The organism is Pseudonocardia alaniniphila, assembly GCF_022524485.1.
GTDB classification, from domain to species: domain Bacteria; phylum Actinomycetota; class Actinomycetes; order Mycobacteriales; family Pseudonocardiaceae; genus Pseudonocardia; species Pseudonocardia alaniniphila.
The window spans coordinates 1-115,343 of the sequence record NZ_JAKXMK010000031.1 but is presented as its reverse complement, the minus strand read 5'-3'; the positions used below and the strand labels follow the sequence as shown (position 1 = coordinate 115,343).

The 115,343-nt window shown below is 68.4% G+C and carries 101 protein-coding genes and 6 pseudogenes (1 of these 107 running past the window's edge); 57 read left to right on the top strand and 50 right to left on the bottom strand.

Annotated features, from left to right (window positions below):
- On the top strand, positions 1-647 hold the 3' portion of the coding sequence (locus tag MMF94_RS31795) for an MFS transporter (RefSeq protein ID WP_241041113.1). Its footprint begins 553 nt before the window's first position; only the last 647 of its 1,200 coding nucleotides appear in the window; its start codon lies beyond the left edge, outside the window; it ends in the stop codon at positions 645-647.
- A gap of 48 nt (positions 648-695) precedes the next feature.
- Here the strand turns inward: MMF94_RS31795 and MMF94_RS43850 are convergent.
- Positions 696-818, bottom strand: a pseudogene (locus tag MMF94_RS43850) (hypothetical protein); the annotation flags it as partial.
- A gap of 360 nt (positions 819-1,178) precedes the next feature.
- Here MMF94_RS43850 and MMF94_RS31790 point away from each other — a divergent pair.
- Complete coding sequence (locus MMF94_RS31790) at positions 1,179-1,688, top strand: helix-turn-helix transcriptional regulator (protein WP_241041112.1); 510 nt, start codon at positions 1,179-1,181, stop codon at positions 1,686-1,688.
- A 40-nt stretch (positions 1,689-1,728) separates the two neighbouring features.
- Here the strand turns inward: MMF94_RS31790 and MMF94_RS31785 are convergent, their stop codons facing one another.
- Positions 1,729-2,964: a cytochrome P450 gene (locus MMF94_RS31785; protein WP_241041111.1), complete on the bottom strand. Its 1,236-nt coding sequence runs from the start codon at positions 2,962-2,964 to the stop codon at positions 1,729-1,731.
- Positions 2,965-3,062: 98 nt separating this feature from the next.
- Positions 3,063-4,295: an acyl-CoA dehydrogenase family protein gene (locus MMF94_RS31780; RefSeq protein WP_241041110.1), complete on the bottom strand. Its 1,233-nt coding sequence runs from the start codon at positions 4,293-4,295 to the stop codon at positions 3,063-3,065.
- Positions 4,296-4,807: 512 nt separating this feature from the next.
- Here MMF94_RS31780 and MMF94_RS31775 point away from each other — a divergent pair.
- From MMF94_RS31775 to MMF94_RS31765, 3 genes are all read left to right on the top strand, one after another.
- Positions 4,808-6,958, top strand: a complete 2,151-nt coding sequence (locus MMF94_RS31775; RefSeq protein ID WP_241041109.1) for an AfsR/SARP family transcriptional regulator — start codon at positions 4,808-4,810, stop codon at positions 6,956-6,958.
- Positions 6,846-7,589 carry a tetratricopeptide repeat protein gene (locus MMF94_RS31770; RefSeq protein ID WP_338104385.1) on the top strand — a complete coding sequence of 248 codons (744 nt, stop codon included), beginning with the start codon at positions 6,846-6,848 and terminating at the stop codon, positions 7,587-7,589. Before MMF94_RS31775 ends, MMF94_RS31770 begins: the two co-directional genes overlap by 113 nt.
- A 294-nt stretch (positions 7,590-7,883) precedes the next feature.
- Complete coding sequence (locus MMF94_RS31765) at positions 7,884-8,096, top strand: DUF4332 domain-containing protein (protein WP_241041107.1); 213 nt, start codon at positions 7,884-7,886, stop codon at positions 8,094-8,096.
- A gap of 75 nt (positions 8,097-8,171) precedes the next feature.
- Here MMF94_RS31765 and MMF94_RS31760 read toward each other — a convergent pair whose 3' ends face one another.
- From MMF94_RS31760 to MMF94_RS31750, 3 genes are read right to left on the bottom strand one after another with little or no spacing between them, the layout of a single operon-like run.
- Positions 8,172-9,659, bottom strand: a complete 1,488-nt coding sequence (locus MMF94_RS31760; RefSeq protein ID WP_241041106.1) for an MFS transporter — start codon at positions 9,657-9,659, stop codon at positions 8,172-8,174.
- A gap of 41 nt (positions 9,660-9,700) precedes the next feature.
- Positions 9,701-11,101 carry an amidohydrolase family protein gene (locus tag MMF94_RS31755; protein ID WP_241041105.1) on the bottom strand — a complete coding sequence of 467 codons (1,401 nt, stop codon included), beginning with the start codon at positions 11,099-11,101 and terminating at the stop codon, positions 9,701-9,703.
- An 18-nt stretch (positions 11,102-11,119) separates the two neighbouring features.
- Entirely contained in the window at positions 11,120-11,860 is a 741-nt protein-coding gene (locus tag MMF94_RS31750) for a FadR/GntR family transcriptional regulator (RefSeq protein WP_241041155.1), read from the bottom strand.
- 152 nt (positions 11,861-12,012) lie between these two features.
- Here MMF94_RS31750 and MMF94_RS31745 point away from each other — a divergent pair, with 152 nt between their 5' ends.
- Positions 12,013-12,381 (top strand): DUF488 domain-containing protein, encoded by a 369-nt coding sequence (locus tag MMF94_RS31745; RefSeq protein ID WP_241041104.1) that lies wholly within the window; start codon positions 12,013-12,015, stop codon positions 12,379-12,381.
- A gap of 19 nt (positions 12,382-12,400) precedes the next feature.
- Here the strand turns inward: MMF94_RS31745 and MMF94_RS31740 are convergent, their stop codons facing one another.
- The gene (locus tag MMF94_RS31740) at positions 12,401-12,751 is read right to left on the bottom strand and encodes a DUF3040 domain-containing protein (protein WP_277398864.1); all 351 of its coding nucleotides are present in this window, start codon (positions 12,749-12,751) and stop codon (positions 12,401-12,403) included.
- A 37-nt stretch (positions 12,752-12,788) separates the two neighbouring features.
- Positions 12,789-12,941: a hypothetical protein gene (locus MMF94_RS31735; RefSeq protein ID WP_241041102.1), complete on the bottom strand. Its 153-nt coding sequence runs from the start codon at positions 12,939-12,941 to the stop codon at positions 12,789-12,791.
- A 491-nt stretch (positions 12,942-13,432) separates the two neighbouring features.
- On the opposite strand from MMF94_RS31735, the gene MMF94_RS31730 reads away from it, so the two are divergent.
- Positions 13,433-15,379 (top strand): sensor histidine kinase, encoded by a 1,947-nt coding sequence (locus tag MMF94_RS31730; protein ID WP_241041101.1) that lies wholly within the window; start codon positions 13,433-13,435, stop codon positions 15,377-15,379.
- A gap of 17 nt (positions 15,380-15,396) precedes the next feature.
- Here MMF94_RS31730 and MMF94_RS31725 read toward each other — a convergent pair whose 3' ends face one another.
- The 4 genes from MMF94_RS31725 to MMF94_RS31710 form a co-directional block, all read right to left on the bottom strand.
- The gene (locus MMF94_RS31725) at positions 15,397-16,317 is read right to left on the bottom strand and encodes a sugar ABC transporter substrate-binding protein (RefSeq protein ID WP_241041100.1); all 921 of its coding nucleotides are present in this window, start codon (positions 16,315-16,317) and stop codon (positions 15,397-15,399) included.
- A gap of 298 nt (positions 16,318-16,615) precedes the next feature.
- Entirely contained in the window at positions 16,616-17,782 is a 1,167-nt protein-coding gene (locus MMF94_RS31720; RefSeq protein ID WP_241041099.1) for an LLM class flavin-dependent oxidoreductase, read from the bottom strand.
- Between the two features lie 193 nt (positions 17,783-17,975).
- Positions 17,976-19,337, bottom strand: coding sequence for an MFS transporter (locus tag MMF94_RS31715; protein WP_241041098.1), 1,362 nt, complete (start codon positions 19,335-19,337; stop codon positions 17,976-17,978).
- 141 nt (positions 19,338-19,478) lie between these two features.
- On the bottom strand, positions 19,479-20,108 hold the full coding sequence (locus MMF94_RS31710; RefSeq protein ID WP_241041097.1) for a TetR-type transcription factor C-terminal domain-containing protein: 630 nt from the start codon (positions 20,106-20,108) through the stop codon (positions 19,479-19,481).
- Between the two features lie 124 nt (positions 20,109-20,232).
- Here MMF94_RS31710 and MMF94_RS31705 point away from each other — a divergent pair, with 124 nt between their 5' ends.
- Genes MMF94_RS31705 through MMF94_RS31695 form a run of 3 tightly spaced genes read left to right on the top strand, consistent with a single transcriptional unit; the run spans position 20,233 to position 23,646 of the window.
- Positions 20,233-21,111 (top strand): MaoC/PaaZ C-terminal domain-containing protein, encoded by an 879-nt coding sequence (locus MMF94_RS31705; RefSeq protein ID WP_241041096.1) that lies wholly within the window; start codon positions 20,233-20,235, stop codon positions 21,109-21,111.
- Complete coding sequence (locus tag MMF94_RS31700; RefSeq protein WP_241041095.1) at positions 21,098-21,937, top strand: alpha/beta fold hydrolase; 840 nt, start codon at positions 21,098-21,100, stop codon at positions 21,935-21,937. Before MMF94_RS31705 ends, MMF94_RS31700 begins: the two co-directional genes overlap by 14 nt.
- On the top strand, positions 21,934-23,646 hold the full coding sequence (locus tag MMF94_RS31695; RefSeq protein WP_241041094.1) for an AMP-binding protein: 1,713 nt from the start codon (positions 21,934-21,936) through the stop codon (positions 23,644-23,646). The genes MMF94_RS31700 and MMF94_RS31695 overlap by 4 nt, the downstream gene beginning before the upstream one ends.
- On the opposite strand, the gene MMF94_RS31690 is transcribed toward MMF94_RS31695, so the two are convergent.
- From MMF94_RS31690 to MMF94_RS31675, 4 genes are all read right to left on the bottom strand, one after another.
- Positions 23,616-24,584 carry an NAD-dependent epimerase/dehydratase family protein gene (locus MMF94_RS31690; RefSeq protein ID WP_241041093.1) on the bottom strand — a complete coding sequence of 323 codons (969 nt, stop codon included), beginning with the start codon at positions 24,582-24,584 and terminating at the stop codon, positions 23,616-23,618. The genes MMF94_RS31695 and MMF94_RS31690 overlap by 31 nt on opposite strands.
- Positions 24,585-24,723: 139 nt before the next feature.
- Entirely contained in the window at positions 24,724-24,963 is a 240-nt protein-coding gene (locus MMF94_RS31685) for a hypothetical protein (RefSeq protein ID WP_241041092.1), read from the bottom strand.
- 218 nt (positions 24,964-25,181) lie between these two features.
- The gene (locus MMF94_RS31680; RefSeq protein WP_241041091.1) at positions 25,182-25,613 is read right to left on the bottom strand and encodes a cupin domain-containing protein; all 432 of its coding nucleotides are present in this window, start codon (positions 25,611-25,613) and stop codon (positions 25,182-25,184) included.
- 174 nt (positions 25,614-25,787) lie between these two features.
- Positions 25,788-26,531 (bottom strand): SDR family oxidoreductase, encoded by a 744-nt coding sequence (locus tag MMF94_RS31675; protein WP_241041090.1) that lies wholly within the window; start codon positions 26,529-26,531, stop codon positions 25,788-25,790.
- 184 nt (positions 26,532-26,715) lie between these two features.
- Here MMF94_RS31675 and MMF94_RS31670 point away from each other — a divergent pair, with 184 nt between their 5' ends.
- A complete protein-coding gene (locus tag MMF94_RS31670; RefSeq protein WP_241041089.1) occupies positions 26,716-27,117 on the top strand; it encodes a cupin domain-containing protein in 402 nt (133 codons plus the stop codon).
- Positions 27,118-27,119: 2 nt separating this feature from the next.
- Positions 27,120-28,358 (top strand): low temperature requirement protein A, encoded by a 1,239-nt coding sequence (locus MMF94_RS31665; RefSeq protein ID WP_241041088.1) that lies wholly within the window; start codon positions 27,120-27,122, stop codon positions 28,356-28,358.
- A 460-nt stretch (positions 28,359-28,818) separates the two neighbouring features.
- On the opposite strand, the gene MMF94_RS31660 is transcribed toward MMF94_RS31665, so the two are convergent.
- The 3 genes and pseudogenes from MMF94_RS31660 to MMF94_RS43845 form a co-directional block, all read right to left on the bottom strand.
- The gene (locus tag MMF94_RS31660) at positions 28,819-30,483 is read right to left on the bottom strand and encodes a GAF domain-containing sensor histidine kinase (protein ID WP_241041087.1); all 1,665 of its coding nucleotides are present in this window, start codon (positions 30,481-30,483) and stop codon (positions 28,819-28,821) included.
- A 5-nt stretch (positions 30,484-30,488) separates the two neighbouring features.
- Positions 30,489-30,857 carry a hypothetical protein gene (locus tag MMF94_RS31655; protein ID WP_241041086.1) on the bottom strand — a complete coding sequence of 123 codons (369 nt, stop codon included), beginning with the start codon at positions 30,855-30,857 and terminating at the stop codon, positions 30,489-30,491.
- A 169-nt stretch (positions 30,858-31,026) separates the two neighbouring features.
- Positions 31,027-31,179: pseudogene (locus MMF94_RS43845) on the bottom strand (ferritin-like domain-containing protein); the annotation flags it as partial.
- Between the two features lie 270 nt (positions 31,180-31,449).
- Between MMF94_RS43845 and MMF94_RS31650 the strand changes: the two are divergent.
- Positions 31,450-33,180, top strand: a complete 1,731-nt coding sequence (locus MMF94_RS31650; protein WP_241041085.1) for an L-aspartate oxidase — start codon at positions 31,450-31,452, stop codon at positions 33,178-33,180.
- Between the two features lie 15 nt (positions 33,181-33,195).
- Here the strand turns inward: MMF94_RS31650 and MMF94_RS31645 are convergent, their stop codons facing one another.
- Both MMF94_RS31645 and MMF94_RS31640 read right to left on the bottom strand, forming a co-directional pair.
- Complete coding sequence (locus MMF94_RS31645) at positions 33,196-34,122, bottom strand: RNA polymerase sigma-70 factor (RefSeq protein WP_241041084.1); 927 nt, start codon at positions 34,120-34,122, stop codon at positions 33,196-33,198.
- Positions 34,123-34,265: 143 nt separating this feature from the next.
- Positions 34,266-35,156 carry an endonuclease/exonuclease/phosphatase family protein gene (locus MMF94_RS31640; protein WP_241041083.1) on the bottom strand — a complete coding sequence of 297 codons (891 nt, stop codon included), beginning with the start codon at positions 35,154-35,156 and terminating at the stop codon, positions 34,266-34,268.
- A 330-nt stretch (positions 35,157-35,486) separates the two neighbouring features.
- On the opposite strand from MMF94_RS31640, the gene MMF94_RS31635 reads away from it, so the two are divergent.
- Positions 35,487-36,107 carry an NAD-dependent epimerase/dehydratase family protein gene (locus MMF94_RS31635; protein ID WP_241041082.1) on the top strand — a complete coding sequence of 207 codons (621 nt, stop codon included), beginning with the start codon at positions 35,487-35,489 and terminating at the stop codon, positions 36,105-36,107.
- Between the two features lie 725 nt (positions 36,108-36,832).
- On the opposite strand, the gene MMF94_RS31630 is transcribed toward MMF94_RS31635, so the two are convergent.
- Positions 36,833-37,417: a TetR/AcrR family transcriptional regulator gene (locus MMF94_RS31630; RefSeq protein ID WP_241041081.1), complete on the bottom strand. Its 585-nt coding sequence runs from the start codon at positions 37,415-37,417 to the stop codon at positions 36,833-36,835.
- 120 nt (positions 37,418-37,537) lie between these two features.
- On the opposite strand from MMF94_RS31630, the gene MMF94_RS31625 reads away from it, so the two are divergent.
- The 15 genes and pseudogenes from MMF94_RS31625 (at position 37,538) to MMF94_RS31560 (ending at position 48,865) form a co-directional block, all read left to right on the top strand.
- A complete protein-coding gene (locus MMF94_RS31625) occupies positions 37,538-38,371 on the top strand; it encodes an SDR family NAD(P)-dependent oxidoreductase (protein WP_241041080.1) in 834 nt (277 codons plus the stop codon).
- Between the two features lie 6 nt (positions 38,372-38,377).
- Positions 38,378-39,148: pseudogene (locus MMF94_RS31620) on the top strand (enolase C-terminal domain-like protein); the annotation flags it as partial.
- A gap of 31 nt (positions 39,149-39,179) precedes the next feature.
- Complete coding sequence (locus MMF94_RS43840; RefSeq protein WP_379660366.1) at positions 39,180-39,455, top strand: enolase C-terminal domain-like protein; 276 nt, start codon at positions 39,180-39,182, stop codon at positions 39,453-39,455.
- A 24-nt stretch (positions 39,456-39,479) separates the two neighbouring features.
- Positions 39,480-40,364 carry an alpha/beta fold hydrolase gene (locus MMF94_RS31615; RefSeq protein WP_241041078.1) on the top strand — a complete coding sequence of 295 codons (885 nt, stop codon included), beginning with the start codon at positions 39,480-39,482 and terminating at the stop codon, positions 40,362-40,364.
- An 18-nt stretch (positions 40,365-40,382) separates the two neighbouring features.
- A complete protein-coding gene (locus MMF94_RS31610) occupies positions 40,383-41,126 on the top strand; it encodes an SDR family oxidoreductase (RefSeq protein ID WP_241041077.1) in 744 nt (247 codons plus the stop codon).
- A gap of 187 nt (positions 41,127-41,313) precedes the next feature.
- Positions 41,314-41,754 (top strand): SRPBCC family protein, encoded by a 441-nt coding sequence (locus tag MMF94_RS31605; RefSeq protein ID WP_241041076.1) that lies wholly within the window; start codon positions 41,314-41,316, stop codon positions 41,752-41,754.
- A 132-nt stretch (positions 41,755-41,886) separates the two neighbouring features.
- Positions 41,887-42,660: an N-acyl homoserine lactonase family protein gene (locus MMF94_RS31600; RefSeq protein WP_241041075.1), complete on the top strand. Its 774-nt coding sequence runs from the start codon at positions 41,887-41,889 to the stop codon at positions 42,658-42,660.
- A 259-nt stretch (positions 42,661-42,919) separates the two neighbouring features.
- Positions 42,920-43,105 carry a sigma factor gene (locus tag MMF94_RS31595; protein WP_241041158.1) on the top strand — a complete coding sequence of 62 codons (186 nt, stop codon included), beginning with the start codon at positions 42,920-42,922 and terminating at the stop codon, positions 43,103-43,105.
- Positions 43,026-43,208, top strand: a pseudogene (locus tag MMF94_RS31590) (hypothetical protein); the annotation flags it as partial. The gene MMF94_RS31595 and the pseudogene MMF94_RS31590, both read left to right, overlap by 80 nt.
- Before the next feature lie 72 nt (positions 43,209-43,280).
- Positions 43,281-43,430, top strand: a complete 150-nt coding sequence (locus MMF94_RS31585) for a carboxymuconolactone decarboxylase family protein (RefSeq protein WP_241041157.1) — start codon at positions 43,281-43,283, stop codon at positions 43,428-43,430.
- Between the two features lie 240 nt (positions 43,431-43,670).
- Positions 43,671-44,804 carry a LacI family DNA-binding transcriptional regulator gene (locus MMF94_RS31580; RefSeq protein WP_241041074.1) on the top strand — a complete coding sequence of 378 codons (1,134 nt, stop codon included), beginning with the start codon at positions 43,671-43,673 and terminating at the stop codon, positions 44,802-44,804.
- A 116-nt stretch (positions 44,805-44,920) separates the two neighbouring features.
- Positions 44,921-46,291 carry an MFS transporter gene (locus MMF94_RS31575; RefSeq protein ID WP_241041073.1) on the top strand — a complete coding sequence of 457 codons (1,371 nt, stop codon included), beginning with the start codon at positions 44,921-44,923 and terminating at the stop codon, positions 46,289-46,291.
- Positions 46,288-47,067 carry an SDR family NAD(P)-dependent oxidoreductase gene (locus MMF94_RS31570; RefSeq protein ID WP_241041072.1) on the top strand — a complete coding sequence of 260 codons (780 nt, stop codon included), beginning with the start codon at positions 46,288-46,290 and terminating at the stop codon, positions 47,065-47,067. Before MMF94_RS31575 ends, MMF94_RS31570 begins: the two co-directional genes overlap by 4 nt.
- A gap of 13 nt (positions 47,068-47,080) precedes the next feature.
- Positions 47,081-47,812 carry an SDR family NAD(P)-dependent oxidoreductase gene (locus MMF94_RS31565; protein ID WP_241041071.1) on the top strand — a complete coding sequence of 244 codons (732 nt, stop codon included), beginning with the start codon at positions 47,081-47,083 and terminating at the stop codon, positions 47,810-47,812.
- Between the two features lie 174 nt (positions 47,813-47,986).
- Positions 47,987-48,865, top strand: coding sequence for a polysaccharide deacetylase family protein (locus tag MMF94_RS31560; protein WP_241041070.1), 879 nt, complete (start codon positions 47,987-47,989; stop codon positions 48,863-48,865).
- Between the two features lie 4 nt (positions 48,866-48,869).
- On the opposite strand, the gene MMF94_RS31555 is transcribed toward MMF94_RS31560, so the two are convergent.
- Positions 48,870-50,102 (bottom strand): glycosyltransferase, encoded by a 1,233-nt coding sequence (locus tag MMF94_RS31555; protein WP_241041069.1) that lies wholly within the window; start codon positions 50,100-50,102, stop codon positions 48,870-48,872.
- 131 nt (positions 50,103-50,233) lie between these two features.
- On the opposite strand from MMF94_RS31555, the gene MMF94_RS31550 reads away from it, so the two are divergent.
- The 6 genes and pseudogenes from MMF94_RS31550 (at position 50,234) to MMF94_RS31525 (ending at position 55,289) form a co-directional block, all read left to right on the top strand.
- A complete protein-coding gene (locus MMF94_RS31550) occupies positions 50,234-50,734 on the top strand; it encodes an SRPBCC family protein (protein WP_241041068.1) in 501 nt (166 codons plus the stop codon).
- Between the two features lie 30 nt (positions 50,735-50,764).
- Positions 50,765-50,923 carry a helix-turn-helix domain-containing protein gene (locus MMF94_RS43835; protein ID WP_379660367.1) on the top strand — a complete coding sequence of 53 codons (159 nt, stop codon included), beginning with the start codon at positions 50,765-50,767 and terminating at the stop codon, positions 50,921-50,923.
- A 278-nt stretch (positions 50,924-51,201) separates the two neighbouring features.
- The gene (locus MMF94_RS31545) at positions 51,202-52,224 is read left to right on the top strand and encodes an LLM class flavin-dependent oxidoreductase (protein WP_241041067.1); all 1,023 of its coding nucleotides are present in this window, start codon (positions 51,202-51,204) and stop codon (positions 52,222-52,224) included.
- A gap of 283 nt (positions 52,225-52,507) precedes the next feature.
- Positions 52,508-53,659, top strand: a complete 1,152-nt coding sequence (pcaG, locus tag MMF94_RS31540) for a protocatechuate 3,4-dioxygenase subunit alpha (protein WP_241041066.1) — start codon at positions 52,508-52,510, stop codon at positions 53,657-53,659.
- 36 nt (positions 53,660-53,695) lie between these two features.
- Complete coding sequence (locus tag MMF94_RS31535; RefSeq protein ID WP_241041065.1) at positions 53,696-53,878, top strand: hypothetical protein; 183 nt, start codon at positions 53,696-53,698, stop codon at positions 53,876-53,878.
- Positions 53,875-55,289, top strand: a pseudogene (locus MMF94_RS31525) (amidase). The gene MMF94_RS31535 and the pseudogene MMF94_RS31525 overlap by 4 nt, the downstream one beginning before the upstream one ends.
- A gap of 5 nt (positions 55,290-55,294) precedes the next feature.
- On the opposite strand, the gene MMF94_RS31520 reads toward MMF94_RS31525, so the two are convergent.
- Positions 55,295-56,185 carry a LysR family transcriptional regulator gene (locus tag MMF94_RS31520; RefSeq protein WP_241041064.1) on the bottom strand — a complete coding sequence of 297 codons (891 nt, stop codon included), beginning with the start codon at positions 56,183-56,185 and terminating at the stop codon, positions 55,295-55,297.
- A 168-nt stretch (positions 56,186-56,353) separates the two neighbouring features.
- On the opposite strand from MMF94_RS31520, the gene MMF94_RS31515 reads away from it, so the two are divergent.
- A complete protein-coding gene (locus MMF94_RS31515; RefSeq protein WP_241041063.1) occupies positions 56,354-57,847 on the top strand; it encodes a glutamine synthetase family protein in 1,494 nt (497 codons plus the stop codon).
- A gap of 13 nt (positions 57,848-57,860) precedes the next feature.
- On the opposite strand, the gene bioB is transcribed toward MMF94_RS31515, so the two are convergent.
- On the bottom strand, positions 57,861-58,922 hold the full coding sequence (gene bioB / locus MMF94_RS31510) for a biotin synthase BioB (protein ID WP_241041062.1): 1,062 nt from the start codon (positions 58,920-58,922) through the stop codon (positions 57,861-57,863).
- A gap of 320 nt (positions 58,923-59,242) precedes the next feature.
- Between bioB and MMF94_RS43830 the strand changes: the two are divergent.
- Positions 59,243-59,548 (top strand): annotated as a pseudogene (locus MMF94_RS43830) (TetR/AcrR family transcriptional regulator); the annotation flags it as partial.
- A 143-nt stretch (positions 59,549-59,691) separates the two neighbouring features.
- Here MMF94_RS43830 and MMF94_RS31505 read toward each other — a convergent pair.
- Together MMF94_RS31505 and MMF94_RS31500 are read right to left on the bottom strand one after the other, a co-directional pair.
- Entirely contained in the window at positions 59,692-60,660 is a 969-nt protein-coding gene (locus MMF94_RS31505; protein ID WP_241041061.1) for an AraC family transcriptional regulator, read from the bottom strand.
- Between the two features lie 63 nt (positions 60,661-60,723).
- A complete protein-coding gene (locus MMF94_RS31500) occupies positions 60,724-61,410 on the bottom strand; it encodes a TetR/AcrR family transcriptional regulator (protein WP_379660369.1) in 687 nt (228 codons plus the stop codon).
- A gap of 196 nt (positions 61,411-61,606) precedes the next feature.
- Here MMF94_RS31500 and MMF94_RS31495 point away from each other — a divergent pair, with 196 nt between their 5' ends.
- From MMF94_RS31495 to MMF94_RS31480, 4 genes are all read left to right on the top strand, one after another.
- Positions 61,607-63,430, top strand: a complete 1,824-nt coding sequence (locus MMF94_RS31495; RefSeq protein WP_241041059.1) for an MFS transporter — start codon at positions 61,607-61,609, stop codon at positions 63,428-63,430.
- Positions 63,431-63,442: 12 nt separating this feature from the next.
- Positions 63,443-64,273 (top strand): MSCRAMM family protein, encoded by an 831-nt coding sequence (locus MMF94_RS31490; protein ID WP_241041058.1) that lies wholly within the window; start codon positions 63,443-63,445, stop codon positions 64,271-64,273.
- Between the two features lie 1,063 nt (positions 64,274-65,336).
- The gene (locus tag MMF94_RS31485; RefSeq protein ID WP_241041057.1) at positions 65,337-65,963 is read left to right on the top strand and encodes a DUF6875 domain-containing protein; all 627 of its coding nucleotides are present in this window, start codon (positions 65,337-65,339) and stop codon (positions 65,961-65,963) included.
- A gap of 54 nt (positions 65,964-66,017) precedes the next feature.
- Positions 66,018-67,418, top strand: a complete 1,401-nt coding sequence (locus tag MMF94_RS31480) for a glutathionylspermidine synthase family protein (RefSeq protein WP_241041056.1) — start codon at positions 66,018-66,020, stop codon at positions 67,416-67,418.
- A 1-nt stretch (position 67,419) separates the two neighbouring features.
- Here the strand turns inward: MMF94_RS31480 and MMF94_RS31475 are convergent, their stop codons facing one another.
- The 3 genes from MMF94_RS31475 to MMF94_RS31465 form a co-directional block, all read right to left on the bottom strand.
- The gene (locus tag MMF94_RS31475) at positions 67,420-69,267 is read right to left on the bottom strand and encodes an AMP-dependent synthetase/ligase (protein ID WP_241041055.1); all 1,848 of its coding nucleotides are present in this window, start codon (positions 69,265-69,267) and stop codon (positions 67,420-67,422) included.
- A 221-nt stretch (positions 69,268-69,488) separates the two neighbouring features.
- Positions 69,489-70,409 carry a peptidase inhibitor family I36 protein gene (locus tag MMF94_RS31470; RefSeq protein WP_241041054.1) on the bottom strand — a complete coding sequence of 307 codons (921 nt, stop codon included), beginning with the start codon at positions 70,407-70,409 and terminating at the stop codon, positions 69,489-69,491.
- A gap of 220 nt (positions 70,410-70,629) precedes the next feature.
- Positions 70,630-71,247: a maleylpyruvate isomerase family mycothiol-dependent enzyme gene (locus tag MMF94_RS31465; RefSeq protein ID WP_241041053.1), complete on the bottom strand. Its 618-nt coding sequence runs from the start codon at positions 71,245-71,247 to the stop codon at positions 70,630-70,632.
- Positions 71,248-71,385: 138 nt separating this feature from the next.
- Between MMF94_RS31465 and MMF94_RS31460 the strand changes: the two genes are divergently transcribed.
- From MMF94_RS31460 to MMF94_RS31445, 4 genes are all read left to right on the top strand, one after another.
- The gene (locus MMF94_RS31460) at positions 71,386-72,000 is read left to right on the top strand and encodes a TetR/AcrR family transcriptional regulator (protein ID WP_241041052.1); all 615 of its coding nucleotides are present in this window, start codon (positions 71,386-71,388) and stop codon (positions 71,998-72,000) included.
- Positions 72,001-72,102: 102 nt separating this feature from the next.
- Positions 72,103-73,002: an LLM class flavin-dependent oxidoreductase gene (locus MMF94_RS31455; RefSeq protein ID WP_241041051.1), complete on the top strand. Its 900-nt coding sequence runs from the start codon at positions 72,103-72,105 to the stop codon at positions 73,000-73,002.
- The gene (locus MMF94_RS31450; RefSeq protein ID WP_241041050.1) at positions 72,989-73,270 is read left to right on the top strand and encodes a helix-hairpin-helix domain-containing protein; all 282 of its coding nucleotides are present in this window, start codon (positions 72,989-72,991) and stop codon (positions 73,268-73,270) included. Before MMF94_RS31455 ends, MMF94_RS31450 begins: the two co-directional genes overlap by 14 nt.
- Positions 73,271-73,730: 460 nt before the next feature.
- Positions 73,731-75,152 (top strand): hypothetical protein, encoded by a 1,422-nt coding sequence (locus MMF94_RS31445; RefSeq protein WP_241041049.1) that lies wholly within the window; start codon positions 73,731-73,733, stop codon positions 75,150-75,152.
- A gap of 72 nt (positions 75,153-75,224) precedes the next feature.
- On the opposite strand, the gene MMF94_RS31440 is transcribed toward MMF94_RS31445, so the two are convergent.
- The 12 genes from MMF94_RS31440 to MMF94_RS31385 form a co-directional block, all read right to left on the bottom strand.
- Positions 75,225-76,271 (bottom strand): asparaginase, encoded by a 1,047-nt coding sequence (locus tag MMF94_RS31440; RefSeq protein ID WP_241041048.1) that lies wholly within the window; start codon positions 76,269-76,271, stop codon positions 75,225-75,227.
- Positions 76,272-76,286: 15 nt separating this feature from the next.
- A complete protein-coding gene (locus tag MMF94_RS31435) occupies positions 76,287-77,288 on the bottom strand; it encodes a CobW family GTP-binding protein (protein ID WP_241041047.1) in 1,002 nt (333 codons plus the stop codon).
- A complete protein-coding gene (locus MMF94_RS31430) occupies positions 77,285-77,602 on the bottom strand; it encodes a hypothetical protein (protein ID WP_241041046.1) in 318 nt (105 codons plus the stop codon). The genes MMF94_RS31435 and MMF94_RS31430 overlap by 4 nt, the downstream gene beginning before the upstream one ends.
- A 95-nt stretch (positions 77,603-77,697) precedes the next feature.
- The gene (locus MMF94_RS31425; protein WP_241041045.1) at positions 77,698-78,609 is read right to left on the bottom strand and encodes a polysaccharide deacetylase family protein; all 912 of its coding nucleotides are present in this window, start codon (positions 78,607-78,609) and stop codon (positions 77,698-77,700) included.
- Between the two features lie 2 nt (positions 78,610-78,611).
- Complete coding sequence (locus MMF94_RS31420; protein ID WP_241041044.1) at positions 78,612-79,271, bottom strand: isochorismatase family protein; 660 nt, start codon at positions 79,269-79,271, stop codon at positions 78,612-78,614.
- 49 nt (positions 79,272-79,320) lie between these two features.
- Complete coding sequence (locus tag MMF94_RS31415; RefSeq protein ID WP_241041043.1) at positions 79,321-80,601, bottom strand: M20 family metallo-hydrolase; 1,281 nt, start codon at positions 80,599-80,601, stop codon at positions 79,321-79,323.
- Positions 80,602-80,647: 46 nt separating this feature from the next.
- Positions 80,648-82,030 (bottom strand): dihydropyrimidinase, encoded by a 1,383-nt coding sequence (hydA, locus tag MMF94_RS31410; RefSeq protein ID WP_241041042.1) that lies wholly within the window; start codon positions 82,028-82,030, stop codon positions 80,648-80,650.
- Complete coding sequence (locus MMF94_RS31405) at positions 82,027-83,424, bottom strand: amidase (protein WP_277398866.1); 1,398 nt, start codon at positions 83,422-83,424, stop codon at positions 82,027-82,029. The genes hydA and MMF94_RS31405 overlap by 4 nt, the downstream gene beginning before the upstream one ends.
- A gap of 31 nt (positions 83,425-83,455) precedes the next feature.
- On the bottom strand, positions 83,456-84,157 hold the full coding sequence (locus MMF94_RS31400; RefSeq protein WP_241041040.1) for a cyclase family protein: 702 nt from the start codon (positions 84,155-84,157) through the stop codon (positions 83,456-83,458).
- Between the two features lie 36 nt (positions 84,158-84,193).
- Complete coding sequence (locus MMF94_RS31395) at positions 84,194-85,561, bottom strand: MFS transporter (RefSeq protein WP_241041039.1); 1,368 nt, start codon at positions 85,559-85,561, stop codon at positions 84,194-84,196.
- 181 nt (positions 85,562-85,742) lie between these two features.
- The gene (locus MMF94_RS31390; RefSeq protein WP_241041038.1) at positions 85,743-86,684 is read right to left on the bottom strand and encodes an N-carbamoyl-D-amino-acid hydrolase; all 942 of its coding nucleotides are present in this window, start codon (positions 86,682-86,684) and stop codon (positions 85,743-85,745) included.
- A 75-nt stretch (positions 86,685-86,759) separates the two neighbouring features.
- Positions 86,760-88,175: a LacI family DNA-binding transcriptional regulator gene (locus MMF94_RS31385; protein ID WP_241041037.1), complete on the bottom strand. Its 1,416-nt coding sequence runs from the start codon at positions 88,173-88,175 to the stop codon at positions 86,760-86,762.
- A 23-nt stretch (positions 88,176-88,198) separates the two neighbouring features.
- Between MMF94_RS31385 and MMF94_RS31380 the strand changes: the two genes are divergently transcribed.
- A complete protein-coding gene (locus MMF94_RS31380; protein ID WP_241041036.1) occupies positions 88,199-89,242 on the top strand; it encodes a uroporphyrinogen decarboxylase/cobalamine-independent methonine synthase family protein in 1,044 nt (347 codons plus the stop codon).
- A 33-nt stretch (positions 89,243-89,275) separates the two neighbouring features.
- On the opposite strand, the gene MMF94_RS31375 is transcribed toward MMF94_RS31380, so the two are convergent.
- Positions 89,276-89,533, bottom strand: a complete 258-nt coding sequence (locus MMF94_RS31375; protein ID WP_241041035.1) for a DUF7218 family protein — start codon at positions 89,531-89,533, stop codon at positions 89,276-89,278.
- A 220-nt stretch (positions 89,534-89,753) separates the two neighbouring features.
- Here MMF94_RS31375 and MMF94_RS31370 point away from each other — a divergent pair, with 220 nt between their 5' ends.
- From MMF94_RS31370 to MMF94_RS31345, 6 genes are all read left to right on the top strand, one after another.
- Positions 89,754-91,736: an aconitate hydratase gene (locus tag MMF94_RS31370; RefSeq protein WP_241041153.1), complete on the top strand. Its 1,983-nt coding sequence runs from the start codon at positions 89,754-89,756 to the stop codon at positions 91,734-91,736.
- A 246-nt stretch (positions 91,737-91,982) separates the two neighbouring features.
- Positions 91,983-92,981, top strand: a complete 999-nt coding sequence (gene hpnH, locus MMF94_RS31365) for an adenosyl-hopene transferase HpnH (RefSeq protein WP_241041034.1) — start codon at positions 91,983-91,985, stop codon at positions 92,979-92,981.
- A gap of 209 nt (positions 92,982-93,190) precedes the next feature.
- Positions 93,191-96,463 (top strand): formate dehydrogenase, encoded by a 3,273-nt coding sequence (fdh, locus tag MMF94_RS31360; RefSeq protein ID WP_241041033.1) that lies wholly within the window; start codon positions 93,191-93,193, stop codon positions 96,461-96,463.
- Positions 96,460-97,377 (top strand): 4Fe-4S dicluster domain-containing protein, encoded by a 918-nt coding sequence (locus MMF94_RS31355; protein WP_241041032.1) that lies wholly within the window; start codon positions 96,460-96,462, stop codon positions 97,375-97,377. Before fdh ends, MMF94_RS31355 begins: the two co-directional genes overlap by 4 nt.
- A 194-nt stretch (positions 97,378-97,571) precedes the next feature.
- A complete protein-coding gene (nrfD, locus tag MMF94_RS31350; RefSeq protein WP_241041152.1) occupies positions 97,572-98,489 on the top strand; it encodes an NrfD/PsrC family molybdoenzyme membrane anchor subunit in 918 nt (305 codons plus the stop codon).
- Positions 98,490-99,988: 1,499 nt separating this feature from the next.
- Complete coding sequence (locus MMF94_RS31345; protein WP_241041151.1) at positions 99,989-100,738, top strand: N-acyl homoserine lactonase family protein; 750 nt, start codon at positions 99,989-99,991, stop codon at positions 100,736-100,738.
- Between the two features lie 97 nt (positions 100,739-100,835).
- Here MMF94_RS31345 and MMF94_RS31340 read toward each other — a convergent pair whose 3' ends face one another.
- Complete coding sequence (locus tag MMF94_RS31340; RefSeq protein ID WP_241041031.1) at positions 100,836-101,114, bottom strand: GNAT family N-acetyltransferase; 279 nt, start codon at positions 101,112-101,114, stop codon at positions 100,836-100,838.
- Between the two features lie 490 nt (positions 101,115-101,604).
- Between MMF94_RS31340 and ligD (MMF94_RS31335) the strand changes: the two genes are divergently transcribed.
- Both ligD (MMF94_RS31335) and ligD (MMF94_RS31330) read left to right on the top strand, forming a co-directional pair.
- On the top strand, positions 101,605-102,621 hold the full coding sequence (ligD, locus tag MMF94_RS31335) for a non-homologous end-joining DNA ligase (protein ID WP_338104383.1): 1,017 nt from the start codon (positions 101,605-101,607) through the stop codon (positions 102,619-102,621).
- Positions 102,618-103,505 carry a non-homologous end-joining DNA ligase gene (ligD, locus tag MMF94_RS31330; protein ID WP_241041030.1) on the top strand — a complete coding sequence of 296 codons (888 nt, stop codon included), beginning with the start codon at positions 102,618-102,620 and terminating at the stop codon, positions 103,503-103,505. The genes ligD (MMF94_RS31335) and ligD (MMF94_RS31330) overlap by 4 nt, the downstream gene beginning before the upstream one ends.
- Positions 103,506-103,566: 61 nt before the next feature.
- Here the strand turns inward: ligD (MMF94_RS31330) and MMF94_RS31325 are convergent, their stop codons facing one another.
- A complete protein-coding gene (locus MMF94_RS31325) occupies positions 103,567-104,406 on the bottom strand; it encodes an alpha/beta fold hydrolase (protein WP_241041029.1) in 840 nt (279 codons plus the stop codon).
- Between the two features lie 112 nt (positions 104,407-104,518).
- On the opposite strand from MMF94_RS31325, the gene MMF94_RS31320 reads away from it, so the two are divergent.
- From MMF94_RS31320 to MMF94_RS43825, 3 genes are all read left to right on the top strand, one after another.
- Positions 104,519-105,547 carry an LLM class flavin-dependent oxidoreductase gene (locus MMF94_RS31320; protein WP_241041028.1) on the top strand — a complete coding sequence of 343 codons (1,029 nt, stop codon included), beginning with the start codon at positions 104,519-104,521 and terminating at the stop codon, positions 105,545-105,547.
- Between the two features lie 107 nt (positions 105,548-105,654).
- Entirely contained in the window at positions 105,655-106,320 is a 666-nt protein-coding gene (locus tag MMF94_RS31315) for an O-methyltransferase (protein WP_241041027.1), read from the top strand.
- A gap of 1,670 nt (positions 106,321-107,990) precedes the next feature.
- A complete protein-coding gene (locus MMF94_RS43825) occupies positions 107,991-108,614 on the top strand; it encodes a TetR/AcrR family transcriptional regulator (RefSeq protein ID WP_420852460.1) in 624 nt (207 codons plus the stop codon).
- 327 nt (positions 108,615-108,941) lie between these two features.
- On the opposite strand, the gene MMF94_RS31305 is transcribed toward MMF94_RS43825, so the two are convergent.
- The 5 genes from MMF94_RS31305 to MMF94_RS31285 all read right to left on the bottom strand — a co-directional run bounded on the left by MMF94_RS31305 (position 108,942) and on the right by MMF94_RS31285 (position 114,964).
- Positions 108,942-109,715, bottom strand: a complete 774-nt coding sequence (locus tag MMF94_RS31305; protein ID WP_241041025.1) for a hypothetical protein — start codon at positions 109,713-109,715, stop codon at positions 108,942-108,944.
- A gap of 124 nt (positions 109,716-109,839) precedes the next feature.
- A complete protein-coding gene (locus MMF94_RS31300) occupies positions 109,840-111,120 on the bottom strand; it encodes an MFS transporter (protein ID WP_241041024.1) in 1,281 nt (426 codons plus the stop codon).
- A 148-nt stretch (positions 111,121-111,268) separates the two neighbouring features.
- Complete coding sequence (locus tag MMF94_RS31295) at positions 111,269-112,069, bottom strand: IclR family transcriptional regulator (RefSeq protein WP_277398865.1); 801 nt, start codon at positions 112,067-112,069, stop codon at positions 111,269-111,271.
- Between the two features lie 688 nt (positions 112,070-112,757).
- Entirely contained in the window at positions 112,758-113,312 is a 555-nt protein-coding gene (locus MMF94_RS31290) for a GNAT family N-acetyltransferase (protein WP_241041022.1), read from the bottom strand.
- Positions 113,313-113,464: 152 nt separating this feature from the next.
- Positions 113,465-114,964 (bottom strand): GMC family oxidoreductase, encoded by a 1,500-nt coding sequence (locus MMF94_RS31285; RefSeq protein ID WP_241041021.1) that lies wholly within the window; start codon positions 114,962-114,964, stop codon positions 113,465-113,467.
- Positions 114,965-115,343: the final 379 nt, after the last annotated feature.

The window sequence follows — 115,343 nt, the reverse complement described above, 5'->3', positions numbered from 1 at the left end:
CGATCCGCGACGTGCTGCTCAACCCGGCCGTCGTGCGCCGGTTCGGTTACCTGATCCTGCTGATGACCGCGTTCAACTGGATGAGCCACGGCACCCAGGACATCTATCCGACGTTTCTGCAAGCCACCCACGACGGCGGAGCGGGCCTGCGGGCGGCCACAGCCACCTGGATCGTCGTGCTCTACAACATCGGCGCGGCGATCGGTGGGCTCGTGTTCGGCAGCCTCTCCGAGCGGTGCGGGCGCCGCTACACGATCGCCTTCTGCGCCGTGATCGGACTGCCGATCGTGCCGCTGTTCGCCCTCTCCCACACCGCAGGACTACTGGCCTTGGGCTCGTTCCTCATGCAGGTGATCGTCCAGGGCGCGTGGGGCGTGATCCCGGCGCACCTGACCGAGATGTCCCCCGACACTATCCGCGGGTTCTACCCCGGCGTCACCTACCAACTCGGCAACTGCCTGGCCGCGTTCAACCTCCCCATCCAGCAGAGCCTCGCCGCCACCCACGGCTACCCCTACGCACTGGTCATCACGATCGTCCCGGTGCTCATCGCGGTGGCCGTGTTCACGCTGATCGGCAAGGAGGCCAAGGGCATCGCGTTCGGCGGCCGCCTCGGGACCGCGCAACCCAGCACCCTCCACAGCTGACCGCAGGCTGTGGATCGCATACATGCTGGATCCGTCGCCGGAAGGTGCGATCACCGGTCGCTCCGGTCGAGCGAGGGCGGGCGCAACCGCGGCCGGCAGCCCGTGCCCCGGGCCGCCGCTGGCGGACGTGTAAAAGCTCCCGGGCTGGTCTAACGGCAGATGATCGTGCATCGCCACGCGGCTGGTCGGCGTCGGCCAGGGCGGTCGTCACCTCGTCGAGCAGCACGGGGTCGGCGCGCACTGCCGTACTGACGCTGCGGCGGGGCGAGGGGTTGCGCGGAGTCGACGGGTTCGTCCCAGTCGTCCACCGCGCCTATCGCGAGGCGAGCGTCTACAACGAGCCAGGTGTGATCGCGTCGCACATTCCGCAGGCGATGTGGACGAGCTTCGATCTCGTCGAAGCGGCCCTCAAGACGGACCGACCAGCCGAGGCCGGGGCGCACGCCAAGGCGATGCGCGACACCGACCTCCCCGGGCTGTCGTCGCGGATGGCGTTGCTGACCGGCGGCGCCACGGCGATGGTCGCGGGCGATGACGAGTTCCGGAGCAGTTTCGACGGCGCGCTCGCCCTCCCGCACAATCCCCCGGTGGCCCTTCGATTTCGCCCGGGTCCGGCTCGCGTACGGCGAGCGGCTCCGTCGTATTCGGGCAACGGCGGATGCGCGCCTTCAGCTCGCGGCTGCCGCCGACATCTTCGACCAGCTCGGCGCGCGACCCTGGTCCGACCGGGCTTACAGCGAACTGCGGGCCACCGGGATCAGCAAGCCGCGACGGGCCCTGTCGGAGCCTCCCGCCCTCACGCCGAAAGAGCGTGAGATCGCCGAGCTGGCCAGTTCGGGTCTGACGAACAAACAGATCGGAGAGCGTCTCTTCCTCTCCCACCGCACCGTCGGCGCGCACCCTTATCAGATCTACCCCAAATTGGGAATCGTTTCCCGGGCGGCTCTCCGTGATGCACTGGCACCGCCTCCCGAACACCCTCACACCGAGGATGGCTCACCGTCGGCGCGCAGGCCGCCGGCTGACGGCAAGGCATGCTGAGCCGAACAGCTCCGGGCAGATCTTCACGCCACTCATGCCGTCACCAGCTCACCGGGAGCTCCTGCACCCCGTAGACCACCATCTTGTCGCGAAAGCGAATCTCCTCCAGCGGTACCGCGAGATGCAGACCGGGGAACCGGCGCAGCAGCGCCGGATAGGCCATCTGCAGTTCCAGCCGGGCCAGCGGCTGCCCGAGGCACTGGTGCACACCGAACCCGAACGCCACGTGGTGGTTCGAACCGCGGTGAATATCGAGCTCATCCGGAGACGCGAACACCGCGGAATCCCGATTGGCCGACTCGCTCGCCGCGATGATCCCCTCGCCCGCGCGGATCGTCACCCCACCGATCTCGATGTCCTCGAGGGCAACCCGGCGCCGCCCGGTGTGCAACACCGTCCACAGCCGCAACAACTCCTCCACGGCGCTCTTCACCACGGCGGTGCCACCTTCGCGCACCTCGGCGGCCTGCTCGGGGTGCTCCAACAACGTGAGCGTGCCCAAGGCGATCATGTTCGCCGTGGTCTCGTGGCCTGCGACGAGCAGCAGCGTCGCCATGCACACGGCGTCGTCACGGCTGAGCAGGCCGGTCCGGATATAGCGCTGCGCGAGCCGGCCGAGGATGTCGTCGGTCGGTTCGGCCTCCTTCGCTGCCAGCAGGTCCGTCAGGTAGTCCCATAACTCCTCGTTGGCGCGCGTGGCCGCTTCCGGGCCGGCTGTGGTGTCGAGAAGTGCACGGGAGCAGGACTGGAAGAACGCGTGGTCCGGATAGGGCACGCCGAGCATGTGGCAGATGACCATCGACGGCAGCGGGAGCGCGAATGCCTTCACGAGGTCGACCGGCCGCGGACCGTGTTCCATCTCGTCGAGCAGGTCGTTCACGAGCTTCTCGACGACCGGGCGCAGCGCCTCGGTGCTCCGCGCCGTGAAGTCGCTGGTGATCATCTTGCGATACCGGGCGTGCTTCGGGTCGTCCATACCGATGAAGCTGCGGGTGAACACGCGCCCGATGCGCATCGCCTCCGACTGGATGGGATATCCCGGCCGGTCGGTTTCGGAGCTCACGCGGGGGTCGGAGAGGATGCGCCGGACGTCCTCGTAGCGGGTGATCAGCCAGGGTGAGCTGCCGTCCCACAGCCGGACCCGGCCGACCGGATTCTCGGCTCGCAACTGTGCCAACTCGGCAGGCGGGTCGAACGGGCAGGTGCGGACCATCGGGTAGGCGGGTTCGGCAGCCGCCTGTCCGTCGCGGCCGGTGGTGATCGAGGTCGGTGTCATCAGGACTCCAAAAATAATTAGCGATGCTAACTTAATGCACGGACCACTCGCCGATCGTCGCGAGGACGTCAGGAAAGTGGCAGGCCGGGCGCCCGCTGCTAGAACGGCATCTCCGGCTCGAGCCCGAGCCGCATTCGGCCGACGTTCTCCCACGTGCGCTCGAACTGGAGCGTGACGTGCGTGCGCACCATGTTCAGGTCACGGAAGTAGCGCTCGATCCGCCTGCCCTTGTTCGCGGCGCTCGACCCGCTCGTGCGGAAGATCGTCTCGACCGCCCTCGACGCGAGCTGGACGATCTGCTGCTCGATGAGGATGAGGCGACGGTCATCCTCGTCGCTCACGGGCTCGCCGGTCTCCATCGCGCGCCGCGCCCGCCCCGTCCAGATCTGCGCGACCTGGTGGAGCGTCGCCTCCGCGGTGTCGACGTACGCCGTGGCCTCGCCGAGCAACCCGTGGAAGACGGGCAGGTCGGAGCGCCGCGGCGACATCGGACCCCACTGGTGCTTCGTCGTGAGGTTCTCGATGTACTCGTCGACGGCCGCCTGCGCGATGCCGACGCACACCGCAGTCGGTTCGGAGATGAGCAGGGACCCGATCGACCCGTAGAACGTCGCGCTCGGGTGCAGGCCGCGCCCCGGGAACTCCACGACGGTGCGCGCGGGGTTCGGCGACGGCACGGTGTGGTGCTCGGGGACGAAGAGATCCTCGACCACGACCCGCCGCGAGCCCGTGCCGCGCATGCCCAGCGTGTCCCAGTTGTCGACGATCCGGAACTGGTCGCGGCGCATCGCGACGAAGCGCGTGTCGACGGGCTCACCGCCGGACTCGGCGATCACAGCGGTGGCACCGATGAAGTGCGTCGACACGTCGCAGCCGGACGCGTAGTCCCACCAGCCGGTGATCCGGTAACCACCATCGACCCTCAGTGCGGGCGCGGGGATCGCGGAAAGCGGGCAGCGGAAGTCACCGTCCTCGAACAGCTCGACCTGGGCCTGCTCCTCGAAGAGACCGGCGATGACGTTGTGCGTCGCCATGAGCCCGAAGACCCAGCCGCTCGAGGGGCAGCCACGCGACAGCTCGACCGTGACGCGCAGGAAGGTGTCGAGATCGAACTCGTAGCCGCCGAACCGCCGCGGCTGCATGATCCGGTAGAGGCCGGCGTCGATGTAGTCCCGCAACGTCGCGTCGGGCAGACGTCCGAGCGCCTCGCACTCGTCCTGACGCTCCCGGAGCTTGCCACGCAGCGCCGCCGCCCTGGCGATCATCTCGCCCGGACCGAGGTCCGGCTCCGGCGGATCGATGCTGCGCGTGCTCGCGTCCTGTGCCGTCATCAGGTGCTCCTTCGAAGGTCGGCCTCTCGGTCGCCATGCTCAGGCCGCGGAAATTCGTCATCCCCGGCCGCCTCGCGAGGCAAGCATCTCCTTCAGCGGGGTGAAGTCGTATCCGGCATCGGTTGGATCGATCCCAGCAGCGAACAACGTGACACCCTCGGCCAGGTCACTCCTGCGACGGAAGGACCCGATGTCCAGAAGGCTGTGCCAGATGGAGGATAAACCTCCCTTCGTGGACCGACCCGACGAAAGCCCGGTGGAAGTGGTGGTCAATGGCCGCGCGGCGCGGTTGCACATCACCACACTGGCACGTTCGGTGTAGACGCGGGCGAGACGATTTGTTGACGGTGCAGGCAGCGCACTCCCGGCAGCTAGGCACGTTGCACGACCACGCTCGGGCCGCCCTTACAATTTCGAGTCGGCGACACCGACGGCCTTTCCTTGTCGTCAACGCACGACATAGAGAGCAAAAGTGATGGCCAGTCACCATCGTGACGGACGCAGAGGAGAACATGCCTGTGGAGCATGAGCTCGGGTTCGCCCTGATCGGGCCGGTGCGGGCCTGGCGGGGCGGTGCCGAGCTTCCGTTGGGCACTCCTCAACAACGCGCCACATTGGCGTTGTTGTTGCTGCGGAACGGCACGCCGATGACGATGGACGAGATCGCCGACGCGCTCTGGGGAGAAACCCTGCCGGCACAGCCGAGCGCGACGATTCGCACCTATTTCCACCGCATACGCCGACTCCTCGCCACCGATGAGCGCGACCGCGTCATCGCTGCCGATGGCGGTGGCTACCGCATCGAGGTGGATCGGCTCGCTGTGGACGTGGGCCGGTTCTGCGAGCAGGTCACCCTGGCCGACCTCGCAGTGGGAAGGGGCCGGGGACGAGACGCGGTCGAGCATCTGCGGACGGCCCTGTCGCTGCACCAGGGCACCCCGCTGGCCGGGCTCCCGGGAGCCTTCGTGCAGGTCGAGCGCGCGCGCCTGCACCGGCTGCGGTGGGCCGCGCTGGAGAGCATGTGTCGCCTCGAACTCGAGCACGGAGAGCAGGCACGGATCGTCGATCAACTCCAGGCAGCTGTGGTCTGTGAGCCGCTGCGTGAGCCGTTGCACGAGTTGCTCATCCTCGCGCTTTACCGTTGCGACCGGCAGGCGGAGGCGTTCCTGGCCTTCGAGAACGCGCGGCGGGTGCTGCGCGAGGAACTGGGCGCCGACCCCGGCCCACGGCTACGCCGGCTGCACCAACGCATGCTGCGCTCCGACCCCGACCTGTGTGCTCCGGATCAGGTGCTCGCGCCGGCCGCGCACCCGGCGCAACTACCCGCGGACCTGCCCGTTTTCGTCGGACGTGAGACGGCGCTCGCCGCGGCCCGGGCGACGCTGCCCACCCACGGGGCCGCACCGGGACGAACCACGGTGATCGTGGTCGGAGGGATGGCCGGGGTCGGCAAGACAGCGTTCGCGCTGCACTGGGCACACGAGGTCACCGATCGGTTCCCCGACGGCCAGCTGTATGTGAACCTTCGCGGATTCGAAGGCGCAGGCGTCCAGGTCGGCCCTCAGGAAACGATCCTGGGTTTCCTGCACGCCTTGGGGGTCCACCCGCAACGGATCCCCCCGACCGCGGACGCCCAGTCCGCCCTCTACCGCAGCCTGCTGCTCGACCGACGGTGCCTGATCGTGCTCGACAACGCCCGCGACTCCGCCCAAGTGCTGCCCCTGTTGCCCGGCCGGTCCCGCTCCCTCGTCCTCATCGCCAGCCGCGCCACCCTCGACGGACTGGTCGCATCCACCGGCGCCCGCACCATCACCCTCGACCTCCTCGACCACCACACAGCCCGAGAACTCCTCGCCCGCAGACTCGGCACCGAACGCGTCGACGCCGAACCCGACGCCATCAACGCCCTGATCGACCACTGCGCCCGCCTCCCGTTGGCGCTGTCGATCGTCTCCGCCCGGATCACCGCACGGCCCTCGACGTTTTCCCTCGCCGACGCCGTAACGCAGCTCTTCGGTACCCACCACACCCTCGACGCGTTCGCCGGGCGGGACTACACCCCCGACATCCGCGCAGTGCTGGCGTCCTCCTACGCGTTGCTCTCCCCGGGCGCCGCACGGCTGTTCCGCCTGCTCGCGCCGCATCCTGGTTCGGAGACCACCGCAAGCGCTGCCGCCAGCGCCGCCGCAGTGCCCGTCCACGTGGCCGGCACCTTGCTGCGCGAACTCGCCGACGCGCAGCTCGTCACACAGACCTCGCCGGGACGGTTCTCCCGCCACGACCTGCTCCGGGCCTACGCCGATGAGCGGATCGCCGAGACCGAGCCCCGCGCGGAGCGCGACGAGGCGTTCCCGGTTGGCCACCCACTATCTACAGACGGCCGACCGCTGCGCCCGGCTCGTCTCCGCCCACCAGGACGAACCCCCGCCCCTCGACCCGGAACGCCACGTCACACCCGAGGCCCTGGCCGACGTGGAAGGGGCCATCCGCTGGTTCGACACCGAACGCACCACGACACTGCCGCTGCTGGAGCGAATGGCCGCGCACGGCCTGCACGCCCACACATGGCGCTTCGCATGGGCCCTGCGCAACTGCCACGACCGGCAAGGTCACTGGCACGAACTGGCCGCCGCCCACCGACTCGCAGCACGCTCAGCAGCTGAAATCTCCGACACGACGGGTCTGGCCTACGCACTCCGCGGCCTGGCCAGAGCCGACACCCGACTCGGCCGCTACGACACAGCTCAGGCCCGGCTGGACCGGGCACTCTCGCTGTTCGAGGAGCTCGGCGACGTGTGCGCCACGGCCTACACGTTGCGCCAGTACGCCTGGCTGTCGGATCTGCAGGACGAACCCGAAACCGCGCTGGCGCACGCCGCCCGCGCACGCCACCTGTTCCGCTCGATCACCTGCGCCCCCGGCGAGGCCGCCACGACGAACGCCATGGGCTGGTACCTCGTGCTCCTCGGCAAGTTCGACAACGCCGTCGGACTGTGCCGGGATGCGCTCGAACTGCTTCGATCATCGGGCGAGCGCTTCGGCCAGGCGAACGCGTGGGAGAGCCTCGGGATGGCCTACCACCAGCTCGAACGGTTCGACGAAGCGCTGGACAGCTACCGGCGTGCGGCGGAGATCTACCGTGGGTTCCGGGCCCACGACAACGAGGTCGAGACGCTGATCCGGCTCAGAGGCAGCCACCTGGCGTTGAGCCAGCGGGTCGAGGCCGACGATGCGCTGCGGCGGGTGGTCTCGATCCGGCAGGATCTCGGCCTGCCGCCGATCGGAGTGCCCTGACCAGCCGCTCCATGCAGGACGCGGCACAGGACCATTCAGATCGCTATCGGGTGATTCCGTCGTGCCCGCTGCACCACCCATGGTACGAATGAATTCATACCGGAATACGACCGTGCTCGATCAAGACGCGACCAGAAAATGATCGGGCTGGGGCGGATCACGGTACATGAACAGAACCGATTCAACGTGGCATGAGTTGATCGCCATTCCGGCCGCTCCGGACCAGTGGCGAGCCGCCAGGGAGGCGCGCATAATGCTGTCTCCGCACACGACAAAGACCGGAGGAAACCCGTCATGGCTGTTGTGAACGACCTGGCCGACATCAAGGGTATCGGGCCGAAACACGCTGCGATGCTCAAGGACATCGGCGTCGACTCGATCAAAGAACTGCAGCACCGAAAGGCCTCCCACCTGAAGGAAATGATCGAGACCCGACACGGCAAGGTGATCGGCATTTCCGAGCAGACCTGTCAGGGCTGGATCGACGCCGCCAAGGCACACAGCTAGTCGACGGTCGGCTCTCTCCGGAGGCGACCGACACCTCTCCTTCCGTCAGACCCGCGCGGGGCTGGCCCTTGATTCTCATCGCGACTCCGCATCAGCCGAGGATCCGCCGCGGTTACGCCGCGCCTCCTCACCGATGTCTTCGAGGGCCACGCCCTGGGTCTCCGCCCCGAACCGCACGGCCGTCGCCATGATCACATACATCACGCCGACCATGACGAAGATGCCGACCGCACCGGCGGCGTCGAATATCACCCCGGCCAGCAGCGGAACGAGCGATGCGGAGACGAGCGCAACCGTCACCGATGCACCGGTGCCGAACGCCCGCACCGTCGTCGGGTACAGCTCCGGTGCCCACACCCAGGCGGTGGTGTTGAGCAGAATGAACATGAGCTGCAGCAGCCCGCCGAGCACCAGGATCATCGCGAGGCTCGCCGACGTACCGAAGGCGATCGCGACGACGACGGCCACCACCGCCCCGTACCCGAGCACCATCCGCCGCTTGAGCCGGTAGCCGAACACGCTCGCAAGCACGGCTCCGATCAATCCGCCGATGTTGATGATCGTGGTGTAGGCCAGCGAGGTCGACACGTCGATTCCGCGGGCCACGAGGACGGTCGGCATGAACACGGTGATCGTCACCTGCGCGCCGAACGTCATTGCCGAGACCACCCAGATCACGAGGGTGTTCCTGGCGAGCGCGCCGGAGAAGATCTCCGCGAGCCGGACCCGCTGCCGCGGCAGCCGTTCGCCCTCGGCGGCGTCGACGTACGCGGTGGGCTGCGTATTCCGCAGCGGGCGGAGGCGGTTGGCGGCGAGCCGGGAGAGCACCTCGTTGGCCGCCGCCACCTGCCCCTCCACCAGCAGGTATCGCGGTGACTCCGGCAGGAACCACCGATAGACGAACACGAGCAGCGCGGGCAGTGCCAGCAACCCGAGCAGCCAGCGCCACGCCACCTCCGGGCCACCGAGAGTGGTCTCGAGCGGGCCGAGCACGAACGCGGCCAGCGCCGAGGAGACGAAGATCCCCAGTCCGCCGGCTGCGATGTTCACGGTGGCGACGGCGGCCCCCCGGTACTTCGTTGGCATCAGCTCGGCCACCAGCGTGAGACCTGTGTTCAGCTCACCGCCCAGCCCGATTCCGACGATGAAGCGCGCGACGAGCAGCCAGCCGATGTCCGGCGCGAACGCGGCAAGCAGCGCGCCCACCGTGTAGAGGACGAGGTTGTACATGTAGGTGACGCGGCGGCCGTACCGGTCGCCGGTGATGCCCGCGATCAGCGAGCCGATCGCCATGCCCGCGAACGTCAGCGTCGTCAGGAGCCCGACCTCGGTGTTCGACAGCTCCCACTGCGCGGCGATGAGCGGGGCGGCGAGCCCGACGTTGTACTGCTCGATCGCGTCGAACAGCGCGCCGAACGCCACGAGCACCAGGATCAGCACGTGCGCCCGGCGGAACGGGATGCGGTCCAGCGCCGCGCCGAGCTGGCGCTGCGCCCGGTCCCTGAGCTGCTCCGTCGCGGCGCTCGTGGGACCTGTGCCCGGCGAGGAAGCCGATGTGGGCATGGCTGCGCTCCGTTCGGTGGGTCCTTCGGTCGGGGTGGGGCTCACGTGAGGAGGTGGCCCGGGATCGGGGCGGCCTGCAGCGCCGTGCCGATAGGCCCGGGGTCATGGAAGCCGTCGGCGTCGAGCACGACGCGGCCGCCGCTGATCACCGTCTCCGCCCAGCCGGTCAGCTGGTGGCCCTCGTAAGGGGTGTAGTCGCTCTGCATGTGCAGGTCGGCAGCGGCCGCGGTGCGCCGCGCCACCGGGTCGAGCACGACGATGTCGGCGTCGGCTCCCACTCCGACCATGCCCTTGCTCGTCAGGCCGTTGAGGCGCGCGGGATTGGTGGCGAACATCGCCACGAAGCGCTCGACGGGCATCCCGTCCTCGGCCACGAGCCGGGTGAAAGCCACCGGCAGCCGCGTCTCCACCCCGGGCAGGCCGTTGGGCATGACACGGACGTCGTCGCGGTGCTCCGACTTCTGCGGCGTGGAGTAGCAGCAGTGGTCGGAACCCAGCGTGTCGACATCCCCGACGACGGCGCGGGCGCGCAACGCGGCCACCGACTCGGCCGCGCGCAGCGGCGGACAGCACACGAAGCGCTCCGGGTGCTCGCCTGCGTAGGTGCTCTCGTCGAGGGCGAGGTAGTGCGGGCAGGTCTCGGTGTAGGCGCGCACGCCGCGGCGACGCGCGGCACGGACCAGATCGACCGCCTCAGCGGTGGTCTGGTGCACGAAGTACACGGGTGCCCCCACGTGCTCGGCGGTGGCGAGCACCTGGGCCACAGCTGCAGCCTCGGCCAGCTCGGGACGGGTGAGCGCGTGATGCCCGGCGTCAGCACGGTGGGCCGCGGCGGCGAGCCCCTGCGCGTCCTCGATCACGTGGTCGGCTTCGGCGTGCACGTAGGCGATGCCGCCCTGAGCGTGCAGCGTGCGCAGCACTTCGAGCACGGTGTCCGGTCCCGCCATGACGACGTCCTTGTACGTCGTGAACATCTTGATCGTCCGGACGCCACCGTCGGCCATGGCCGCGATCTGCTTCGCCGTGGTGTCGTCCCAGGAGATCACGCACCCGTGCAGCGCGGTGTCGCACCGGGAGACGGTGGCGAGGTCCCGGCGTTCCTGCACGGCGTCGAGCGGGCTCTGGCCGGGCTCCGGTATCGCGAAGTCGACGACCGTGGTGGTGCCGCCCCACAGCGCCGCGATACTCGCGCCTGCGTAGTCGTCGAGCTGCGTGTACGCGCCGAGCCGCTGCCCGATGTGACAGTGCGGGTCGACCCCGCCGGGGATGACGAGCTTGCCCGTGGCGTCGATCGCCCGCTCGTGCGGCGGGAGCGGCAGCGTCGGGTCCTGCACCGCGACGATCCGGCCGCCCGTCACGACGACGGTGGCGGGGCCGCTGCCGCCGGCGTTGACGACGGTGCCGCCGTGGACGACGAGGTCCGCGGGCTGTGGGAGGGACATCGGTGGAGGCTCCAGGGGTCAGGCGTCGCCGCGGGTGGCGGCGTCGCTGGCGGCGGGGTTGAAGATCACGGCGTCGACCGAGGCGAGATGGGCCGTCATCGCCTGCGCGGCCCGGGCGGCATCGCCGCTCGCGATGGCGCCGAGCACCTCGCGGTGCTGCCGCAGCTGACCCTCGCGGGCCTGCAACGAGCTCACCGCGTGCTGGTTGACCAGCAACCAGAGCGGATGCGTCTCGGCGTCGACGAGCTGACCGACGATGCCCGCGAGCAGTGAGTTGCCGCAGCCGAGCGCGAGGTCGGAGTGGAACCGCAGGCCCAGCTCCATGAAGCGGGGGATGCGGCTGGGCTCCGCGACGATCTCGGCGCCCTCGTCCAGATCGCGGGTGAGGCCACGGAGCCGGTCGGTGTCGATCCGCGTGGCGGCGAAGGAAGCGACGACGGGTTCCAGCGCTCGGCGGGACTCGATCAGCTCGCGGGGCGCGACGTCCAGCGCGGATCCCTCGATCGCAGCGACCCCGGCATGTGGCCCGCGCACGTAGGTGCCGTCGCCGTGGCGTACCTCCACGGCACCGATGAGCTCGAGGGCGAGGATCGCCTCGCGCACCGTGGTGCGCGAAACGCCGAGCCGCGCCGCAAGCTCGCGGTCGCCGGGCATTCGGACGCCGAGGATGTACTCACCCGCGGCCATCGCCGTCAGCAGATCCTGCGCCACGGAGAGGTAGAGGCGGGGCGCCCGCTGCTGGTCGGATTGGTCGGACATCTGCACCGCGAGAGGTTAAACCTGTCTCCCGCGCGTGCGCCAGCGCCTGGCGGTGGCGGCTGCCGGACGGCCTCATCGCCCGGGCGGTGCCGTCGGCCTCGTCGGGCAAGGTGCCCCTCCGGCTCCGACACTTGTCGGATTGGAGGTCACACATGGACGCCATCACCTTGTCCCGGGTCTATGACCACGAGCCTCACGGCGAAGGCCGGTGTTACCTCGTGGAGCGGCTGTGGCCGCGCGGGATACGCCACGAGGAGGTGGAGCTGGACAGCTGGGCGAAGGACGCCGCCCCCAGTCACGAACTCCGCATGTGGTTCGGCCACGATCCGCAGCGCTGGGAGGAGTTCCGCCGCCGCTACTTCGCCGAGCTCGACACTCGTCCGCAGGCATGGCAGCCACTGGTCGATGCCGCGGCGACCGGCGAGATCACCCTGCTCTACAGCTCCCGGGACCGGGAGCACAACAACGCCATCGCCCTGCGGGACTACCTGCTCGAGCGGCTGGCACGCCAACGGGGCTGAGCATGCAGACGGTGTCGCGTCACGGTGCTTCGGCGCCGCCGTAATCGACCGGGCTACGCATCGGCGGCCCGTGGCGCACCGTGGGTTTCCAGTCGACGTCGGAGCGGACCCGTGCCTGCGATTCCGCCGCCGTCCGCTCGCCTCCGTGTGACGTGTACTTCGCGACGGTGCTCGGCGCGGTGGTCCCGCCGATCGCTGCGGTTGTCAGTGCCACCAGGGCGAACACGGACAACGCCAGGTAGCACAGCACATTCCAGACCGAGCGACGGCGCACGGGAGCAGCGAGCTTGCGGGCCAGCTCGGGGTCGCTTCTCCGGAGAGAGTCCGCGATCTTGCTCAAGCGGATGAATTCATTGTGATCGAGCGCCATGAGTGTGCCTACTCCGATCGGTCGGAAGACCTGTTGGTCATTCGTCGGGCAGCGCGGAGTCCGTCCACTCGAGCGAAGGCCGGGCCGTCACGGTGACAGCGCCCCCGCAGTTCCAGCAGCTGGGCTCCTTGACGGCATCGCGGCCTTCGACCTCACAGAGCCCGCAGAACCAGTGGGCCACGACCGCCATAGCTGCCACCCTTTCGTTCCGGCAAAGTCGATCGTTGTAGCGCAGAAGGACGTTCTGATCCCTGTCGAACCAGTGTCGGCGCGAGGTGCGCCAGGTACATCACCGCCAGCAGCCGTCACGATCTGCTGCTGACCGGAGTGCTCGGGCTCCTGCTGGTAGGTACATCCAGGCTCAGTGCACGACGCGCCTGCACATGGTTCGACCCCGACATCGGCATGGCCCCGCGATGGTCCGCCGAACGGCGGAACGTCGGCTCACCGCTGCCGGAATCGGCTCTGTCCGACAGGCGCCATCCATGCCCTGATCTGCGACAATGTCGGCTTGGTGAGGGTGCCGTGTACGTGCTTCTCGACTGCGCCCTCCGTGACTCACACCTGGCGGGCGATGCCTGTCGTGGAGCGCTCCTCAGCCATCAGAGGCAGCACCTCCCGCTCCCCCGGGCCGATAACGGGCGGCAGATCGTCGCGGTCACCGCCGGGAGGTGAGCCGGCGTGCGCGGCAGCCTGACCGGCCGGATGGTCATCGCCAGCGTGCTGCTGACGTTGCTGACGAGCGCCGCATTCGCCGTGCTGCTGCTGGCGATCCGTGATCAGCGGAACTCGGCCCAGCTGGATCGACACTCCCAGGAGGTGCTGGTCGCCGCGGCTCGGGTCGAGCGAAACCTGGTCGATATCGAAACAGGGACCCGCGGCTACTTGTTGACCGGCGACGGTCGGTACTTGCAACCGGCACACGCAGGCGAAGCCGATTTCGCGCAGGCCAGCCGTGAGCTCGTCGACCTCACCGACATTGCGGACCTGAACGAGGCGCCGGGAAGGCTGACCTCGATCCACGTGTCGGGGACAGCGCAGGCGATCAAGATCAAGGGCGAATCGTACATCAGGGACTATTTTCGCCCGCTCGTAGTGGCGGCGGAACGCGGCGATCCGGCCGCGCGCAGCATCGAGAACGCGCAGTTGGGGAAGATAAAATTCGACGACATCCGGTGGGACTTCAACACACTGGAGCAGGCCGAGCAGCGCGTCGCCGCCGAGCGTGACGACCGTGCGCGTGAGATCGCCAACCGGGCCACGATCGCCGCGATCGCCGGTCTGGGCGTCACCGTGGTGCTGGTCGGGGTCTTCGCCACCTACCTGAGCAGAGCGATCGCACGACCGGTCCGCCAGGCGTCCGTGACGGCGGAGCGGCTCGCGAGCGGAGATCTGTCGACCCGCATGCCGACGACCGGAGTGGCCGAGATCGGAGTACTCGAGAAGTCCTTCAACACGATGGCCGGCTCGTTGGAGCGCAGCCAAGCGGAGCTCGCCGATCTGCTCGCGGAGCAGGCCGCCCTGCGCCGGGTCGCCACAGTCGTCGCCGAGGGCACCCCGCCGGAGAAGGTCTTTCCCGCGGTCACCGAGGAGGTGGCCCGGCTGCTCGACGTCGACGGCACGCGCTTGATGCGCTACGAGGCCGACGGTACGGCCACCATCGTCGCCAGTTGGGGCGAGCTGACGATCGTCCCGGTGGGCACGAGGATCACGCTGGAGGGGCGCAACATCGGATCTCTGGTGCGCAGCACCGGCAAGCCGACTCGCATCGACGACTACGCGGACGCTCCGGGCTCTGCGGCCGCGATCGCCCGCGAGCGCGGCATCCGTTCGACCATCGGCGCGCCCATCATGGTCGAGGGGCGGCTCTGGGGCGCGATGAGCGGATTCATCACCAAGACGGATGCGCCGCTCGCTTCGGGCATCGAACTGAGGCTGGCCGACTTCACCGACCTCGTCGGCACCGCCATCGCCAACGCCCAGGCGCGGGCCGACCTCACGGCGTCACGAGCGCGCGTGGTGGCCACCACCGACGAGATCCGCCGCCGCATCGAGCGCGACCTGCACGACGGCACCCAGCAGCGGCTCGTCTCACTCGTGCTCGAGTTGCGCAACGCGCAGGCCGACATCCCCGACACCCAGCCCGAGCTCCGAGCCGAGTTGGCCGACATCGCCGACGGCCTGGTCGCCGCACTGGACGACCTGCGGGAGATCTCCCGCGGCATTCACCCGGCGTTGCTCGCCACGAGCGGCCTGGGGCCGGCGCTCAAGGTGCTGGCCCGCCGCTCACCGCTCCTGGTCGAGCTCGACCTCGATCTCGACGGCCGCCTCCCAGAGCATGTCGAGGTCGCGGCCTACTACGTGGTCGCGGAGGCACTCACCAACGCCGCCAAACACGCACATCCCACGGTCATATGGGTTGCGGCCGACGTGGTGGACGGCCGCCTGCGACTGTCCGTCTGCGACGACGGCGTCGGTGGCGCGGATCCGGCCAAAGGCTCCGGGCTGACCGGGCTCACCGACAGGGTCGAGGCGCTCGGTGGATCGATCACCGTGCACAGCCCGCCGGGTGAGGGCACGGCGATGCAGGTCTGGCTCCCCCTCTCAGCTCCCGCCGAACCCACCTGACGGAGCGGACAGACCTGCTACTTCGCAGCCGTGACGATGCTGATGTTGGCCCGGGTCCCGACGACGGTCGCCGTGGGGATGAAGTAGTCGGGCGACGGCTTCTGCTTGTCGACCAGCGCGTTGTACAGCCAGACGATGGTGTCGTAGGACTGGCCGTACGGGTCCTGGCCGATGGCTGCGTACATGTTGCCGGCCTTGATCTGGGCGACGTTCTCGGCGGTGAAGTCGAAGCCGATCACCTTGACCGTCGAGGTGCGGCCCGCAGACGCCACGGTCTGGGCCGCGATCTGCGGGTTGCCGCCGGTCACATAGATCCCGACGAGGTCTTTCCTGGAGCTCAGGTAGTCGCGTGTCGCTGACGCCACCCGGTCGGTCGACGTCTGGTATTCGACCCCGCCGCCGGCCTGGGTCACCCACGGGCAGTTCTCCTTGAGACCGTCGAGGAACCCGAGCCGGCGCTCTTCGAGCGCCTGGAACGTGAACGACTCGGTCTCGACGCCGACGACGCCGGGCCTGCTCGCGTCGGCCAGGTTCTTCGTCGCGGTGCACATCAGCTTTCCCGCCTCCATGCCGGCGGCACGAAGATCCTGGCCGTGGAAGAAGAGAGCACCTGATCCCTCGGCGCAGGACGCATTGCCGTTGTAGGCCGCTACGAGCACACCCCTGGCGTCTGCCTGCTGAATGTAGGTACAGATGCCGTCGCCGGGCATCAGCGCGGCAACGGCGTCGTAGCCGTCGACGACCGCAGCGCTCATTGCGTCGCCGATATTGTCGACCGTCACGTCGGTGCCGGCGTTGATCCAGTCGACCGTGCCGCCTGCGGCCTCGACCTTCGGCTTGACCGCGTCATATCCGGCCTTCACCTGCGCGAAGAACGGGTTGTTCTCGATAGCGATGATCGCGATCTTGACCGGCTCGGTGGGCTTCGTCGTGCTCAACGCCGGTCGCTCACCCTGCGGCGGTGCTGCCGGCGGCGCAGACAGCGTGTTCGACGACTGTTTCACCGGGGATTCCTGGGCCGTCGCGCACCCGGCAAGCAACGCGATCGCGGCAACCGCGAAGGTCATTGCTCGTTTCACAGGGACTCCCTGTCGATCGGTATGTCAGCCCCGGATTCGCGACAAACAGCGTAACCGCGCGCTCGCCGATATCGAAGGTCGCCGCACACACCGATTGGCCACCGCACGCATGTCCGAACGTGTGCGCGGTGGCCACGAGGTGTGCGCGGCGCCGGAGTCAGGCCTGACCGGCGTCGGCGCGCTCCTTGGCGTGCCGATCCGTCGCGGCCTGGATGGCGTCACCATGGCGCTTGTCGAGCTCTTCCCAGCGCGACACCGCATAGTCCGACGCCTTCTGCAGACGCCCGGAACTGCCCTGGAACCGCGGCTTCACGTGGTTGGCGAACAGCTCGTAGCTCTTCAGCGTCGCCTCGTGCCGCGCCCACTCGTGGTGGATCAACAGGTACGAGCCGAAGCCACCGGACTGCTTCTCCAGCCGCTCGACCTGCGCGATGGCCTCGTCCGGGGTGCCGATCACACCCAGCCCGGTCTCGTTGACCCAGGCCACCCGCTCCTCGAAGGTCGTGCCCGCCGCCCGGAAATGCGGCGCCGCGAGAACCTTCTGGGTGTAGTCGCACCAGGCGTCGAGGCCGTGGCGGGCGTCCTCGATCGCCTGCTCCTTGGTCTCCGCGAGGTGCATCGGCCCGCACAGCCGCCAACCGGACCGGTCGGGGGTGTGCCCGAACTGCGGCGCCCGCTCCTGCATGACGTCCCAGTGCAGCGCCAGCGCATCGAAGCCACCCTCAGGGGCCGTCGCACCCACGGACAGCAGGCTGAGCCCGTTCTTCGCCGCCACCCGCGGACCCGTCGGGCTCGCGATCGCAGCCACGGCGACGTCGAAGTCGCTGTAGGGCGCGAACTGGGTCTGTGCGTCGACCAGGTTGTAGCGCGGCGTCCTGTGCGTGACCTTCTCCCCACGCAGAATCGCCATGAGGACCTCGACGTCCTCCTCGAAGGCACCCCGCAACTCCTCGAGCGGGATACCGATCATCGTCGCGTCCGTGGCGAGCGCGCCCGGCCCCAGACCGAGCATGAACCGACCACGCAGCAGGCGGTCGGTGAACAGCGCGCGATCGGCGACCCACAGCGGGTTGTGGTACGGAAGCGACACGACACCGGTGCCGAGCTTGATGTGCCGGGTCTCCTGCGCGGCATAGGCGATGAAGATGAACGGGTCGGGAATCAGCTCGTGGCCGCACGAGTGGTGCTCGCCGATCCACGCCTCGTCGAAGCCGAGCATGTCCATGTGCCGGATGACGGCCAGGTCGCGCTCGATCGCGTAGGTGGGATCCTGGCCCACCGGGCAGTGGAACGGGGCCATGAACGTCCCGAACTTCAGTGCCATCGTCAGCTCCCTTGCTGAGGTCGAACTCGCGAATTCCGGGCGGCTCCGTGAGCGCGTCGAACGGGAGGATGAGGGGATATGCGCAGGTTGGTTACTGTCAGTCACGCCCTGCAGACGATCGTTGCAGATGCGCAGCGTCGCGGGAAGCCTGAAGCCTCCTCCCGCTACGGGTTGCGTACACCCGGCGCGCGAGTCACCGCGGCGCCGTGGAGGCCGCGGTCAGGTCGTACGAGGTCTCGTAGAGGTCCCGGCGGAACCGTTCCTTGATCGAGGCCACCGCGACGAAGGTGATCACGGCCGTGGCGATGATGTACAACGCCACGGACCAGGACGCACCCGTGGCGGCGAGCAGCGCGGTCATGATGAACGGGGCCAGGCCGCCTGCGAACACCGACGCGAACTGGTAGCCGAGCGACGCCCCGGAGTAGCGGACGTCGGCAGGGAACATCTCGGCGTACAGCGCTGCCTGCGGCCCGTACATCATCGCGTGAATCGTGAACCCGATGATCAGCCCGATCAGGACGACCGGAATCGAGCCGGTGTCCACCAGCCAGAACAACGGGAACGCGAACACAGCCATGAGCACGGTGCCTGTCAGGTAGACACCTTTGCGGTTGCCCCGCCGGTCGGTGAGCGCGCCGAAGAACGGGATCGTGACGACCTGGGTGGCGCCGGCGACCATGACGCAGACCAGGATCGCGGTGCGGGACATGCCGACCTGCTTGGTCGCGTAGTCGAGCAGGCCGCTGATCAGGATGTAGAACGTCGCGTTGACGACGAAGAACGCGCCCGCCGCCTGGAGGATCTGCCGCCAGTAGCTGCGCAGCGCCTCCTGGAGGGGCGTCTTGCGCAGGCCTGCCTCGCGCCTCGACTCCGCGGAGTGCTGCTGCATCGCCCGGAACACCGGGGTGTCGGCGATCTTCAGCTGGACGTAGATGCCGATCAGCACCAGGAGCAGGCCGCTCAGGAACGGCAACCGCCACCCCCAGGAGTCGAACTGCTCGTCGGACAGCGTCGCGGTGAGGATCAGGAAGAACGCGTTGCCTGCGACGGCACCGAAGATCGAGCCGGTCTGGATCAGGCTGCCGTAGAAGCCACGGCGCTCCACGGGTGCGTGCTCGGTGAGCAGCAGTGCCGCGCCACCCCACTGCGCGCCGACGCCGAGGCCCTGCACGAGCCGGGCGACGACCAGCAGGATCGGCGCCCACACCCCGATGCTCGCGTACGGCGGCAGCACGCCGATGCCGAACGTGGCGAGACCCATCACGAGCATCGCGGCGACCAGTGGGGGCTTGCGACCGAACCGGTCACCGATGTGACCGGCGACGATGCCACCCAGCGGGCGGGCGAGGAATCCGACGGCGAACGTCGCGAAGGCGGCGAGGGTGCCGGCGACCGGGTTGACGGACGGGAAGAACTGGTCACTCAGGACGAGCGCCGCCGCCGTCGCGTAGATGAGGAAGTCGAACCATTCGAGCGTCGTGGCGAACACGGCGGCCGCCGCGAGTCGGCCCATCTGTCCGGTGGAAGGGAGGTCGGCATTCTCTGAGCTCATCGCTGTCCACCTCCGGGCCGCACCGCTGCAGCGCCACGACGTCAACGTCAGTACGAACGATCGTTCAGACGATAATCACATGTGGCTCCGCCGAGCAAGATGCACGGAGCAACCCAGCCCGAGCGCGGTGTTTCGGGCCGATCAGTCGTGCCGCGGAAGCGGCGCCTCGACGAGCGCCAACGCATAGCGCGCGTGCTGCTCGGCGAGCTGACCGCGCGACAGGCGCCCGTCGGGTCGGTACCAGGTGGCGATGGCCGCGCACAACGAGAGGATGCTGCGGGCCGCATCGGCTGGATAGGGCGTGCGGAACTCCCCGCTCTCAACACCCTGGGCGACGATCTGCTCGATGAGCGACTGGGTGTCGTCCCGCTCGGCGACCAGCCGCTCCCGGTCCGGACCCTGCAGGTAGCGGACCTCGCTGGCCGAGACCAGCATGGCGACCTGGTGGTCCACCACGAACCCGACGTAGGCGCGGACGGCGTCGCGCATCCGTGGGCTCGCGGCGTCGCCTGCGTCCTCCACCGCCCGCACCACCCGCGCGTACAGCTCGGCGTTGGCGTGCCGCAGCACCTCCGCGAGAAGGCGGGACTTGGAGGGGAAGTAGTTGTAGAGGTTCGACAGGCTGGTGCCCGCGCCGCGGGCGACGTCGCGCATGGACGCACCATTGAAGCCGCTGTTGCCGAATGCCTCGAGCGCCGCGTTGAGAATCGCCGCCTCGTTGCCGCGGCCGGTGTCGGCGATGAGGGCGGCGCCACGCGAACGATCGATCACGTCAATCAGGCTATACCACACCTGCATGGTGATCTGCCCGGCTTGACCTGGGATCTTCCCGATGGTTCTGTAACTGACAAGAACGCTCGTTCATGTGGCGAGGACGACGTGGTCAGGAGGGTCAGTGACGCGCGGCCGAACCGCTCCGCCCCATGCCCGAGCAGGCGGATACTTCGAGGACTTCGCCGTCGGGCAGCGATTCACCAGCGGGCCCCGCACCGTCACCCCCGCTGATCTCGCCGACTTCACCCGCCTCAGCGGCGACGACCACCCCGTGCACACCGATCCCGCGTATCCCGGCGGCCCGATACTGCAGGGTCCCTTCGGACTGGCCGTCGCGATGGGACTGCTGCAGCCGCTCGAACTGCACGGCGACCGCGCTGCCACCACCGTGCTGGGGCTGCTGGACACGCACTGGTCCTACCGGCGCCCGATACGGGTGGGCGACGAGCTGCACCTCGACCTGACGATCGTGCGGTGCCGACGTACGACGGCGCGAGACCGCGGCGTCGTCACCAGGCACATGACGCTCGCGGGAGCCGACGGGGAGACCCGGCAGGAGGGGACGACGTCCGTGCTGCTGGCCGCGCGGGAGGCGGGACCGGACCCGGTCGGCCGCGCGTTCGGCACGACGGGGTGGGGCGAGGCGCTCGCCGAGCGGCTGCGCGAGGGCACGGCCTTCGCCGAGGCGCTCGAGTCATGGGACGGGACGATCGGACTGCGAGCCGGCGAGCACGAGGTGCACCTGCGCGTCTACCGGGGCACAGTGATCGAGGTGTCACGGCGGGCGGCGCTCGGAGCGACGTTCACCATGGAGGCCGACGAGCTGACCTGGACCCAGCTGGTCACCGCGGCGTCCAATGAGTTCATGCGCCGCAGCATGTCCGGGCAGTTCGCGGTGCGCGGCAACGGCTACGAGTACCTGCGCCTGACCCCGGTGCTGAACCTGATCGCCGACGCGGCACGGGCACTCGCACAAGAGGAGCAGCATGAACGGCAGTAACGGCATCGAGGCCGCATATCTGCAGGTCGGAGGATCGCTCGCGTTCGTCGAACAGAGCGGAGCGGGCATCCCGGTGCTGTGCCTGCACACCGCGGGGCAGAGCGGCGTGCAGTGGCGGCACGTCACCGGCGAGCTGGCTGCGCTGGGCTACCGCGCCGTGGTGCCGGACCTGCCCGGTCACGGTCGATCCGAGCCCGCCGTCGGTGGGCCGGTCACCGATCTCGGGAGCTACGCGGAATGGTGCGTCGAGCTGATCGAGCTGCTGGGGCTGGAACGGCCCTTCGTGGTCGGCTGCTCCATCGGCGGCAAGACCGCTCTCGACATCGCGAAGCGGATCCCCGATCGGCTCTCCGGCGTCGTCGCGATGGCTGCGGACGCCTGGACCGGTGGCAGGCCGAGCGTGCGCGGGTTGCGGCGCGAACTGTCCGACGTCGCCGCGCCGAGCCGTAGCGACCGCACCTACCTCGGCACGCTCGCCGTCGTCGGAGAGTCGGTCCCACCACAGCGGGCCGAACTGATCGCGACCATGCACCGGCGGGAGGACCCGGCGGTCTCCCTGTCGGACCTGATCGCCTGGGCCGGCCACGACCTGCGCGCCGAGCTGGCGTCGATCACCTGCCCCGCGCACCTGGTCGTCGGCGCGGACGACCTGTGGGTCGACGCCGCCGACGTCCGCCAGGCCGCCGAGCAGATCCCCGACGCCCGGATGACCGTGCTCCCCGGCGTCGGGCACTACCCGATGGAGGAGATCGACGGCTTCGCCGCGCTGCTCGACCGCTGGTTGCGCGCGCTCACCGGAGCTGCGACGCCGGCAGGTGCGCGATGAGCGCCCCGGACGTCGACCGCGCCGCTGTCGCGCCGCACGCCGTACCCGCACACGCCCGGGGCGCCGACACGGCCGACCAGGTCCCCGCCGACCTGCCCGGCCTGCTCGGCCGCCTCGCCCGTCGCGACCCGGATCGGATCGCGGCCCTCGACAAGGGTCGTGACGGGACGACGATCCCGGTGAGCCGGGGCGAGCTGTGGCAACGCACGCTGTCGCTCGCCGAGGAGCTGCGCACCGGCGGGATCGGAGCGGGCGACTGCGTAGCGGTGTGGCTGCCCAACTGGAGCGATGCGCTGGCCTGGCAGTTCGCCGTCGCCGCCCGTGGGGCCCACGTCATCGGGATCAACACCCGGTACAACGTCGACGAGGTCACGCACGTGCTCGACCGGGCGCGGCCCCGCCTCGTCGCGTTGGCGCACGACTTCCACGATCTGGATCTGCTGGGAGGCCTTCGCGAGGCGGTCGCGCGGTCGACGAACCCGCCACCGGCGGTCGCCGTGGTCGCAGGGCCGGGTGCCCCGGCCGTCGCCGACCCGTCGGCGTCGGACGTCGGCGGTGGCGCCTGGGCTCCCGCAACACCCGTCTCCGCGCCTCCCGGAATCGGCGGCTCCGGCCTCGACGATCTCGTCGTCGCCTTCACGACCTCCGGCTCGACCGGGATGCCCAAGCTTGCCGCGCACCGCGCCCACGGAGTGCTGACACACGCCGTCGCCGATGCCACGACCATCGGTATCGACGAGGCCGACCTCGTGCTGTGCGCGCTTCCGCTGTCGGGCGTCTTCGGTTACAACACCGGGATGGCGGCGCTGGCCGCGGGTGCGACGTGCGTGCTGCAGCCGGTCTTCGACGCCGACACGGTGCTCGACGACATGGCCCACCACGGCGTGACGCACGTCGTCGGCGGTGACGACCTGGTGCTGCGGCTGGCCGAAGCGTGGAAAGCCCGGCCGCGCGACCTCTCCGCCTGGCGCTGGTTGGGGGTCGCCGACTTCCAGGGCCGCTCCCGCGAGCTCGCCGAATGGGCCCGCGACGCGTTCGGCACCGCGACGGCCGGGGTGTACGGCTCCTCGGAGGTGTTCGCCCTGACCGCGTTCTGGCCTCACGACGAACCGGCGCCCGGCCGCTGGACCGGCGGCGGACGGGTGGTGCACGACGGGATCACCGTGCGGGTCGTCGACCCGGTGACCGGGGAGGAGCTCCCGCCCGGGCAGGAGGGCGAACTGCAGTTCCGGGGCCCGAACGTGGTCGACGCCTACCTCGGCGACGACTCCGCGGCGACCAAGGCGTTCATCGCCGACGGCTGGTTCCACAGCGGCGACCTGGGCGCCCTCGTCGACGAGGGCGTGTTCGCGTTCGTCTGCCGGATGGGTGACGCGCTGCGGCTGCGAGGTTTCCTCGTCGACCCCGCTGAGATCGAGCGGCGGCTGGCCGAGCACCCGGACGTGTTCACCGCCAGGGTCGTCGGCATCCCCGGTCCCGACGGTGACACCAGAGCGATCGGGTTCGTCGTTCCCGAGGAGGGCAGAGCGCCGGAGCCGGCGTCGCTGCGGGATTGGTGCGCGGAGACGCTCGCGCGGTTCAAGGTGCCCGACGCAGTGCACCTCATCGACGCCATGCCGACCACGTCGGGAACGAACGGCACGAAGATCCGGGCGGCCACGCTGCGCGAGTGGGCCCGTCAGAGATTCGAGGACTCCAGGTCGACCTGACCGTTGGCGACGAGCCACTCCAGTGCTTCACGGAGTGCCTCCAATGCCGTGTAACGAGGGGCGAAGCCCAGCAGCGTGCGTGCGCGCTCGATGCCGGCGCTGATCGAGCGGGAGACATGCTCGCGAGTCGCGCCCGCATGCTCAGCTCCGACCCGCGACACGAACGTGGGCCAGTCGAGAAGTTCGAGCACGGGCTCCCGGCCGAACCAGCCGGCCACGCCCTGCGCGAGACCTCGCAAGGTCATCGCCTGCTCAGCGACGACATGGAAGCTCGAACCGATGGCCGCAGGGCGCGTCAGCGCTCGCTCGAACGCCTGCGCGACGTCGTCGGCGTGGACGTGATGCAGAACGCCGAGACCGAGATCGGGCAGCGGAAGCGGCGCACCCAGCGCGAGAGCGCGCCACACACCTGGGTCGAGGTTGCCGGCCGGAGTGATGACCGGCCATCCGGGCCCGCTGATGTGGCCGGGGTGCAGCACCACACTCGGCACACCACCGCTGCGTGTCTCGCGGTGCAGCAACTCCTCGATCGCTGCTTTGCCGATGCCGTAGTCGCCCACCGGATTCCGCGGCTCGTCCTCGGTGACCGGCACCCGCGCCACAGGGCCGTGCACCCAGATCGTGCCGCAGTGCAGCAGCAGCGGCCGGCTGTGCCGCAACGCCTCGACGAGCTGGGCCGCCGACTCGGCGGTGAAACACACCAGGTCCACCACGACGTCGGGTTCCAGGGCCGCGACCCGGGACCCGAACGTTCCGGCGGCATCCTCTGCCTCCCGGTCGACGGTCACCCGCTCGACCCGCGACCACTCCGGCGCGTGGTGGTAGGGCTCGCGTGTCCCGCGGCTGAGCGCAGTGACCTCATGCCCCGCGCGCACGAGTCGGGGAATCAGGTACGAGCCGATGTGCCCGGTCGCTCCGACGACCACGACACGGCTCATGCGGAACGTCCCGAGAGACGGGCTTTGCCGGTGTCACGAGGAGATGTCACCGCAAGATCATGCACCCTGTCCGATGTAGATGGAGACCGGGTGAGCCGAGCTCGGGCATCGAATTGCCGGTCGCTATCGGCTCAATTCGTCAGGGGCCCGAGGTGCGGTCATCGTCTCGAGGCTCGCCGCCTTCTATCGCCTCGACGGCTCCGAGAAGGCTGCGCAGGCCGATTTCCTCTCGCTGGATGTCGATGGACTCGTACAACCATTCGGCGCTCTCCTGCTCGACGACCTCCGCCGGGCCACTCGACTCGGCCAGGTCCAGTTCGGCCCTGACCTCGATCTCGAGCTCGCTGAGAAATGTGCCGTCGCCCGTCGGGTCGCTCACTTCTTCCTCCATGATGTGGTAGCCCCCACGGTGACGGTCCGAGCGGGCATGTCCTTCTTCCTCGAGGATGGTTGACCGGAAACCGGCGGCGGCCCGGGCGATCTCGCCGCGGGCCGCCGGTGCCGGCTCGATGGCAACCGGATAGCGAGCCGCCGGTCAGCAACTCCGGCGATCGCCGTCGAGCCCGGGGCTCCCGAGCCGAAGGCCTTGCCGTGGAATCACGGACGAGGGGCGCGGCGGGGCCGGCGTTCCTCGAGCTCCTCGGCGCTCACCGGGATCAGCATCGGCTGGCCGGGGACGCCGAACATGGTGACCACGAACCTGGTCTCGGCGTCGGCGAGATTGTTGCCGTCCTGGTAGTGGATGACGTCGCCGCCCGGCTCCCAGAACGTCTCGCCCGCACGCACGACACGCTGGGGATCGCCCTCCAGCTCGAAGATCATCTCGCCCTGGACCACGTAGCCGAAAGCGGGCCCGGTGTGACGGTGAGGCGGGCTACCGGCGCTCCCCGCCGGCAGGGTGACGAGGATCGTCATCGCCTCGGAGGACTCGGGCACAGGCGGGGTGGGCACCGAGCCGATGAGCTCGATCTGCGGCGGGGGCGTCGTTCGGTTCGGGTCCTCGATGTGGTGCGAGTGGTCGATGCTCATGAGTACTCCCATTTCTCGTGCGGTGCCTCGGAATCGAGGACACCAGCTAGGACAGGACAGCGACTTCGTCCGTGACAACAAGCCGTGGCTCGGCAGCCCGAAACGGCGGTGGACTGCGTCACACCGCCGCAGGTCATGAACGGCAGCCCAGCGCGGGTGTGGTGCGGCGCGCGTCTACTGCTGCGCGAGCCACTTGTCGAACGTGGTCTCCCCGAGCTGGGCGTCCGGACCGGGGAGCAGCGTCCGCTCGCTCAGCCGCACCCCGTAGTAGGGGGCCTGCTCGTCGGTGACGACCTTGCGCGGGTCGCCCTTCGCCGCAAGACCCTTGCACACCAGCTCGTCGAGCCGGAACTGCTCCGGGCCGCCGATTTCGCGGATCCCGTTCAGCGGCTCCCCCACCGCGACGCGAGCGACCGCGGTGGCGACGTCGTCGGACACCATCGGCTGGATGAGTGCAGTCGGCAGGCGGACCTCGCCGTCGACCGTGCTGAAGTCCGCGATGGCCTTGACGAACTCGAAGAACTGGGTGGCGTGCACGATCGAGTACGCCCGGCCCGAGTCGCGGATCAGCTTCTCCTGGACGATCTTCGCCCGGAAGTAGCCCGAATCCGCCAGTCGATCCGTGCCCACCACCGACAGCGCCACGTAGTGCCCGACCCCCGCCTTCGCGGAGTACTCGAGCAGGTTCGTGGTGGAGGTGCGGAAGAACTCCATCACCGGCTCGTCGGCGAACGACGGGGAGTTCGACACGTCCACCACGACCGCTGCGCCTTCGAGCACCTTCGCGAGGCCCTCTCCTGTCAGCGTGTTCACGCCGGTGTTCGGGGAAGCGGGCACGGCCTCATGCCCGTGCTCGTTCAGCGTGGCCACCAGCTTCGACCCGATGAGCCCGGTCCCACCGATTACGACGATCTTCACGACGAATCCCTCCATCCGAGTCCGCGTACCGCCCGCTGCGCGGGGCGGTGTCGGTAGCGAGGACAGGACAGCCTCCGGATCTGTGACAGCTGATCCGCCGAAGCCGATGTGACGCCCGTCATGTCACGAATCGGTGTCTCGTCCTGTCCTCGCTCCCGACAACGGCACCTCGCGAGGAGCACACATGGACACGACATCGCTGGCGCAGACCGCGCGGAGCCAGATCGAACGCGCCAGGGCGTCGGCGCACGGCCGTAGCGCTCACACGGTGCACGGAGGCCACGACCACGTGCTCCGGCAGACCGTCATCGCGCTGCGAGCCGGCGAGACGTTGCAGGAGCACGACAGCTCGCGGGAGGCGACGCTGCAGGTGCTTGCCGGCCGGGTGCGGCTGGCCGCCGCGACACGGGCGGTGGAAGCCGTCGCGGGCGACCTCCTCGCGGTGCCCGCCGACGCCCACACGCTCCACGCGATCGCGGACTCCGCCGTGCTGCTGACCGTCGGGCTCGTACTCGGCACGCCCGCGCCCGTTGCGGTCGCGGGCAATGCAGGCCCTGGCTACTCCTGGCAAGAGGACTGGAACTAGGCGTGCAGCCGGGAACTCTGCCCGAGCCCGGACCGGTGCGCAGCCGGCCGTCGCTCCGGATCCGGATGACGGCGCGCGCCGCCGACGAGCCACACCGGGCCTCCACTCCGCTCGAACTGCTCTTCGATCTGACGTTCGTGGTGGCTGTTGCGGGGCTCGTGACACAGCTCGCCCACGGGTTGGCGCAGGGGCACGCGGCCGAAGCCGTGACGCCGTTCCTGCAGGTGTTCTTCGCCATCTGGTGGGCCTGGATGAACTTCACCTGGTTCGCCTCGTCCTACGACACCGACGACGTGCCGTACCGGCTGCTCACCCTGCTGCAGATGGGCGGCGTGCTCATCCTGGCCGCCGGGGTGCCGCCCGCGTTCGCCACCGGGGACTACCGCGCGGTCACCCTCGGCTACCTGGTGATGCGTGTCGGGCTCGTGGCGCAGTGGCTGCGGGCGGCACGGGAGGACCCCGATCGCCGCGGCACCACCATCCGGTACGCCGTAGGCATCTCCGCCGTCGAGGTGCTCTGGCTCGTCCGCCAGCTACTGGCGGAGCTCGGTGTGCTCAGCGGTGCGACGGTGCCGGTGGTGGTGTTCGTCGCCCTGGCCGGGGCCGAGCTGGCAGTGCCTGCGTGGGCCGAACGCAACAACTGGAGAACGAGCTGGCATCCGCACCACATCGCCGAGCGGTACGCGCTGTTCACCATCATCCTGCTGGGCGAGAGCGTCCTCGCGGTGTCCACCGGGTTCGCCGACGCCGTCGGTGCCGGTCTTCACGGGTCGCTGGTGGTGGTCGCGGGCTCCGGGCTGGTGTTGCTGTTCGCGCTCTGGTGGCTCTACGACATGGAACCGAGCGGCGACGGGCTGTCGGATCGGCGAGAGCGCGCGTACCTGTGGGGCTACGGGCACTACGGGATCTTCGCGGCCCTCGCGGCGCTCGGGGCGGGCCTCGAGGTCGCCGTCCGGCAAACCGGTGGCCACAACGCTGTGGGCACGCTCGGGACGGGCTACGCGGTGGCGGCCCCGACCGCGGCGTTCCTGGCGCTGCTGTGGCTGAGCCACGCTCCGATCGTGCCGCGATCGCAGGCCCGGCCGTCCGTTCTGCTGGGCGCCGCCGCCCTCGTGCTGCCGGCTCCGATCGCGCTCGCCCGGGCAGGCGTGGGCGCGATCCTCGCCGTGATCGCGCTGATCGCCGCCGCGGCGGTCGCCGCGGCGGTGTGGCGCTCATCCAGTCCCGACATGGACACCTGACGCGGAACGCATCTGCTGAAGATCAACGACATGTGTCCATGTCGAGAGCACACCCGCAGGTGGAGATTCTTTCGACCCTCCTTCCCGTGGGTTTGTTGACCTTCGTCGTGCGATGCGTTGGGGGGCAGGGCATTGTGTGCGGCGTCAAACTGAACAGGGGGTGTTGATGTGGGTGCCGTGCTCGCAGTTCCGGTCGAGGCGGAGCCGTGGTCGGTGGAGGTGCGTTCGGAGTCGAGCTACCTGTTCGCGGGGTATCAGTCCGTGGGTTTCCCGGCGGTGCGTCGTGGTGCCGGTGTGGTCGCGTTGACCCTGGACCGCGGGCTGGTGCCGGGACTGGTGGTCGCGTGCGATGTGCTGCTGGGTCACGCGTACCTCGCGGAGCATCAACAGCCGCTCGGTTGGTCGGCGATGGGGTGCGGGCGCGGACAGGTGGCGGTGCTTGGCCCAGGGCTCGTGTCCTTCACCCAGCCTGAGGTTTCGGTGGGTGGTCTGGCCCAGGCGATCGAGGTCGAGCACACGTGGTTGGCCGGGTTGCGGCGTGCATTGGAGCCTTGGGCTGCGTCCCCGGCCCCGGTGGTCCGCCCCCTCGGGTAGGCCGTCCTCCGCCTCTGCGTGCGCGTTGGCGGGCGGGGGGTGTGCGTGTGTTCGGGGCGGCCTCAGGCCTTCGACCACCGGAGCCGCTCGCCCTTCGAGTCGAGCTTGCACGCCATCGGCGTGCCCGCGCTAGAGCCCACGGGCTGGGCCCAGCGGGAGCTCGGCTTGCACCGTGGTGCCCGCGCCGCAGACGCTCTGCACCCAGAGCCGGCAGCCCAGAGCATCCACCCGGTCCTTGAGCCCGACCAAGCCGGATCCGCCGGAGAGCTCGGCGCCGCCGCGTCCGTCGTCGCGCGCACACCCGCAGCGCGTCGGCGTCGTCGCCCGCGGCAGCGGTGTCGACGTGGACGTCGATGGTGGAGGCGTCGGCGTGTTTGACCGCATTGGTCAGCGCCTCGGCCACCACGTAGTAGGCGGCGACCTCGATCGGCTCGGGGAGCTGTCGATCGGCCCGGACGTCCAGGCGGACGGGGATGGTGCAGCGGCGGGCGAGCACCTCCAGCGCCGAGGACAGGCCGCCTTCGGCGAGGGCTGCAGGGTGGATGCCGCGGGCGAGCTCGCGCAGCTCATCCAGGGTGCTGGTGGCCTCGGCGGCCAGGTCGTCCAGCTGTGCCGCCAGCTCGACGGCCTCGGGCGGCGCCGCCGCCTGCGCCAGTTGTAGTGCCATGGCGAGGGAGACCAGCCGTTGTTGGGCGCCGTCGTGCAGATCGCGCTCGATGCGCCGCCGCGCCTGGTCGGCGGCGGCCACGATCCGGGCACGCGAGGCGGTCAGCTGCGCCTGGCTCTCCGCGTCGGCGACGGCGGTGGCGGCCAGCTCGGTGAACCCGGCCAGCCGGGCCTCGGTGTCCGCGGGCAACGGCTGCACGCGCGTGGACGCTATGCCCATCAGGCCCCACAGCCGGCCGGCGACGTTGATCGGCACGGCGGCCGCCGCGCCGAAGCTGAACGCCCGGGCGATGTATGCGGCGTCGCCCGAGACGGTGGTGTAGTCGTCGATCCGCGCCGGCCGCCCGGTCTCGAACACCAGCGTGGTCACGTTCCGCCCGCCGAGCTTGTACCGGGTGCCGACCTTGATGGGGGAGGCGGCGGTGCTGCTCCACGCACCCAGGATCGTGGCCCCGCCGTCCGGGTCGTACCGGGTCATCGTGATGAATTCAGCGTGCAGCACCCGCCCGACCTCGGCGGTGACAGCGGCGAACACCTCCTCCGGCGCCGCCGCCCGGGCAAAGAGCGTGGCCACCCCGCGCAGCGCGGCCTGCTCCTCGGCGAACCCGCGCAGCTCTACCCGCGCCTGGGCGTTGGCGAGGGCGGTGGCGACCAGCTCGGTGAACCCGGAAAGTCGCGCCTCGGTGTCTGCCGGCAACGGCTGCGCGTGCGTGGACGCTACGAGCACCAGGCCCCACAGCCGGCCCTCTACATTGATCGGCACGCCGACCGCCGCGCGGACGCCCCACCTGTGGTGAGTCTCGGCGACCGGACCCGAGGCAGTGGCGTAGTCGTCGATCCGCACCGGCCGCCCCGTTTCGGACACCAGCGTCAGCACGTTCCGCCCCCCGAGCGCGACCCGAGTACCGATGGGGACAGGGAAAGCGACCTCAGTTCTGGTCCACGCGCCGACCCACGTCGCCGTGCCGTCCGGCTCGTACCGGAGCTCGCATACTCGGTACCGAGCAGCCGCCCGACCTCCGCGGTGACAGCGGCGAACACCTCCTCCGGCGCCGCCGCCCGGGCAACGAGCGTGGCCACCCTGCGCAGCGCGGCCTGCTCCATGCCGAATCGCTCGACATCCTGGGCCAGCGAGTCCGCCCCAGACGTGACCCGTCGCGCATGCGCGGCCAGCTCGCCCACCACGTACCCGGTTACCGCGGAGGCGACCAGCGTCGCCAGCGCCCGCGCTCGGGTCACCGCTGAGCGGCCTCGACTGGCGCCGTTCGGCGCCGTAGCGCCTCTCACGACATGAGGCTAGCCACCAGCTGTCCTGGTGAACACCACCGTCAACCGGCACATTCTGCGGGAGCACGCCTCCGCTGGCGACGAGCAGGACCATCCGGCCACCGCCCACGAACACGCTGCTCACGACCTGCATCGCCTCGGCGTTCCGCGTGGGATCGAGCGAGTACAGCGCGCAGAGGTACGGCGGCAGGGTAGAGTGCTCCAGCTCGATCGCCCACTGCAGGTGCGTGCGCAGGTCGTCGAGCGCGGCGATTCCTGTGGTGGAGAGCGTCACGGTGGTCCTTCCTCAGGGGCACGCGGGATGTGCACACCCGCCTTTCCGGAGGACAGGACGGCCCCGGATCTGTGACACGGGGCGCAGAGCGCCCACGAGACGTCACATTCCGGTGGGCTCTCCTGTCCTATCCGGTGAAGCGTGTCCGGCCGAGTCGCGAGATAAGAGCGGGAGCACCGGGTTTCAGACGGCTCTTCGGAGTAGGCGTCAAGCAGAGCGTGACTGGTCCCACCCGCCGCCGGACACCACCACCCCACACGAAGGAGAACGATGAAACCGGCCGAGCAGCGGATCGCGACCTCCGTACTGGTGATCGGCACCGGCGGCTCCGGGCTGCGTGCCGCCATCCAGCTGGCCGAGCGCGGCACCGACGTCCTCGTGGTGGGCAAGCGGCCCTCCACCGACGCGCACACCACCCTCGCGGCGGGCGGCATCAACGCCGCCCTCGGCACCATGGACCCCGAGGACTCCTGGCAGCAGCACGCCGCCGACACGCTGAAGGAGAGCTACTTCCTCGCGGATCCGCACACCGTCCGGATCGTGGCCGAGGGTGCGGCACGCGGAATCGCCGACCTCGAACGCTGGGGCATGCCCTTCGCCCGCGAGGCGGACGGGCGCATCTCGCAGCGATACTTCGGCGCGCACACCTTCCGGCGCACCGCCTTCGCCGGCGACTACACCGGCCTGGAGATCCAACGCACCCTGGTGAACCGGGCCCGGCAGCTCAACGTGCGGATCATCGACACGATGTACGTGACCCGGATCCTCACCCGGGACGGCGTGGTGTTCGGCGCGTACGGCTTCGACACCGAGGACGGCACCCGATACGTGATCCACGCCGATGCCGTGATCCTGGCAGCGGGCGGACACACCCGGATCTGGCGACGGACCTCCTCGCGCCGCGATGAGAACACCGGCGACTCGTTCCGGCTCGCCCTCACAGCGGGCGCGCGCATTCGCGATCCCGAGCTGGTGCAGTTCCATCCCTCGGGCCTGATCGAGCCCGAGAACGCGGCCGGCACGCTCGTGTCGGAGGCCGCCCGCGGCGAGGGCGGGATCCTGCGCAACCGGCTCGGCGAGCGGTTCATGGAGCGCTACGACCCGTTGCGGATGGAGCTCTCCACCCGTGACCGGGTTGCCCTCGCCGCCTACACCGAGATCAAGGAGGGCCGGGGCACGCCACACGGCGGGGTCTGGCTCGACGTCTCCCACCTGCCGCGGGAGACGATCATGCAGCGGCTCCCCCGCGTCTACCAGACCCTGCTCGAACTGCAGATGCTCGACATCACCACGACGCCGATCGAGATCGCACCCACCGCCCACTACTCGATGGGCGGGGTCTGGGTGCGCTCGGAGGACCACGGCACCGGAATCGAGGGCCTGTACGCCATCGGCGAGGCCTCCAGCGGACTGCACGGAGCCAACCGGCTCGGCGGCAACTCGCTGATCGAGCTCCTGGTGTACGGACGGATCGTGGGCGACACCGCGGCGGACTACTCGGCCGCCCTCGGCGCGCAACAACGCAGCGCCGCCGCGGTCGCCGAGGCCCGCGACGAGGTGGACCAGCTACTCGCCGCGGACGGGCCCGAGAACGTCCGCTCACTGCAGCGTGCGGTCCGCGACACCATGACCGAGCACGCCGGCGTCGTGCGCGACGAGCACGGTCTGCAGGCGGGGCTCGCCCGGCTCGACGACATCGAGACGACCGCGAAGAACGTCGGCGTGCATCCCGACCTGGCCGGCTTCCAGGACCTGGCCCACGCGTTCGACCTGCGGTCGTCGCTGGTCGCAGCCCGTGCGACCGTGGAAGCCGCGATCGAGCGCCGGGAGACCCGCGGCTGCCACAACCGCTCGGACTTCCCGAACCTGGACGAGTCACTGCGGGTCAACATGGTCTGGTCCGGGCCGGGGAACGTGGTCCGCGAGCCGGTGGCCGAGACGCCCGTGGAGATCGCGGCCCTCGTCCGGGAGGTCTCGTCCGCCGGCAAGCTCGTGGAGTGAGCCGGTGGAGGGCCGCTACTCCGCGCTCCTCGCCCGTACCGCGGCGGCGATGCGCTCCAGCTTCGCGGGGTTCATGACCCAGTAGACGCGGTCGATGCCGTCCGCGGTCACGTTCACCGTGAACCACACCACCGGCACGCCGTCCCGGCTGGCCAGAACGGACGGGCGGCCGTTGGCATCGACCCAGTCCACCCGCATCCCCGGCCAGAACCGCGAGGCGAACGCCGCGATGAACTTCGCCACGCGCACGCGACCGAACACCGGGAAGCGCGACGCGTCCCGGACGGTGCCACCGCCGTCCGTGTAGCTGGCGACCTCCGCGGCGAACAGCGACTCCAGCTCGTCGAAGTCGCCTGCCTGCGCCGCGGAGAGGAACGCCTCGAGGAGTTTGTGCTGCGCAGTCGCGTCGACGGACTTCTGCCGCTCCGCCGCCACGGCCTGCCGCGCCCGGCTGAGCAGCTTGCGCGCGTTGCTCACCTTGGTCTGCAGCACCTCGGCGATGCGGGCGTACGGGTAGTCGAACGCCTCGCGGAGCACGAACGCCGCCCGCTCGGTCGGCGAGAGCTTCTCCAGCAGCACGAGCACCGCGGTCTCCAGAGCCTCGCCCCGCTCAGCGCCGAGCTGAGGATCGGCGGTGGTGTCGACCGGTTCGGGAAGCCAGGGACCCACGTAGGTCTCGCGCCGCGCGCGGGCCGTCTGCGTCGCGTTGATCGCCAGCCGGGTGGTCATCGTGACGAGGAAAGCGGTGGCGTCCCGCACCGCGGTGCGGTCATACGCCTGCCACTTCACCCAGACGTCCTGCACGATGTCCTCGGCATCGGCGACACTGCCGAGCATCCGGTACGCGATCCCGAACAGGCGCGGGCGCAGCCGGGCGAAGTCGTCCGCCACCGCGTCCAGCCCGTTGTCCGGAACTGGCGGCCCATTTCCGGTGCTACCCACGACCCAGCCGCCGTCCGGTCAACGTTGACATGACACACCTCCTGGGACCGGGCCGGGATCGACCGCAACCCCATGATCTCCCCCGTCGATCCGGCCAGGGCACGGTGTCCGGAGACTCACACCTCAGGGCACGCTACAAGGAGCTACGCCGTACGACGGCCTGCCGGCTGCGGAGCGAGCGTGACGAGCAGGGCCGGGTGATCGGTAGAGCCGCGCAGGTCGATCGTGCGTGAGCTGTCGACGACGAACTCGGGTGTCACGACGACATGCTGTCGCCCGCCGTCGTCGGCGACCGTGGAACCGGCCGGGAGACAGGACATGAGGTCAGCGCTGTCACCGGACCCGAGGTTCAGGTCACCGCCCAGCACCAGCGGCGCCGCCCCGTCTCGCGCGCGCAGCGCTGCGATGACCGTGCCGAACATGTACCTGCACTGGGCAACCGTCACCTCCCGCTTGGTGTAGGCCAGGTGCGTGGTGCAGACGGTGACGGCCGGAGTAGCCGCAACGTCCAGACACAGCCACGCCCGCTCCTCCGGGTCCTCGCTGTCCTGGGCCGGATAGATCCCACTGTCGGTGGAGGACCCCGGCACCGCCGGCCACCGCGAGAGCAGGCCGATGCCGTACTGCTGGCCGTTGCGACAGCGGTACGGATCTCCCGTGCGTCCGTCACGTGCCGCTTGGAACGACGACGTGACCATGCCGCCGGGCACCACATCGGCGAGCGCCCGTTCGAGGGCCGACACGTCGTCCTGACAGACCTCGTTCAAGGTGACGAGGTCGGGTGCCTCGGCGCGAATCACCGCGGCGGCCTCGGCCGTCGACCGGCCGGTGTAGCAGCCGGCGATGCCGCTGCTGCACAGGTTCATCTGCAGCACCCGCACCGGCCCGGCCTGCACGCCACCTACCGGGTCCGGCCGACCAGGCGGGGGCTCCACCGCGTTCGACCCGGTCGTCATCCCGGCGCATCCCGCCAGGCACGCGACCAGGCAGCCGACAACAGCCGCCCGCAGCCCTCGGTACGACCTGTCGCGCATGCCCGTCTCCCCATCCCCGGCTCCCCGTCGCGCGGGGGCGTTCGACCCTACGGTCCCGGATCGGGCCGAGGCCACCGTAGGAGGACACGCTCGTCGCTGTCGGGACCGGAGCACTGGTCATCCGCCCCGTTGCATCGCGCTTCTCCACGCTCAAATGGCCCCTCCGATCTGCTCGGAAATGACCCACGACGGCGCGCCACACCGGCTCTAGGGTTGGTTCACGGCCGCGTTGGCAACGACGTGTCACGGGTGCCACGCAGGTGAACTCCTCAAAGTGCGGCCGAGCGGGTGTTCACCATCCAGAGATGACGAGAAAACCAGGAGGAAACGATGGCGATCCCAACCGATGGTGGTCACACCGATGAGAAATTGAGAATCTTCCTCGCCGGCGCGTCCGGCGTGATCGGACAGCGGCTGATTCCCCTGTTGGTTCAGGACGGGCACGTGGTCAGTGGCATGACGCGCTCACCCAGCAAGGTGGGAATGCTGCGCCATCTCGGCGCCGAACCGACCGTTTGCGATGTCTTCGATCGCGAGGCACTCATCCAGGCGGTTCGCGACTTCAACCCGGACGTCGTGCTGAACGAGCTGACCGACCTGCCGGATGACGTGGCCCAGATCGGTGCGCTCGCAGACCTGAACGCTCGCATCCGGACCGAGGGAACCCAGAACCTGATCGAGGCTGCACGGCGCAGCGCGTCGCCGAAGATTCTGACGCAAAGCGTCGCCTGGCAACTTCCCGATGGTCCCGATGCCCGAGCTGTCGCAGAACTGGAGCGTGCCGTTCTGGCCGAGGGCGGAGTCGTGTTGCGCTACGGACAGTTCTACGGGCCCGGCACCTACAACGAGCAGCAGATTCCCACGGAACCTCGGGTCAGCATCGACCGAGCTGCCGAACTGACGGTGAAGGCACTGGGCGAGCCGGCCGGTGTCGTCGTCATCACCGACTGAGCGCCGGGCGGCTACGTCGAGCACGACAGCACCCACCGGTGTCACTGATGTGCCATCAGCACCTGCCCGCCGGCCGCACTTCGCCAGACTCCGTCGCTGCGATCCGGAGCCTGCGGCGGAGGCGGTTCGGCGGGCTTCCCCGTGCGTAGATACGGGCCGCCTGGGCGTCACCGGGTTCTCGGCACCCCACAGTGTGGTGACGGCGCGCCGGTCCGGGAAAAGGGGATTCCTGTCCCGGTAGGTGTTGTAGAGCGAATCACGCAAGACGCCGGGAGCCACCGTGCTGCCCTGTGTCGATCGCGTCTTTGACACTGCCGCCAAGGTATGCAAGCCTGTCAATGTTGACAGTGCCGCCAAGCATGGGCAATGTGCCGCTCGCCCCGCCGACGGCGTGGCACACATGAGCCGAATACTGCCCAACCTCCCTCCGCCTTCGAAGGAGCCTTTGATGAGCCCTGTCTTTGGCCTGCAAGGACGCCATACCTTTTCCATCGAGACCGGTGGCATCGCCGCGCCCGACTCGGAATATCTTATTCCGCAGATCGTCCGCCACAACGGTGTGATTCCACGAGGGAATGTGGTCAAATGGTGCCTGGGGTTGAGGGGTACCCCAGTTCATCATCCGAACGTCGAGATGATCGGCCGAGCCGCCGATCTTGCGCAGATGGCGGATGGGCGCACTTGCGACCGTCGACAGACAGTGGGTCAGCCCAGCGACCGCACGGTCAGGGCGCGGGCGGGAGCAATGCGCCGATCAGTGCGGCGGCCGTGCCCCTGAGGCGCTCGTGATCCTGGTAGACGCTTTCCACGATCACGTTCCCCCGACTCATGGTGACCAGCACCCGCGCCGCCTCCACCGGAGAGATGGTTAGTCGGGCTCGGGCATCATCAGCGCAGAGCCGCTCACACATGAGCCGCTCCAGGTTGTCGAGCAGATCCCGAAGTACCGCGTTGATGCGTTCCCCGTCCGCGCGGATGTCGATGGCCGTCTTGGTCGTCAGGCATCCGCGCGGCGGGACGCCTGTGGCCATGGACGTGAAGCTGAAGTCGAAGAAGTCGATCAGGGCGCCGTCGATGCTCGGATTGGCGAGCAGCTGCGCCACCTCGGCGAGGAACTGCTTGGCGTAGTCCTCGAAGACGTGCAGGAACAGGGTTTCCTTGTCCTGGTAGGCGTTGTAGAGCGATCCACGCAGCACGCCGGAGGCCGTCGCGATGTCCTGCATGGAGGTCGCGCCGTAACCCTTGGCCCAGAAGACCTCCAGGGCTCGCTCCAGGGTCGCCTTCTCGTCGAACTGCCGCCGCCCAGCCACGTGGAGAGCATACCCGTCTTTGACACCTCCGCCAAAGTATGCGAGCTTGTCAAAGATGACAGGGCTGTAACGCATGGGGCCGGGCACTTTTCCGATCCCTCCATCTCCAAGGAGCCTTCGATGAGCTCTCCCCCTCTTGACCTGCAAGGACGCCGCACCCTCATCACCGGAGCCGGCAGCGGCATCGGCCGCGCCCTGGCCCTCGAACTAGCCGCTCGCCATGGCACCCTGGCACTGGCTGGCCGGCGCCCCGAGCCGTTGGCAGAGACCGCAACCCTGGTCGCCGAGCGCGGCGGCACCGCGCACACGATCACCAGCGACCTCACCGCCGACGGCGAACCCGAACGCGTCGTCACCGAGGCCGTCGCTGCGCTCGGCGGGCTCGACATCCTGGTCAACAACGCCGGGAACGTGCGGGCGGCGGCGCTCGAGGACATCGACGTGGCCGACATCCGCGCCATGATCGAGCTCAACCTGCTCGTGCCCATCCTCATGACGCGGGCCGCGCTGCTGCACCTGCGCGCTGCAGGCGCCCAGCACGGACACGCCGCCCTGGTCGGCATCGCCGCGAGCGCCGGCCTGCTCGGCACGCCCTTCTACGCCACCTACGCGGCCACCAAGGCCGGCCTCATCCGATTCGACGAAGCAGTGCGCCGGGAGCTGTACGGCAGTGGCGTTCACGTCGCCACGGTTTACCCCGGCCCGGCCGACACACCCATGATGGCGACGACCCGAGCCGGCGCAGACCTCGGCTACAGGCTCCGCCCCGTCGACCAGTTGGTCGCGGAGATGATTGCCGGCCTCGAGGAGCGTGGAATCAACATCAACACCCAACTCCCCGAGCGCCGCGCGATGGAGGAGCTCAACGCGAGGGACCCGCTCGCCGTCGACGCCTCCCTCGCACCGAAGCTCGCTCAACTCCGAGCCGCCGTCAGCACACACCGCAGCATCTGACCCGGCATGGATTTCACCGAGATAACGGGCTTCCGGGTGCGCCCGGTGGTTGTGCCGCTCCGACGGCCATTGCGCACAGCTTCGGGTGAGATCCCAGCGAGTCCGCTGCTGTTGATCGACGTAACCACCGAAGGTCGCGTCACGGGAAATTCCTATGTGTTCGCGTACACCGAGTCCGCCCTACCAGCGATGGTCGCCATTGCGGCGGAGCTCGAACACGACCTGATCGGACGGTCCGCTTCGCCGGAAGCTCGCCTCGATCGACTCCACGCCCGTTTTCGCCTACTCGGCCTGCCGGGCCTGCTCGGAATGGTGATCTCCGGAGTGGAGATGGCGCTGTGGGACGCGCTGGGCAAAAGACTCGGCGCCGGAGTCGCCAGCCTTCTCGGCGGCGAACCGGTCGCCGTCCCGGCTTACGACAGTTTCGGCATGGTCAATCCGGCAAAGGACGCAGAGCAATTGCGCCGCTCCGTCGAAGCCGGCTTCCGCGGAGTGAAGATCAAACTCGGCTATCCCGACGTCGAAGACGATCTGGACGTTGTTCGCTGGGCCCGGAAGGTCGTCGGCGCGAACACGGAACTGATGGTGGACTACAATCAGTCACTCCGCACACAGGAGGCAGAGAGACGTATCGAGCGGCTTCGCGACCTCGACGTCGCATGGATAGAAGAGCCCATCGCCGCCGAGGACCTTGCCGGCCACTCCCGACTTCGCCGGCTGGCCGGCGGGAAGCTGCAATCCGGGGAGAACTGGTGGTTTCCGAGCGGCTTCCAGACCGCCCCTGCACGTGGGTGCGAGCGACTTGGTGATGCCCGACCTGGTGAAGGTCGGCGGCTTCACCGGCTGGCTGGAAGCTGCGCGGCTAGCAGAGACCGCCTCCATTCCCGTGAGCAGCCATATGCTCGTCGAGGCCAGTGCTCACGCGCTCGCCGTGACGCCCACGCGGCACTGGCTCGAATATCTCGATATCGCAGGACCGGTTCTGCGGAGCCCGCTCCGTCCTGCTGACGGGAACATTACAGCCCAAGGTCCTGGGATCGGAATTACCTGGGACTGCGATGCCGTAAACAAGTATGCAGTCTGATCAAGGTGAAGGAGTTGAACTGACATGGCGGGTCTATATCCTGAAGTCACACACCATACCGCTCGACTGAACGGACTGAAGCAGCACTACGTCACCGCGGGCGATGGACCACCGGTTTATCTCCTCCATGGCTTCCCCGAGACCTGGTTCGGGTGGCGGAAGCAGATACCGGTGCTAGCCCAGCGCTATACGGTCGTGGCGCCGGACCTGCGAGGGTACGGATTGTCGGACAAGCCGGCGGTCGGTTACGACAAACGGACCATGGCGAACGACGTGGTCGCACTCATGGACCACCTCGGCCACCAGACCATCGCATTGGTGGGGCACGACAGGGGTGCTCGTGTCTCCACACGGTTCGCAAAGGATCATCGGGGCCGCGTGGACCGACTGGTCATCCTCGACAATGTGCCGACCCGCGTGCTCTCGAGCACGTTTGATCTCGATCGCGCCCGGGCGGGGTACTGGATCTTCCCGTTCATGGGAGTGCCCGACCTTCCCGAGAAGCTGATCGGCAGTGGCAACGAGGAAGCGTTCTTGACCCACCTCTTCCGCACCTGGTCCTACAACCCGCAGATGTTGAGCGCCGACGAGGTCGAGGTGTATGTCAAGAACTATCAGCAGCCCGGCACGCTGCGCGGATCATTCGCCGACTATCGGGCGATGGCGGAGGACACGGCGCAGGACATCGAGGACGAGAACGTCCTGATCGACTGTCCGGTCCTCACGATGTGGGGCGCCGAGTCCGACGTCGTCGGTAGGGCATACGACGTCGCGGAGGTCTGGCGCGGAATGGCGAAGAATGTGACAACCATCCCGATTCCGGAATGTGGTCACCTCTGCCAGGAGGAGCGCCCCGATTTCGTGAACGCCGAGTTGCTCAAGTTCTTGGCGAGCTGGAACGGCTCCTGACATAGAGGAAGGAGATACATGGTATCGATCAATGGATCGACCGTCCTCGTCACGGGTGGGCAACGCGGCCTGGGCAAAGCGTTCGTCGAGGCCGCGCTCGATCTGGGCGCGGCCAAGGTGTACGCAACCGCCCGCAGCCCGAGGCCCAGCGCAGACCCGCGAGTTGTGCCACTCCCCCTCGAAGTCACCGACCCGCGCTCGGTGGCCGCACTCGCCGACCAGGCCCGCGATGTGTCCATCGTCATCAACAACGCAGGCGTGACACTGCGCAGGCCACTCATCAGCACGCCGATCGACGAGATCAAAAATCATTTCGAGACCAACTTCTTCGGCGTACTTCGCGTCACCCAGGCTCTCGCACCCACCCTCGCAGCCAACGGCGGCGGAGCGTTGATCAACGTCCACTCGGTGCTGTCCTGGGCCGCCGGAGCGGGCGCGTACGGTGCGGGCAAAGCCGCGCTGTGGTCGGCGACGAACTCCTTTCGTGTCGACCTGGCGGCCCAAGGAACCCAGGTCGTCGGGGTTCACCTGGGATACACCGCGACGGATCTGACCGCCGACCTCGACGTCGTGAAGAGCGATCCTCACGAGGTGGCCCGTGAGGCGCTGCTGGCTGTCGAGATCGGGCAGACGGAGGTGCTGTCCGACGACGTGAGCCGCCAGTTCAAAGCCGCGCTCTCCGGCCCGGTCGAAGGACTCGAGTTCGCCCTCGTCGACGGCCACCTGATGGCCAGGCACCCGACGGCCGGCACGGCCGTCTGAACAGCCGGTCGACAACAAGATCGGAGATTCGAGGCCGGTGCTGGTCACTCTGGACGAGAACATCAACAACCCCGCCTGCGGGACGTGCGCGTTCGCCGTCCGCTAGGCCGGTTCATCGCTCGACGTGGCCGGGTCGCCACGCCGTTCCCGGGTCCTCCACGTCTCACCTGACACGTTAGGAGATCACGTGCCCCGCCTGTACGTCAGCGGTATCGTGCCCGCCCCGGTCGAGAAGGTCTGGGCAAAGATCCGCGACTTCAACGAAATGCCCAGCTGGCACCCCAACGTCGAGAAGAGCTCCCTCGACACCGGGAGGTCCGGCGCGGAGGTGGGCGCCGTTCGCCGTCTCATCCTGGCCGACGGGAGAGAGGCGCTCGAGCGGCTCATCGCGCTCGACGACGGCGACCACACCTTTACCTACGAGTTGATGGGAAGCCCGTTCCCAGGGCTGAGGCGCTACATCGCGAGCTTGCGCCTCGCCCCGATCACGCGTTCGAACCACACCTTCCTCGAGTGGTGGTCGGAATACGACGCGGATGCGGAGGACGAGGCCGGACTCACGCATACATTCACTGGTTCGGTGTACGAGAGCGGGATCGAGGCGTTGCAGGGATGCTCCACGGGCTGACGCAGACGCAGTCAGCGAAGGGGATGGCTCACACGGCCTCGCAGGCTCGAGTAGCAAGCCTCGCTGATTCCCAACAGAAGGGACGCTAGATCGATGTCCGGAATAAAGTTATCCCTGCTGGACCTCGGCCGAATGGCCGTCGACGACGGATACTTCATTCGAGGGTGCAATGCCGTTGCCACGTCGAATCCGCATCCTCAGTACGATCGCCGCGATGTTGCCATCTTGGCAGCGGTGGTCGAGCACCCCAAAATCGGGCCGATTCTTTTCGATACCGGATGTCGACAGAACGCCGAAGAAGAATGGCCCGAGCGCGCTTGGGACCTCTTTCCCATGACTCGATACGAGGAGGAGCATCACCTCGACCGCGCACTCCAAGCCGCGGGCTACGGCGTCGACGAGATCAAGGCCGTTGTCATCAGCCATCTGCACCTGGACCACGGCGGAGGACTCGAGCATTTCCAGGGCACAGACGTTCCAATTTATGCGCACGAATTAGAGATCAAGGAGCACTACTATGCCGTTGCAACCAAAGAGGGCGGCGCATACCTGCCAATCGACCTCAACTGGGAGCTGAACTGGCAGCCCATCCATCGAGAGGAGACCGAACTGTTCGACGGTGTCACCCTTCGGAACATGCCCGGACACACGCCTGGCTTGCTCACCATGCAGGTCGAGACCCAGAGTTCCGGACACTTCGTGCTGGCTTCTGATCATTACCACGTGCGAGACCTGTTCGAGCAGGACGGCCTGGTGCAGGGGTGGTTCGGCAATGACTTGTACGGGTGGTCCCGTTCTCATCGATGGATGAAGCACCTGCAGAAGCGTTACGACGCAACGATGGTCTACGGCCATGACGTCTCCGTGTTCGAGCATCTGAAGGCTCAGAGCGAGCAGTTCGACTGAATGCCAATCTGCACTCAGCGACCCGGGCAACCGGGCCGCTGCAGCGCGGAAAGAGCCACAATTGCCGCTCTGAGCCGATGGGGGCAACTCGATGCTCCATTCTCAGGATCCGCTCTCTTGGGAGCGGCTTGGTGGATGACGATATCGGTCGCCCGAGATCGATCGTGTGGTCCAGCAGCTGGAGCGCCGATCACGAAGCCAATTCATTACGGGATCGGGCGTACTATCCGGACCGTGAAGGACGTTGCGATCTGCATGGGTGACGGGTAAGCGGCCCCGACGATGTGAGCGGCTCGGTGCCGAGTGGGAGACGCATCGACCCGCGGTCTTCGGCGCGGCCTACCGGCTGCTGGGGAGTGCGGCCGATGCCGAGGACGTGGCCCTCATCGCCCTGTGGTCGGAGGTGGAAGGAACGCCGCCGCGGCGGGCCTCGACCCGCTCCTGATCGAGCTACTGAAGATCCGCACCTCCCAGATCAACGGCTGCGCATTCACACCCGTGACGCCCTCGAGAAGGGCGAGAAACCCGACCGGATCGCCGTACTGCCCGGATGGGAGGAGACCGGCTGCTTCTCCGAGATCGAACGCGCCGCTCTCCGCCTGACCGAGGCGATCACACGTGTGTCTGACGGACACGTCAGCGACGAGGAGTACAACGCCGCGGCGGCCGCACTCACCGCAGATCAGGTCTCGGCAATTGCCTGGCTGACCACGGTGGTGAACACCTTCAACCGCGTCGTGATCACCAGCCGGTTCTCCGTCGGCAGCTGACCTCGACGGTGACACCGGCGGTGATACAGGCGCCGGCGTCTCCACCGTCGTGACGATGATGGTGGAATCAGTCGCAGCTTCTGCGGGCTGCCGCGGCTCACCCGGGCACGGAGGCGTCCGACGGCGTACGTCCACCCGCCACGCGATCTGCCCAGGGCAAGCCGCAGCGGACCGAACCGCCGGAGGCGTAGAGCCGGCGTTGTAGCGTCCGGTCGGACAACCTGCGGCGAGGGGGAACGCATGGCCGGCCGTCGCGACCACGCCACGCTCCAGACGATCGCCAGCGAGATCGGCGTGACGCCGTCGACGGTTTCCCGCGTGCTGAACTCGGCTTCGGACTCGTCGGCCCGGCGATGGGCGTCGGCCGACACGATCCGCCGGGTGCGTGAGTCGGCAGCGGCACACGGGTACAGCCCGGATCCTCAGGCCGTCGGGCTTCGCACGCGCCGTTCCAACCTGATCGGCGTTGTCGTCCCGAGGCTGCAGGACTACGTCCTGGCGACGATCTACGAGGGCATCGACGAAGCCGCACGAGGGGAGGGCTTCGCCACGCTCGTGACCAACTCGCTCGACGACCCGAAGAAGCACGAACTCGTCGTCGAGACGCTGCTCTCGCGCCGGGTGGAGGGGTTGATCCTCGGGGATGCGCACATCGACGGGACGTACCTGGACACCGTCGCCGAGAGGGGTGTGAAGTTCGTCCTGGTCTCGCGGCGTGCCCGGGACTTCATATCCGTGACCTGCGACGACCACCTGGGCGGCCGGCTCGTGGCTGAGCACTTGCTGGCCACCGGCCGCAGCAACATCGCGATCCTGGCCGGCGAGCCGTATGCCTCCACCGGGATCGACCGGACGCAGGGAGCCGTCGATGCCCTTCGGGCCGCGGGCGTCGACGTGTCCGCAGACCTGGTGGTGCACGGCCCGTTCGACGTTCAGGGTGGGCGCCAGGCCACCGAGCGGATCCTCTCCAGGCACCCCCTGCCTGATGCGATCTTCGCCACGAACGACTTCGCCGCCATCGGCGCCATGGGGGCGCTGCGCGACCGTGGGATCACGATTCCCGACGACGTCGCGCTCGTCGGTTACAACGACACGGCCCTGGCCGCGGCCCTCCCCGTCCCGTTGACGACCGTGCGATCGCCCATGCACGAGATCGGGCGACGGGGTCTGGCCCTGCTGCTGGCGATGCTGCGGGACGAGCCGGTGGAGTCGCAACGCCTCACCCCCACGCTCGTGATCCGCGAATCGACGGGAACCGGGCGGCGAGCCCCGGCCCCTGCGCCGGTGACGGTCCGCGATGAGTCGGTCCCACAGCGACGCGACGCACGAGGGGTGTGTCACACGCTCGCAGCATGCCTGGACCCGCCGGGTTAATTTGCGAGTGACCCCCGCAAAGCCACCCCCTCGGGGTACCGAGCGTTGCACAAACGTTTGAGTGGCTTCCCAAACGTTTGTGGCCGCCCGCCGCCAGCGGATTGCAAAGGAGCGACATGGCAAGCACCTCAGGGGACTTCGGCATGCCGCCGCCGGGCGCGTCGGCGCAGCCGTGGAGGCGCCCGGTCACCACGAAGACGATCACCTACGTCAGCGTCATCACGTTCCTCGCCTGGGTGATGTCGGTCTACGACTACACACTCTTCGGGACGCTCCTGCCCGTGCTGGCCAAGGAATTCGGCTGGTCGACGAGCGGCGCGACCGCCGTGAACACATTCGCGACGATCGGTGTGTTCGTCGTTTCTCTGGTCGTCGGCCCGATTCTCGACAAGGTCGGCCGGAAGAAGGCCCTCGTCGTCCTGATGACCGGCGGCGCACTCGCTTCGGGACTCACCGGGCTCGTCGCCGGGGCGGTCAGCGTCGTCATCATCCGGTCCTTCACGGGGCTGTCGCTGTCCGAGGAGGTGGTCAACTCCGTCTACCTCAACGAGATGCTGAGGAAGGTCCGGAACCGGGGGTTCCTCTACAGCCTCGTTCAGTCGGGTTGGCCCGTGGGCGCGCTGCTGTCCGCGGGCATCACGGCGCTGCTCCTGCCGCTCGTCGGGTGGCGCTGGTCGTTCGTCGTCGCCGCCGTCCTGGCGGTCCCGATGATCCTGCTGGCGCTCCGGCTTCCCGAGTCGCCCACCTTCCAGGCGATGAAGGAGGTGAAGCGGTTACGGCAGACCGGTGACGAGGCGAGCGCCCGTGCCCTCGCCGAGGAGTACGAGGTGCCCCAGCTCCTGCAGGACACGACGCAAGGCGGTCTACGCCAGGTCTTCGCTCCGGGCCTGCGACGCCACACGATCAGCCTGGCGCTCGCCTGGCTGACCAACTGGATGGGCATCCAGGTCTTCTCCGTGCTGGGCACCACGGTGCTCGTGGGCGCGAAGCAGGTCTCCTTCGAGAACGCGCTCATCGTGCTCGTGCTGTCCAACATCGCGGGGTTCGCCGGCTACCTCTTCCACGGGTGGGTCGGCGACCGGATCGGGCGAAAGCTCACCATCGCACTCGGATGGACCGTGGGCGGTGTGATCAGCATCCTGATGCTGGTGCTCCCGACCGGCACCGGGCTGACGATCACCCTCTACGCCCTCACGCTCTTCTTCCTCAACGGTCCGTACGCCGCGATGCTCTTTTACATGGGAGAGTCGTTCCCGGCGCACGTCCGTGGGACAGGGGCGAACGTCGCGCACGTGATGGCCCCGCTCGGCGGTATCGCGGGATCGGCGCTGCTCAGCATTCTGCTGGCGGACGGAATGTCCATGACCGTTGCCGCCATCTCGGCAGGCTCGGTCTTCATGCTGATCTCCGGTGTGCTGATGATCGGCACCAAGACCACGAACCGCCGTGGCGATCGGGTCAGGGAACAGGTGGAGGCTGCCGCATGAACAGGGATGACGGGCTCGAGGGCAAGGTCGCCGTGATCTCGGGAGGCGCCAGCGGCATCGGCCGGGCACTCGCGGTCGCCTACACGCGGGCAGGTGCGCACACGGTCGTCGGGTTCTTTCCCGGAGACCCCCACGACGTCGGTGAGACGGTGGCCGCGGTCGAGTCGGAGAACGGGCGCTGCGAGGCGGTCGAGCTCGACGTCCGGTCCTTCGAGCAGACCGAGCGGATCGCCCAGGCCGCACTGGACACGTTCGGCAGGCTCGACATCGCCGTCGCCGCCGCCGGCATCCTGCGCCGTCAGTCCATCGGGGACATGACCGACTCGGCCTGGGACGACATGCTGGCCGTGGACCTGAGCGGCGTGATGCGGGTGTTCCGGTCCTGCGCGGCGAGGATGAACCGCGCCGGCGCCATGGTGGCGACCTCGTCGATCGCAGGCGGCGTCTACGGGTGGGAGGACCACAGTCACTATGCGGCGGCCAAGGCCGGTGTCCTCGGGCTCTGCCGCTCTCTCGCCGTCGAGCTCGCGCCACTGGGCATCCGGGTCAACGCGGTGATCCCCGGTCTCATCGAGAGCCCCCAGTCGCTCGACAGCGTGAACTCCCTCGGACCGGAAGGTTTGCGAGAGGCGGGGAAGATCATTCCTGCCGGCCGCGTGGGCACCGTCGACGAGGCAGCGCGTGCAATCCGGTTCCTCACATCCGACGATGCCGCGTACGTCACCGGGCAGAGCCTCGTCGTCGACGGTGGCCTCATGGTCCGTTGGCCGAGCTGAGGAGGTCCTCGAGTTGAGCAAGCTGGACGGCCAGGTCGCCGTCGTCACCGGGGCGTCGAGCGGGATCGGCGCGGCCATCGCGAGATCCTTCGCGAAGGAAGGGGCCACACTGGCGCTGCTGGACGTCGCCCCGATCCCCGCTGACCTCGCATCCCTGGAGGCGGTGAGCACCCACACCGTCGATGTCACCGATTCCGACTCGGTCAAGGACGCGATGGCAGCCGTCGTCGATCGGCACGGCCGGTTGGACATCCTGGTCTGCGCGGCCGGAATTCTCGACGAGGTGCCGTTCCTGGAGCTGACGCCCGAACGGTTCGACAAGACCCTCGCGGTCGACCTCAGAGGCGTGTTCCTGGCCGCGCGCTGGGCCGCTCCCTACATGGCGGAGGCAGGCAAGGGCCGCATCATCAACATCGCGTCCCAGCTGGGTATCAAAGGGGGCATCAACCTGGCGCACTACGTCGCCGCCAAGGCCGGCGTCATCGGCCTCACCAAGGCGCTCGCGCTGGAGCTCGCACCGCGCGGCGTCCTGGTCAACGCGATCGCCCCCGGACCGATCGAAACCCCGCTCATCGAGGGCCTGTCTGCCGAATGGAAGGAGAACAAGGCCGCCGAGCTGCCGCTCGGCCGGTTCGGCAGGCCCGAGGAAGTGGCGCCGACGGCGCTGCTGCTGGCGAGCTCCCCCGATGGCGATCTCTATGTCGGCCAGACGCTCGGACCCAACAGCGGGGACGTGATGCCGTGAAGACCGGAACGTTCCCGGCGTGCACAGGCGGCTGAATGGCGGGAACGGTCGACGGGTCGTCCACTCGCGTTCCCGAAGGCCCGGTGGTACCCACATAGGAGAACGGGGCGTTTCCGATCTCGTGCCCCTACATCTGATCCGAGACTGTCCGTCAATCCGTGAGGAAGATGCGCTGTGGCCAAGGAAATCTTTGTTGCGTTCGGAATCGATGTCGACGCTGTCGGTGGATGGCTGGGGTCCTACGGGGGCGAGGACTCCCCGGATGATATTTCGCGGGGGATGTTCGCAGGAGAGGTCGCCGTGCCCCGGCTGAACGACCTGCTCGCGGAGTACGACCTGCCGGCCACCTGGTTCTGGCCCGGCCACTCGATCGAGACGTTCCCTGAGCAGTTCGACCAGGTGGTCGCCGCTGGCCACGAGATCGGTGCGCACGGCTACAGCCACGAGAACCCGATCGCCATGACCCGCACTCAGGAGTCGGACATCCTCGACTACTGCATCGAGCTGATCGAGAAGCGCGCCGGAAAGCGGCCGACCGGCTATGTGGCCCCATGGTGGGAGTTCTCCCCCGTCACCAACGAGCTGCTGCTCGAACGCGGCATCAAGTACGACCACTCGTTGATGCACCGCGATTTCGAGCCCTACTACGTGCGCGTCGGCGACTCGTGGACGAAGATCGACTACTCGAAGAACGCCCGGGAATGGATGAAGCCACTCGTCAGGGGAACGGAGACCGACCTCGTCGAGATCCCCGCGAGCTGGTACCTGGACGACCTGCCGCCGATGATGTTCGTCAAGGCGAGCCCCAACAGCCACGGATTCGTGAGCCCCCGCCACGTCGAGGATCTGTGGCGAGACCAGTTCGACTGGGTCTACCGCAAGCTGGACTACGCGGTGTTCACGATGACGGTCCACCCTGACGTCTCGGGTCGGCCGCAGGTGTTGCTGATGCTCGAGCGCCTCATCAAGCACATCAACACGCACGAAGGCGTCCGCTGGTCGACCTTCGACGCCATCGCGGAGGACTTCAAGCAGCGCAGGCCGCGGCAGTGATCGCTCAGGGCCGCTGACCGCGCCCGCCGTGGAGCTGGGCGATGAGCGAGAGCACAACAGCGGGACCGTCGTCGGCACGGACCAGGCGAGCGAGTTCGGTGGCGCGGTCGCGATAGGTCGATCCGTCGAGGCAGGACCGCAAGGTGGCGGTCAGGTTGTCGGCCGTCAGCTCGTCCAGCGGCAGTGGGTGCGGTGCAACGCCGAGGCGGTGCAGCCTGGCCGCCCAGAAGGGCTGGTCGAGCAGCACGGGCACCGGGATCGCCGGTACTCCCGCACGCAGCCCGGCCCCGGTGGTGCCGGCCCCGGCGTGGTGGACCACGGCAGCCATCCGGGGGAACAACCAATCGTGTGGCATGTCCCCGACAACGAGGATGTCGTCACCGACGGGTCCGAGTTCGGCCCAGCCGGACTGGACGACAGCGCGCACGCCTGCACGTTTCACTGCGGCTGCGACGACGTCGTGCAGTCGTTCGTGGTTCGGGGTCATGCTGCCGAACCCGACGAACACCGGAGCGGGACCGGCCCCGAGGAAGTCGACCAGTTCCTCCGGGGGCTGCCATCGCGGCGATGTCGCCGGCCACCAGTATCCGGTCACGTGCGTTGTGGCGGGCCAGTCGGCGGGCCGCGGGATCACTGCCGGGCTGAAGCCGTGGCAGATCGGCCAGTCATCCGGCGGGCCCGGCGCCTCCGCGGTGGCGGCAGGGAGATCGAGCCGGGCGCGCAGCCGCCGCAGAACGTCGGCGTAGAGGGAGGCGGTCCGGGCCAGCAGTTCACGGCCCGCGGCGATGTTGTCGGCCGGTGAGACCTGCCCGGTGACGGGCCGGCCCGGTGGTGGGAACTCCCGGGTGGGGACCCCTGGCACAAGATAGACGCCGAGGCTCGGGATGCCGAAGCCGTCGGCGACGACCCGGCTCAGCGGGGCCGGGCCGAAAGCGGTGAGCAGGATGTCGGTGCCGGCGGCCACGGCGGCTGTCACGCCCTCGCCCAGCTCGTCGAGGAACGCGGCGAAGACCGCTTGCGCGGCGTCCGGCGAGGGAGCGGCCGTGCGGGCGCGCACGAGCTCGAGCGGATCACCGGGAAGGACCCGATGCTCCAGCCCGCGCTCGCGCACGAGATCGGCGAACCGGTCGTGCGCGGCCAGCGCTACCTGGTGGCCTGCCTGCTGCAGCCGCTGCCCCAGACCCGTGAACGGCGCGACATCACCTCGCGAACCCGCTGTCACGATCAGAATCCGCATCACGTTCTCCCGTCGTACCGCTGCGCTCCCCGGGTGCGTTGCGCGCACACGACCGATGAGTTTCGCCTCTCCGCGTCGTCTGGATGGTGGGACGTCCCGTTCCGCGCGAGATGACGAGGAGCGTGCACACCGTGGCCGAGGAGAACGTGAGCGCCACCCTGATCGTGGCCGAGCCCGCCGCGAGGGTGTTCGCGATGCTGGCGGATCCGACGATCCATTCCGCGATCGACGGCACCGGCTGGGTTCGGGAAGCTGTCGACCGGGCCCCGCTGACCGAGGTGGGTCAGTTCTTCCGGATGGACATGTACCACGCCAACCATCCGGAAGGTGGATACCAGGTGGCCAACAAGGTCGCGGTGCTCGACCCACCGTGCGCCATCGGCTGGCTGACGGGGCAGGAGAAGGACGACGGTCACCTGGAGTTCGGCGGCTGGATCTGGCGTTACGACCTTGCCCCACTCGGTCCGTCCGAGACCGAGGTCACGCTCACCTACGACTGGTCGGCCGTGCCGCAGTACATCCGGGAGTACCTCCAGTTCCCGCCGTTCGGCCCCGAGCATCTCGTCAATTCGCTGCACCACCTGGCTGGTCTCGTCGCACCGACGTCCCGGGCCCGGACGCCCGGCGGCTGACTGGCCGACCCGGGATACGCCCGGCTCGGGATGCCGGACATCGCGGCTGCGACCGGGTTCCGTAGTCTCAGGACGTTCGGACGGGCTTTCCGGCGGCAGTACGGAATGTCACCTGGCAGCTGGCGTTGTGAGCACTGCCACCCCGGATCAGCTGCCGCAACCCTGACGCAGGAAATGCCTCCCCGCTGAGCAGAAAATGCCGTCCGCGCTGAGGGCCCGATGCAGTCAACTGGGTCGACTCGACGGTTCCTCGGAAGGACGTTCATGCCCGCCATCACGGGTCCTCGAACTCGAAGCGATTCGGTACATCCCGCCCATCCCGGACCGAACGACGGGCCCGCGGTGTGCATTCCGTCGCGACGGTTCACGGCCGGCGATCGCGAGACGGACTGTTGGTACCCGCTCCACCGGATGTGCCCGGTTCGCCCGCGGTCCACGGATGACCGGCGGGAGTGGAAGCAGATTCGATGACCTTTCAGCTGGGGGCCTACAGCTTCGGCAACACACCGTTGTCCGACGGCGACGGCCTCGGCCCGACCTCACAGGCAATTCGCGATCTGCTGGAGACCATCAGGTTGGCCGAACAGGTCGGGCTGGACTTCTTCGGCGTGGGCGAGCATCACCGCCACATCATGCCGATCTCCTCGCCTTCGTCCGTGATCAACGCAGCGGCCGCCGTGACAACGCGCATCGGACTGGGCAGCACGGTGATCGTGCTGTCCACCGACGACCCGGTGCGGGTCTACCAACAACACGCCACGGCGGCGGCCCTGGCCCCGGGGCGTGTCGAGATCACCGCCGGCCGGGGATCGGGGATCGATTCGTATCCGTTGTACGGCTACCCGCTCAAGGACCGCGACTCATTGTTTGCGGCCAAGCTCGACCTGTTGTTGTCGGTCAACGAGGCCGAGCGGGTCACCTGGGACGGGCCGCACCGTGCGCAACCGCTGCGCGATGCCTTGGTGGTGCCCCGCGCAGATCCTCCGATGAAGATCTGGCTCGGTTCCGGCGGCAGCCCGCAATCCTCCATACGCGCCGGCAACCTCGGCCTGCCGATCGCCTACGGCATCCTCAACGGCACCGCCGAGCACTGGGCCGGCATCGCCGCGGCCTACCGGGAGGCGGGCCGCCGCGCCGGACACGACCCGGCGCGCCTCGAGGTCTCCGTCGCAACGCACGGCTTCGTGTCCGATGACGGCCGCGCTGCCAAGGAGAACTTCTACCGGCATGAGAGCTCGGTTCTGAGGACCGTCGGCCGGGCCGTTCCCGACCGGGCCTACTTCGACGCCAACTACGCACCCGGTGGCATGACCATGGTCGGCGAGCCGAGTGAGATCGCCGACCGGCTCATCGCCTTCCAGCACAAGCTCGGCCACAGCCGACAGATCCTGCAAATGGATCTCGGCGGAATCCCCCACCGGGAAGTACTTCGCTCCATCGAACTGCTGGGCACCTCAGTCGCCCCGAAAGTACGGGCAGAGCTGGGATGAGCGCCATTCGCCGGGCGTGGTTGTACGCCACAGCCCGCAACCATTTTACCGATATCTGGCGGGCGCGCTCCAAGGAGCCCGCGACCGTGAGTCTCGCCCGGCACCGTTAGATCACGGACGCGCCACGCCTTTCGCACGCTCCAGACACTGATAAGCGAGGTAGAAATTGCGACGGGACGAAATCGATCCTGGCGATGGCCGGCAGCGCCGACCGCAGGACGGCAACACCGGATCTCTCCCTTGTTTCGCACCGGTATATGCCCCGACGCTCGGTCGTGCACCGATGCACGCGCTCGTCCGGCTTCTCGACCCGGCCACCGAGACGACCGGGCCGATCACAGGTTTCGGCCCGATCGGCGACTCCGAGCACGTCCTCACCCATCAATGCGCCGGCACTCCGATCGGCGAACGCATCGTGGTCAGCGGCCAGGTCCTGGACGCCGGTGGCCGCCCGATCACCCGCAACCTGGTGGAGATCTGGCAGGCCAACTCCGCCGGGCGCTACGCCGCCCCCGCCGACCACTACGACGCCCCACTCGATCCCAACTTCACCGGCACCGGACGCTGCCTCACCGACACCAACGGCTGGTACCGCTTCACCACGATCATGCCCGGCAGCCACCGCTCGGATCTCCGATGCGACGCCTGGCGCCCACCCCATATCCACTTCTCGATCATGGGTACCACTTTCAACCAACGCCTGATCACTCAGATGTACTTCCCCGGCGACCCCCTCCTGCGCGAAGACTCCGTCGTGCAAGCCGCCCCCGAACCACAGCGATCCCACCTCATCAGCCGACTCGACCACGCCATCGGCGAGAACGGCTGGGCCCGCGGCTATCGCTTCGACATCGTGCTGCCCGACGTCCCCGACCCGCCCGCCGAGCATGGCCCCCACACGGGGGCATCGGCCGACGCCTGGCAGACACCACCACAAACCATCGGACCGTTCTTCGCTCCCGCGCTCCTGCGGTCGCACTGGCACAACTCCGCCCCCGAGAACGACCCCACCGCCATCGAACTCACCGGCACGATCTACGACGGCGCACGCAAACCCGTTCCCTACGCCATGATCGAAACCTGGCAACCCGATCCCGGTGCCACCAGCAACGGTCACTTCACCCGCACCAGCACCGGGTCCAGCGGCCACTACCGGCTGCGCACCGCACGACCCCGACGCACCCCCACCAGCGCCGACGCGGCGCCGCACATCGCGCTGTCGCTGTTCACGTCCGGACTCAACGACCGTGTCATCACCCGCGTCTACCTCGCCGACGACCCGTCCGGCAACGCCACCGATCCCGTCCTCGCTGCTGTTTCCGCCGACCGCCGGCACACACTGCTCGCCCATCCCGAACCCAGCAGCCCGACCACCCGCTACCGCTTCGACATCACCCTGCAGGGCAACGACGAGACCGTCTTCTTCCTCGTCTGACCCTCGGGACTCACCGCCCAACGACAAGGACACGACATGGAACGCGAGGATCTGCGCAGAGTCGAGAAACTGTTCCTCGGAAAGGAGCACCCGGACGACGTACTCGACGCCTTGCTTCCCTACGTCCGGCAGAACTCACGAACGGTCGCAGCGCTGCGGGCTCTGCCGCTCGGAGAGGTTTCCAACGCGTTGGTGCTGGCGGCGGGCGGCCGGAAATGACGGCGGGGCGAGGCGATGTCGTGGCGGACTTGTCTCTGGTCGAGGTTCGGCGCGCGTTGGCCGCCGGCGAGCTGAGTGCGGTGGAGGTCACGGGGGCGGCGCTGGAGCGCGGTGAACGCTTCGCCGGGTACAACCTGTTCATCACCGCTTTGCCAGAGCAAGTGCGCGAGGCTGCGGCCGCAGCTGATCGCGCCTGGGAAACAGACGGTCCGTGTGGACCGCTTCACGGCGTCCCGATCACCGTGAAGGACAACATCGATGTGGCCGGGTTGCCGACAACCGCTGGTTCCCCGGTGTTCGCCGACCGCGTCGCCACAACCGACGCTCCCGTCGTCACGCAGCTGAGACAGGCGGGCGCGATCGTGCTGGGCAAGACGAACCTGCACGAGCTGGCGCTGGGTGGCACGACGATGAACCCTTCCACGGCACCGTCCCCAACGCGTGGCAACCTGAGCACATCGCGGGCGGCTCCAGCGGCGGGTCGACCGCCGGCGTTGCGCTCGGCGTCGGATATGCCTCCGTCGGCACCGACGCGGCCGGCTCCATTCGAATTCCGGCGAGCTGCTGCGGGCTGGTCGGGTTCAAGCCGACACACGGGCTCGTTCCGCTCCGAGGCCTGATCCCGACCGGCTGCGAGCACATCGATCACCTCGGACCCCTCACCCGCTCCGTCGCGGATGCGCGGGCGATGCTGCAGGTCATGGCCGCCCCGGATCCGGACGACCCTCACTCCTCCGCCCGTCCCGCATCCTCGGTGCCGCCGCGCGACGATCTCGCCGGTCTACGGGTTGGTGTGCCGGAGTCCTGGTTCTGGGACGACCTGGAGCCGCAGGTCGAAGCGGCGGCGCGGGCGGTGCTCGACCTGATGGCCGGCAACGGCGCCACGCCGACGCCCGTGCCGATGGACATCGGTCACCTCGCGCCGCTGCTGCTGCTCCCGCTGTTCGTCGAGGCCTACGTCTTCCATCAGCCGACACTGGACGCGTGCCCCGAGCTGTATTCGCCGGATCTGCGACACCAACTGATGGCCGGGCAATACGTGCTCGCCCAGGACTACATCCGTGCGCTGCGGGCCCGCAGACTGGTGATCGAGGCCTTACGCCGGGCCATCGACGCCGTCGACATACTCGCCATGCCCACACTGCCGATAGTGCCGCCGCGTATCGCGGACGTTCAGACGCCCGACGTGTTGGAGTTGATCCACAACACGTCGGTGATCAATCAGTCCGGTCATCCGGCCGTCAGCCTGCCCATGGGGCTCGCGGCCGAGGGGGTGCCGATGGGATTCCAACTCGTCGGGCAGGTCCACGACGACTACGGGCTGCTAGCCGTGGCCGAGGCCGTGGAACGCCTGATCGGCTTCGACATGTCACTGCTCGCAACGCGCACCGGCACGGCCACCCGGAACTGACCGCATCAGTCAGGAGTGCCGCCGGCCAGCCGCCAGGCGGTGGACATCAAGGCCCGGCAAGGTGCCGGCACATCCCGCTGGGCGACCGTAGCGAGCGAGATCGTGAGCACCGGGGCACCGCTTCGTATCGGCATCGCGCACACACCCGACGTCGAATCGAGCACCCACGAGGGCACGATCGCCACGGCCAGTCCGCAGCGGACGAAGTCGAGCACGGTCGCGACATCGGCGACCTCGAAAGCGACCCTGCGCTCGACACCGGCCGCGCGGAAGGCGCGGTCGTTGGACATGCGCAGGCCCCACGTCGGCGGGGTCTCGGCGAACGGCTCGTCGGCGGTCGCGGCGAGGTCGACGCAGGTCCGGCCCGCGAGGCGATGGTCCGGTGAGGTGACCACCGCCATCGTGTCCCCGACCAGGCGAAGGAGCGACAGGCCCGGGGCGACGTCAGGGTCCACGGCGAGGAACGCCAGGTCCAGCTGCCCCTTGTGCAGCGCCGCGACGTGGCTGGTGCTGTCGCCGCGGTGCAACTCGATCTCGACGTGCGGATGCTCCGCGCGGAACTCCGCGATGAGCCGCGGCAGGCTGAAGCCCCGGTGCCACTGCAGGATCCCCAGCCGCACCGTGCCCCGCAGCCCGCCGTGCGCCTGGGCGATCACGTCGCGAGCAGCGGCGGCCGCGGCCAACGTGCGCCGCGCCTCGGGCAGCAACAGCCGGCCGGCCGAGGTGAGCTGGACGCGGTGCGGGGTCCGGTCGAACAGCCGCACGTCCAGCTCGCGCTCGAGCGCGCGCACCGTCGCCGAGACCGCGGATTGCACCATGTGCAAACGCCTCGCAGCGGCGGTGAAGCTTCCCTCCTCGGCGACGGCGGTGAACGCCGCGAGATGCCGGAGTTCCATCACCCCTTGTTAGCACGATCCTCGATGGCCGGTAGCTGGGATCCGCATTTCTCATCGATCACAGATCAGCCGATAATAGAGGGAGGCTCGCCTCGAACCACCTTCCTGGCGAATTCGACCGATTCATCCCGAGGATTCCCGCAACAACAACTCCGGCAAAGGATGACCATGCCCACCACTTCCCCGTTCATCGAACGGCACGGCCTCTACTCGCCCGACCAGGTGGAGGCGGCCGCTCGGTCGAGGAAGCTGGTCGAGCAGCACGGCATCGACGTGGTCCGGCTCGTCTGGCCCGACCAGTACGGCCTGCTGCGAGGGAAGGCGCTGACGCGTCCGGCGTACTTCGGGGCACTCGAGGCCGGCAGCGAGATCACGATGGCGCCGTTCATCCTGGACTCGGCCAACACCATCGTGCTGGACCCGTTCACCCCGGACGGAGGTTTGGAGATCGACGGTTTCGGGGGCAGTCCGAATGTCACCGCCGTGCCCGATCCAGGGACTTTCACCGTTCTGCCATGGGCGTCGCACACCGCGGTCGTCTTCGCGGATCTGTACCAGACCAATGGCATGGCATTTCCCCTCGCACCGCGGACGATCCTCAAACGGACTCTGAACCGCCTGGCCGAACGCAACCTCGCGATCGTCGCCGGGATCGAGATCGAGTGGTACCTGACCCGTGTCGTCGACGACCTGCTCGACACGGGCTCGATGGGTGGCCCCGGCACTCCCGCGGACCCACCCGTGGTGGCACCGGTGGCGCGGGGCTACAACTACCTCCTCCTCGACCATCTCGACGAGATCGACGATGCGCTCGCCCCGATCCGGGACGCGGTCACGGCCATGGGACTCCCCCTGCGCACCTTCGATGACGAGTGGGCGCCGGGCCAGGTGGAGACCACCTTCGACGTCCTGGAGGGTCTCGCCGTGGCCGACACGGCGAGTCTTTTCAAGATGGCGACCAAGCAGATCGCCAAGCGCAACGGCTACCTGGCCTCGTTCATGTGCACGCCGGCCATCGCCGGCTTCTACGCCAGCGGCTGGCATCTCCACACGTCCATCGCCGATGCCACCACCGGTCAGAACCTGATGGTTCCCGAGCCGGGGCAGGCGCTGTCGACGCTCGGGCAGCACTACGTCGGGGGCACGCTGGCGCACGGTCGCGCGGCGTCGGTGTTCACCACGCCGACCGTCAACGGGTACCGCCGCCGGCGCCCCTACTCACTCGCGCCGGACCGGCTTGCCTGGGCGAAGGACAACCGCGCCGCCATGATGCGCGTGATCAGCGCGCCCGGTGACCAGGCGTCGCACGTGGAGAATCGGGTCGGCGAGGCAGCGGCCAACCCGTATCTGTACCTCGCCGCCCAGGCCGCGGCCGGGCTCGACGGAATCGTCGGCGAGATCTCGCCGGGGCCGATCAGCGAGGATCCCTACGCGGAGGACGTTGCCCGCCTGCCGACCACGCTGGCCGAGGCGGTCGACGTGCTGGCCGCCGACGACTTCTACCGCAAGGAGTTCGGCAGCGTCTTCATCGACTACCTGGTCACCATGAAGCGCAGCGAGATCAGCCGCTACGAGGCGTGGCTCGTCGAGAACCCCGACCCGAAGACCTACGTCAACGACGTCACCGACTGGGAGCACCGCGAGTACTTCGAGCTGTTCTGATCCGCGGCTCGTATCAGGCGTTCGCGGGCAGATCGGTGCCGGCGCCCCGCCGCCGCAGCACGACGAGGTCGTGGCGGGCATCCGGCAGGCTCTGTTCCTCCAGCCCTTCGACGGTGAACCCGGCGTCAGCGATCATCTGCCGGTCGTCCGGGCCGGCCTGGCCCTCGCTCGTGAGGTAGTCACCGAGGAAGATCGAGTTGGCCAGGTGCAGAGCCAGCGACTGCATGCTCCGCAGATGGATCTCGCGGCCGCCGGCGAGCCGGACCTCGACGTCGGGGAACACGAAACGGAAGAGCGCGAGGATGCGCAGGCAGCGCTCCGGCGTGAGTTCCCAGCGCTCTGCCAGTGGGGTGCCGGCGAACGGGATCAGGAAGTTGACCGGAACAGAGTCGGGGTCGAGGTCGCGGAGTGCGTAGGCGAGGTCGAGCACGTCGTCATCCGACTCCCCCATCCCGAAGATCGCCCCGGAGCACGGAGAGAGGCCGGCGGCGGTGGCCCGGCGCACCGTGTCGACCCGGTCGGCGAACGTGTGCGTGGAGCAGATCTCGCCGTAGCGTTCCTCGCTGGTGTTCAGGTTGTGGCTGTAGGCGTGCGCACCCGCCGCCCGCAGCCGGTCGGCCTGCCCGTCCGAGAGCAGCCCGAGGCAGACGCACACCTCGACGTCGGGCTGGTCGGCCTTGATGGCGCCGATCGTGCGCTCGATGCGGGCGACGTCGCGCTCACCCGGCCCCCGGCCGCTCGTGACCAGGCACACCCGCTTGGCGCCCGCGCGCACGGCGCGGTCGGCGATACCCGCCGCGTCGTGCGGGTCGATCCAGGAGTACTTGAGGATCTCCGCCTCCGAGCCCAGCCGCTGCGAGCAGTAGCTGCAGTCCTCGGGGCACAGCCCGCTCTTCATGTTGATGATCGTGTTGAGCTTCACCCTGCGACCGAAGAACGCGCGACGCACGCGCGAGCCCGCGCCGACAACGTCGAGCAGTTCGTCGTCGCCGGCGAGCACCCGAAGTGCCGCCTCTCGGGGGATCGGCTCGCGGGCGAGCGCCGTGCGAGTGAGGCCATCGAGGAAGCCGTCCATGTCCGAACACCTTGGTCAACTCCGCGGGCGGCGACAAGGGGCCTGCCCCGTCCGGCTTCTGGTAGCACCGCCGGCACTGCGGCAGCGCGCGCCGGGTCGATTCCCACGGAGGCACCTCCGGCGTAGGCGGACGCGAGCGGCGCGACCAACGGGGCATACGGTGCGCTCGCCTCCGGAATCGCCATCGACGACGCGAGCGACGTGGCCATCGAGCCGGGTTCGACGATGGTCACGCGGATGCCGAACCCGCAGACCTCCTTGGCCACTGCTTCGAGTCGCTGCGGTCGATCGCCCGCAAGTGCGAGGTCGCACCATCGGCCGTGTACTGGCACTTCCCCTCGGAACCCGACCTCCGCTCGGCAGTGCTGGACGCGGAGTACACCGACCTGATCGACAGCATCGAGCGGGCCATCGCAGACGCGCCCGACGACATCGACACCCTCGTCATCGCGAGTCAGGCCTATGTTCGCTGGGGCCTCACGCACCCCGGCGCCTACCAACTGCTGTTCGAGAGCGGGGACGATCTGCCGCCGACGCGAGCCCCGCACGGTCCTCGCCTACAGAAGCGATTCGTCGAACTGGTGGCCGAGACGGATCCCGACACGCCGCTGTCCACAGCGCTCCTCCTGTGGTCGGCGTACACGGCCTCGTGTCGCTCCGGCTGCACAAGTCCGACTGGGCCTGGGGGCTGTCCGCCGACGACGCAACGGCTCGGATCGTGGCCGCCCTGGTGCCCCGCCCCCGGTCCTCGGCGTGATGGCACCGAACCTCAGCGCGGAAACATTTCCCGTTCCAGGCCTGCGGGAGCGGATCCCGGGCAGCAGTGCTCACATCGCCAGCCGGCCGGTGTCATCCCGTACTGCCGCTGGAAGGCCCGTTCGAACGTCCTGAGGTTGACGAACCCGACGGCAGCCGCGATGTCCGACGTCCCGAGCCAGGCGCATCTCGGGTCGGACAACATCACCCGTGCCGCGAGCAGCCGCTCCTGGCGAAGGTACGCACCCGGCGTCGTCCCGATCCGCGCGAACAGGCTGTAGGCGTAGCGGACCGACACGTGGTGGCGCCGCGCCAGCTCCTCGACCCGCAGGCTCGGATCGGACAGGTGCTCGCGCGCGTACATCCGCATCATCTCGAGCAACACCTCATCAGGCCCGTCCCCGCTCGGCACGGCGGGTGTGACGTCCCGCAACACCATTGCCAGCAGCTCGATCGCAGCTCGCCCGGCGTCCAGCCGCTGGCCCGCGGTGAGCTCGTCGGCCACGTCGAACAGCCGACCGAGATAGCCGGTCAACATCTGCATGGCCGGCCCTGCCGGGTCCACGCTGCGCGCACACGCCTCGGTGATCTCAGTTGTGCGCAGCGGGAGCAACTCCCGGGAGAACTGCAGGTTCATGCACTGGCTCTCGTCCGACGAGAACAGCTCCCATGGGCGAGCCCCCTCGTACAGCACTCCGGTACCGGACGCCAGCTCGGCGAATCGGTCGTGCTGGTGGACGTGGCCCCGACCGGCCACATACACGCAGAAGCGCAGCAAGTGGCCGCCCGATGTTCTCGCGGCCAACCGTGGGGTCCGGGTGGTCCGCAACGTCCCCCCGGAGTTCGTCCGCGAGAGTGTGACGGCCTGACCCAGCCCGTGTAGCGCCAACCGCCCGCGGTAATCCGGACGCGTTTGCATGATCACCGGCATCCCGCGGGCGACGCCTTCCAGATCCTCACCGGAGAACTCCTGGACATGCACAGCTGCGAGGCTAACTCGGGCCATCCGCCCAGGTGGGGGCCGCGCCCCACCGCCGGCTCCCGGTCAGCGCGCCGAGTCCTCGACCGCCACGTCACCCGCGGGCGGGGTGCTCGGCGCCAACCAGATGCCGGCAATCGCATCGATCAGCCCGGTGGCGGTGGCGCGCCAGGTGGCGCGGGGGGTCGAGGTGCCGTCGGCGAGTGCGCGTTCGCGCTCGGCGGGAATGTGCACCATGAGCTGCCGCACCATGTCGCCGCGTTCGGCGCGTACCTCGGGGTGCAGCGCGGGCAGACAGCCGTTGAGCCCGTCAAGGGCCTCGACGAGTGACGGAGACGTCAGCGCCTCCTCGGACATGATCTTCCGAAGTGCCGGGTCGGTCATCACCTGTGCGCTGAACCGCGCGAACCACGTGGGTCTGCCGAGCGCGTCCAGATGCTCGGTCATCGGCCGCACGATGCATGCGACCCAGTCGCGGACCTCGGTGGAACCGGCCGTCTCTGCCACCATCGCCGCTCGGATCCGATCGATGTCGGCGGTGTGTCCACGGACGATCGTGCGCACGAGATCGAACTTGCTGCCGAAGTGGTAGCCGACAGCCGCGGTGTTGCCCTGGCCCGCGGCCTCGCCGATCTGCCGGTTGGACACCGCGTACACCCCGTGCTCGGCGAAGAGCCGCTCCGCGGTGACCAGAATGATCTCTCGCGTCGCGCTCGCGCGGTCCGCCCCCGCCGATCTCCAGGTCACGGTCAGCACCTCACCGGCAGCTCACGGACTCCGCCGGGCACCGGTGAGCACAGAGCCTGCTCACCTGCCTGGTGCTGCACTACGCGCCTCCTCGAGATCGATCGTCCACGGACGCAGCCCAGTCAACCGCGCCTGTTAGTGTAAATCAACCGAGTGATTTAAGCCGCTCCGTCACGTCTGCGCAGTCCCACGAGGGAGACGCATGTCCGCTGTCCATCAGGCCTCCGCCGATCCATCCCGCGCAGACCGGCACCGGGCCGAGACCGCCGTCCGGCCTCGCCCCAACGCCGTGGTCGCCGTGCTGGCCTTCGGCGGGATCGTGGTCGCATTGATGCAGACCGTGATCATCCCGCTGGTCCCGCAGCTGCCCACGCTCCTCCACGCTTCGGCGTCCGAGGCCGTCTGGGCTGTCACCGCGACCCTGCTCGCCGGCGCGGTGGCCACGCCGACCATCGGGCGGCTGGGCGACATGTACGGCAAGAGGCGGCTGCTCCTCGTCAGTCTGGTCCTGCTGGTCATCGGATCGGTCGTCTGCGCGCTCAGCGACAGCCTCGTCCCGATGGTCGTCGGGCGGACCTTGCAAGGCCTCTCGGCCGGTGTGATCCCACTCGGGATCAGCATCATGCGCGACGAGCTCCCCGCGGAACGGCTCGGCTCCGCCACGGCCATGATGAGCGCCTCGCTCGGGGTGGGTGGCGCACTCGGGCTTCCCGCGGCCGCGTTCCTGGCCGAACGCACCGACTGGCACGTCCTGTTCTGGACCGCCGCCGGCCTCGGCGCGCTCGTCGCCGTGCTCGTGGTGAGCGTTGTGCCCGAATCCCCCGTCCGTGCCGGCGGGCGATTCGACTTCGTCGGAGCCGTCGGACTCTCGGCGGTACTGGTGGCTCTGCTGCTGGTGATCTCCAGCGGCGCGGACTGGGGATGGGGCAGCGGGCTGACCCTCGGCCTGGTGGCGGCGTCCGTCGTCGTACTGGCCTTCTGGGGTCGCTGGGAGCTCCGGGCACCGCGGCCGCTGGTGGACCTGCGCACCACCGCACGTCCCCAGGTCCTGCTCACCAACATCGCCTCGGCAGTGTTCGGGTTCGCGATGTTCGCGATGTCGTTGGTGCTACCACAGCTGATCCAGCTGCCCGAGAGCTCGGGCTTCGGGCTGGGGCAGAGCATGCTCGCCGTCGGCCTGATCATGGCACCGAACGGGCTGGTCATGATGGCGATGGCTCCCCTCTCCGCTCGCATCTCCCGCACCCGGGGGCCGAAGGTCACGCTGATGTGGGGCGCCTTCGTGGTGGCCGCCGGCTACGCGCTGGCCATCGTGCTCATGTCCGAGATCTGGCAACTCGTCGTCGTCTCCAGCATCATCGGCGCCGGTGTCGGCCTTGCCTACGGGGCGATGCCCGCCCTCGTCATGGGCGCCGTCCCTGTGTCGGAGACCGCCGCCGCCAACAGCCTCAACACGCTCATGCGCTCCATCGGCACCTCGGTCTCCAGCGCGGTCGCCGGGGTCGTTCTCGCACAGATCACCATCACGATCGAGGGCGCCACCTTCCCCTCGCAGGACGCGTTCCGCGTCGTCCTGGCGGTCGGCTCCGGCGCGGCGCTCCTCGCGCTCGTCATCACCTCCTTCATCCCGGGACGGCAGCGCAGCCGGCCCCTGCAGAAGGTGTCTGCCCCCATCGAACCGGACCCGACCGTGCCTCTTGCCGGACGAGCGGCAGACGCGCTGGGGTCCGCCGGGCAGGCCCACGGCGTGCCGGCCCGACCGGCGCCCCGAGCCGTCACGGGCGTCGTCGACGGGACCACCGGGCCCGCGCCCGCTCTGGTCACCGTCACCGCGCACGCCGCCGACGGCAGCGTAGTGAGCAGCACCGTCGCCGACGCGCACGGCCAGTACCGGCTCGACGCCCTACCCGTGCAACCACTGACCCTCGTTACCGTCGAGCACCCGGCGATCCACGAGGTCGTGACCGTCGCGGCGGGCACAACCCAGCAGCACGACATCGCCCTGCCGGTTCTGCAGCGGCACTAGGAAGGACATCCCGTGACGGACCAGCACGATGTCTTCGCCGGGCCCATCGCCACCGACGAAGCACCCTCGGCATCGCTCACCGGCCGGGTCCACAGTGCAACGAGACCGCTGTCCGGCGTGACTCTCACACTGACCGACAGCGTCGGCAGCCAGATCTCACGGGTGACCACCGGTGAGGACGGCCGGTTCCGCTTCGACGGCCTCCGTCCCGGCCACTACATCCTGATCGCCCGCCGTCCTGGTTACGAACCGCACGCCGTCTCGGTGACGGCGACGATCTTCGACCGGGCACGCTCCACGCTGATCGATGTCGAACTCACGACGATCGGCAGAATCACCGGGATCGTGCACGACCCGCAGACCGGCCACCCCGTGCCGGCCGCCGCAGTGCTCGCGCTCGATCCGGCGGGCGAGGTCATCGCCAGCACCATGTCCGATCCGGACGGCCGCTACCGCCTCGACGGCATCGCCACGACGACCGTCACGATCGCGGTCGCGACTCCCGGAGCCGAGCCCGTCGCCCGTGTGATCGAACTCGGTGCCGCGGCAGGTTCCGATCACGTCGTCGACCTGCCCGTCCAGACCCTCGGCGTACTCACCGGCACTGTCACAGCGGCCGGGCAGGCCGTCCCCGGGATCACGCTCCACCTGCACGATCAGCACGGACGCGCGGTCGGCACGACCGTGACCGATGACCATGGCATGTACCGCTTCGACAACGTCCCGGCCGGCCGGTACAGCGTCCGCAGCGCCACCAGCCTTCCGCACGCGGCTGCGATAGGAGCGCACGACGCGGTCAGCGACGTGACACTCACCGGCCGCGGAGACAATTCACCGCAGTAGACGTGTTCCCCGGCCGCCCAGGCTGGTCGGTCCGCGACTCATCATCCGACGGCGCGGTGTCGCGGTGGTGGCGCGGCGTCCACGGTGCGGTCCGGGATGTGATCGACGCACACGCCGTTGTGATCGGATGCGGGACGGGAGACTCCCCGGCGCCCGCGATGGGCGGCGCCGCCCTCCCTGGCCGAGCCTCCTCCCGTCCGGGGAAGACCGCAGCCTGAGCTCCACCGGCAACGACCGGTCTCGCATCTCCGGGGTCAGACCGCGGATTCCCGACAACGATCTCTCTGGACCGATCTTTCCGTACCACAAATAACCTGACGTTTACTTTTCGGTGGGCCCCCCAGCTGTGATGATCAATCTTATCGAGCATTCATGAAGCCGTCGACGAGATCATGGCCACACCTTGCTTCTCCTACAAGGGGGGCGAGCGTCACATTCCGGCCATATGTGTGCCGGGCATATGGGCGCATTTCTGCCGGTCTGCCCGAAGCTGATGTGCCGGCGGATCGCCGAAAGCACGGAGTACAGCAAACGGCACCAGTTTCGTAACATGCCGCCTATTGCGCGCCAACTGGACTCATGCCACCCGCCGGGTGGTCGGTCGCGCAGCGGTTCGGACTCGAGCGTCCTTTATCGTGGCCACGGCTGGTGGGTCTCACGGCAGTGAGAGCACTGCGTTCAGGAGTTCATTACGATGCGCAAAACACGCGCGATCGGCTAGTTCGGTCGCATTGGGGGGAGCTTGGCGATCGAGAGGCGTGTAGCAACCGGTATGAGACGGATCTTCGAGGCGCGTCGGCCAACGGCGATCGTGGCGCATCGATCAACCGCAGATGTTGTGGTCGAGCGGCCGACCTCGTCGCAATGCGCGACGTGGCAAGCTCATGGTGTCGGAGGTGCTGAGGTTGTTGTCCAATTGTTCCGGTCGACTGTTGCGGCTGGATGAATGGTGCGCAATCGCCGAACGAGCGGAGTGTTCCCCGAACGACGTGGACGCATCCGCGATAATGCTCGGACAGACCGGGGCACTCGCGGCACTTTCCGCTCCAGCGGCGGCCACACCATGATCGATGAGTTCAATCCCGACGAGCACCGCAGCCTGGTGGATTCATGGCTGCGCGAATACGTTTCAGTCGGCGACCGACGGATCGGCCGATCCGGGCCCGTGTGCCCCTTCGTTCCTCGTGCGCTCAACGAGCACGCCTTGGAGACTCACATACGATACGACATCGACGGCTCCGATGAACCGGAACTGATCGATGCACTGCAGACCGAGATCCGCGAATTCGGCGCGGCGGGCCACCAACCACGCAGTTCGGGAGTCCTGCTCGACAGCTGGCTGATAGTCATGCCACGCATGGGCCCTGACGGCTGGGAGCGCTTGGATGCGGCGTATGAACGCCTGAAAGACTTCGCCGTGCAATCCGGGTTGATGGTCGGCCAATTCCACCCGAACTGCGACGAGAGAGCGTTCCGGAATTCCGGTTTCAGAGTCTCCATCGCCCCCGTCGCACTGCTCGCGATACGACACATGGCACCACACGACGTCCTTTTCTTACATGATTCTGAACGATGGTTCAGGGTATATCATTCACGCTTCCATACATATTTCGAGCGTGGCCGCGTACGCGACCCGCTCCTGCTCTCGCTGTATAGGCGCGCGCGTGATCGCCATGGCCTTTCGGCATAGCCGGGGCCGAACTCCGTACGCCGTCGTCGTCCTCACCGGAGAGAGATTCGCGATATGAACGATAATGCACCCTCTGCTCTTCTGGTCGATGACGTCTGGGTTGCGCTGCCCGAGGAGCTCCGCGAAGAGTTGCTCACCCGCCGGAGGTCTTCGACCGGATGGAGGGGCTACAGACGCCAGGAATGGGACGGCAGGCACTGGGAACCACTCCGGCCGGTGATCATCCGAGAACGGGCCTACCGCGGCCTCGGGTGGCTCACGGCCCGGCTGTTGCACCTGGCCGTCGAGGCGTGCCGTCGCCGTGCCGCGACGCTGGGCGAACTACACCGCGCACTCCGCTTTCCCCATGAGCTCCAGCTGATGGATCCCGATCGCCCGCTGGTGGCCGCAGAGCTCACCCGGTATGCCCGTCCCGACCTCCTGGTCGAGCAGGGTCAGCCACGCTTGCTCGAGTTCAACAACAGCACACGGCTCGGGGGCGACACGGTGACGCCCCGGCTCGCGGAGGCCTACGCCCGATTGTGTCCGCAGAGCGGTCTGCACCCGCCGCCGTCCTCTGTGACCGCCCGCTCCGCGGCGTTGGTCCGGACGCTCGGTTCCCAGGTCGGGAACGGCCGTCCACGTCGGATGCTCGTCCCCGCGTGTTGGGGGATCGACGCCAACGGAACGCGCCGTCGCCACGAGAGGATCAAGAAGCCCGTCCTGGCCGATGCTGAGCGGGTGGGCCTGGAGGTCGTCCAGGCCGACCTCGTCGAGCTCGGCATCAACGCCGCCGGTCGACTGCTCGCCGCCGGTCTGCCGATCGATCTCGTCATGTTCCAGTGGGGCAGCGACCGCATAGTCGACGACGGCGGCGGACTCGCCGCGCTGCGTAGCGCCGATCGCGCCCGAACTGTGGAGCTGTTCCCGCGTACGGAGTCGGCCCTCATCTCCTCGAAGGCGGTCCTGGCCTGGCTCCATGAGGACTGTGATGCGGGCCTGCTCGACCCGGCGGACAGCGCGTTGGTGCGAACCCACGTTCCGTGGACCACCTGCCTGGGCCTGGACGGCGATCCGGCCGTGCACGAGAAGCTGCTACGCATGGCGACCGACGAGCGCGACCGGCTGGTCTCGAAGCCCGCCGTCGGCAAGTCCGGAAACGGCGTGCTCTTCGGAAGCCAGACGTCGGAGAAGGACTGGCTCGCGGCCGCTGTCCATGCCGCCCGCGAGTCGCCGGTTGTCCTCCAGCAACGCGTCGAATCCGACCGCATGACGATGCCGTTCCTCGATCGGGACTCCGGGCAGGAGATCGTGGCGCAGGTGCCATATGTGCTCAGTCCGTTCATGATCGACGGCGAGGCGGCGAGTGTCGGGGTGCGCCACATGGGCCCGGGCGTTCGTGCCGGAGACGTGGTGATCGGCGCCAGTCGGGGCGGTTTCCAGAGCACGGCACTCATCGCACCGGATCCGGTGTGAGTTACTCGTCCGTCCACGATTCGGCCGTCAGCGGGTCGTAGAGTTCCTCGATCTCGTCGCGGTACCACTGAGCGATCACCGTGCGTTTCAGCTTGAACGTCGGCGTGAGCTGGCCTGCCTCGCTGCTCCATTCCTCCGGCAGGAGGGCCCAGTTCTTGACCTGCTCGACCCGGGAGAGGGCAGCGTTGCCCGCGCCGATGCACCGGGCCACCTCCAGCCGCACCCGTCCATCGGCAACCGCTTCGGCGATCGAACGAACCTTGATGTCCCGCGCGGCACACCACTGCGCCCAGCCGGGATCGAGGGTGACCAGGGCCACGAGGCAAGGCTTGTCATCACCGTGCACGTAGACCGACCCGACCAGGTCGGAGCCTGACGACAAGGCGCCCTCCACGCCGGCGGGTGAGATCGTCTTCCCGGACGCGGTGTTGATGAGTTCCTTCTTACGACCGGTGATGCGCAGGTATCCGTCGTCGTCCAGGGCGCCGATGTCGCCGGTGTGCAGCCAGCCCGCCGCGTCGATCGCCTCCGCCGTCGCCTGCGGCTGGTTCAGATAGCCGGGGGTGATGTTCGGGCCTCTCGCCAGTACTTCGCCATCCGGGGCGATCCACAGGTCGACGCCGGGCAGCGCGCGCCCCACGCTGCCCAGCCGCGGTGCGTGCAGCGGACTGTGCGCGAGCATCGCGCACGTCTCGGTCATCCCGTACACCTCGATGATGGTGATTCCCATCCCGGCGAAGAACGCCACCACCTCGGCCGGCAGCGATGCCGCGCCGCTGACCGCGAGCTCCACCCGATCCAGACCGAGCCCCGCGCGCAGCCGCCGGTAGACGACTCGCTCCATGAGCGGACTCCGGAGGCGGGTCCACCAGCGTGCGTTCTTGCCGGTCAATCGTGCGGTGCCCACCTCGCGAGCAACCGAGAGCGCCGAGTTGACGAGCAGCCGCCGGAAGCGGCTCTTCTGATTCGCCGCTCGTTCTCGGATGGCGCCGTACATTCTTTCCCAGACCCTCGGCACCCCGAGGAACAGGTTGGGCCGGGTCGCCGGGAGTATCTGCGGCAACTTCGCGGAATCCCGAACATAAGTGACCGTGATCGCCCGCGCCAAACCTTGGTAGTGCGAGAACAACCGCTCCGCCACGTGAGCCAACGGAAGATAGGACACCGTCGACCACCCGATCGGAACCGGACCGCCGAGATGTTCGACGAGCTGCCTGTTCACCTGCTCCATCACCCACAGCGCGGCGGTGTGGGTGATGATCGTGCCCTTGGGAAACCCCGTCGTACCCGACGTGTAGACGATGGTCAGCGGATCGCTCGGGTGCATCTGGTAGCTGGCGTAGTCGATCTCGAGCCCGCGCTGACCAAGCTGTTCCGAGGCGACGGCCACCAACTGCTCGAACCGTTCCACGCCCAGCGGCGGCACGACATCCGGTTCCAGGTCGAGCACGAGCACGTACCTCAGCCTGGGCAGTTGCTCCTGGATGGCCAGCCACAGGGGCAGCCGGACGGCATCGACGACCACCACCGAAGCCGCCGAGTCCGCCGCAACCCAGGCAAGCTGCTCGGCGGCCAGGCTGTTGTAGTAGCTGCAGGGAATGGCGCCCGCCATCACCGCGCCGACATCAGCAAGCACGTGCTCTGCGCGGTTGACCATGTGCAGACCCACCACGTCGCCGCGGCCCACCCCCAGGTCCATCAGCACCAGCGCGATCGCCCGAGCCTGCGCCCGATACTCGGACCAGCTCAATCGAATCTCGCCGTCCACCAGGGCGAGGGCATCGGGATGCTCGATCGCGTTGCAGTCGACCAGGTCCAACAGGGTGAGTCGTTGGTGCCGGTTGCCCACTACCGCCAGACCTCCTTGTCCGAACGGGTGATCATGACGCACGGGCAGTATTGGCTAGTCACCCGAATGAGGCAACCGGCCCCGCCCGAGCTGTCCGAAATGCCTGAAGCCATCCTTACGGGCTGCCGATGTCCTCACGGTGACCCCCGGCGTCGCCCTGACCGGCGGCGCCAGGAGTCCGCTCCTCGCTGCCGGGACTTACCGCGGATCACCAGCCGGTATCAGCACTGCTTCTCCGAGGAGATCTTGTCGTCGAAGGGCTGGCTGAGCTGCGCCACGGTGACGCCCGCAGGAACTTTGACCTCCGACCCCTGGAAGTTGGCATCGGTCCAGAAACACATGTCCTGGCCCGTGTTATTGGCAATAGATGTGATCTTGTCATTGAGGTCTACAGTGGCAAAGTTGCTGAAACCTCCTTCCAGCTCGGTGAACTCCCCCCGGAAATTCGCCCCCTCATAGACCGTGAGCTCGTTGGGCCTTCCGTCGACGGAACCGGAGCCCGACGACTGCCCGCCCGAGGACTGTCCACCCGACGACCGCCCGGATGCGGCACTACCGCCCGTCGGGCTCACGGTCGACCAGTTGTCGGCAACACCCTGACCGTTGATCTGGCCGGGCTGTTGGTCCTGCCAGTAGTAGTACATCGGCGATCCGTTGATGGTCACCTGGTAGGTGCCGTCGGACCGCTGGACGTAACCGACGCTGGAGGCGTTTACTCCGGCCGTGTAGATCTTCGCGGAAGGCCCGACCACCAGCGGCGGAAAAGTCGCCGCGCAGTCGCTGTCACAAGTGGACTGCGGGGGGTTCGTACTGTCCGCGGCGGAGCGGTACAGGGTCATGCCGGCGCTGTCCGTGACGTAGACGCCGATCTGAGGGCTGTTGACCGCCTGAAGTTGAATGCTGGGAGCCGCGCCGTGATTGGTGGGCAGCGTCAGCGTGCCGGTCGTCGGGCCCCCGAAAACCTGCACCTGCCCCACCGAGTTCGCGATCGGAGGCGGACTGCTGCCGACCACCTGCCCGAGGGCTCCCACCTGCGGGAGCGGCACGGACGGAGCGGCGGCCTGGAAGCTGCAGGCGGTGAGCGCGGCGAGGCTCGCTACGGCGACAGCCCCGTACCGAACTGCGCGGATGAGCTTCTTCATGCGGATCTGGATCCCCCGGTCTGCGGGCCGGACATCCCGACCCGATCTTCGCACCACACGGATCGACAGCAGGCGCGGTTCGACGAATGCAACAATCCGCATATGCCGAGGTCGGACCGGGCCGCGCTTCACACCGTGGACATACCTGGGGACAACTCACATCCACTTCTCGTTCATCAACCTGTGCTTTCAACCTGCTGTTGAAGCACCTCGCCGGGGACTAAGCGACGACGTAGCGATCGCGGGCTTCGCCGTGGAGGTGTCCTGGTGGAAGCCTCCGGCCGTACGCGACCAGCAAGAGATCCTGCGCGGCACCGACCAGAGGTGTACCGGTGCCGAAGGACCAGTCCAGATCATCGGCGCGCAGTTGGACGTCGTCGAGGTCGGCCCTGAAGAACTTCAGCGTCCTGGCGGTGACATTCGACAAGAGGAGGCGTAGGCGGTCTTCGGGGATCCGGCGGTCGATACCGAGGGCGACTGTGATGTCCAGGCCGTGGATCACATCGTGGCCCAGCGCCGCTGCGGCGCCGCCGACCGGCGGCTGCCAGGGGTGGTGCGCGTTGTCCCTGAGCGCGTTGACCAGCTCAGCCGTGGACAGGGTGGCCGCGTCCTTTCGAGCACACCTGTCGGTCATTCGGTTGATGCCGCCCCGGGCTTTGACGAGCTCGAACACCATCCTGGGCAGCGGGTACCGGAATCCCATCGACATGTGGGCTGCGACCTCTCGCACTCGCCATCCGGCACACAAGGTCGGCCCGTCCCACATGGCGATCGGCAGATCGTCCAGCATCGCCGCGAGTTCCTGCCGTTCGGCCGCGATCTCGGTCGCGAGGTCCATGGCGTGCTCCTTCTTCGGTGATCTGTCCAAGGGGGCCGGTGGGCCGGGCTCGGTCTGCATGGCACGGACGTACGGGGGCGCGGCGCAGACGGTCGCAGCCCCCAACTCTCATAATGAACTTACTGTAATAATCCACTTATGAGACTGACAAGGGCGGAGGCCAAGGAGCGCAACAGGCGGGCCCTGCTCGACGCCGCACGCCGGATCGTGGCCAGAGACGGCCACAGCGCGAGGCTCGAGGAGATCACCGAGCAGGCCGAGCTGACCACCGGCGCCGTCTACTCACTGTTCGGAAGCAAGAACGGCCTGCTGATCGCGATGGTCACCGACTACCTCGGCCCCCACTACGAAGGCATGCAGGAGACCGTCCCCGCAGACCTCGACCTCGTCGAAGCGGTCGGCACCTTCGCCCGCTACTACCGCCGCTTGTGCGACGACCCCGACGCACTGCGCCACCTGTCGTTCGAGATCAGCCTGCAGGACCTGGCACTACGAGAACCCGAACTGCGGCCGAAGCTCGCCGACGCCATCCGGACGCACGAGGAACGGCTGACCGCACTGTTCACCGGTAGATCCCACGACGAGGCCCCGGTGACCGCACGGCAGGCGCAGCGCTTGGCCGTGGCGCTCAGAGGACTGCTCGTCGGTCTCAGCCAGGGCGTCATCCTCGGCTTGACCGGGTCGGTCTCCGAGCAGTACTTCGCCGCCACTGCCCGCGCCCTGATCACACCGGAAGTACTCGGTTCGCCTTGATCTTCCTCGGCGACGGCGGCGGAGGACCCGTGACGCATGTCCGATTCCTTCAAGATCTGGCTGGATCTGCCGGGTTACGTTGGGCCGATCGTCTGAGGAGGAATGTTGCGAATCGGAATCGGGCTTCCCGCCGCCGTGCCAGGAACGGATGCCACGTCGATCGGACGATGGGCTGCCGAAAGCGAGGAGCGCGGCTTTCGGTCGTTGGGCGTGATCGACCGACTGGTATATGACAATCTGGACCCGCTGGTGGCGTTGGCCGCCGCGGCGGCCCGTACAGAACGCATCGAGCTGCTGACCACCGTGCTCAATGCCGGTTATCGTCGCAACCCGGTCGTCTTGGCCAAGCAGATCGACTCTGTCGAACGGCTTTCCGGAGGGCGGCTGACCGTAGGACTCGGCATGGGCGGCTGGGCCGAGGATTACGCAGCCAGTGACGTGGCGATGACGAAACGGGGCGCCGCGTTCGAAACCACCCTGGCGACGATGCGAGACGTATGGCACGGCAAGGTGGATGGGGCCTCCGGACCGATCCTGGCGCTGCCACCGGGGCGCCCGGGCGTCCTGCTCGCCGGAGCCGTGCCCGCCGGCTTCGCCCGGGCCGCCGCGTTGGCCGACGGCTGGGTGGCTCCGTCTTTCGGGTTGGAGATCCTGAAAGAGGGCGTCGACACCGTCCGCCGGGGATGGGCCCGAGCCGGACGTCCGGGACGACCACGGGTGATCGTCGAGCGTTACTTCTGTCTGGGAACCGGCGCGGCGGAGACCGCCGAAGCGTACGTGGCGCACTACTACGGGACCGAATACCTTCCCCGGGTTCGTCCCGACGTCATAACCGACGTCGACCATCTGCACGAGGAGATCGGTCGCCTCACCCAGGCCGGAGCCGACGACCTGGTGCTGTTCCCGTGTTCGGGGGCGTCCGACCAGATCGGCCTGCTGGCCGACGACCTCGACGCGACCGGCTGGGAGAAAGAGAAGAGAGGGCCCGATGACGTCGAATGAGGAGTCGGAACTCACCGCGCTCGTCAACGTCGGCCATTCCGTCGCCGGCTACTTCGAACGCATCGGCATCACCAGGATCGCGCAGCTTGCCGGCCAGGATCCGATCGAGTTGTACGAGCGGATGTCGGCCGCCTCCGGCGAGCGACTCGACCCGTGCCTGCTCGACACCGTCATGTCCGCCGTGGACCAGGCCGAAGGGCGGCCGGGCCGCCCGTGGTGGCACTACACCCCGCAGCGCAAACAGCTGCAGGCGCAACGAGACCACTGACATGCTCGACCGCAGGGCGTCATCCTCGGGCTGACCGGCTCGGTCTCCGAGCAGTACTTCGCCGCCACCGCCCGTGCCCTGATCACCCCGGAAGTACTCGGTCCGCCCGACCCCGCACCGGCGCCCCATGCCCGCTGTGAGCCGACACCAGTGTGTGCGCCGGAGGGGAGGCCGGACGCATGTCCGATTCCTTGGAAATTCGGCTCGATCTACCTGATCATCCACGGCGAGATAGAAGCAGCCCACACAGGAAGTGGCAGTGATACCGGTCACTCGAGGAGTGAAATCAAGAGATATGTCCGATCTACGTAATATGAAATGAGATACATTTCCTGCCGCGTCGGAGGCGCCGTTATCGAGACCCCAGCCTTGACGCTTGCGATCGCCACTGTGACTCGTCTATACCGCTATCGCAAGCTCCGTCCCACTGACAGTGATCAGCTACGGAAGGCCGCACCATATGACCGATACCCCTCGCCTCGATGTCCCGATCCGCGATGTCTGGGATGCACTGCCGGAGCAGCTGCGCGCAGAGTTCCTCGCCCGTCGGACGGAGTCGACCGGGTGGAATTTCCACCGGCTTCAGGAATCGGACGGAAAATACTGGGAGCCACTCCGGCCGGTCGTCATCGGAGAACGGGCCTACCGGCGCCTCGACTCGATCACAGCTCGGCTGTTGTACCTGGCGGTGGATGCGTGCCGGCGGCGTGCGTCGACCGTGGGTGAACTGAAGCGGCTACTCCGCTTTCCCGATGCGCTGGTGCTGATGGATCCTGATCGTCCGATCGTGGCCACAGAGCTCATCCGGTACGCACGTCCCGACTTCCTGCTCGAGCAGGGGCGACCCCGGCTGCTCGAGCTCAACACCCTCCCCAACCTCGGCCGCAGTGTCACCTTGTGCCCCCAGTTGGCGGACGCCTACGCCCAGCTGTGCCCGCACAGCGGCCTGTACCAGCCACCCTCTACCGTGGCCGCACGTTCCGAGGCGCTGGTCCGTACGCTCCCTGGCGAGATCGGAAACGGCATCCCGATCCGGCTGCTCATGCCCACTTACAAGAAGATGAAAACCGGGGCCGGCGAGGCCAAGTCGCACAAAACGGCCAGACGGGCCTCCGTGGCCGACGCCGAGCGAGTGGGCTTCGAGGTGGTCCAGGCCGATCTCGCCGAACTGCGCCTCGACACCACCGGTCGACTGCTCGCCGCCGACGTGCCGATCGACGTCGTGCTACTCCAGTGGGGCGGCGGCATCGTGGAGGACGGCGGCGGGGTTGCCGCATTGTGTGGCGCTGACCGGGCCCAGACGGTCGGACTGTTCCCGCGCACGGAGTCGGGGCTCGTCTCGTCGAAGGCGATCCTGGCCTGGCTGCACGAGGACTGTGATGCCGGCTTGCTCGCCGCCGCCGATCAGGAATTGGTACGCGAGCACGTTCCATGGACCGCATGCCTCGGCCTGGACTGTGACCCGGACGAACAGAAGGAACTGCTGAGCATCGCAAGCAGCCGACGTGATCAGTTGGTGGCCAAGCCCGCCTCCGGCAGTTCCGGAAAAGGCGTGTTGTTCGGCAGCCAGGCGGCGGAACAGGACTGGCCCTCAGCCCTCGTGGAGGAGGCGCGGACGAACCCGGTGGTCCTGCAGGAACGCGTCGTATCCGACCGCACGCCGATGCAATTTCACGAACTTGACTCCGGTCAGCAGGTCACCGCTGAGGTGCCGTTCGTGCTCAGCCCGTTCATGATCGACGGTGTGGCGGGGAGCCTCTATCTGCGCCACATGGGCCCGTACGTCGCTGCAGGGGACCTGGTGATCGGTGCGTTTCGAGGCGCATACGAGAGCACGGTCCTGCTCGCCCCGGAGCCGTCCGTACCGGGAGCCGCGCGATGATGCCCGACGCCGGTTCCTGGCGAACGCGGTCGCCCGGCGGACCATGATCTCTGAGATCACCGTGTCGGGCGATCAGTGGGTCCCGCCGACGATCGGGGCGGAGATGGATGCGTTGATCTGCTCGAACGCCGTGCGCACGCGGTCGAGGTCCGCTCCGGCCGTCAGGAGCAGGCTCAGCAGGACGCGGGCCTTCGGGCCGTCGAGGAAGCCCGCCGGGATGAGCTGGCGGGAGAGCAGGTCTCGCTCCGAGCCGGGAAAGCTGTAGGTCCCCTGGAGTAGCTCACCACCGCCGGTGCGCGAGGCCAGCACGATCGGCAGCCGCGAGGCCAGGTCCGCCAGCACCGGGACGACGTGCGAAGGAACGTGGCCGCCGCCGAATGCCTCGATCACGAGGCCGGCGTATCCGAGCGTCTCCACCTGCGCGATGAGCCTGGAGTCGTGGCCGAGAACGGATGTCAGGAGGGCGACGGGCGGCACCTCCTGCTCGTTCACCCCCGACGGGATGCCGCCGAGCGTGGGTGTGCGGAAGGCGATTCGCGGGCGGCCCTCGGTGATCCATCCGAGTCGGCCGGCAGTCGGCGAGTGGAACGTGGCCGGGCTCGAGGTGTGGGTCTTGCGCACGAACCGTGCCGCGTGGATCTCGTCGTTCAGGACGACGAGGGTGCCCAGGCCTGCTGCCTCCGGGGCAGCCGCCACCTGCACGGCCGCGAGCAGGTTGGCGGGTCCGTCGGGCCCGGCGAGGGTGGGGTTGCGCATCGCACCCGTGACGACGACAGGATGATGATCACGCACGAGCAGGTCGAGCGCGAACGAGGTCTCCTCGATCGTGTCCGTGCCCTGGGTGACGACGGCGCCGCTCGCTCCGGCCGCGAAGCAGTCGGTGATCTGCGCGGCCAGCGCGATGATGTCCTGCAAGGTCAGGTCGGAGGAGGCGACCTGGCGGAACGAGACGGTCTCCAGCGCGGCGACCTCCTGCAACTGTGGGACCGCCTCGACGAGATCGCGGGCACCGAGCCGGGGCGTCACCCCGCCGGCAGCCCCATCACCCGCGTTGGTCGACGCGATGGTGCCGCCGAGGGAGAAGACCACCACTCGGGGCAGTCCGGCATCTCGGTTCACATGTCACCTCACCCTTCACCTGATGGCGAGAAATGCGTGGAAGGAACGCTCCAGCAGCTCGGCGTCGAGATCGTGGGCGATGAGCACGAGCCTGCTGCCCGGCGGAACCGCGCCGGTGAGGTGCTCCGGGCGGTGTACGACGTGCTGCACCCCGTTGAGCGCCACCGGCCCGGCGCCGTGGACGTCGAGCACGCCTTTGACCCTGAGTACGGCCGGACCGTGGCGATGCAGCAGGAGGCTCAGCCAGATGGCGAAGGCCTGCCAGTCCAGGGGCTCGTCGGTCGCCAGCTCCAGGGTGGAGACGGCGCTGGTGTGCGCCGCGTCCGCGGAGCCCCCGGAACGCCGGACCGGTGACGTGGAGGCGGGCGCACCGGTCGGCACCTCGGTGCGCAGCAGCTCACCGGCTGCCGTGACGCTGACCGTTGTGGCGGGGACGATCCGGCGCAGGCTGCGGACCAGGTCCTCGACGTGCTCGGCTTCGACCAGGTCCGCCTTGGTGACCACCACGTCGTCGGCTGCGAGCAACTGCCGGTGCGCGACCTCGTGGTTCTCGATGCTGTCGAGGCCGGTGAGGGCGTCGACCGTGACGCAGATCCGCGCCAGGGCGTAGTGATGCTTCAGGACGGGGTCGTTCGCGATGGTGAACGCGATGGGCCCGGGATCGGAGAGCCCGCTGGTCTCGATCACCACGTGGTCGCGGCGCGGCGCTCGGCCGCTCTGCTCGGCGTCGAGCAGGCCGGAGAGGGCCTGGGCAAGATCGTCCCGGCGGGTGCAGCAGGCGCACCCGCCGGGCACCACGACCGGCCGGTCCCCGTCGACGCTCAGGAGGACGTCATCGACGAGCGTCTCGCCGAAGTCGTTGAGTATCACCGCGGGCGCATGATCACCGGCTCGGTCCAGCTCGCGGCGCAACAGTGTGGTCTTGCCCGACCCGAGGAAGCCGCTGAGCAGGATGACCGAGCGCCGACCCCTTGCGGTCGGGGCGGGCTCGGCGGCAGGCAGGCCGAGCAGCGTCATGCCGGATCGTCCGGGTCGATGGCAGCCAGGAGGCCGGGATCGAGCACGTCGATCTTGCGTCGTGACAGGCGCTCGGCGGCCTGCCAGACGGCGGGCAGCGCGGCGGCCACCTCCGCCGACCCCTTGCGGTCGGCGATCACGCGGTGCGCTCCCTTGCCCGGGTCCGACACGGTGAGGCCGTACGGGGCCAGCACCGCGGCGAGGATGCGCGTGCGCCTGTATCGCGGGCGGCCGGGCATGTCCGGCGTCTCACCGACGGACACTCCGTCCGTCCAGTGGTCCTCGGGAGCCAGCTCGTAGCACAGCACGCACATCGCAGATCAGTGTTCCTTCAGGTTCGCGGTTGTCGCCTGCGGGTCCGGCGGAGGCGGGACGGCTCGGGGCCTGCCGGGCCGCCCCCGCCTGCCGATCAGGAACCCGGCATGAACGGGCTGCCGTCCGGGCCCGGGTAGGCGTAGCGCTTGCGGAAGTCGTTCGCCGCATCCTCCATGGTGACCCAGCTGACGCCTTCGTGGCCGCTGATGTACTCGATCAACCGCTCGAGCATCAGCAGCACCTGAGGGCGGCCGGAGACGTCGGGGTGGATGGTGAAGGCGAAGACGCCGTAGTCCTGCTCGCGGTACACCCAGTCGAACTGGTCCTTCCACCAGGCCTCGACGTCCCGCGGGTTCACCCAGCCGGCGCTGTTCGGAGCCCCCTTGATGAACATCATCGGAGGCAGGTCGTCCATGTACCAGTTCGCGCCGATCTCCACGAGGTCGATCACCTCACCGCGCTGGAGCGGCTTCATCCATGTGCGGGCCTCCTGCGAGTAGTCGATCTTGGTCCAGGAGTCGCCGATCCGGGCGTAGAACGGCACGAAGTCGTGCAGGCCCTGCCCGTGGTCGTAGGTGAAGCCGTACTTCTGCAGCAGCGCCGTGGTGATGTTCGACATCTCCCACCACGGCGGCACGTAGCCGCGAGGGGCCTTGCCGCTGACCTTCTCGATCAGCTCGACGGTGTAGGCGAGGACGTCCTCTTCCTGCTTGGGCGTCATGGCGATCGGGTTCTCGTGGGAATAGCCGTGCGCGCCGATCTCGTGGCCGGCGTCGACGATCATCTTCACCGAGTCCGGGAACGTCTCGATCGAGTGCCCGGGGATGAACCACGTGGCCGGCAGGTCGTACTTCTTGAAGAGCTTCAGCACACGCGGGGTGGCGATGTCACCGGAGAACATTCCTCGCTGGATGTCCGACGGCGAGTCCTCACCGCCGTAGGACCCCAGCCATCCTCCGACGGCGTCGATGTCGACGCCGAACACGCACTTGATGTCCTTGGGCATGTTCATCTCCTTGTAGTGGACGAACCGCTGAGGTGAACCACGACCTCCTCGGCGGTGAGGGGATCGGCGTATTTCGCCGTCATGTCGAACAGGTTCGCCTCGTGCGGGCCTGCCGACCGGTCGGCGCAGCAGTCCGTGACGACGAACGTGGGGAAGCCGTGCTGCACGGAGTCCACGACCGAGGCGCGGACGCACCCCGATGTGGTCGCACCCAGCACGAGCACGCTGTCGACCCGGTTCGCGACGAGCAGTGCGTGCAGCGGCGTGCCGAAGAAGGCGGATGCGCCGCTCTTGGCGATCACGGGCTCGTGGGCGAGCCTGCCCAGGCGCGGATCGATCTCGACCCAGGGTGAGCCGACGGTCAGCTCGCCGAGCGACGGCACCTTGCGCAGCCACGTCGTCGTGGCGCGCGCGCCCTCGTCGTAGGCGATGGTCGTGAAGGCCACGAACAGCCCGCGCTCCCGGGCGGCGTCGAGCACTTCCCGCGTGCGTTCGACCTCGGCCGTGGTGTCCGACCCGAGCGGGCACCCGGGGTCGGTGAACCCGCGGCAGAAGTCGACGACCACGATCGCCGGGCGCTCTCCCAGTTCGAAGCGGCCCGTGAACCCCGCGCTGCGGTACGTCTCGCGGGTGGCGTCGTCGGCTGCGTCGAAGGTGCTCATGGCATCACGTTCCCGGAGTTCGGCCCCAGCGTCTGCCCCACAGAGAGGATCACGACGTCGTTCCCGCCGACATCTCCCGCCGATCCATGTCGAGCACGGTGGCGCCGAGGACCTGGACGCCGGTGACGATGTGCTCGAGCTCGGACCACTCGTCCGGGCAGTGGCTCCGACCGCCGCGCGAGGGCACGAAGATCATCCCCATCGGGCACAGCCGGGCCATGTGCACGGCATCGTGCGTGGCGCCGCTGGGCACCGGCTCCCACGCGATTCCGAGCGCATCCGCTGCTGCGGACACGACCTCGTGTACCTCGGCGCTCGCGGGGACAGGGACGTTGTCGGTGGACCACTCGACGTCGACGTCGACCCCGTAGCCCGCCGCCGTGGCCCGGATCTCGTCGGCCAACCGGCGGGTGGCAGCGGACAGCCACGCGGTGTCCACGCTGCGGATCTCGGCGTGCATCCGTACCGCTCCAGGGACCACGTTGGGCGATCCGGGCTCGGAGACGAGCCGGGAGGTGGTGGCGACACCGTGCACGGGTGCGCCGCAACCCTCCCGCCGGACGGCCAGCACCGCTTCGGCAGCAGCGACCAGCGCGTCCCGCCGGTCGCCCATCGGCATCGTCCCTGCGTGGTCCGGCCTGCCGTCGAACCTGGCCAGCAACCGCTCGATCCCGGCGATCGCGGTGACCACTCCGATCGGCGCGCCGCGTTCCTCCAGCAGCGGACCCTGCTCCACGTGCAACTCGACGTATCCGTGCAACGGCCGGGAGCTTGTCCAGCCCGCGCCGGGGACACCGGCGGGGTCGAGACCGAACGCCGCATAGCGGTCGCCGAGTCGCCTGCCCTCGTGGTCACGGCGATCGAGGTCGGCCGAGGTCAGCTCACCGGCGAGCGCTCGGCTGCCCAGGCAGCTCAGCCCGAAGTCGTTGGACTCCTCCCCGAGGAAGTCCACGACCAGCAGGTCCCGCTCCAGCACGACGTCATGCTCCGTCAGCTGCCGCACCAGTTCCAGGGCGCCGAGCACGCCGACGGCCCCGTCGAACCGGCCGCCCGACTCCACCGTGTCGGTGTGCGACCCGGTGATCAGGCTCGCCGCCCCGGGACGCCGTCCGGGTCGCACCCCTATGACGTTGCCCGCCCCGTCGGTGTGGACCTCCAGCCCGGCGTCGACCATCCGAGACCTGATCCACTCCCGCGATGCCCGATAGGGCTCGGAGAACACCGTCCTGGTCCAACCCCCGCTCTCCGGGTTCCGAATCCTCGCCAGCTCGGCGAGATCGTGCTCGAGCCGCGACGGCTGGGGAGTCAGCGACTCCGGCTTCGACGCCATTCTGAGCTCCTCCTTCCGCACGAGAGACCGGCTGCGGGGCCCTCCGTCACTGCGTCGAGCGCGCCAGGAACCGTCCGCGTCCGCCCGCCCCGACGTACTTCCCGCCCCGGGCGACCTCCTCGCCACGCGAGTAGACCGCCTCCAGGGATCCGGGCAGCGTCCATCCCTCGTAGGGCGTGTAGTCCATGCGCTGGTTCTGGGTCTGCGCCGAGATGGTCGTGGTGCCGTTCGGGTCGAGCACCACGATGTCGGCGTCCGCGCCGCTGACGATCGCGCCCTTGGTCGGGAAGAGGCCGAACTGGCGGGCCGGCGCCGTGGCCGTCAGGTCGACGAACTTCTCCAGCGAGATCTGGTTCCTCCGGACACCTTCGGCGTACATGACGATCATCCGGTGCTCGACGCCCGGGCCACCGTTGGGAATTGCGCGGAAGTCGGCCGCTCCCAGCCTGCGCTTCTCCTCCAGGCAGAACGGGCAGTGGTCGGAGCTGACGACGCCGAGGGTGCCGGCGCGCAGCCCGCGCCACAGCGCAGCCCGGTGCTCCTCGGTGCGCAGCGGTGGCGTCAGCACCACTTTGGCTGCCTCGAAACCGGGCGCGTCGTAGAGCGAGCGGTCCAGCGTCAGGTAGTGCGTGCACGTCTCCCCGGCGACGGCCCGGTCCTGGGATCGCGCCTCGGCGACGGCCTCGACCGCGCCCTCGGTCGACAGGTGCACGAAGTAGATCGGTGAGTCGGCCATGCGCGCGATCTGGATCGCCCGGCGCACAGCCTCGATCTCCGTGGACGGCGGACGGGAGATCTCGTGCGATCCCGGGCCGGTCTTCCCCGCCGCCACCAGGTCGGCGGCGAGACGGTCGATGACGTCGCCGTTCTCCGCGTGGACGCACACCTGCCCGCCGATCCGGCCCGACTCGCGCAGCACGTTGAACAGCGCGCCGTCGTGCAGCATGAGTGTGCCGCGATAGGCCATGAAGACCTTGAAGCTGGTGACGCCGGTCTGCATGATCTCGGTGAACTCGTCCACGGCGCCGTCGTAGAGATCGGTGACGCACATGTGGAACCCGTAATCGACAGCAGCGCGCCCCTGCGCCTTCGCCCGGTGCTTGTCCAGCGATTCCAGGAGCTTCTCCCCCGGCCCCTGCATCGCGAAATCCACCAGCGTGGTGGTGCCGCCGCACGCCGCTGCCCTGGTGCCGGTCTCGAAGTCGTCGGACGTGGTGGTGCCCATCATCGGCGAGTCGAGGTGGGTGTGCACGTCCACGCCACCCGGCAGCAGGAGCCGTCCGGAGCAGTCGACCCGCTCCACGTCGTCGATCGGGAGGCCGGAAAGATTGCCGATCGCCTCGATCTTTCCGTTGTGCACCAGAACATCCGCGTCGACCGAACCACCGCTGTTGACGACGCGCCCGCCGGTCAGCATCAGGTATGTCATTGCCAGGCCTCCTCAGAGGGGGTCAGATGAGCCCAGGGCAGAGCCGCCTCCAGCGCTCCGGCCACCGCGAACAGGTCGACCTCCCGGAGCGTCTTCGCGACGATCTGCAGGCCTACCGGCATCCCGGAGCGCGTGAATCCACACGGCACCGAGCCCGCGGGGTTTCCGGTGAGGTTGAAGGGATAGGTGTAATAGACCCACGACACGATGTTGCGATCCGCGAGATCCGGCGGGACGTTCACACCGGCAGCGAGTTCGGCAACGGGAAGAGTGGGGGTGATGAGCACGTCGTACGGCTCGAGGAAGGTTCTGAACCGCTCCCTGAGATCGAATCGCTTGAAGTGCTTGAGGAAATACTCTTCCACGGTCTGACTGTAGAGCACGTCTCCCAGAACCGCTGCCACCGCCGGATCCAGAAGTTCGGGTGTGTTGTCCAATGCGGACTTCAGCTTCGCGCCCACTCCTCCGTAGAACTCCGCGTTCCAGAGCTCGATCGGATCCTCACCGAATACGCATTCGACCGTTTCGATGTGACAACCGGCATCCTCCAGCCGCCCGATCGCCGATGTCGTGAGTTGGCGGACTTCGTCGTTCAGGCGCGCGTATCCCAGGGTCGGGCTCCAAGCGACCCGCAGGTCCGCAACCCCTCGCCCGCAAGCACCGACGAAGTCAGGTACCGGCTGCGCGACGCTTGCCGGGTCCCGCGCATCGAACCCCGACAGCACCTGCAACAGGTGGGCGGCGTCCCGAACGGTCCTCGCGATCGCTCCCACGTGACCGAGCGAGGGCGTGGCACTGGCCGGGAAGACCGGCACCCGGCCGTACTGGGCCTTGATGCCCACCAGGCCGCAGAGCGCCGCCGGGATCCGGCAGGACCCGCCGCCGTCGGTCCCCAGCGCAACCGGGGTGACACCGGCCGCCACGCTGGCGGCGGCTCCCGCACTGGATCCGCCTGTCGATCTGCCAGTGTGCCAGGGATTGCGGGTGATGCCGGTCAACGGGCTGTCCCCGCCACCCGCCTTGCAACCGAACTCCGTTGTGGTCGTCTTGCCCAGAATGCACGCGCCCGCAGCCCTCACCCGGCTGACCGAGGGCGCGTCCGCTCCGGCCACGTTGCCTGCCATGACCCTCGAACCGAAGGTCGTACGAACGTCAGCGACGTCGATCAGGTCCTTCACCGAGATCGGCACCCCGAGAAGCGGCCCGGCGACAGCACCTTTGCTCATGTCCGCATCCGCTTTGCGGGCGGCCTGAAGTGCCGGCTCCGGAGTCCTCGTGACGAACGCGTTGAGGGTCGGCTCCACGGAGTCCAGCCGGTCGAGAGCCGCGCTGACCACCTCCACCGCGGATGCCTGCCTGCTCGACACGAGATGCCTGATCTCCAGCGCCGTCATGTACGCAAAGTCCGTGGCCATCAGCGGATCGCTACTCCTCGAGGATCGCGAATGCGCGGGTCGGGCCCCCGGTGCCGTTCGCCAGAGCAAGCGGCACTCCGTAGAACATGAACTCCCCCTTCCCCACCAGCTCTTCCAGGTTCACCAGCCACTCGTAGTGCGTGATGCCCCGGTCCCGGCAGACGCGGTGGTTGTAGAAGTAGTTGTGGTTCGGCGCGTCGGTGGACGGTCCTTCGACACCGTGCACCTTCGAGCCCCGGTCCGCCAGCCAGTGTGTTGCCGCCGTGCTGATGCCGGGATTGCTCGTCACCACCTCCGGCCTGGGGTAGTGCCGCTTGTGCAGGCCGGTGTTGAGAAGAACGATGTGGCCGTCGACCCTGACACCGGACGCTGCTTCCGCCCGCTCCAAGTCCTCGACCTCGATCATTCCGAGATCGGGAATGTGCGTGAGGTCGAAACACACGGCCTTGCCGAAGAACATCTCGAGCGGCATCTCACCGATCTTCATGCCGTCCGGTTTGACGTGAAAGAACGAGTCGACGTGTGTGCCGATGTGGTCGAGCGTCCCGATGTAGGACGTCGCCATCGACATCGGGTCATCGGGAACTCCGAGGCCGAGGTCGACGGAGTCCTCGTGGCGGATATGCGGTATGTGGACCGGCCGCTGGAAGAACTTGTGGCTCGGCATGTTGTCATCTATGGGCAGGGACAGGTCGATCACACGTCGGGTCATCGTCAAGGGCTCCTGAAAGCATGGTCGAAGGGCATCTCAGTCACGCCGCACCTGATGAGGCGAGACGTTGCGCGCGCCGAGGATGATGATTCCCGAGGCGAAGATCGGCAGGCATCCCCAGATGAACGCGGCCTGGTCCCAGCTGTGGCCGCTGGCGAGCGCAAAGGTGATCAGCAGGCCGCCGATCACGGCGCCGACCTGACCAGCTGCGTTGATGATCGATCCGCCAGTCGCGCGGGTGTGCACGGGGAAGCTCTCGCCGTTGAAGAACAGCAGCGCCGAGTAGGGGCCGATCAGGAAGAACAGACCGGCGCTGTACAGGGCGATGATCAGGCCGTAGCTGCCGTCGGGAGCCAGCAGCATCCCGCTGAAGGAGAGGCCGGAGAAGATCCAGCCGATCGCGATCGTGTTGCGGCGCCCGATCCGGTCACCCAGCCAGCCGTGGAAGAGGTAGCCGGCGAACGCGGTGGCGTTGGAGATGATGAGGATCGCCAAAGCGTTGTCGAAGCTGATGTTCTTGCCGCTCTCTGCGGTGAGCAGCGACGTGCCGAGGATGGAGAACGTCAGGACACCGAGCCAGCTGAGCAGGAAGGCGGAGCCGATCACGAGCGTCGACCGCAGCGCCTCGCCGGTGAACGCCGAGGTCAGCGGGGCCGAGCGGTTGGTCAGGTCGATGCCTGCCGCCTCCGCGAGTGCGGTGGCCTCCTCTCCACGGCCCTGATCCATGAGCTTCTCGGCCTCGTGGCGGACGGCGAACTGCGGGCTCTCCTTGAGGTAGCGGGCGGCCCACACCATGAAGATGGCGGGGAACACCGCGACGATGAAGCAGAGTGCCCAGCCACCCACGGGGAACAGCAGGTAGATCGACAAGGCCGCCAATACGGAACCGACGGGCCAGCCGGACTGGACCAGCGAGTAGATCAAGCCGCGGCGACGGGCCCTGGCCGGGTCGGAGTACACGTGGGCGAACATCTCGTTCAGGTACGTGGCGTTGATGGCCTGCTCGGCGTAGCCCAGACCGGCGACGGACCGCACGAGGATGAGCAGCACGATGCCGAGGCCGGCCACGGCGCCGACCACCCAGCCGGCGACAGCGGTCATCGCGGACGCCAACGCGGCGCCGATGACCGCGATGATGATGCCCTTGCGGCGGCCGAGTTTGTCGACGAGCGGGCCGACGCCGAAGGCGACCAGTGCGGTGCCGATGGTCACCCAGGTGTTGATCCCCGTCGACTGGGAGGAACTCCAGCCATGATCTTCGGCAAGCTTGGGGAGGAGGTTGCCGAACAACACGAAGTCATAAACGGCAAATGTCCATGCGAAGAAACAGACCCATGTTGCAATCCGCACGTCCCGTTCGGTGACGCGCGGCACCTGCGATACCCGTTGCGCTGAAGCATCCATTGCTTCCACTCCGTTTCGAACAGTCCGCACCCGGGTCCGTAGACGTCATGGAGGTGCGCGACTACCCAGCGGCGCTGCCGGCGGACAGACCGAAGTGCACATGCGATTCGCGAACCGACGGCGTCGGGCGCCGCAGCTCGAGGACCTCTTACCTGTCTCGGGCTTACCTCGCTCGGGCAACTCAGGCGAAGTCCACGGGAAGCGGATCGCCCCGGCCCACCCGGTCGACTATGAGCGAGTAGTGCTCCGGCTGCCGGTGCGCGTCGAAGTCGAACACGCTCCGGCGGTACGGCTCGGAGTAGTCCAGGTCGACAGTGGCCATCACCACTTCGTCGCCCTCGGTACGTGCCTTTGCGAGGATCTCACCGGAGGGCGCGGCGATCGCGGATCCACCAATCATGGGGCAGCCGTCCTCACTGCCCGATTTGCCGGCGGCGGCCACCCACACGGCGTTCTGGTAGGCACCGGCACGCAGCGACAGCAGATGCGTGGACATCTTGGCGTGCGGCTCCTCCTGCCACCCCGGCACCTCGACCGGAGTGTTGTAGCCCAGCACCACCACATCGGCACCTTGCAGGGCCAGCACGCGGTAGACCTCCGGCCATCGACGGTCGTTGCACAGACATGTCCCGAAGCGGACACCGTCCACCTCGAAGACGCCGAACCCGAGGTCGCCCACCTCGAAGTACCGCTTCTCGAGGTGCTGGACGGGGACGTCCTCGAGCTTTTCTGCGTGGCCGGGCAGGTGGATCTTGCGGTACTTGCCGACGATGTCTCCTGTGGAATCCACAAGGATTGCAGTATTGAAGTGTTGCCCGTCGGGGGTGAGCTCGGCGTAGCCCAGGTAGAAGCCGATCCGCAACTCCGCTGCGCGCTCGAAGAGCGGCTTGACCTCGGCGCCGGGCATTTCGGTCTCGAAGTACCGGTCCATGACCGCGAGGTCATCGGCCCAGTAGCGGGGGAAGAATGTCGTCAACGTCAACTCGGGGAAAACTACGAACGAAGCGCCCTTATGGTGGGACTGCTCCAGCAGCCGGATGAGCCGCTGTACCGCCGTCGCCCGGCCCTCGGAAGGCTGTATGCCTCCAACCTGGGCCACCGCAAGATCGAACTTCCTGTCCATGGTTTCTTCCTCCAGGACGGACACGCAAACGTTCGCTCTAACGTTTGCGTAACGTATGTCGCGACGTTGCCGTCGTCAAGGGACCTGCGCGCGCCGAGGACTCCCAGCGCCGACCTCGGAGCGACGCGGATGATCAGCGCTGGTTCGAATCGGTGACTCACCCACCGTCGAGGCGCGGGGGTACAGAGTCGGCTGGAGTAACCGGGACCGCACCCGGCGGCCGCGCAGCAGCGAGAGCAGCACCCGCATGCTGAGTGCGCCCATCTCGAACAGTGGGGAGTGCACCGACGTCAACGGTGTGGGCAACTCAGAAGCGACGTCGAGGTCGTTGAAGCCCACGACGGCGACATCTCCCGGGGCCTCCAAGCCCCGGTCGCGCATCGCGCCCATCACACCGACCGCCGCGAAGTCGCTCGCGGCGAAGATGGCGGTGGGTGGATGGGGTAACGACAACAAGTGATCTCCCGCCTCACGCCCCGAGCGCACGTCGAAGCCCGACGGGATCACGTAGTCGTCCGGCAGCGGATACCCCGCCGCGGCGTAGGCCCGCCGGAACCCGAGCGTCCGCTCCGCGCCGGTGCTGGCGTGGGGGTCCCCCGCCACGATCCCGATGCGCCGGTGACCGAGCGAGAGCAGGTGCTCGGCAGCCAGGCGGCCGCCCTCCAGGTCGTCGGTGCTGACGGAGATCTCCCGGGGCATTCGGCGCGCCACCAGCACATAGGGCACGCCGCATCCGTGCAGCTCCGAAATGAGATTGGAGTCCGTCCGCGAGTCCCCCACGATTATCCCGTCGACCTGACGCGACAGCATGAGGTCCAAACGTGAACGCTGCAGGTCCGGGCGGTCTCGCGTATTGACCACCACAGTGTTGTAGCCGGCGTCGATCGCCGTTTGGTCGATGCCGTCGTAGATGGTCGCGAGGACGACGTCGGTCAATCGTGGCACCATTACGCCGATCATCTTGGTGCGTCCCGTACGCAAGGACAGGGCAGCGGCGTTGCGTCTGTACCCCTGCTCACCTGCCAACTCGCGCACGCGCGCGACCGTCTCGGCACTCACCCCGACCGGGTTCTCGCTCAGCGCGCGCGACACCGTCGAGACGTGCACGCCCAGCTGTTCGGCCAGCAGAGCCAGTGTCACGGTCCCGCGAGGAGCGGGAGACTTACGGCTCGGCATACGATGAATTCTGCCGCAGCCGGCGCCTCCCGCGCCCGGGAGGTACACGGTCGGTACAACTCGGTCGTCAGCCGACACGCGATGCACCACCTCGACCGATCCGCAGGCCCATTTCCCGACTGAATTGCCGACGTGCTTCCCGGCATCCGCCGCAGAACGGCCGTACACGCCGGTCGCGGCCTCTGTCTCGTTGGAGACGATCGCGCGGCGGGCACAACCGGTTTCGAGACTTTCGCCTTCTTCAGAAAGCGTCCGATCAACGCGATGGCAAGAATGCTGAACTTTGGTACCGTCGCAGCGTATGTATTTCGTCAAGGCGAGCAGGGCAGGATGAATTCATGGGATCCACGGCTTACGTCCCGCGTGTCCACTTGGTGGGCAGCATACCGCTGGAGAATTCGGACGCGGCACTCCGGACGGCAGCGACGCTCGGCAGCAGCCTCGCCCGTATCCCCGACGGAGAGACCGGGGACCGTTCCAACTGGATCGCCTGGCAGCACAGCGTCTTCACCCGAAACGCACAATTCTCGACAACCCGCTCACATCGCGCCCAGTACAGTGCACGCAACTTCCTGACCATCGCCCCCGGGGTTGCCCCGGACGACGTCACGATCGGGCCGCTGGGCTACGCCAAAGCAGCCGTGGACAGCTACCGGGTTTTCCTGCGACTGCGCTCGGAGGGGGTCATTCCCGATGACACCCGCTTCCAAGTCAGCCTGCCCACCCCGGTCGGTGTCGTCATCAACTTCTTCGAGCCGGCCGCTCGACCGCTCGTCGAAGGCCCCTACCAGACTGCACTGGGCGCCGAACTCGACATCATTCTGGCCGCCATTCCCGGCCCCGATCTCGCCATACAGTGGGATGTCGTATGGGAGTTCGCCATGATCGAGGGCTGGAGTTGGGAGGCCGAGTGGTGGGGCGAGGACGCCTTCACCGATATCGTCGAGACGCTGGCAGACTTGGGCAACGCGGTGCCGCCGGACGTCGAACTCGGATTTCATCTCTGCTACGGCGACGCCAACCACAAACACTTCGTCGAGCCCACCGACACCCGGTCGATGCGAGATGTCGCCAACGGCATCCGGCAGACACTGCGTCGTCGACTGGACTGGGTACACATGCCGGTTCCGCGGGGCCGCGACGACATCGACTACTTCGCCCCGCTGTCCGAACTGGACCTCGGCGACGACACCGAACTCTATCTCGGCCTCATACACCTCACGGACGGGATTCCCGGAGCCAACCGGCGCATCGCGTCCGCAGGGTCAGCAGTCACCGGATTCGGCGTGGCCACGGAATGCGGATTCGGCCGCCGGCCACCCCGGTCCATCCGGCAACTCATCGGCATTCACCGCGATCTACTCACCGCAGCGCACCACTAGGTCACCGGATCAGCAGCCGGGCTCCCACGCCGCTCAGTGGTTCCGCAGAGCCGAGATCAGGTCGTTCTTCGACATGCTCGACCGCCCCGGGATGCCGACCTTCTTCGCCCGGTCGTACAGCTCCGACTTGCTCATGTCGTCGTAGCTCGGCGACCGCCCGCCCCGCTTGGACACGGTCTTGCGCCCCTCACCGGCCGACGCGTTCGCGATCCGGGCCGCCTTCTCCTTGGACGCACCCTTGTCGCGCAGCTTCTTATACCGCTTCTCGTCCTTGATACTCGGATTCGGCACCACAACCTCCTCGATCCACACACGATCCCGGCCCAGCCGGCTCGCCAAGGGGCATGCCCCGCACACGCCCCGCGAAACACGATCCGCCCCCGGGCCGGTGACCGACATCAGCCGCCCGCCGCGTCCGCTCTCAGGTCTGCGTTCCGGCCTGCTGTTCGGGGTACGCCGCTCGGGAGCAGTCGGCCGACGGTGCGTCGCAGGCAGGGAGGACGTCGAGATGGTGGCGCGGACGGTGACGAGGAAGCTGATCGACGAGCACCTGGTCTCGGGCGAGCCGATCGCAGGCGAGGAGATCGCGCTGCACATCGACCAGACCCTCACCCAGGACGCCACGGGCACCGTTGTCATGCAGGAGCTCGAAGCGATCGGCCTGGACCGCGCCCGGACCGACGTGAGCGTCCAGTACGTGGATCACAACCTCCTCCAGGCCGACGAACGCAACGCCGAAGATCACGAGTTCCTGCGGTCGGCCGCCCGCCGCTACGGACTGTGGTTCTCCAAGCCGGGCAACGGCGTCTCGCACCCCACGCACATGCAGCGGTTCGGCGTCCCCGGAGCGACGATGGCCGGGTCGGACTCCCACACCTGCGCGGCCGGCTCCCTGGGAATGCTCGCCATCGGTGTCGGCGGCCTCGAGGTGGCGCTGGCGATCGCGGGCGAACCCCTCTACGTACGGATGCCCGAGGTCTGGGGAGTGCGGCTGGTCGGCCGACTTCCGGACTGGGTGTCGGCGAAGGACGTCGTGCTCGAGATGCTGCGACGCCACGGCGTCGACGGCGGTTTCGGCCGGGTGATCGAGTACCACGGCCCGGGGTTGGCCGGCCTCTCGGCTATGGACCGCCACGTCATCGCGAACATGGGGGCCGAACTGGGTGCGACGACCACCGTGTTCCCCTCTGACGCCGCTGTAGCCGACTTCCTGCGTTCCGAGGACAGGCAGGGCGCCTTCCGCGAGATCACAGCGGACCCAGGAGCGCTCTACGACGTCACCGAGGAGATCGACCTCTCCGAACTGGAACCGTTGATCGCTCGTCCGTCGTCGCCGGGCAATGTCGTGCCGGTGCGGGAGTGTGCAGGGGAGCCGGTCGGTCAGGTCGTCGTCGGCTCGTCCGCCAACCCGGGCCTGCGCGACTTCGCCGTGGTCGCCGCGATGGTCGACGGCCGCCAGACGTGCGACTCCGTCAGCTTCGACGTCAACCCGTCGTCGCGGCAGATCTTCGAGGACATGACCCGGATGGGAGCAACGTTCCAGCTCATCGCCGCGGGGGCACGGATCCACCAGGCCGGCTGCCTGGGCTGCATCGGAATGGGGCAGGCACCGGCGGTCGGGCAGAATTCGCTGCGCACCTTCCCCCGCAACTTCCCGGGCCGATCGGGCACGGCCGAGGACGCGGTGTGGCTCTGCTCCCCCGAGACCGCGGCCGCCTCCGCGCTCACCGGCGTCATCACCGATCCACGTGAGTTCGCTCGCGACAACCATCTGACGTGCCCGGCCCCGCAACTGCCCGCCGAGGCGTCGGTCAACACCGCGATGCTCGTGGCGCCGCTGTCGGCCGAGGAGGCGACGGGTATCGAGCTGGTCAAGGGGAACAACATCTCCTCCCTGCCCGATCTGTCCCCGCTCCCGGACGCACTCGACCTCCCGGTCCTGCTCGTGATGGGCGACGACGTCTCGACCGACGAGATCTCGCCCGCCGGGGCGCGGGCTCTGCCCTACCGGTCCAACATCCCGAAACTCGCCGAGTTCACGTTCACCCGGGTCGACGAGAGCTATCCGGCTCGAGCCGCGGAAGCCGGCGCCCATGCCGTGGTGGCCGGGAACAACTACGGGCAAGGATCCTCGCGTGAACACGCCGCGATCACCCCTCGGTACCTCGGCCTCGCGATCGTGATCGCCAGGTCCTATGCACGCATCCACTGGCAGAACCTCGTCAACTTCGGCGTACTACCACTGACCTTCGCCGACCCCGGCGATCACGACCGGATCCAGCCCAGCGACGTCCTGCATCTCACTGATCTGCACTCGACCCTGGTCAGATCGAAAGAGCTCACCGTCACCTGCGGCAACAACGACAGAGCGTTCACCGTCACCCACCAGCTGTCTCCGCGACAAATCGACACGATCCTGGCCGGTGGACGAATCCCGCAGCTCACCGAACAACGACGATCCGGAGGACGTGCTCGTACTGCAAATGACGCATAGCAGCCCTCCACGAGGACCACACCACGGTCGGATACTGGCCGCATCCAGGACAGTCCGCCACGTGGCGGGTCGCGCACGGACCCATCTCGGTGGTAGTCAGACAGGACAGCTCTGCTCCGTGACGATGACAGGGGACGTCATCTCACGAGTTTTCACAACGATGGCCTTCACGAACCGACACCACTCGTTGGCTTCCGGTTGACCGAACGGGCGGAAGCCGACCTTGCGGGGAAGGATCCACGTTCGATGAGCATCCCGGTGCGCCAGGCGATCAAGATCGGTGGCTATCTGATCAAGCAGAAGCTGGCCGGCCGAAAGAAATTTGCCCTGACCTTGGAACTGGAACCGCTATTCGCGTGCAATCTCGCCTGCGGCGGCTGCGGCAAGATCCAGCATCCGGCAAGCGTGCTCAAACAACGCATGCCCGTCGAGCAGGCACTCGCGGCCGTGGACGAGTGCGGCGCCCCCGTCGTGTGCCTGGCCGGCGGGGAGCCCCTGATGCACCCTCAGGTCGAAGACATCGTCGCCGGCCTGGTCAAGCGGAAGAAGTACATCTACCTGTGCACCAACGCCCTGCTCCTCCCGCGCAAGATCGACAAGCTGCGCCCGTCCCGCTACCTCGCGTTCGCCGTCCACATCGACGGGCTCCAGGAGCGCCACGACGCCTCCGTCGCCAAGCTCGGGGTGTTCGACCAGGCCGTGGACAACATCCGAGAAGCGCAGCGGCGCGGGTTCCGCGTCACCACCAACACCACCTTCTTCAACACCGACAGCCCTCAATCCGTCATCGAGGTTCTCGACTTCCTCAATGATGATCTTCACGTCGACGGCATGATGCTCTCCCCTGCCTACGCCTACGACAAGGCGCCGGACCAGGAGCATTTTCTCGGTGTCACAGAAACCCGCGAGCTGTTCCGGAAGGCCTTCGCCGACGGCCGACGACACCGCTGGCGACTCAACCACTCGCCGCTCTTCTTGGACTTCCTCGAAGGGAAACTCGACTTCCCCTGCACCGCCTGGGGAATTCCCTCCTACTCGCTCTATGGCTGGCAGAAACCCTGCTACCTGATGGGCGATGGTTACGCACAGACCTACCAGGAACTCCTCGACACGACCGACTGGGACGCCTACGGCCGGGGCCGCGACCCTCGCTGCGCAAACTGCATGGCCCATTGCGGCTACGAACCCACCGCAATCGCGGCGACCCTGGGGTCGCTCAAGCAATCGATCCGCGCCATCCGATGACGATGCCACGGAATCCGTGACATCACCGGTACAGCCGTTGTCCGTCGGTTGATCCGCCGGTCCGCCCGACAATCGCCGGCGCGGAGCACCTCTCATGGCGGCGGGTCGGCGACGATCTGGGCATCGATGACCCGCGCCACCTGACGAGACGAGGAATGCGCGTTCCCTCCCCCCTGATTAGATCGCGCCGCAGTGGGGAAGGTTGACGCATGAGCGTCAGGTCCTGGATCGGGAGATGGCCGGTGTACCGGCAGGCCACAGGGACGGACCGCCTGGGGCGGGGCAGTGCTGCCCGGTCGTCGCGGACGGATCAGAAGCCCGCCCGCACGAGCCAGGCCGACCAGGTGACGAAGTCGATCTGCCCGTTCTGCGCGGTGGGCTGCGGGCAGCGGGTCTTCGTCAAGGACGGCGAGATCATCCAGGTGGAGGGCGATCCGGACTCGCCGATCAGCCGCGGCCGCCTCTGCCCGCGCGGTTCCTCGACGCTCTCACTGGTGACCTCACCCAGCCGGGTCACGAAGGTCCGTTATCGCCGTCCCCACGCCAGCGCGTGGGAGGACCTCGACCTGGACACCGCCGTCGACATGATCGCCGACCGGGTGCTCGAGACCAGGGCGCGTACCTGGGAGGACGTCGACGAGAACGGGCAGCACCTGCGCCGGACCATGGGGATAGCGAGCCTCGGAGGGGCGACCCTCGACAACGAGGAGAACTACCTCATGAAGAAGCTGTACACGGCCATGGGCGCGATACAGATCGAGAACCAGGCCCGTATTTGACACAGCTCCACCGTCCCCGGTCTGGGGACCAGCTTCGGTCGCGGCGGCGCGACGATGTTCCAGCAGGACCTGGCCAACTCCGACTGCATCATCATCCAGGGCTCGAACATGGCGGAGGCGCACCCCGTCGGGTTCCAGTGGGTGATGGAGGCCAAACGGCGCGGGGCCACGGTGATCCACGTCGACCCGCGGTTCACACGGACCTCGGCGGTGGCGGACCTGCACGTGCCGATCCGGGCGGGCACCGACATCGCGTTCCTCGGCGGCCTGATCAACTACGTGCTCCAGAACGAGGCGTACTTCGCCGAGTACGTCACGGCGTACACGAACGCACCGACGATCCTGCGTGAGGACTTCGCCGACACCGAGGATCTCGACGGGCTCTTCTCCGGTTACGACCCGCAGACGAGCAGCTACGACACCGAGACCTGGCAGTACGAGGGCACGGAAGTCACAGCGGCGGCCGGCGAGCACGACCCGTACGCGACCGACGAGCCCGTCGGCGACGACGAGACGCATGCGAGCTCGGACGAGCGCATGCAGGAGTCGAGCGGGGCCGAGGAGGCGGGCTCCGGCGGCGCATCCCATCGTCCGCAACCGACGCAGGACCCGACGCTGCAGCACCCGCGCTGCGTCTTCCAGGTGCTCAAACGCCACTTCGCGCGCTACACCCCGGAGATGGTGGAGCAGGTCTGCGGTATCCCGCCGGAGACGTTCGAGCAGGTGGCCACCGCGCTCGTGCGCAACTCCGGGCGGGAACGCACCAGCGCGTTCGCCTACGCCGTCGGCTGGACCCACCACACCGTGGGCGTGCAGTACATCCGCACCGCGTCGATCCTGCAGCTGCTGCTGGGCAACATCGGCCGGCCCGGCGCGGGGATCCTCGCCCTGCGCGGCCACGCGTCGATCCAGGGCTCCACCGATATCCCGACCCTCTACAACATCCTGCCCGGCTACATCCCGATGCCACATGCCCACGAGGAAGAGGACCTCGCGAGCTTCCTGCGGTCCGATGTGGGACAGAAGGGGTTCTGGGGCAACATCGACGCCTACACGGTGAGCCTGCTCAAGGCCTGGTGGGGCGACGCCGCCACCGAGGAGAACGAGTACTGCTTCGGGTACCTGCCTCGCCTCACCGGTGACCACAGCAACTTCCAGACCGTCGTGGACCAGATCGACGGGAAGGTGCCCGGCTACTTCGTGATCGGTGAGAACCCGGCGGTCGGCACCGCCAACTCCCGCCAGCAGCGGATGGGCCTCGCGAACCTCGAGTGGCTCGTCGTGCGGGACATCAACATGGTGGAGACGGCCACCTTCTGGCAGGGCGGCCCGGAGATCGAGACCGGCGAGATGCGCACGGCCGACATCGCCACCGAGGTGTTCTTCCTGCCCGCGGCCACCCACACGGAGAAGGACGGCAGCTTCACCAACACCCAGCGGCTGCTGCAATGGCACCACAAGGCGATCGACCCGCCGGACGACGCCCGCAGCGACCTGTGGTTCTACTACCACCTCGGCCGCAGGCTCAGGGAGAAGCTCGCCGGCTCCACCGACCCCCGCGACCGCCCGCTGCTCGACCTGACGTGGGACTACCCCACCGAAGGTCCCTACGACGATCCGAGCGCCGAGTCGATCCTGCGCGAGATAAGCGGCACCGGCCCGGACGACAAGGCCGTCTCGGGCTACACCGCCCTCAAGGCCGACGGCTCCACCCGTTGCGGATGCTGGATCTACAGCGGCGTCTACGCCGACGAGGTCAACCAGTCCGCGCGCCGCACACCGGGCCAGGAGCAGACCTGGGTCGCCCCGGAGTGGGGATGGGCGTGGCCGATGAACCGGCGCACGCTCTACAACCGGGCTTCTGCCGATCCCGACGGCAATCCGTGGAGCGAGCGCAAGGCCTACATCCGCTGGGATGCCCACGAGGGCATGTGGGTCGGCCCCGACGTGCCCGACTTCGAGGCGACCAAGCCGCCGGACTACCGGCCGCCCGACGGTGCGCGGGCGCAGGACGCCCTCGCGGGCAACGAGCCGTTCATCATGCAGTCCGACGGACGGGCCTGGCTGCACGTGCCGGCCGGGCTCGTCGACGGCCCGCTGCCCGCGCACTACGAGCCGCAGGAGTCGCCGGTGCGCAACGCGCTCTACGGGCAGCAGAACAACCCCGCCCGCCAGCGCTACGACCGCCCGGAGAACCCCTACCACCCGGATCCGGGAGAGCCCGGCGCCGAGGTGTTCCCGTTCGTGTTCACCACGTTCCGGATCACCGAACACCACACGGCGGGCGGGATGAGCCGCTGGACGCCCTACCTGAACGAGCTGCAGCCCGCCATGTTCCTCGAGGTCTCCCCCGAGCTCGCCGCCGAGCGCGGTCTGGAGCACGGCGGATGGGCCACGGTCGTCACCGCGCGGTCGGCGATCGAGGGCAGGGTGCTCGTCACCGAACGGGCCAAACCGCTACGCCTGGGCGGCGGGCGCACCGTGCACCAGATCGGCATCCCGTGGCACTGGGGGCCGAACGGGCTCTCGACCGGTGACGCGGCCAACGAGCTGCTGTCCGTCTCGCTCGACCCCAACGTCCACATCATGGAGACCAAGGCCGCCACCTGCGACATCCGCCCTGGCCGGCGGCCGCGCGGACCGCAGCTCGTCGAGTTCCTGACCGAGTACCGGCGCCGTGCCGGGCTGGAGGAGACCGCATGACCAACCGCCTCTCCGGACCGCTGCCCGATCCGTCCGCCGACGCCGGCTACCCGCCCGACCACCCGGAACGGGTCGGGTTCTTCACCGACACCAGCGTCTGCATCGGCTGCAAGGCATGCGAGGTGGCCTGCAAGGAGTGGAACGCCCTGCCGTCCGAGGAAGCCGGCATTCCCGCCGACCTCACCGGGATGAGCTACGACAACACCGGGGGGCTCGGCGCGAGCACCTGGCGGCACGTCGCGTTCGTCGAGCAGACGGTGCCGGCGCAGCGCTCGGCCACGGTCGATCTCGGCATGCCGTCCACCGGGCTGCCCGACGCGGCGAACGACGGGCGCGGGGACGCCACCGAGGTGCGCTGGCTGATGTCGTCGGACGTCTGCAAGCACTGCACGCACGCCGCGTGCCTCGACGTCTGCCCCACCGGAGCGCTGATCCGCACCGAGTACGGCACCGTCGTCGTGCAGAACGACGTCTGCAACGGCTGTGGCTACTGCATCCCGGCCTGCCCGTACGGGGTGATCGACCAACGGCCCGGCGACGGCGGAGCGTTCAAGTGCACGATGTGTCACGACCGGCTCGGTGCCGGTCTGATGCCCGCCTGCGCCACGGCCTGCCCCACCGAGTCCATCCAGTTCGGACCCCTCGACGAGCTGCGGTCCCGGGCCGCCGAGCGGGTGGACGCGCTGCACGCCGCGGGCGTCACCGATGCCCGCCTGTACGGGCACGACCCGAACGACGGCGTCGGCGGAGACGGGGCGTTCTTCCTGCTCCTCGACGAACCCGAGGTGTACGGGCTCCCGCCGGACCCTGTGGTCACCACCCGCGACCTGCCCTCGATGTGGCGCCACGCGGGTGCCGCGGCGGCCGCGGTCGCGGGCGTCGTGGTGGCGGCCTTCCTGGGAGCGCGGCGATGAGCCGCCGTCGCCCGGTCGACGGGACGACGAGCTGGACCGGGGACCGGATCGGCGGCTGGGCCCCGTACGGCACTCGCGACGACCGGCCGGGCGCCACGGCACCAGGCGGGGCCGGACCACGGGGTGCAGGTCCCGACCGGCCCACAGCCGAGGCACCTCGGAGCCGCCCTGGCCGGCCCCGCGGCGAGCAACTGATGGTGCCCGAGGCCGAGTTCCGCACCTACTACGACCGCGCGATCATCAAGCCCCCGGTCTGGAAGGTGCCCGACGTCCCGATCTACCTCTACCTCGGCGGCGTGGCGGGCGTATCGGCCACGATGGCCGCCCTCGCCGACGCCAGTGGCCGCCCGCTCCTGCGCCGCGTCGGGCGGCTGGCTGCGGGGTTCGGGGCGATGGCCAGCGTCGGCGCGCTGGTGCACGACCTCGGCAGGCCCACGCGCTTCCTGAACATGCTGCGTGTGTTCAAACCGACCTCGCCGCTCTCGGTCGGTTCGTGGATCCTGGCCCCGTTCGGGACGCTGGCAGGCGCCACCGCCGCATCCGAGCTCACCGGCGTCGCCCCCGGGCTCGCCCGTCTCACCGGCGCCGGGGCCGGCGTCCTCGGCCCTGCCCTCACGACCTACACGGCCGTGCTGCTCGCCGACACCGCCGTACCCGCGTGGCACGAGGCTCACCGGGAGCTGCCGTTCGTCTTCGCCGGAAGCGCCCTGGCCAGCGGGGGTGCCGTCGGCATGCTGGCCGGGGGCGAGGCCTGCCCGGCCCGCGGGATCGCCGTGGCCGGTGCAGTCATCGAACTGGGCGCGACGGCCGCACTGGAACGCCGGCTCGGGCCAACGGCCCGCGCCTACCGCACAGGCCGTGCAGGCAGGGTGCTGAGGTCGGCCCGCGCCGCCACACTCGCCGGCGCCGCCGGCACCCTGCTCGCTGGTCGCGTGCGCCGTCCCCGACTCGTGTCGCTGGTGTCCGCGGTGTTGCTCAACGCCGGGTCAGCAGCCACTCGCTACGGGATCTTCGAAGCCGGTATGGCATCCGCACGGGACCCCGAGTACACGGTTACCCCACAGCGACAGCGGCTGACCGACGCTCAGGACGCCGACCCGGCGCCCCGCTGAGCGAGCTGCCGGGTTCGGCATCGGTCAACGGGGGCCGGCCCGCGGGCCATGATCAGCTGCTCGAGACCGCCAACCGGTGCCAGACGCGGCTGTGGGGACCGAAACGGCGATCTTCGCCGGAGGGGTGGGAGCCAGTGCCCCGCCGGATTCCCCGCCCATGATCGTCGATTTGGGACCGGAAACCGAGCTGCACCCGGGTATGCGGCCCCAAATGATGATCACAGCCGGGGCGAGCAGGCCCTACGTTGCCGGACAGCACTGCCCGGTGCTCGACCATGATCGGCAGTTCGGGACCGGCCACAGGGCGGCATACGGCTGCTCGGCCCCAAACGACGATCACCGCTCGCGGCTGGCCAGCGCGCCGCCGGGCGACGACCCCCTTGCTGTCCATGATCAGCAACTTGGGACCGGGGACCGCGCCATACACGGGCGTGCGGCCCCAAACGACGATCTTGCTCGGGGTCAGCGGGCCGGCCGGCGCCCTGCTGGCAGCCAGCCCGGTACCCGACACGCGATCAAGATCAACAGTTCGGCCCCGGCAACCGGACGAGACACGGCTCCGCAGCCCCAGACGACGATCACCGGTGACGGCGAGCCGATGCTCGCCGAGAGGCGATCCCCACGCTGCTCATGATCGCCAGATCGGGGTCGACAACCGTGCTGGACACGGTTGCGCGGCCCCAAACAATGATCATGCTCGGCGCGGACGAGTCGGCCCAGCCGCGACCGCGGCCGGTCAGTAGCCATCCATGATCAGCTGCCAGGGATCAACAACAGGGCGCACACGCCTACCCGCCACAACGCCGATCAGCGCGCGGGCGAGCGGGTCGACCCCTGCCTTGATGGGCGCCCCGCCCGCTACCCGGCCATGATCACCAGGTCGGGACCGACAACCAGACGACACACGGCTCCGCAGCCCCAAACGACGATCACCGGCGGCGACGAGCCGGTGCCCGCCGAGAGGCGATCCCCACGCTGCTCATGATCACCAGATCGGGGTCGACAACCGTGCTGGACACGGCTGCGCGGCCCCAAACGACGATCATCACCCCGCGCCGTGCCGACGGTCACCGAGAGACGACCCCCTTCCGACCATGATCAGCAAACCGGGGTCGATAACCGTGCTGGACACGGTTGCGCGGACCCAAACAATGATCATCACCGGGACGGGCAGGGCTGAGGGGATCCTCGTCGAGATCAGCCAGGACATGAACGGTACCCGGCACCTGGCCCGTTGATGCCCGAGCAGCCGGAGTCGTCCGGGCGGTGCAGATCGGACCAGCGGCCCACGAAACCACCATGGCTGGCCGATGTGCACCAAGCACGCCCCGGTGGCGAGGAGGCCGAGGGCACCGATGTGTCGGCCTATTGTCAGGAAGCCATACAGCGCCAGAGCGACCAGACAGGGATCATGGGCGGCGCCCCACCGAGGCGGTGACACGTCCGAAGCGTCGTGGCCCGTCCACTCAGCAGGCTCGGAGGAGTGAATTCGCGTGGAGATGTACATCATCCCCTTGGGCACCTGTAACTGCCCTTACGAGGTGGTCGCGCCCGGGGTGAGCGATGGCAACCTCGTCAAGCTGCCGGTTCCCTCGTACCTGATCAAGCTCGACAACGGCAAGAACCTGCTGATCGACACGGGCATGAGCCGCCTCCACATCACCGACCCGCTGGCGACCTGGCGGGGCACCGAGATGGTCGACGTCCTGGTGCCGGAGATGCAGCCGGAGGACAACCTCGAGGTGCGGCTGGCCGAGCTCGACGTCCGGCCCACCGATATCGACTACGTCATCAACACGCACCTGCACTTCGACCACGCCGGCAACAACGACCTGTTCCAGCGGGCCACCTTCTTCGTTCAGCGCGAGCACTACGACTTCGCCAAGGACAACGGCAGGTTCCCCAACCAGTACTGGAACCTGCCGAAGTTGAAGCACGAGTTGCTCGACGGCGAGATGGAGCTGTTCCCCGGCATCGAGGTCCTGCTGACTCCCGGCCACGCCCCGGCGCACGAGTCGGTCATGGTCCGGCTGCCGGAGACCGGCAACATGGTCGTCTGCGGCGACGCCGTCTACACCCAGGACAACCTCGATCACGCGTCGTGGGGCGGACAGGCGGACCCCGAGGCTGCCGCCGAGTCCGCCGCCAAGCTCCAGCGCATCGCCCAGGAGCAGAGTGCCACGCTGCTGTTCGGCCACGATCCCGTGCAGGCGAAGCAGTTCCACCGTTCCCCGCAGAGCTACCGGTAGGACCGCCAGGGCGACAACGACGCATTCCTCCTGACCCGCGGCTCGGTCTTCGACGGGAACAGCTCGGCTCCTATCCCCACCAGCTGGACCGCGGCGGTCAAGCGGTGCCGAACGTCTTCTCCACGTGGTCTTCCACGTAGCCTTCGGAGAGGAACAGCTTTCGCTCGCGGGCGTTCTGCGGCTTCACGCGCAACCAGACCCGGCCGGCGTTGTGCACCCTGTCGGCCCGGGTGACCGCAGCCTGCAACACAGCCCGGCCGCGCCCGCCGCCGCGCCACTCAGGGCGCAGCACCATCCGTCGGATCTCGATGGCGCGATCCGGCGCTTCCGGGCCTGCAAACCCCGGCGAGCAGGGCATAGCCGACGGGAACGCCATCGACTTCGCCGACAGTGTGCTCCTGATCGGGATCTTGGAACGCCTTCTCGCGCCACGCGATGCCGGTCACCGTCAGATAGCGAGCGGTGTCCTCGGCCGCCTCCGTGTGTCCGCAAAGGCCGACAGATCGCGTGGCTCGCCAGGTCGAAACTCGAGATCCAAGTCCTCACGTCCTGCCTCACGCTGGGCTGTCGCGAACCATGTCCGGAGCCCGCCCATGAGACCGTCCGGCCCGAGGAAATCATTTGCCGGACGATCCTGGCGATCTCAACCGCGCTGTCCGCATCGCGTATTACGGCGATCCCGGCGACGCAATCGGCCCGCCGCAGCATAGATCGCCGACATACGGGCATCCGTACCTTCCAGCACGCGGACATGGCGGACCACAGGCCGCGATCAACGACCCGTCCGTCATCGGCGAACCTGGGGCACGCTCGCGCAACCGTCGGTCCGTACGTTCGTCACGGCGCTTTCTTGGGTACGTCGGGGAATGGCCCGGCATCCGGATCCGTTGCACGTCCTCGGCGAGGACGAGCGCGCTGGCCTGCCTCGCCGCGAGCCGGACTTCGTGGAGCCCATGCTCGCCCTCCTCACCCACGACCACTTCTCCGACCCCGAGTGGCTCTACGAGCGCAAACTCGACGGCGAACGGATGCTCGTCGTGCGTGACGGCCGGGGCACCAAGCTGTACTCCCGCACCCGTCACCCGTTGGAAGGCACGTATCCGGAGGTGGCGGAGGCGCTGGACGCGTCGGCGCCGGTGAAGTTCGTGGCCGACGGCGAGGTGGTGGCGTTCGACGGCGACGAGACCAGCTTCTCGCGGCTGCAGGCGCGGCTCGGCATCACCGACCCCGACCGGGCGCGCGCCACCGGGGTGGCCGTGATCTTCTACCTCTTCGACGTGCTGGGGGTCGGCGGGTACGACGTGACGGCGCTTCCGCTGCGCGCGCGCAAGCAGGTGCTCCAGGCGTCTCTCGATTTCACCGACCCGCTCCGGTTCAGCACCCATCGCAACACCGACGGCGAGGAGTACCTGCGGCAGGCGTGCGAGCGGGGTTGGGAGGGACTGATCGCCAAGCGCGCGGACTCCCCGTACCGGCCCGGGGCGCGGTCCGGCGACTGGCTCAAGTTCAAGTGCGTGCGCGGGCAGGAGTTCGTGGTGGGCGGGTACACGGACCCGACCGGCTCCCGTATCGGGTTCGGGGCCTTGTTGATCGGCTACCACGACGGTGACGGCGCGCTTCGCTACGCGGGAAAGGTCGGCACGGGTTTCGACCATCATGTGCTGGTCGGCCTGCGGGCGCGGTTCGACGAGATGGGGACGGCGGCGTCGCCCTTCGCGGACCAGGTGCGCGAGCGCGGCACGCACTGGCTGAGACCCGAACTGGTGGCGCAGATCGGGTTCACCGAGTGGACGCGCGACGGGAGGCTGCGCCATCCCCGCTACCTCGGGCTCCGTGACGACAAAGCGGCCGCGGACGTGGTGCGTGAGGAGCCTCCCCGGTGACGACCCAGCAGGAGATCTCCCGGCCGGACAAGGTGCTCTACCCCGAGTCGGGCTACACCAAGGCCGACCTCGCCGAGTACTACGAATTCGTCGCGGAGTGGATGCTGCCGCACCTCGCGGGGCGGCCACTCGTGCTGCACCGCTTCCCGGACGGGATCGGGAAGTCGGGCTTCTACCAGAAGCAGGCGCCAGAGCACCTCCCCGACTTCGTGGAGACCACGACCGTCGCGTCCGGCAACGAGCGCGGGAGCGTCCGTCACCTGATGGTCGATGACGTCGACACCTTGCGGTACCTCGCCGACCAGGCCTGCCTCGAGCTGCACCGCTGGCTCTCGCGCGCCGACGGGATCGACGAACCCGACCTCTTGGTGATGGACATCGACCCGCCGGACGACGTGGATCTCGCGGTGCTCCGCCGCACGGTGCGCGCCACCTCCGAGCTGCTGGAGGACCTCGGCCTCTCGACCTATCTCATGGCGACCGGCGGCAGCGGATACCACGTCGTCTCGCCGCTGGACCGCTCGGCGAGCTTCGACGACGTCCGTGAGCTGGTCAGGGGCGTGGCCGCGCGGCTCGCCGCCGACGCGCCCGACGAGCTCACCACGGAGCAGCGCATCGCCGCCCGGCGGGGCCGGATCTTCCTCGACACCAACCGCAACGCTTACGGCCAGACCGCCGTCAGCCCGTACTCGCCACGAGCCCGGCCCGGCGCCCCGGTCGCGACCCCCATCGAGATGAAGGAGCTCGGGAAGGTCACCCCCGGCGGATACGACCTGCGCAGCGTCCGGCGCCGGCTCGCGCAGAAGGGCGACCCGTGGGCACGGATCCACGACGACGCCCGGTCCGCGATGGACGCCAGGAGACGGCTCGACGAGCGAGCCTGAGACAGGCAACCTATGTCAGCGATCCGCGCCGGCCGACCGGCTGTGGGCCGTTCCCGCCGGCTCATCCGGCGCCTGTGTCACCCCGCTCGCGATCCACGGCGCCGACGGTCGGGGAGCGGCGCTCCAACGCATGGCGGTCGAGGAACCCGAGCACGACCCGCTCGGCCTCGTCGGAGAACTCCTCCCAGTAGCCGTGCCGCGCGCCGTCGATGATGTGCACCGTCGAGCCCGGGATCCGCTCGGCGAGCAGGAACGCGTTCTCCGGAACGTTGGTCGGGTCGTCGCTCCCGTGGATGATCAGTGTCGGCGCGGTGATCGACGGCAGCCGGTCCCAGGCGTCATGTGCCTGGCTGGCCTCGTAGTGCCGGGCCTGTGTGAGCGGCGGGGTGCCCACCCGCCAGTCCTGGCACACGCCGGGCCGCTCGGCACGGCCGTCGAGCCATGCCGGCGTGAACATCATCGCGTCCAGGCCTGCCTTGTCGTCCGGCCGGGCCAGCAGCGCGTTCGCCCAGTCCGGGCGTGGCACACCATGCCTGTCACCAGGGGTCGTGGCGCCCAGCACGAGCGCGCCCACCCGATCGGGATGATCGATCGCGACCCACTGTGCCACCCGTCCACCCATGGAGAAGCCGTACACTTGCGCCCTGGGCACGTCGAAGGCATCGAGAACGGCCACGGCGTCGGCGGCGAACCCCGGTGTCGAGTAGCCGTCTTCCGGTGACTCGCTGCGCCCCGTTCCCCGGTAGTCGAACACGAGCACCCGGTGCCGCTCGGCGAACCGGTCGATCACCGCCCCCCACATGAGGTGGCTCGACGACTGGCCGGCCAGCAGGAGCAGCGGATCGCCAGACCCGCGCTCCTCGGCATAGAGGCCTGCCCCGTCGCGTGTTCGTACCAGCACCTTCGGCTCCCTCGCCCGGTTCGTGATCCTCGTCCGCAGGAACAGTACGTCGACGGGACCGCGCGCCGGCCGAGCCGCGGAGCTCGTGAGCGTCGGGATTAGGGTCGTGAACGTGCCGCCGCCCTCGGTCCCACTGCAGAAACTCGGATTCCTCACCATCGGTTCGTTCGATGGCGCGTCCCCCCGCGCAGGCCACGAGAGCACCCTCGAGGTCATCGAGCTCGGGGAGCGGCTCGGGTTCGACGGGGCCTGGCTGCGCCACCGGCACCTGCAGTACGGCATCTCCTCCCCCGTCGCCGTCATGGCTGCGGCCACCCAGCGCACCAGCCGCATCGAGCTCGGGACGGCCGTCATCCCGTTGGGCTGGGAGAACCCGCTGCGGCTGGCCGAGGACCTCGCCACCGTCGACATCCTGTCCGGCGGCCGGATCAACCCCGGCGTGTCCGTGGGACCGCCCATGCGTTTCGCCGACGTCAGCGAAGCGCTCTACCCCCACACCGCCGACGTCGAGGACTTCACCTACGAGCGTGTGAAGCGCCTGGTCGGCCTGATCCGGGGCGAGCCTGCCAGCAGCTTCCAGGGCACCGTCGGCATCGAGGAGTTCTCCGACCACGTGCAGCCTCACGCCGCGGGTCTCGCCGACCGCATCTGGTACGGCGCCGCCAGCCCCGGCTCCGCCCGGTGGGCAGGCGAACAGGGCCTGTCGCTGCTCACCAGCAGCGTGCTCAAGGCCGCGGGACCCGATGACACCACCGACTTCGCCACCCTGCAGCACGCCCAGATCCAGACCTTCCGCGCCGAGCACCCCGACGGCGAGAACGCCCGCGTCGCCCAAGGGCTCGTCGTCATCCCCACCGACACCGCCACGCCCGAGCAGCGCGCGAAGTACGCCGCCTACGTCGAGGCCCGCACCCCACGCACTGCCCGACCGCAGGGTCCGGCCAACATGCTCTTCGCCCCCGACATCCTGGGCACCTCGGAGCAGGTCGCCGAGACGCTCTACGCCCACGCCGGCTTCCGCGACGTCAACGAGGTGGTCTTCGCCCTGCCGTTCGGTTTCGATCACGCCGACTACGTCCAGATCCTCACCGACATGGCCACCTCGTTGGGCCCTGCCCTGGGTTGGTCCCCTCGGAAGTGACCAGTGACGCAATGAGTTGAGATCAATGCATCCTGGAACCATTCCGGGGATTTCAATCAATGATTATCACCTGGCGACACCGGCCACGACGGCCGTAAATTCGGAGCATGCCCAGTGAGCTGTGGAGATCCGTTGACGACTACTTCAGCAGACTACTTCTCGACCCCGATCCAGTGCTCGATTCCGCGCTCGAGGCAAACAGAGCCGGCGCCCTGCCGTCGATTGATGTCTCGCCGCAACAGGGCAAACTACTGCATTTACTAGCCTGCTCGATCGGGGCCTGCCGGATCCTGGAAGTCGGCACCCTGGGCGGCTACTCGACCATCTGGCTGGCCCGCGCCCTCCCGCCGGACGGGCGGCTCATCACTTGTGAGATCGACCGGCATCGCGCCGAGGTAGCCACATCCAACATCGCGATGGCCGGACTCGCCGACATCGTCGACCTTCGCGTCGGCGCGGCCGACCAAACGCTCAGCACTCTCGACGCAGCTGTGGACGGCCCGTTCGACCTCACATTCATCGATGCCGACAAAGGCTCCGGCACGGAGTACTTCGAGCACGCGCTGCGGCTCTCGCGGCCTGGAAGCCTGATCATCGTGGACAACGTGGTCCGCGGCGGCCGCGTGGTCGACGCCGCGACCACGGAGCCCACAGCGGTGGGAAGCCGCCGGCTTGCCGAGGCCGTGGCCCGGGAGAAGCGGGTGAGCGCAACTGTGATCCAGACGGTGGGCGCAAAGGGCTACGACGGTTTTCTGCTCGCGCGGGTCGAGTAGAGATGGTTGATCCATTCGTCTGGTGAGTCCGCACCCTCACGAGCTGCGCGGGCACCTCGACGTTATCCGCGCGCCAAGGAGCTGCTCCCGCGCTGGGTCACAGCGAGGCCGGGCCGGCGCGGCGGTTCCCGCGCCCGCGCCGACCACGCGACCACGCGACCGGGCCAGCGGATTCCGCCGTCTCGGAGGAAGATCACCGAACCGGCACCGGGCACCGTGGCATCTACCGCTGCCAGTCCCGAACCGACGATCATCGAACCGCGCCGACTGGCGGGCGGGTGACAACGCCGGCCACTGGGGCAAGATCGTCACTTCGGACCCGGGGACGGCACCATCCGCCGCTGCCGGTACTCAACCGTCGATCATGGGCGACGCTCCGGACCGGAGCGCGACAGGAGCCGCCCGGGTAAGCGCCGACCGGACCCCGGAACCGCGCCACCACCACAGCGGGCCCCACGAACGATCACCGGCCGACACAGGGCGCTGTACCCGAGCGAGCACGCCAGATACCGGGGCAAGATCATCGTTCCGGACCCGGGAACGGCATTATCCGCCGCTACCCGCACCCAAACGTCGATCACCGAACCGCGCCGGCTGCCGGGTCCGAGCGACAACGCCGACTACCAGCGCGAGATCGTCACTCGGGACCCGGGAACGGCAGCATCCGCCACTGCCCGCACCCAACCGTCGATCATGGGCGACGCTCCGGACCGGAGCGCTACAGGAGCCGCCCTGGCGTCAGCGCCGACCGGACCCGGAACCGCGCCACACCACCGCAGTGGGTCCCAAGGAACGATCACCGGACGGCACAAAGCGCTGGACTTGAGCGGGCCCGCCGCCCTCCGGGCAAGATCGTCATTCCGGACCAGGGAACAGCACTATCCGCCGCTGCCAGCACCCAAACGTCGATCACCGAACCGCACCGACGGCCGGATGCGAGCACCAACGCCGACCACCAGGGCAAGATCGTCACCCCGGACCCGGGAACGGCACTATCTGCCGCTGCCGGCACCGAAACGTCGATCATCGAACCGCGCCGGCCGCCGGATGCGAGCACCAACGCCGACCACCGAGGCAAGATCGTCAACCCGGAGCCGGGAACGGCAGCATCTGCCGCTGCCAGCACCCAAACGTCGATCACCGAACCGCACCGGCCGCCGGATGCGAGCACCAACGCCGACCACCAAGGCAAGATCGTCACCCGGGACCCGGGAACGGCAGCATCCGCCGCTGCCGGCACCCAACCGTCGATCATGGGGCGCGGGACCGGCAGTGCCAGACGAGCCCACCCGGAAGACCGCCGAATTGAACCCGGCGCCGCGCCACCCACCGCTCGAGGCCGGAACGCCGAAGGGCACCGGGCTCCCAGTGCGCGAGTACGCCGGTGCCCGACGGGAAGATCACCGGTCTGGGACCGGGAACCGCGTCATCTGCCGCTGCCCGTCCCCAACCGTCGATCATGAGCCGCGCTGAAGCGCCGGCACCCGCTACCAGCATCATCAACCAACGATCACCGCTGTCAGCGGAGGCGCAACCGCCCATTCAGCAGCGGTCGTAGACATCAAACGTAGACATCGGTCGTAGCCTGAGCGCATGGACGCGTATCGGCGGTCCCGTGGCCAGGGAGGGCTCCAGGCATCTGCTTGGTCGCGAGCCTGGTGTCCGTCGGGATGGTGGTCGCCGGTCCGCGACTCCCCGAGCTCAGATCACCGCTCCTACTGGCTGAGGAACACCCGATGACCAGCAAGCCGCTCCCCCGCCGCCGCGACGCAGCTGCCAGCCGCGAACGACTGTTACGCGCCGCCGCCGAGCTTTTCGCTGATCGTGGGTTCGAGCAGAGCACTGCCCGTGACATCGGTCAACGAGCCGGGGTCGACCCGACGATGATTGCGCGGTACTTCGGCGGGAAGGCACAGCTCTACATCGCCGTCCTCCAGGCGGAAGACAGCTCCGACGCACCGGCCGATATCCGTGACCGCAGCCGTCTGGCAGGCCTTGTCGACCGCTTCGGACGTCAAGGCCCCGGTGCGATCCTTCCAGCTGCCGTACGCCCGTACGACGACCCGGCAGCCCAGGCCGCCGCCGCTGCCGCGCTCCAGACCCGCCTTATCGATCCACTGCGCCAACGGCTTGCTCACGAGGGCGAAGAGCGTCCTGATCTCTTGGCCGAACTGCTGGTCGCGGCGTTCATCGGTGTTGTCATCAGTCGGCATGCCGGGACCTTCGAGCACCTTGCCCGAGCGACCACCGCCGACGTCCTCTCGCTCCTCGACGGTCTGCTCGGGGCCGGCTGATTCGAGGCCGGATCATCGCCGACCGTCTGCTCCACTCTCCAACGACCTCGCCAGCCCGCTGCGAACGGCGAACGCCTCGCCGGATCATCACCTCTGCCACGGCCCGAGGAGGTCAGCCGCCGGTTTCGCGGGCAGGGGAGGTGATCATCGCGACGACGGGCGGCCGCCGCGGCGCCTCGGTCGGACCGGCACCGATCCCCATCGGCTGAGCCGGAAGCCACCTCACCCGCGGAACTGCCGCCGTCTGCGATCTCCAGTACTGCACCGCGTACGCGTCGGCGCACCGTCACCGTGTGAATGTCGCCCCTTGAATCCTCGGTCGCAGCGTCACGCAGTCCGCTCGACCTCCGCCCGCAACGCCGGGAAGTCCGGCGCGAACGACTGCGCACTCTGCAGTACGCGGACGAGCGCACCGGTGCTTCCGGCGTCGGACCAGACGCAGACCGAGACCGGCACGCCGTTGAGGGTGCCGTCGCCGCATCGGGCGAGCCCGCCCAGCGGCCCGGGATCGGCCTCGACGTAGCTGGTGACGCCGAGTTCCTCGCTCACACCGGAGATGAACTGGCTCAGCCGGCTCTGTGGCGTGCCGCTGGTCGAGGCCACGGCGGTGACGATGACGATGTCCTGGGTCGCGGCGTTGCCGTAGATCCCCTGCGCAGTGGCCGTCACCCCCGGCACCCCCGAATCGTCGGCGCTTTCGTCACTGTCCTCAGTGCCGATCCGCGGCCTGTTCCCCAGCGTGTCCGGCGCCGACACGGTGATCGTCGCAGCAGAGTCGGGGACTGCCGCGCGGGAGACCCCGACCGCTCCCACCCCCGGCCCTGCATCCGGCTGTCCGGACTGCGACCCGGCCGGCTGCGCCGTTGAGCCACCGAACACGCCGGCGACCTTGTCGGGCGCCACGGCGTACGCGCCGCCGACCGCTGCGGCGCCCAACGCCACCACCACGGCGGCGATCAAGCCGACCCGGAGCCAAGGCTTGCGAGACGAGTAGACCCGCCCACCGTCCGCGCCGGTCGCAACCGGCAACTGCGCTGGGCTCGCGGGCGTCGAGTACGGGACCGGGTAGGGCTTCGCGTGCGGATCGACCTGTTGCGACATCGCTGACTCCATCTCGGCGCTGGCTACATGATCGTCACGCGTCCTACGAGAATCCGGTTCAGCGCCGTGTCGATGCCGTGGTCGGCCTCGGCTGTCGCCGAAGCGAGCGAGGGGTGGCCGCGGTTCAGCGGCGCTTCCCGTAGCGTCGTGCGAGCATCAGAGCGGCTAGTGCGGCCGCGATCATCGGAACTCCCATCGCGCAGATCACCGTGCTCGCCGGCCACCTCGCCGTCAGCGCCGCGCCGATCACGAGTGGTCCGAGGATGCCGCCGACCCTCCCGACGCCCAGCGCCCAGCCCACCCCAGTGGAGCGCACCGACGCCGGATAGAACACGGTTGTCAGAGCGATCAAGCTGTTCATCCCGCCGACGATGCAAGCTCCGGTGAGAAGAGCGGCGGCGAGCAGGAGCCATAGCGGCGCCCTGAGGGCGAGTCCGGTGAGCGCCACGAACAGGAAGCCACCCATCTGCTGCGCAGCGACAGTCGCGTACGGGCCGATACGGCCCATGGCCGGGCCGGTGACGACGGTCGCCGCCAGACCGCCGAGGACGATGAATGTGGTGACGGTAACGACCGTCGCATTATCGAACTGCAACCCGGACATGATCGTCGGAAGCCAGCTCTGCAACGAGTAGAACTCAGCAATATTGACGCCGGAGAGGATCCAGAGCAGGAAGGTGCCCAACATCCGGTTCTCCGTGAAAACGTTGGCCGGCGCGGTTCGCTTGCCGCCGCCCTCCGCTTTCACGCCGATTGTCGGGGTATCGCCGACCGGTAACGAGCGATCCATCCTGCGCAGGACTCGCAGAATACGCCTCGAGTCGACGCCCCGCTTGATCATGAACACCGGTGACTCCGGCAGGAGCCGCAACAGCAGCACCACCAGCACGAGAGGGGCGAGCCCACCGGCCCAGAACATCGATCTCCAGCCATAGGCCGGTAGCAGCCAGCCGGAAGCCACACCGGCGACAGCGATGCCGACCACGAAGCCGGAGTAGATCACCAGCACGAGCGTGGCGCGAAGCCGTTTCGGGCTGAACTCCCCGGTCAGCGCCACACAGCTCGGGCACGCCGCGCCCAGGGCCAGACCCGTGCAGAACCGCAGCACGATCAGCTCGGTCACGTCACCCGCCCACGCCGCTGCGAGCGTGCACCCGGCGAACCCCACGGTTGCGCCGACGATCATGCGTTTGTGCCCGAGACGATCGGACAGCGGAGAGAGCAGGAGATAGCCGACCATCAGTCCGACAAGCGCCGACGAGAAGATCGGACCGAGGAGCTGAGCGGGCAGGTGCCACTCGTGCGCGATCAGCGGCGCCGCGTAGCTGATGGCCTGGGTGTCGAACCCATCGAGGAGCATCACGAGTCCACACAGGCTGATCACGACGTATTGGAATGGGCTCATACGCCGTTCGTCGACGAAACCGGGCAGGCGCAGTGGTGCTGGGCTCAGTGACATCCTCGTTCCGCTCCGGGGACGCCGGCGACCCCCTGGGTAAATGATTGAGAGCTAATTGTCAACCTCGCGTCGCGAATCGCGATATCGTCCTTTCTCATTCGCTTGCGGTAGACGGAAACAACCGAAGGCTCGGAGCCCTGACCGGGGGTTTCCCCAGGGCATCGGTGATGCCTCGCGAGGACACCCGGAGTGCTCTTACATGTATCATCGGCTGCGCACCGTCGCGAGGAACGACGACAGAAAGAGCGGCGATCACGTCGCCGCTCGGCGAGTACACCGGCGTCCCGACACCCAGCGCGTCCGGCGTGATGTATCCGTCGCAGACGACGTAGCCACGGGTGCGGATATTGGCGAGTATTCGACGCAGCTCGGCCGGATCGGTCGGGGTTTTGGGCGTGTAAGCGCGCATGGGTGCTGACAGGAAAGAATCCTGCAGGTGGAGACTGGCGTGCGCCAGCAGGACCAGTCCGCCCGTCGTCGCGTGCAGCGGCTGCCTGTCACCTATCTGGGTGATATTGGTGACCGCGCCTCGGGTGGACAGCCGCTCGATCACGAGCGCGTCGCAGCCTTCGAGGACGTAGAGCTGCGCGTGCTGACGGGTGGCTGCGTGCAGATCCTCCATGAATGGCATCGCAGCCTCGCGCAGACCGAGCGCACGGGGCGCCCTGGACGCGATCTCCCACAGTCGGACGCCGACATGGAGCCGGCGGTCGCTGCCGCGCTCCAGCAACCCCATCTCGAGCAACTCGGCGACAATACGATAAACGGTCGGAACCGGGATCCCTGAACGCTGCGAGATGCGGCTGACAGTGAGCGCAGAGTTGTCCTGGTCGAAGGTCTCGAGCACGGACAAAACCCGCGCGAGCGCGGACCGCCCAGCTGATTTATGGGCCATCGCCATCCTTTCCGCTCTGCGCGAGATCGCGTGAGCGAACCCGTGAGACCGATGGTGCAATCGTGAATCCCTACCGCAGCGTCCGCGCCTGTGCGGTTAGCAACCTACGGGCCAGAACGCGCCGGACAATGGAGGGATCCAGCGGATCGACCGCTCGCTTCAAGCTTCGCGCCCCCAGCGGAACCTTACGAAAGATCGCGAGATCCACTGGACTGCGCGTGGGAAGTCCTGGCGTTGCCGAGAATGACAGTCGCGACCCACTCAGGCCAACAGCGATTTCGATGAACGAGAAATTGTTCGGTCGTCGCGGTTCCGGCCGAATGCCGGCGCGCGCACGACAGGTTCGACGGAGGACGAGTTGTGCGATAACCCCGACAAACCGGCTTCGGCCGGTGGCCACCGGCCCGGCGTGCTGACGCAGCGATGGCTCGTGCAGCGAATTTGCGAAGAAGGCGCCGTAGGGGCGTGTGAGACGAGGCTCGCCCATGACGGCCCGGCCGGCCGAGCATGCGCACCGGTTCGTCGGAGCCGCTCGTCTCCACCGGCGAAGTCCCGTGGGCGCACCGTGAGACGCCATGACCTGCATCACCTCCGTCTCATTTTAGCCATCAGACGTAGACATCGAGTGTAGACTTCCTGCGGCGTGTACAGGCCGGCATCGGCGGGACAGGGGTTGACAGGGTCGGGCTCAGGCTCGGCACTGAGGGCAGATGGTCGCGGTGTAGATGACACGCCGGCCGCCATGGACGGTGGTGCGCTTCTCCTCCGAGAGCCCGAGGTTGGCGGCGACGCGCTGCGAGGGGATCTTGGCGGGGTCGATGATCGCGATGAGGCGGCGCAGGCCGAGGACGTCGCGGGCGAAGTCGCGGCAGGCCGTGGCCGCCTCTGTGGCGTAGCCGTTGCCCTGGAGGTCGGCACGGATGTGGTAGCCGACCTCGATTTCCTCTGCGCCGTCCACACGCTGAGGTGTGAGCCCGCAATCGCCGGCGAACTCGCTCGTGGCGCGGACGATGACCGCCCAGAGCCCGAATCCGCGCTGACAGTAGAGCCGCTGGTTCCAATCGATCCAGGCCTGCGCTTCGTCTCGGCTCTTCGGCGCGGGGTAGTAGCGCATCACCTCGGGATCGCCGAGCAGCGCGGCCATGTGGTCGAGATCGGCGCTGGTCATCTCCCGCAGGATGAGCCGAGGAGTGGTCAGCACGGTGCGCGGGTTGCTCTCGCCCTGGTGCGGTGCAGAGTTCATCCAGAAGATCATCGACCTGCAGTGACCCGGCGTCGATCGGCCACGTCCGTGAGTGCATCAGCGAGCGCGGCAAGGGGTGACACAGCCTGCTCGCCGAGGCGACGGCGCCGCCTCGGCGAGCTTGTCGAACAGTGCTCAGATCCCGGCCCGGATCAGGCCCGCACCCGTTCCGCGATCATGATCGTGGCGACGTTGGTGTTGACGCATGGAACCCGAGGCATCACCGACGCGTCGACCACCCGCAGGTGCTCGACGCCTCGTACGCGCAGGTCCGGGGCGACCACCGCGTCGTCCCCCGTCCCGATCGCACAAGTGCCCACCGGGTGGAAGTAGGTGCCCGTAGCGCGCCTGACGAATCCGTCGAGATCATCGGCCCCGTCCACGGCCGCACCGGGATACACCTCGGGCCCACGCCAGTCATCGAAGGCGCCATCGGCAACGATCGCGCGCGCCGTCTCGACCCCTCGAACGAGACGGCGGCGGTCGCGCGCCTCGACCAGGTACCGCGGGTCGATCAGCGGCAGAGAGTCAGGATCATCGTCCTGGAGCCGGATCGTGCCGCGGCTGTCGGGCACTGTCGCGACAGCCAGCGTGAAGCTGTTCGGAGGTGCCTGCATCCCCGCCTGCAGCAGAGGCACGTGAACGAACTGCATCTGCATGTCCGGACCGGAAAGCGACCCGTCGCTGCGCCACAGCAGCGCAGCCTCGGACAGGTTGGCCGAGCCCGGCGGGATCACCCGCTTCGCCTCGTAGACCACGCTGGTCAGCGGGTGGTCGTGCAGGTTGCGCCCGACGCCGGGCACATCGTGCACGACCTCGACCCCCACGTCACGCAGTTCGTCAGCGGGCCCGATCCCCGACAACAACAGCAGCCGCGGCGAGTCCACCGCGCCACAGGAGACGATGACCTCCCGGGCGGCGAGGACGTCGGTGACCGCGTTTTCCCTCTGGACCCGCACCCCCTCGCAGCGGGAGCCGCGAAGAATCAGCTTCACCGCGCGCGACTCGGTGAGCACGGTCAGGTTCTGTCGTTCCAGGACAGCGAGTGTCAGGTAGGCGGCGGCCACGCTCTGCCGCCGACCGCCGGTGATCGAGAGGTCCTGCCACCCCGCACCCTCCTGGATCTCGGCGTTGAAGTCGGCGGTCATCGGGTGGCCGACGGCGCCCGCTGCATCGAGGAACACCGCCGAGAGCGGGTTCGGATCTCGAGCCCGGCTCGGCCGCATGGGCCCGTCCGTGCCACGGAAGTGCGGGTCGCCCGTGGGTACCGACTCCATGCGCCGGAAATAGGGCAGCACGTCGTCGAACGCCCAACCGGTCGCGCCCTGCTCGTCCCACTGGTCGTAGTCGTTGCGATGCCCACGCAGATAGACCATCCCGTTGATCGCGCTGCTGCCACCGATCGTCCGTCCGCGCGGCCAGTCGACCTCGACCCCGCCCAACTCGCGTTGCGGTGTCGTGCGGTAGCCGTAGTCGATCTCGCTGCCCATCAGCGTCGGCCAAACGGTCGGATCATGGACCTCGGGCCGGACATCACGTGACCCGTTCTCGAGGAGGAGAACGCTCACGTCCGGTAGCTCGGACAGACGGGAGGCGAGAACGCATCCCGCCGAGCCCGCGCCGACAATGACGTAGTCGAAGGTCGTGCTCATCAGAACTCCTGATCGATGGATTCGCCCGCACGGCCGGGACCACCGAGCCGGATGCGGGCGTGGTGGATCACGGGCCGGTCGGATCGACGGGCCCGTGGGTGTCGGGAAATGCGAGGCGCCAGGCAGGGGCAGGCGTGGCCTGCGGCCATGATTGCCGTACGCCTGGCGCTTTTCAGATTGCGGGCGCCTGCCGCTGCCGCCTGGCCGTCAGCGTCAGCTTGTTCTGACAGCGGCGCACGTCAACCATTGGTCATGCTGCGTGGTCGGCAGCGACAGCCCAATGCTCGTCCCGCCGCCTCAGTGGGTCACGTCCCCGCTGGTGGTGTAAGTCCGGGGTCCCCGTTCGGCGTGCCTGAGCACGTAGGAGGGGCCACCGCGT

What these genes read in the sequence shown, in the direction of transcription:
- MMF94_RS31745 (WP_241041104.1), top strand. Translation starts at nt 12,013, where the DNA reads ATGGACGCCATCACCTTGTCCCGGGTCTATGACCACGAGCCTCACGGC.
- MMF94_RS31455 (WP_241041051.1), top strand. Translation starts at nt 72,103, where the DNA reads ATGTTGCGAATCGGAATCGGGCTTCCCGCCGCCGTGCCAGGAACGGAT.
- MMF94_RS31405 (WP_277398866.1), bottom strand. Translation starts at nt 83,424, where the DNA reads ATGACGGCGCTGGAGATCAGGCATCTCGTGTCGAGCAGGCAGGCATCC.
- MMF94_RS31450 (WP_241041050.1), top strand. Translation starts at nt 72,989, where the DNA reads ATGACGTCGAATGAGGAGTCGGAACTCACCGCGCTCGTCAACGTCGGC.
- MMF94_RS31495 (WP_241041059.1), top strand. Translation starts at nt 61,607, where the DNA reads ATGTCCGCTGTCCATCAGGCCTCCGCCGATCCATCCCGCGCAGACCGG.
- MMF94_RS31785 (WP_241041111.1), bottom strand. Translation starts at nt 2,964, where the DNA reads ATGACACCGACCTCGATCACCACCGGCCGCGACGGACAGGCGGCTGCC.
- MMF94_RS31390 (WP_241041038.1), bottom strand. Translation starts at nt 86,684, where the DNA reads ATGGACAGGAAGTTCGATCTTGCGGTGGCCCAGGTTGGAGGCATACAG.
- pcaG (WP_241041066.1), top strand. Translation starts at nt 52,508, where the DNA reads ATGCACGCGCTCGTCCGGCTTCTCGACCCGGCCACCGAGACGACCGGG.
- MMF94_RS31520 (WP_241041064.1), bottom strand. Translation starts at nt 56,185, where the DNA reads ATGGAACTCCGGCATCTCGCGGCGTTCACCGCCGTCGCCGAGGAGGGA.
- MMF94_RS31790 (WP_241041112.1), top strand. Translation starts at nt 1,179, where the DNA reads ATGACGAGTTCCGGAGCAGTTTCGACGGCGCGCTCGCCCTCCCGCACA.
- MMF94_RS31670 (WP_241041089.1), top strand. Translation starts at nt 26,716, where the DNA reads ATGGACACGACATCGCTGGCGCAGACCGCGCGGAGCCAGATCGAACGC.
- MMF94_RS31600 (WP_241041075.1), top strand. Translation starts at nt 41,887, where the DNA reads ATGGCCGTCGACGACGGATACTTCATTCGAGGGTGCAATGCCGTTGCC.
- MMF94_RS31465 (WP_241041053.1), bottom strand. Translation starts at nt 71,247, where the DNA reads ATGGACCTCGCGACCGAGATCGCGGCCGAACGGCAGGAACTCGCGGCG.
- MMF94_RS31555 (WP_241041069.1), bottom strand. Translation starts at nt 50,102, where the DNA reads ATGCGGATTCTGATCGTGACAGCGGGTTCGCGAGGTGATGTCGCGCCG.
- MMF94_RS31545 (WP_241041067.1), top strand. Translation starts at nt 51,202, where the DNA reads ATGACCTTTCAGCTGGGGGCCTACAGCTTCGGCAACACACCGTTGTCC.
- MMF94_RS31680 (WP_241041091.1), bottom strand. Translation starts at nt 25,613, where the DNA reads ATGAGCATCGACCACTCGCACCACATCGAGGACCCGAACCGAACGACG.
- MMF94_RS31415 (WP_241041043.1), bottom strand. Translation starts at nt 80,601, where the DNA reads ATGGCGTCGAAGCCGGAGTCGCTGACTCCCCAGCCGTCGCGGCTCGAG.
- MMF94_RS31290 (WP_241041022.1), bottom strand. Translation starts at nt 113,312, where the DNA reads ATGAACTCTGCACCGCACCAGGGCGAGAGCAACCCGCGCACCGTGCTG.
- MMF94_RS31610 (WP_241041077.1), top strand. Translation starts at nt 40,383, where the DNA reads ATGGTATCGATCAATGGATCGACCGTCCTCGTCACGGGTGGGCAACGC.
- MMF94_RS31700 (WP_241041095.1), top strand. Translation starts at nt 21,098, where the DNA reads ATGAACGGCAGTAACGGCATCGAGGCCGCATATCTGCAGGTCGGAGGA.
- MMF94_RS31760 (WP_241041106.1), bottom strand. Translation starts at nt 9,659, where the DNA reads ATGCCCACATCGGCTTCCTCGCCGGGCACAGGTCCCACGAGCGCCGCG.
- MMF94_RS31430 (WP_241041046.1), bottom strand. Translation starts at nt 77,602, where the DNA reads ATGTGCGTGCTGTGCTACGAGCTGGCTCCCGAGGACCACTGGACGGAC.
- MMF94_RS31295 (WP_277398865.1), bottom strand. Translation starts at nt 112,069, where the DNA reads ATGGCCCATAAATCAGCTGGGCGGTCCGCGCTCGCGCGGGTTTTGTCC.
- MMF94_RS31635 (WP_241041082.1), top strand. Translation starts at nt 35,487, where the DNA reads ATGGCGATCCCAACCGATGGTGGTCACACCGATGAGAAATTGAGAATC.
- MMF94_RS31740 (WP_277398864.1), bottom strand. Translation starts at nt 12,751, where the DNA reads ATGGCGCTCGATCACAATGAATTCATCCGCTTGAGCAAGATCGCGGAC.
- MMF94_RS31690 (WP_241041093.1), bottom strand. Translation starts at nt 24,584, where the DNA reads ATGAGCCGTGTCGTGGTCGTCGGAGCGACCGGGCACATCGGCTCGTAC.
- nrfD (WP_241041152.1), top strand. Translation starts at nt 97,572, where the DNA reads ATGGTGCCCGAGGCCGAGTTCCGCACCTACTACGACCGCGCGATCATC.
- MMF94_RS31485 (WP_241041057.1), top strand. Translation starts at nt 65,337, where the DNA reads ATGATCGATGAGTTCAATCCCGACGAGCACCGCAGCCTGGTGGATTCA.
- MMF94_RS31570 (WP_241041072.1), top strand. Translation starts at nt 46,288, where the DNA reads ATGAACAGGGATGACGGGCTCGAGGGCAAGGTCGCCGTGATCTCGGGA.
- MMF94_RS31470 (WP_241041054.1), bottom strand. Translation starts at nt 70,409, where the DNA reads ATGAAGAAGCTCATCCGCGCAGTTCGGTACGGGGCTGTCGCCGTAGCG.
- MMF94_RS31355 (WP_241041032.1), top strand. Translation starts at nt 96,460, where the DNA reads ATGACCAACCGCCTCTCCGGACCGCTGCCCGATCCGTCCGCCGACGCC.
- MMF94_RS31420 (WP_241041044.1), bottom strand. Translation starts at nt 79,271, where the DNA reads ATGAGCACCTTCGACGCAGCCGACGACGCCACCCGCGAGACGTACCGC.
- MMF94_RS31480 (WP_241041056.1), top strand. Translation starts at nt 66,018, where the DNA reads ATGAACGATAATGCACCCTCTGCTCTTCTGGTCGATGACGTCTGGGTT.
- MMF94_RS31380 (WP_241041036.1), top strand. Translation starts at nt 88,199, where the DNA reads ATGGGATCCACGGCTTACGTCCCGCGTGTCCACTTGGTGGGCAGCATA.
- MMF94_RS31575 (WP_241041073.1), top strand. Translation starts at nt 44,921, where the DNA reads ATGGCAAGCACCTCAGGGGACTTCGGCATGCCGCCGCCGGGCGCGTCG.
- MMF94_RS31300 (WP_241041024.1), bottom strand. Translation starts at nt 111,120, where the DNA reads ATGAGCCCATTCCAATACGTCGTGATCAGCCTGTGTGGACTCGTGATG.
- MMF94_RS31720 (WP_241041099.1), bottom strand. Translation starts at nt 17,782, where the DNA reads ATGGCACTGAAGTTCGGGACGTTCATGGCCCCGTTCCACTGCCCGGTG.
- MMF94_RS31780 (WP_241041110.1), bottom strand. Translation starts at nt 4,295, where the DNA reads ATGACGGCACAGGACGCGAGCACGCGCAGCATCGATCCGCCGGAGCCG.
- MMF94_RS31435 (WP_241041047.1), bottom strand. Translation starts at nt 77,288, where the DNA reads ATGACGCTGCTCGGCCTGCCTGCCGCCGAGCCCGCCCCGACCGCAAGG.
- hydA (WP_241041042.1), bottom strand. Translation starts at nt 82,030, where the DNA reads ATGACATACCTGATGCTGACCGGCGGGCGCGTCGTCAACAGCGGTGGT.
- MMF94_RS31715 (WP_241041098.1), bottom strand. Translation starts at nt 19,337, where the DNA reads ATGAGCTCAGAGAATGCCGACCTCCCTTCCACCGGACAGATGGGCCGA.
- MMF94_RS31775 (WP_241041109.1), top strand. Translation starts at nt 4,808, where the DNA reads ATGCCTGTGGAGCATGAGCTCGGGTTCGCCCTGATCGGGCCGGTGCGG.
- MMF94_RS31425 (WP_241041045.1), bottom strand. Translation starts at nt 78,609, where the DNA reads ATGCCCAAGGACATCAAGTGCGTGTTCGGCGTCGACATCGACGCCGTC.
- bioB (WP_241041062.1), bottom strand. Translation starts at nt 58,922, where the DNA reads ATGGACGGCTTCCTCGATGGCCTCACTCGCACGGCGCTCGCCCGCGAG.
- MMF94_RS31515 (WP_241041063.1), top strand. Translation starts at nt 56,354, where the DNA reads ATGCCCACCACTTCCCCGTTCATCGAACGGCACGGCCTCTACTCGCCC.
- MMF94_RS31750 (WP_241041155.1), bottom strand. Translation starts at nt 11,860, where the DNA reads ATGTCCGACCAATCCGACCAGCAGCGGGCGCCCCGCCTCTACCTCTCC.
- MMF94_RS31695 (WP_241041094.1), top strand. Translation starts at nt 21,934, where the DNA reads ATGAGCGCCCCGGACGTCGACCGCGCCGCTGTCGCGCCGCACGCCGTA.
- MMF94_RS31535 (WP_241041065.1), top strand. Translation starts at nt 53,696, where the DNA reads ATGGAACGCGAGGATCTGCGCAGAGTCGAGAAACTGTTCCTCGGAAAG.
- MMF94_RS43835 (WP_379660367.1), top strand. Translation starts at nt 50,765, where the DNA reads ATGCCGGACATCGCGGCTGCGACCGGGTTCCGTAGTCTCAGGACGTTC.
- MMF94_RS31580 (WP_241041074.1), top strand. Translation starts at nt 43,671, where the DNA reads ATGGCCGGCCGTCGCGACCACGCCACGCTCCAGACGATCGCCAGCGAG.
- MMF94_RS43825 (WP_420852460.1), top strand. Translation starts at nt 107,991, where the DNA reads ATGGTGGTCGCCGGTCCGCGACTCCCCGAGCTCAGATCACCGCTCCTA.
- MMF94_RS31460 (WP_241041052.1), top strand. Translation starts at nt 71,386, where the DNA reads ATGAGACTGACAAGGGCGGAGGCCAAGGAGCGCAACAGGCGGGCCCTG.
- MMF94_RS31315 (WP_241041027.1), top strand. Translation starts at nt 105,655, where the DNA reads ATGCCCAGTGAGCTGTGGAGATCCGTTGACGACTACTTCAGCAGACTA.
- MMF94_RS31765 (WP_241041107.1), top strand. Translation starts at nt 7,884, where the DNA reads ATGGCTGTTGTGAACGACCTGGCCGACATCAAGGGTATCGGGCCGAAA.
- MMF94_RS31305 (WP_241041025.1), bottom strand. Translation starts at nt 109,715, where the DNA reads ATGTCGCAACAGGTCGATCCGCACGCGAAGCCCTACCCGGTCCCGTAC.
- MMF94_RS31445 (WP_241041049.1), top strand. Translation starts at nt 73,731, where the DNA reads ATGACCGATACCCCTCGCCTCGATGTCCCGATCCGCGATGTCTGGGAT.
- MMF94_RS31650 (WP_241041085.1), top strand. Translation starts at nt 31,450, where the DNA reads ATGAAACCGGCCGAGCAGCGGATCGCGACCTCCGTACTGGTGATCGGC.
- MMF94_RS31755 (WP_241041105.1), bottom strand. Translation starts at nt 11,101, where the DNA reads ATGTCCCTCCCACAGCCCGCGGACCTCGTCGTCCACGGCGGCACCGTC.
- MMF94_RS31395 (WP_241041039.1), bottom strand. Translation starts at nt 85,561, where the DNA reads ATGGATGCTTCAGCGCAACGGGTATCGCAGGTGCCGCGCGTCACCGAA.
- MMF94_RS31340 (WP_241041031.1), bottom strand. Translation starts at nt 101,114, where the DNA reads ATGGCGTTCCCGTCGGCTATGCCCTGCTCGCCGGGGTTTGCAGGCCCG.
- MMF94_RS31400 (WP_241041040.1), bottom strand. Translation starts at nt 84,157, where the DNA reads ATGACCCGACGTGTGATCGACCTGTCCCTGCCCATAGATGACAACATG.
- MMF94_RS31615 (WP_241041078.1), top strand. Translation starts at nt 39,480, where the DNA reads ATGGCGGGTCTATATCCTGAAGTCACACACCATACCGCTCGACTGAAC.
- MMF94_RS31625 (WP_241041080.1), top strand. Translation starts at nt 37,538, where the DNA reads ATGAGCTCTCCCCCTCTTGACCTGCAAGGACGCCGCACCCTCATCACC.
- MMF94_RS31285 (WP_241041021.1), bottom strand. Translation starts at nt 114,964, where the DNA reads ATGAGCACGACCTTCGACTACGTCATTGTCGGCGCGGGCTCGGCGGGA.
- hpnH (WP_241041034.1), top strand. Translation starts at nt 91,983, where the DNA reads ATGAGCATCCCGGTGCGCCAGGCGATCAAGATCGGTGGCTATCTGATC.
- MMF94_RS31640 (WP_241041083.1), bottom strand. Translation starts at nt 35,156, where the DNA reads ATGCGCGACAGGTCGTACCGAGGGCTGCGGGCGGCTGTTGTCGGCTGC.
- MMF94_RS43840 (WP_379660366.1), top strand. Translation starts at nt 39,180, where the DNA reads ATGCCCGACCTGGTGAAGGTCGGCGGCTTCACCGGCTGGCTGGAAGCT.
- MMF94_RS31735 (WP_241041102.1), bottom strand. Translation starts at nt 12,941, where the DNA reads ATGGCGGTCGTGGCCCACTGGTTCTGCGGGCTCTGTGAGGTCGAAGGC.
- ligD (WP_338104383.1), top strand. Translation starts at nt 101,605, where the DNA reads ATGGCCCGGCATCCGGATCCGTTGCACGTCCTCGGCGAGGACGAGCGC.
- MMF94_RS31345 (WP_241041151.1), top strand. Translation starts at nt 99,989, where the DNA reads ATGTACATCATCCCCTTGGGCACCTGTAACTGCCCTTACGAGGTGGTC.